Annotated in this window: 108 protein-coding genes and 5 pseudogenes (2 of these 113 cut by a window edge); 65 read left to right on the top strand and 48 right to left on the bottom strand. The window is 70.1% G+C overall.

Annotated features, from left to right (window positions below; all coding sequences use genetic code 11):
- The 3 genes in view from Q9G87_RS33880 to Q9G87_RS33870 are tightly spaced (each overlapping or abutting the next) and all read left to right on the top strand, a layout consistent with a single transcriptional unit that may run on beyond the window.
- Positions 1–256, top strand: partial view of a replication initiator gene (locus tag Q9G87_RS33880; RefSeq protein WP_305920619.1) — the 3' portion only. Its footprint begins 1154 nt before the window's first position; the window shows 256 of its 1410 coding nt (coding positions 1155–1410); its start codon lies beyond the left edge, outside the window; its stop codon occupies positions 254–256.
- Positions 253–435 carry a helix-turn-helix transcriptional regulator gene (locus Q9G87_RS33875; RefSeq protein ID WP_305920618.1) on the top strand — a complete coding sequence of 61 codons (183 nt, stop codon included), beginning with the start codon at positions 253–255 and terminating at the stop codon, positions 433–435. Before Q9G87_RS33880 ends, Q9G87_RS33875 begins: the two co-directional genes overlap by 4 nt.
- Positions 432–1643, top strand: a complete 1212-nt coding sequence (locus tag Q9G87_RS33870; protein WP_305920617.1) for a tyrosine-type recombinase/integrase — start codon at positions 432–434, stop codon at positions 1641–1643. The genes Q9G87_RS33875 and Q9G87_RS33870 overlap by 4 nt, the downstream gene beginning before the upstream one ends.
- Positions 1644–1699: 56 nt before the next feature.
- On the opposite strand, the gene Q9G87_RS33865 is transcribed toward Q9G87_RS33870, so the two are convergent.
- The 6 genes from Q9G87_RS33865 to Q9G87_RS33840 all read right to left on the bottom strand — a co-directional run bounded on the left by Q9G87_RS33865 (position 1700) and on the right by Q9G87_RS33840 (position 8285).
- Positions 1700–2692, bottom strand: coding sequence for a coiled-coil domain-containing protein (locus Q9G87_RS33865; RefSeq protein ID WP_305920616.1), 993 nt, complete (start codon positions 2690–2692; stop codon positions 1700–1702).
- Positions 2693–2804: 112 nt separating this feature from the next.
- A complete protein-coding gene (locus tag Q9G87_RS33860; protein WP_305920615.1) occupies positions 2805–4421 on the bottom strand; it encodes a serine/threonine-protein kinase in 1617 nt (538 codons plus the stop codon).
- A 142-nt stretch (positions 4422–4563) separates the two neighbouring features.
- Positions 4564–5640 carry an FAD-dependent oxidoreductase gene (locus Q9G87_RS33855; RefSeq protein ID WP_305920614.1) on the bottom strand — a complete coding sequence of 359 codons (1077 nt, stop codon included), beginning with the start codon at positions 5638–5640 and terminating at the stop codon, positions 4564–4566.
- Between the two features lie 168 nt (positions 5641–5808).
- Positions 5809–6621 carry a phosphotransferase enzyme family protein gene (locus Q9G87_RS33850; RefSeq protein WP_305920613.1) on the bottom strand — a complete coding sequence of 271 codons (813 nt, stop codon included), beginning with the start codon at positions 6619–6621 and terminating at the stop codon, positions 5809–5811.
- Between the two features lie 105 nt (positions 6622–6726).
- Entirely contained in the window at positions 6727–7380 is a 654-nt protein-coding gene (locus tag Q9G87_RS33845; protein WP_305920612.1) for a hypothetical protein, read from the bottom strand.
- 137 nt (positions 7381–7517) lie between these two features.
- Positions 7518–8285 (bottom strand): bestrophin-like domain, encoded by a 768-nt coding sequence (locus Q9G87_RS33840; protein WP_305920611.1) that lies wholly within the window; start codon positions 8283–8285, stop codon positions 7518–7520.
- Positions 8286–8509: 224 nt separating this feature from the next.
- Here Q9G87_RS33840 and Q9G87_RS33835 point away from each other — a divergent pair, with 224 nt between their 5' ends.
- Both Q9G87_RS33835 and Q9G87_RS33830 read left to right on the top strand, forming a co-directional pair.
- The gene (locus tag Q9G87_RS33835) at positions 8510–8848 is read left to right on the top strand and encodes a hypothetical protein (RefSeq protein ID WP_305920610.1); all 339 of its coding nucleotides are present in this window, start codon (positions 8510–8512) and stop codon (positions 8846–8848) included.
- Between the two features lie 52 nt (positions 8849–8900).
- Positions 8901–9857 carry a TIGR01777 family oxidoreductase gene (locus tag Q9G87_RS33830; RefSeq protein ID WP_305920609.1) on the top strand — a complete coding sequence of 319 codons (957 nt, stop codon included), beginning with the start codon at positions 8901–8903 and terminating at the stop codon, positions 9855–9857.
- A 28-nt stretch (positions 9858–9885) separates the two neighbouring features.
- Here Q9G87_RS33830 and Q9G87_RS33825 read toward each other — a convergent pair whose 3' ends face one another.
- Positions 9886–10521 (bottom strand): Lrp/AsnC family transcriptional regulator, encoded by a 636-nt coding sequence (locus Q9G87_RS33825; RefSeq protein ID WP_305920608.1) that lies wholly within the window; start codon positions 10519–10521, stop codon positions 9886–9888.
- Between the two features lie 109 nt (positions 10522–10630).
- Between Q9G87_RS33825 and Q9G87_RS33820 the strand changes: the two genes are divergently transcribed.
- The 9 genes from Q9G87_RS33820 (at position 10631) to Q9G87_RS33780 (ending at position 21275) form a co-directional block, all read left to right on the top strand.
- Complete coding sequence (locus Q9G87_RS33820; protein ID WP_305920607.1) at positions 10631–12211, top strand: ABC transporter substrate-binding protein; 1581 nt, start codon at positions 10631–10633, stop codon at positions 12209–12211.
- 13 nt (positions 12212–12224) lie between these two features.
- Positions 12225–13325, top strand: coding sequence for an ABC transporter permease (locus Q9G87_RS33815; protein WP_305920606.1), 1101 nt, complete (start codon positions 12225–12227; stop codon positions 13323–13325).
- Between the two features lie 11 nt (positions 13326–13336).
- Positions 13337–14179, top strand: a complete 843-nt coding sequence (locus tag Q9G87_RS33810; RefSeq protein WP_305920605.1) for an ABC transporter permease — start codon at positions 13337–13339, stop codon at positions 14177–14179.
- Positions 14176–14952: an ABC transporter ATP-binding protein gene (locus tag Q9G87_RS33805; RefSeq protein WP_305920604.1), complete on the top strand. Its 777-nt coding sequence runs from the start codon at positions 14176–14178 to the stop codon at positions 14950–14952. The genes Q9G87_RS33810 and Q9G87_RS33805 overlap by 4 nt, the downstream gene beginning before the upstream one ends.
- Positions 14953–15017: 65 nt before the next feature.
- Positions 15018–15926, top strand: coding sequence for an ABC transporter ATP-binding protein (locus tag Q9G87_RS33800; RefSeq protein ID WP_305920603.1), 909 nt, complete (start codon positions 15018–15020; stop codon positions 15924–15926).
- The gene (locus Q9G87_RS33795; protein WP_305920602.1) at positions 15923–16912 is read left to right on the top strand and encodes a M24 family metallopeptidase; all 990 of its coding nucleotides are present in this window, start codon (positions 15923–15925) and stop codon (positions 16910–16912) included. The genes Q9G87_RS33800 and Q9G87_RS33795 overlap by 4 nt, the downstream gene beginning before the upstream one ends.
- 106 nt (positions 16913–17018) lie before the next feature.
- Positions 17019–18119, top strand: coding sequence for an o-succinylbenzoate synthase (gene menC / locus Q9G87_RS33790; protein ID WP_305920601.1), 1101 nt, complete (start codon positions 17019–17021; stop codon positions 18117–18119).
- 162 nt (positions 18120–18281) lie between these two features.
- Positions 18282–19916, top strand: a complete 1635-nt coding sequence (locus tag Q9G87_RS33785; protein WP_305920600.1) for an AbfB domain-containing protein — start codon at positions 18282–18284, stop codon at positions 19914–19916.
- A gap of 51 nt (positions 19917–19967) precedes the next feature.
- Positions 19968–21275, top strand: coding sequence for a pectate lyase (locus Q9G87_RS33780; protein ID WP_305920599.1), 1308 nt, complete (start codon positions 19968–19970; stop codon positions 21273–21275).
- Positions 21276–21359: 84 nt separating this feature from the next.
- Here Q9G87_RS33780 and Q9G87_RS33775 read toward each other — a convergent pair whose 3' ends face one another.
- A complete protein-coding gene (locus Q9G87_RS33775) occupies positions 21360–23912 on the bottom strand; it encodes an ATP-binding protein (protein WP_305920598.1) in 2553 nt (850 codons plus the stop codon).
- A gap of 272 nt (positions 23913–24184) precedes the next feature.
- Here Q9G87_RS33775 and Q9G87_RS33770 point away from each other — a divergent pair, with 272 nt between their 5' ends.
- A complete protein-coding gene (locus Q9G87_RS33770; RefSeq protein ID WP_305920597.1) occupies positions 24185–24646 on the top strand; it encodes a hypothetical protein in 462 nt (153 codons plus the stop codon).
- Positions 24647–24653: 7 nt separating this feature from the next.
- Positions 24654–26078 (top strand): multicopper oxidase family protein, encoded by a 1425-nt coding sequence (locus Q9G87_RS33765; RefSeq protein WP_305920596.1) that lies wholly within the window; start codon positions 24654–24656, stop codon positions 26076–26078.
- Between the two features lie 71 nt (positions 26079–26149).
- Here Q9G87_RS33765 and Q9G87_RS33760 read toward each other — a convergent pair whose 3' ends face one another.
- Entirely contained in the window at positions 26150–27139 is a 990-nt protein-coding gene (locus tag Q9G87_RS33760; protein ID WP_305920595.1) for an ArsR/SmtB family transcription factor, read from the bottom strand.
- A gap of 65 nt (positions 27140–27204) precedes the next feature.
- Between Q9G87_RS33760 and Q9G87_RS33755 the strand changes: the two genes are divergently transcribed.
- Positions 27205–28422, top strand: coding sequence for an MFS transporter (locus Q9G87_RS33755; protein WP_305920594.1), 1218 nt, complete (start codon positions 27205–27207; stop codon positions 28420–28422).
- 125 nt (positions 28423–28547) lie between these two features.
- Here Q9G87_RS33755 and Q9G87_RS33750 read toward each other — a convergent pair whose 3' ends face one another.
- The gene (locus Q9G87_RS33750) at positions 28548–29630 is read right to left on the bottom strand and encodes a Fic family protein (protein WP_305920593.1); all 1083 of its coding nucleotides are present in this window, start codon (positions 29628–29630) and stop codon (positions 28548–28550) included.
- A gap of 331 nt (positions 29631–29961) precedes the next feature.
- On the opposite strand from Q9G87_RS33750, the gene tuf reads away from it, so the two are divergent.
- Entirely contained in the window at positions 29962–31134 is a 1173-nt protein-coding gene (gene tuf / locus Q9G87_RS33745) for an elongation factor Tu (RefSeq protein WP_305920592.1), read from the top strand.
- 51 nt (positions 31135–31185) lie between these two features.
- On the opposite strand, the gene Q9G87_RS33740 is transcribed toward tuf, so the two are convergent.
- The 5 genes from Q9G87_RS33740 to Q9G87_RS33720 form a co-directional block, all read right to left on the bottom strand.
- Positions 31186–33963, bottom strand: coding sequence for a glycoside hydrolase family 2 TIM barrel-domain containing protein (locus tag Q9G87_RS33740; protein WP_305920591.1), 2778 nt, complete (start codon positions 33961–33963; stop codon positions 31186–31188).
- Positions 33964–34028: 65 nt separating this feature from the next.
- Positions 34029–35171: an amidohydrolase family protein gene (locus tag Q9G87_RS33735; protein ID WP_305920590.1), complete on the bottom strand. Its 1143-nt coding sequence runs from the start codon at positions 35169–35171 to the stop codon at positions 34029–34031.
- Positions 35172–35497: 326 nt separating this feature from the next.
- Positions 35498–38896, bottom strand: coding sequence for a phosphodiester glycosidase family protein (locus Q9G87_RS33730; protein WP_305920589.1), 3399 nt, complete (start codon positions 38894–38896; stop codon positions 35498–35500).
- Between the two features lie 62 nt (positions 38897–38958).
- A complete protein-coding gene (locus Q9G87_RS33725) occupies positions 38959–41184 on the bottom strand; it encodes a hypothetical protein (RefSeq protein ID WP_305920588.1) in 2226 nt (741 codons plus the stop codon).
- Positions 41185–41239: 55 nt separating this feature from the next.
- Positions 41240–41395: a hypothetical protein gene (locus tag Q9G87_RS33720; protein WP_305920587.1), complete on the bottom strand. Its 156-nt coding sequence runs from the start codon at positions 41393–41395 to the stop codon at positions 41240–41242.
- Between the two features lie 84 nt (positions 41396–41479).
- Here Q9G87_RS33720 and Q9G87_RS33715 point away from each other — a divergent pair, with 84 nt between their 5' ends.
- The 3 genes from Q9G87_RS33715 (at position 41480) to Q9G87_RS33705 (ending at position 43294) form a co-directional block, all read left to right on the top strand.
- The gene (locus Q9G87_RS33715; protein ID WP_305920586.1) at positions 41480–42163 is read left to right on the top strand and encodes a hypothetical protein; all 684 of its coding nucleotides are present in this window, start codon (positions 41480–41482) and stop codon (positions 42161–42163) included.
- A 250-nt stretch (positions 42164–42413) separates the two neighbouring features.
- A complete protein-coding gene (locus Q9G87_RS33710) occupies positions 42414–43136 on the top strand; it encodes a VIT1/CCC1 transporter family protein (RefSeq protein ID WP_305920585.1) in 723 nt (240 codons plus the stop codon).
- A 14-nt stretch (positions 43137–43150) separates the two neighbouring features.
- On the top strand, positions 43151–43294 hold the full coding sequence (locus tag Q9G87_RS33705; protein WP_305920584.1) for a hypothetical protein: 144 nt from the start codon (positions 43151–43153) through the stop codon (positions 43292–43294).
- 292 nt (positions 43295–43586) lie between these two features.
- Here Q9G87_RS33705 and Q9G87_RS60865 read toward each other — a convergent pair.
- A pseudogene (locus Q9G87_RS60865) lies at positions 43587–43751 on the bottom strand (DUF4158 domain-containing protein); the annotation flags it as partial.
- A 499-nt stretch (positions 43752–44250) separates the two neighbouring features.
- Complete coding sequence (locus Q9G87_RS33695) at positions 44251–45438, bottom strand: pyridoxal phosphate-dependent aminotransferase (RefSeq protein ID WP_305920582.1); 1188 nt, start codon at positions 45436–45438, stop codon at positions 44251–44253.
- A 57-nt stretch (positions 45439–45495) separates the two neighbouring features.
- Here Q9G87_RS33695 and Q9G87_RS33690 point away from each other — a divergent pair, with 57 nt between their 5' ends.
- Both Q9G87_RS33690 and Q9G87_RS33685 read left to right on the top strand, forming a co-directional pair.
- Positions 45496–46041 carry a helix-turn-helix domain-containing protein gene (locus Q9G87_RS33690; protein ID WP_305920581.1) on the top strand — a complete coding sequence of 182 codons (546 nt, stop codon included), beginning with the start codon at positions 45496–45498 and terminating at the stop codon, positions 46039–46041.
- A 60-nt stretch (positions 46042–46101) separates the two neighbouring features.
- Positions 46102–46890 (top strand): SDR family NAD(P)-dependent oxidoreductase, encoded by a 789-nt coding sequence (locus Q9G87_RS33685; RefSeq protein ID WP_305920580.1) that lies wholly within the window; start codon positions 46102–46104, stop codon positions 46888–46890.
- 10 nt (positions 46891–46900) lie between these two features.
- Here the strand turns inward: Q9G87_RS33685 and Q9G87_RS33680 are convergent, their stop codons facing one another.
- Entirely contained in the window at positions 46901–47302 is a 402-nt protein-coding gene (locus Q9G87_RS33680) for a hypothetical protein (protein WP_305920579.1), read from the bottom strand.
- A gap of 81 nt (positions 47303–47383) precedes the next feature.
- Between Q9G87_RS33680 and Q9G87_RS33675 the strand changes: the two genes are divergently transcribed.
- The 5 genes from Q9G87_RS33675 to Q9G87_RS33655 all read left to right on the top strand — a co-directional run bounded on the left by Q9G87_RS33675 (position 47384) and on the right by Q9G87_RS33655 (position 51191).
- The gene (locus Q9G87_RS33675; protein ID WP_305920578.1) at positions 47384–47593 is read left to right on the top strand and encodes a hypothetical protein; all 210 of its coding nucleotides are present in this window, start codon (positions 47384–47386) and stop codon (positions 47591–47593) included.
- 138 nt (positions 47594–47731) lie between these two features.
- Positions 47732–47902 (top strand): hypothetical protein, encoded by a 171-nt coding sequence (locus Q9G87_RS33670; protein ID WP_305920577.1) that lies wholly within the window; start codon positions 47732–47734, stop codon positions 47900–47902.
- Positions 47903–48445: 543 nt separating this feature from the next.
- Entirely contained in the window at positions 48446–49306 is an 861-nt protein-coding gene (locus tag Q9G87_RS33665; protein ID WP_305920576.1) for an ABC transporter permease, read from the top strand.
- Positions 49303–50091, top strand: coding sequence for an ABC transporter permease (locus Q9G87_RS33660; RefSeq protein ID WP_305920575.1), 789 nt, complete (start codon positions 49303–49305; stop codon positions 50089–50091). The genes Q9G87_RS33665 and Q9G87_RS33660 overlap by 4 nt, the downstream gene beginning before the upstream one ends.
- Positions 50088–51191, top strand: a complete 1104-nt coding sequence (locus tag Q9G87_RS33655; RefSeq protein ID WP_305920574.1) for an ABC transporter ATP-binding protein — start codon at positions 50088–50090, stop codon at positions 51189–51191. The genes Q9G87_RS33660 and Q9G87_RS33655 overlap by 4 nt, the downstream gene beginning before the upstream one ends.
- A gap of 30 nt (positions 51192–51221) precedes the next feature.
- Here the strand turns inward: Q9G87_RS33655 and pdxR are convergent, their stop codons facing one another.
- The gene (gene pdxR / locus Q9G87_RS33650) at positions 51222–52592 is read right to left on the bottom strand and encodes a MocR-like pyridoxine biosynthesis transcription factor PdxR (RefSeq protein WP_305920573.1); all 1371 of its coding nucleotides are present in this window, start codon (positions 52590–52592) and stop codon (positions 51222–51224) included.
- Positions 52593–52715: 123 nt separating this feature from the next.
- Between pdxR and Q9G87_RS33645 the strand changes: the two genes are divergently transcribed.
- From Q9G87_RS33645 to Q9G87_RS61370, 5 genes and pseudogenes are all read left to right on the top strand, one after another.
- Positions 52716–53759 carry a pyridoxamine 5'-phosphate oxidase family protein gene (locus Q9G87_RS33645; protein WP_305920572.1) on the top strand — a complete coding sequence of 348 codons (1044 nt, stop codon included), beginning with the start codon at positions 52716–52718 and terminating at the stop codon, positions 53757–53759.
- Positions 53756–54856, top strand: coding sequence for an extracellular solute-binding protein (locus tag Q9G87_RS33640; protein ID WP_305920571.1), 1101 nt, complete (start codon positions 53756–53758; stop codon positions 54854–54856). The genes Q9G87_RS33645 and Q9G87_RS33640 overlap by 4 nt, the downstream gene beginning before the upstream one ends.
- Positions 54857–54922: 66 nt before the next feature.
- Positions 54923–55591 carry a flavin reductase family protein gene (locus tag Q9G87_RS60860; RefSeq protein WP_371825861.1) on the top strand — a complete coding sequence of 223 codons (669 nt, stop codon included), beginning with the start codon at positions 54923–54925 and terminating at the stop codon, positions 55589–55591.
- 2 nt (positions 55592–55593) lie between these two features.
- On the top strand, positions 55594–56244 hold the full coding sequence (locus Q9G87_RS33630; protein ID WP_305920658.1) for a flavin reductase family protein: 651 nt from the start codon (positions 55594–55596) through the stop codon (positions 56242–56244).
- 117 nt (positions 56245–56361) lie between these two features.
- A pseudogene (locus Q9G87_RS61370) lies at positions 56362–56439 on the top strand (hypothetical protein); the annotation flags it as partial.
- A 188-nt stretch (positions 56440–56627) separates the two neighbouring features.
- Here Q9G87_RS61370 and Q9G87_RS33625 read toward each other — a convergent pair.
- Positions 56628–57650 carry a hypothetical protein gene (locus Q9G87_RS33625; protein ID WP_305920569.1) on the bottom strand — a complete coding sequence of 341 codons (1023 nt, stop codon included), beginning with the start codon at positions 57648–57650 and terminating at the stop codon, positions 56628–56630.
- 44 nt (positions 57651–57694) lie between these two features.
- On the opposite strand from Q9G87_RS33625, the gene Q9G87_RS33620 reads away from it, so the two are divergent.
- On the top strand, positions 57695–57925 hold the full coding sequence (locus Q9G87_RS33620; protein ID WP_305920568.1) for a hypothetical protein: 231 nt from the start codon (positions 57695–57697) through the stop codon (positions 57923–57925).
- Positions 57926–57970: 45 nt separating this feature from the next.
- Here the strand turns inward: Q9G87_RS33620 and Q9G87_RS33615 are convergent, their stop codons facing one another.
- The 3 genes from Q9G87_RS33615 to Q9G87_RS33605 all read right to left on the bottom strand — a co-directional run bounded on the left by Q9G87_RS33615 (position 57971) and on the right by Q9G87_RS33605 (position 62614).
- Positions 57971–59146, bottom strand: a complete 1176-nt coding sequence (locus Q9G87_RS33615) for an acetate/propionate family kinase (RefSeq protein ID WP_305920567.1) — start codon at positions 59144–59146, stop codon at positions 57971–57973.
- A complete protein-coding gene (locus Q9G87_RS33610) occupies positions 59122–61425 on the bottom strand; it encodes a phosphoketolase family protein (protein WP_305920566.1) in 2304 nt (767 codons plus the stop codon). Before Q9G87_RS33610 ends, Q9G87_RS33615 begins: the two co-directional genes overlap by 25 nt.
- A 535-nt stretch (positions 61426–61960) precedes the next feature.
- Positions 61961–62614, bottom strand: coding sequence for a response regulator transcription factor (locus Q9G87_RS33605; RefSeq protein WP_305920565.1), 654 nt, complete (start codon positions 62612–62614; stop codon positions 61961–61963).
- Here Q9G87_RS33605 and Q9G87_RS33600 point away from each other — a divergent pair.
- The 5 genes from Q9G87_RS33600 to Q9G87_RS33580 all read left to right on the top strand — a co-directional run bounded on the left by Q9G87_RS33600 (position 62613) and on the right by Q9G87_RS33580 (position 68049).
- Positions 62613–63173 (top strand): CHASE3 domain-containing protein, encoded by a 561-nt coding sequence (locus Q9G87_RS33600; RefSeq protein ID WP_305920564.1) that lies wholly within the window; start codon positions 62613–62615, stop codon positions 63171–63173. The genes Q9G87_RS33605 and Q9G87_RS33600 overlap by 2 nt on opposite strands.
- Before the next feature lie 465 nt (positions 63174–63638).
- Positions 63639–64493: a PrsW family glutamic-type intramembrane protease gene (locus Q9G87_RS33595; protein ID WP_305920563.1), complete on the top strand. Its 855-nt coding sequence runs from the start codon at positions 63639–63641 to the stop codon at positions 64491–64493.
- Positions 64494–64926: 433 nt separating this feature from the next.
- Complete coding sequence (locus Q9G87_RS33590) at positions 64927–67104, top strand: ATP-binding protein (RefSeq protein ID WP_305920562.1); 2178 nt, start codon at positions 64927–64929, stop codon at positions 67102–67104.
- A gap of 330 nt (positions 67105–67434) precedes the next feature.
- Positions 67435–67782: a response regulator gene (locus Q9G87_RS33585; protein ID WP_305920561.1), complete on the top strand. Its 348-nt coding sequence runs from the start codon at positions 67435–67437 to the stop codon at positions 67780–67782.
- Positions 67783–67809: 27 nt separating this feature from the next.
- Positions 67810–68049, top strand: coding sequence for a hypothetical protein (locus Q9G87_RS33580; protein ID WP_305920560.1), 240 nt, complete (start codon positions 67810–67812; stop codon positions 68047–68049).
- Between the two features lie 14 nt (positions 68050–68063).
- Here Q9G87_RS33580 and Q9G87_RS33575 read toward each other — a convergent pair whose 3' ends face one another.
- The gene (locus tag Q9G87_RS33575) at positions 68064–69995 is read right to left on the bottom strand and encodes a CHASE3 domain-containing protein (protein ID WP_305920559.1); all 1932 of its coding nucleotides are present in this window, start codon (positions 69993–69995) and stop codon (positions 68064–68066) included.
- A gap of 424 nt (positions 69996–70419) precedes the next feature.
- Here Q9G87_RS33575 and Q9G87_RS33570 point away from each other — a divergent pair, with 424 nt between their 5' ends.
- Positions 70420–70722 carry a hypothetical protein gene (locus Q9G87_RS33570; protein ID WP_305920558.1) on the top strand — a complete coding sequence of 101 codons (303 nt, stop codon included), beginning with the start codon at positions 70420–70422 and terminating at the stop codon, positions 70720–70722.
- A gap of 183 nt (positions 70723–70905) precedes the next feature.
- Positions 70906–71340: a DUF6196 family protein gene (locus Q9G87_RS33565; RefSeq protein WP_305920557.1), complete on the top strand. Its 435-nt coding sequence runs from the start codon at positions 70906–70908 to the stop codon at positions 71338–71340.
- Between the two features lie 66 nt (positions 71341–71406).
- Here the strand turns inward: Q9G87_RS33565 and Q9G87_RS33560 are convergent, their stop codons facing one another.
- The 4 genes and pseudogenes from Q9G87_RS33560 to Q9G87_RS60855 all read right to left on the bottom strand — a co-directional run.
- Complete coding sequence (locus tag Q9G87_RS33560) at positions 71407–73236, bottom strand: APC family permease (protein ID WP_305920556.1); 1830 nt, start codon at positions 73234–73236, stop codon at positions 71407–71409.
- Between the two features lie 407 nt (positions 73237–73643).
- Entirely contained in the window at positions 73644–73949 is a 306-nt protein-coding gene (locus Q9G87_RS33555; RefSeq protein WP_305920555.1) for a hypothetical protein, read from the bottom strand.
- Positions 73933–74202, bottom strand: coding sequence for an RNA polymerase sigma factor (locus Q9G87_RS33550; RefSeq protein ID WP_305920554.1), 270 nt, complete (start codon positions 74200–74202; stop codon positions 73933–73935). Before Q9G87_RS33550 ends, Q9G87_RS33555 begins: the two co-directional genes overlap by 17 nt.
- A gap of 103 nt (positions 74203–74305) precedes the next feature.
- Positions 74306–74392 (bottom strand): annotated as a pseudogene (locus Q9G87_RS60855) (sigma factor); the annotation flags it as partial.
- Positions 74393–74722: 330 nt separating this feature from the next.
- Between Q9G87_RS60855 and Q9G87_RS33545 the strand changes: the two are divergent.
- Positions 74723–75007: a hypothetical protein gene (locus tag Q9G87_RS33545; protein WP_305920553.1), complete on the top strand. Its 285-nt coding sequence runs from the start codon at positions 74723–74725 to the stop codon at positions 75005–75007.
- The gene (locus tag Q9G87_RS33540; RefSeq protein WP_305920552.1) at positions 74986–75144 is read left to right on the top strand and encodes a hypothetical protein; all 159 of its coding nucleotides are present in this window, start codon (positions 74986–74988) and stop codon (positions 75142–75144) included. Before Q9G87_RS33545 ends, Q9G87_RS33540 begins: the two co-directional genes overlap by 22 nt.
- Before the next feature lie 36 nt (positions 75145–75180).
- Here Q9G87_RS33540 and Q9G87_RS33535 read toward each other — a convergent pair whose 3' ends face one another.
- Complete coding sequence (locus tag Q9G87_RS33535; RefSeq protein ID WP_305920551.1) at positions 75181–75867, bottom strand: winged helix-turn-helix transcriptional regulator; 687 nt, start codon at positions 75865–75867, stop codon at positions 75181–75183.
- Between the two features lie 79 nt (positions 75868–75946).
- On the opposite strand from Q9G87_RS33535, the gene Q9G87_RS33530 reads away from it, so the two are divergent.
- Positions 75947–76429 carry a DUF6632 domain-containing protein gene (locus tag Q9G87_RS33530; protein WP_305920550.1) on the top strand — a complete coding sequence of 161 codons (483 nt, stop codon included), beginning with the start codon at positions 75947–75949 and terminating at the stop codon, positions 76427–76429.
- A 112-nt stretch (positions 76430–76541) separates the two neighbouring features.
- Here Q9G87_RS33530 and Q9G87_RS33525 read toward each other — a convergent pair whose 3' ends face one another.
- Entirely contained in the window at positions 76542–77051 is a 510-nt protein-coding gene (locus Q9G87_RS33525; RefSeq protein WP_371825864.1) for a transposase family protein, read from the bottom strand.
- Between the two features lie 194 nt (positions 77052–77245).
- Between Q9G87_RS33525 and Q9G87_RS33520 the strand changes: the two genes are divergently transcribed.
- From Q9G87_RS33520 to Q9G87_RS33495, 6 genes are all read left to right on the top strand, one after another.
- Complete coding sequence (locus Q9G87_RS33520; RefSeq protein ID WP_305920548.1) at positions 77246–78049, top strand: PrsW family glutamic-type intramembrane protease; 804 nt, start codon at positions 77246–77248, stop codon at positions 78047–78049.
- 2 nt (positions 78050–78051) lie between these two features.
- The gene (locus tag Q9G87_RS33515) at positions 78052–78951 is read left to right on the top strand and encodes an NAD(P)-dependent oxidoreductase (RefSeq protein ID WP_305920547.1); all 900 of its coding nucleotides are present in this window, start codon (positions 78052–78054) and stop codon (positions 78949–78951) included.
- A gap of 31 nt (positions 78952–78982) precedes the next feature.
- Complete coding sequence (locus Q9G87_RS33510) at positions 78983–79753, top strand: MFS transporter (RefSeq protein ID WP_305920546.1); 771 nt, start codon at positions 78983–78985, stop codon at positions 79751–79753.
- Between the two features lie 110 nt (positions 79754–79863).
- Positions 79864–80709, top strand: a complete 846-nt coding sequence (locus Q9G87_RS33505; protein WP_305920545.1) for a hypothetical protein — start codon at positions 79864–79866, stop codon at positions 80707–80709.
- Between the two features lie 78 nt (positions 80710–80787).
- Positions 80788–81099, top strand: a complete 312-nt coding sequence (locus Q9G87_RS33500) for a hypothetical protein (protein WP_305920544.1) — start codon at positions 80788–80790, stop codon at positions 81097–81099.
- 414 nt (positions 81100–81513) lie between these two features.
- Positions 81514–82497: an ornithine cyclodeaminase family protein gene (locus tag Q9G87_RS33495; protein WP_305920543.1), complete on the top strand. Its 984-nt coding sequence runs from the start codon at positions 81514–81516 to the stop codon at positions 82495–82497.
- A gap of 11 nt (positions 82498–82508) precedes the next feature.
- Here Q9G87_RS33495 and Q9G87_RS33490 read toward each other — a convergent pair.
- The 4 genes and pseudogenes from Q9G87_RS33490 to Q9G87_RS33475 form a co-directional block, all read right to left on the bottom strand.
- Positions 82509–82790 (bottom strand): annotated as a pseudogene (locus Q9G87_RS33490) (IS982 family transposase); the annotation flags it as partial.
- 215 nt (positions 82791–83005) lie between these two features.
- On the bottom strand, positions 83006–84289 hold the full coding sequence (locus Q9G87_RS33485; RefSeq protein WP_305920541.1) for an SGNH/GDSL hydrolase family protein: 1284 nt from the start codon (positions 84287–84289) through the stop codon (positions 83006–83008).
- 20 nt (positions 84290–84309) lie between these two features.
- On the bottom strand, positions 84310–84672 hold the full coding sequence (locus tag Q9G87_RS33480; RefSeq protein ID WP_305920540.1) for a nuclear transport factor 2 family protein: 363 nt from the start codon (positions 84670–84672) through the stop codon (positions 84310–84312).
- A gap of 13 nt (positions 84673–84685) precedes the next feature.
- Complete coding sequence (locus tag Q9G87_RS33475; protein ID WP_305920657.1) at positions 84686–85684, bottom strand: zinc-dependent alcohol dehydrogenase family protein; 999 nt, start codon at positions 85682–85684, stop codon at positions 84686–84688.
- Positions 85685–85787: 103 nt separating this feature from the next.
- On the opposite strand from Q9G87_RS33475, the gene Q9G87_RS33470 reads away from it, so the two are divergent.
- Entirely contained in the window at positions 85788–86534 is a 747-nt protein-coding gene (locus Q9G87_RS33470; RefSeq protein ID WP_305920539.1) for a TetR/AcrR family transcriptional regulator, read from the top strand.
- A gap of 252 nt (positions 86535–86786) precedes the next feature.
- Here Q9G87_RS33470 and Q9G87_RS33465 read toward each other — a convergent pair whose 3' ends face one another.
- From Q9G87_RS33465 to Q9G87_RS33455, 3 genes are all read right to left on the bottom strand, one after another.
- On the bottom strand, positions 86787–88526 hold the full coding sequence (locus Q9G87_RS33465) for an ATP-binding SpoIIE family protein phosphatase (RefSeq protein ID WP_305920538.1): 1740 nt from the start codon (positions 88524–88526) through the stop codon (positions 86787–86789).
- Positions 88523–89062 (bottom strand): NAD(P)-dependent oxidoreductase, encoded by a 540-nt coding sequence (locus Q9G87_RS33460; protein ID WP_305920537.1) that lies wholly within the window; start codon positions 89060–89062, stop codon positions 88523–88525. The genes Q9G87_RS33465 and Q9G87_RS33460 overlap by 4 nt, the downstream gene beginning before the upstream one ends.
- Before the next feature lie 240 nt (positions 89063–89302).
- Complete coding sequence (locus tag Q9G87_RS33455) at positions 89303–89572, bottom strand: hypothetical protein (protein ID WP_305920536.1); 270 nt, start codon at positions 89570–89572, stop codon at positions 89303–89305.
- 244 nt (positions 89573–89816) lie between these two features.
- Between Q9G87_RS33455 and Q9G87_RS60850 the strand changes: the two are divergent.
- The 5 genes and pseudogenes from Q9G87_RS60850 to Q9G87_RS33435 form a co-directional block, all read left to right on the top strand.
- Positions 89817–90089, top strand: a pseudogene (locus tag Q9G87_RS60850) (phosphotransferase); the annotation flags it as partial.
- Positions 90090–90515: 426 nt separating this feature from the next.
- The gene (locus Q9G87_RS33450; RefSeq protein ID WP_371825860.1) at positions 90516–91907 is read left to right on the top strand and encodes an RNA-guided endonuclease InsQ/TnpB family protein; all 1392 of its coding nucleotides are present in this window, start codon (positions 90516–90518) and stop codon (positions 91905–91907) included.
- An 84-nt stretch (positions 91908–91991) separates the two neighbouring features.
- Entirely contained in the window at positions 91992–93623 is a 1632-nt protein-coding gene (gene pgi / locus Q9G87_RS33445) for a glucose-6-phosphate isomerase (protein ID WP_305920535.1), read from the top strand.
- A gap of 64 nt (positions 93624–93687) precedes the next feature.
- Positions 93688–94041 carry a spore germination protein GerW family protein gene (locus Q9G87_RS33440; protein WP_305920534.1) on the top strand — a complete coding sequence of 118 codons (354 nt, stop codon included), beginning with the start codon at positions 93688–93690 and terminating at the stop codon, positions 94039–94041.
- 34 nt (positions 94042–94075) lie between these two features.
- A complete protein-coding gene (locus Q9G87_RS33435; RefSeq protein WP_305920533.1) occupies positions 94076–94714 on the top strand; it encodes a LysE family translocator in 639 nt (212 codons plus the stop codon).
- Positions 94715–94841: 127 nt separating this feature from the next.
- Here Q9G87_RS33435 and Q9G87_RS33430 read toward each other — a convergent pair whose 3' ends face one another.
- Together Q9G87_RS33430 and Q9G87_RS33425 are read right to left on the bottom strand one after the other, a co-directional pair.
- A complete protein-coding gene (locus tag Q9G87_RS33430) occupies positions 94842–95828 on the bottom strand; it encodes an aldo/keto reductase (RefSeq protein WP_305920532.1) in 987 nt (328 codons plus the stop codon).
- 23 nt (positions 95829–95851) lie between these two features.
- Positions 95852–96445, bottom strand: coding sequence for an NADPH-dependent FMN reductase (locus Q9G87_RS33425; protein ID WP_305920531.1), 594 nt, complete (start codon positions 96443–96445; stop codon positions 95852–95854).
- A gap of 102 nt (positions 96446–96547) precedes the next feature.
- On the opposite strand from Q9G87_RS33425, the gene Q9G87_RS33420 reads away from it, so the two are divergent.
- A complete protein-coding gene (locus Q9G87_RS33420; RefSeq protein WP_305920530.1) occupies positions 96548–97405 on the top strand; it encodes a helix-turn-helix domain-containing protein in 858 nt (285 codons plus the stop codon).
- An 89-nt stretch (positions 97406–97494) separates the two neighbouring features.
- Here Q9G87_RS33420 and Q9G87_RS33415 read toward each other — a convergent pair whose 3' ends face one another.
- From Q9G87_RS33415 to Q9G87_RS33400, 4 genes are read right to left on the bottom strand one after another with little or no spacing between them, the layout of a single operon-like run.
- Positions 97495–98106 carry a pentapeptide repeat-containing protein gene (locus Q9G87_RS33415; protein ID WP_305920529.1) on the bottom strand — a complete coding sequence of 204 codons (612 nt, stop codon included), beginning with the start codon at positions 98104–98106 and terminating at the stop codon, positions 97495–97497.
- Between the two features lie 17 nt (positions 98107–98123).
- Positions 98124–99284: a cation:proton antiporter gene (locus Q9G87_RS33410; RefSeq protein ID WP_305920528.1), complete on the bottom strand. Its 1161-nt coding sequence runs from the start codon at positions 99282–99284 to the stop codon at positions 98124–98126.
- A gap of 9 nt (positions 99285–99293) precedes the next feature.
- Positions 99294–99776, bottom strand: a complete 483-nt coding sequence (locus tag Q9G87_RS33405; RefSeq protein WP_305920527.1) for a cation:proton antiporter regulatory subunit — start codon at positions 99774–99776, stop codon at positions 99294–99296.
- A 57-nt stretch (positions 99777–99833) separates the two neighbouring features.
- Positions 99834–100877 (bottom strand): fatty acid desaturase family protein, encoded by a 1044-nt coding sequence (locus Q9G87_RS33400; RefSeq protein ID WP_305920526.1) that lies wholly within the window; start codon positions 100875–100877, stop codon positions 99834–99836.
- 204 nt (positions 100878–101081) lie between these two features.
- Here Q9G87_RS33400 and Q9G87_RS33395 point away from each other — a divergent pair, with 204 nt between their 5' ends.
- Genes Q9G87_RS33395 through Q9G87_RS33370 form a run of 6 tightly spaced genes read left to right on the top strand, consistent with a single transcriptional unit; the run spans position 101082 to position 106353 of the window.
- Positions 101082–102416, top strand: coding sequence for a hypothetical protein (locus Q9G87_RS33395; RefSeq protein ID WP_305920525.1), 1335 nt, complete (start codon positions 101082–101084; stop codon positions 102414–102416).
- Entirely contained in the window at positions 102416–102823 is a 408-nt protein-coding gene (locus Q9G87_RS33390; protein ID WP_305920524.1) for a hypothetical protein, read from the top strand. Before Q9G87_RS33395 ends, Q9G87_RS33390 begins: the two co-directional genes overlap by 1 nt.
- A 32-nt stretch (positions 102824–102855) precedes the next feature.
- Entirely contained in the window at positions 102856–103929 is a 1074-nt protein-coding gene (locus tag Q9G87_RS33385) for a hypothetical protein (protein ID WP_305920523.1), read from the top strand.
- A complete protein-coding gene (locus Q9G87_RS33380; protein ID WP_305920522.1) occupies positions 103926–104606 on the top strand; it encodes a hypothetical protein in 681 nt (226 codons plus the stop codon). The genes Q9G87_RS33385 and Q9G87_RS33380 overlap by 4 nt, the downstream gene beginning before the upstream one ends.
- The gene (locus Q9G87_RS33375) at positions 104603–105694 is read left to right on the top strand and encodes a sensor histidine kinase (RefSeq protein ID WP_305920521.1); all 1092 of its coding nucleotides are present in this window, start codon (positions 104603–104605) and stop codon (positions 105692–105694) included. Before Q9G87_RS33380 ends, Q9G87_RS33375 begins: the two co-directional genes overlap by 4 nt.
- Complete coding sequence (locus Q9G87_RS33370; protein ID WP_305920520.1) at positions 105691–106353, top strand: response regulator; 663 nt, start codon at positions 105691–105693, stop codon at positions 106351–106353. Before Q9G87_RS33375 ends, Q9G87_RS33370 begins: the two co-directional genes overlap by 4 nt.
- A 22-nt stretch (positions 106354–106375) precedes the next feature.
- Here Q9G87_RS33370 and Q9G87_RS33365 read toward each other — a convergent pair whose 3' ends face one another.
- A complete protein-coding gene (locus Q9G87_RS33365) occupies positions 106376–106756 on the bottom strand; it encodes a nuclear transport factor 2 family protein (protein ID WP_305920519.1) in 381 nt (126 codons plus the stop codon).
- An 88-nt stretch (positions 106757–106844) separates the two neighbouring features.
- Here Q9G87_RS33365 and Q9G87_RS33360 point away from each other — a divergent pair, with 88 nt between their 5' ends.
- Positions 106845–107636, top strand: a complete 792-nt coding sequence (locus tag Q9G87_RS33360; protein WP_305920518.1) for a helix-turn-helix domain-containing protein — start codon at positions 106845–106847, stop codon at positions 107634–107636.
- Positions 107637–107987: 351 nt separating this feature from the next.
- Here the strand turns inward: Q9G87_RS33360 and Q9G87_RS33355 are convergent, their stop codons facing one another.
- Complete coding sequence (locus Q9G87_RS33355; RefSeq protein ID WP_305920517.1) at positions 107988–108743, bottom strand: GntR family transcriptional regulator; 756 nt, start codon at positions 108741–108743, stop codon at positions 107988–107990.
- Between the two features lie 66 nt (positions 108744–108809).
- Between Q9G87_RS33355 and Q9G87_RS33350 the strand changes: the two genes are divergently transcribed.
- The gene (locus Q9G87_RS33350; RefSeq protein WP_305920516.1) at positions 108810–109367 is read left to right on the top strand and encodes an NUDIX domain-containing protein; all 558 of its coding nucleotides are present in this window, start codon (positions 108810–108812) and stop codon (positions 109365–109367) included.
- Positions 109368–109510: 143 nt separating this feature from the next.
- Here Q9G87_RS33350 and Q9G87_RS33345 read toward each other — a convergent pair whose 3' ends face one another.
- The 3 genes from Q9G87_RS33345 to Q9G87_RS33335 all read right to left on the bottom strand — a co-directional run.
- Entirely contained in the window at positions 109511–110650 is a 1140-nt protein-coding gene (locus Q9G87_RS33345; protein WP_305920515.1) for an FAD-dependent oxidoreductase, read from the bottom strand.
- A gap of 26 nt (positions 110651–110676) precedes the next feature.
- Entirely contained in the window at positions 110677–112263 is a 1587-nt protein-coding gene (locus Q9G87_RS33340; RefSeq protein WP_305920514.1) for an MFS transporter, read from the bottom strand.
- A gap of 94 nt (positions 112264–112357) precedes the next feature.
- A protein-coding gene (locus Q9G87_RS33335) for an FAD-binding oxidoreductase (protein WP_305920513.1) crosses the window boundary here: on the bottom strand, positions 112358–113163 show its 3' portion. 595 nt of this gene lie beyond the right edge of the window; only the last 806 of its 1401 coding nucleotides appear in the window; its start codon lies off the right edge, out of view; its stop codon occupies positions 112358–112360.

Here is a 113163-nt window from a genome sequence, read left to right as displayed (position 1 = left end):
CCGCGGTCACTTCTCCACCCGATCCCGCGTGTACTCGACCACGCTCGGCGCAATCCGCGATGAACGCACCGAACACCGCCGCGCCCAGCTCGGCCTCGAACCACACGACGGCACCACGCTGGTGCTCGCGCACTGGAGCTTCGCCGGCCAGGGCTATACGCCCGGCGAATCACTGCTGGCCACCTCGATCACCAACAAACCACCAGGACAGGCAACGGCAGAAAACGCTCAGCGAGGAAGGGAGGCACCGGCATGAGGAGAACGGACGTAGAGGACTTGTGGGATGTCGAGCGGACTGCCCGCTTTCTGGGTGTCCCGCCTACAACCCTCTACCAGTGGCGTTATCAGGGAAGCGGGCCGAAAGGTCACAAGGTTGGTCGCCATGTTCGTTACTTCCCTGCCGACGTCGTCGCGTGGGTGCGTGAGCAGACATGAGCGTCTACGACCGGTGGCATAAGTCGCGCCCCAAGCCAGGTGAGGCAAAGTGCAAGTGTCGCCCGTCCAAGGTGGCGACTGCTGATCACGGTAAGGGCATGCGGTGGCAAGTTCGGTGGCGTGATCACTCGGGCAAGCCTCAAAAGCTCAATTTTGAGCGCCTGCCGGACGCCCAGCGCAAGGACGCCGAGATCAAAGCGAGCTTGAATCGTGGAGACTACGTCGATCCGCGAGCAGGCAAGATCACGGTGAGGCAGTACGGCGAGCAATGGCTTGCCGCGCAGACCTTTGATCGATCCACATACGAGCTGGTTGAGCTGCGCCTACGTCTGCATGTCTACCCAAATCTCGGGGATAGAGAGCTGCGAGATCTACGGCCAAGCATGATCCAGACATTCAGTCGAGCGCTTCAGATAAAGCTGGCACCCAACTACGCACGGGCCGTCTTCTACCACCTATCGGCGCTTCTCAATGCTGCCGTGGATGACGGGCTGATCTCCAAGAATCCATGCCAAGCAGGGTCAGTAAGGAGTCCGAAGTTCGAGACCAAGCGCATCAGTCCATGGACGATTGATGAAGTCGGATCGGTGGCAGAGGCGATCACTAGGCGGTACCGGGCAATGGTGCTCGCTGCGGCCGGTCTCGGGCTTCGGCAGGGAGAGGCATTCGGCCTGGCCGTGGATGACATTGATTATGACCGACAAGTCGTGCATGTGCGTCGTCAGGTGAAGCTCCTGAGCAGAGGTCGTGTCCGCGCCTTCGCGCCCCCGAAGGGTGGAAAGCTTCGGGACGTTCCCCTGCCTGAGGCTGTGGCCGAACAGCTACGTGATCACATCAAGGGCTACGGACCCACGAAGATCTCGCTTCCCTGGAAGACAGTGGACGGAGGTCCGCACACAGCCGAGTTGGTGTTCGTGACGCGCCAGCACACGCCGATTGCTCGCAAAGAGTTCAATCTCTACGTGTGGAAGGCCGCTCTCAGGCGAGCGGGCATCGCGACCACTCGGGAGAACGGGTTTCACATGCTGCGGCATCACTTCGCCTCCGTGTTGCTGGAAGCCGGCGTGTCCATCAAGGCCGTGGCCGAGTTCCTGGGACACGCCGATCCTGGGTTCACTCTCCGGACGTACACGCATCTCATGTCATCGAGCGAAGATCGTATGCGTGAGGCGATCGAGAAGGCGTGGAGTGCCCTAGAAGTGCCCTGATCAGTGGATGGCATCGGGTAGGAGGGTGATGACCAGGAACAACAGTCCTCTCCCTCCTAGTACACCGAGATGTGCGGGTGGTCGTAGTGGTTGGCGGTGGTGCCGCCGCGGTCCGACATCGTGCGCCAGGCCCCGGTGCGGACGTGCCAGATGCGCTGCCGGTAGATGACGTACATGATGCCGAGGCGCTTGGCGTTCTTGATCGCCCAGTTGGCGATCTCGTCGCCGCGCTTGAGCTCCTCCGCCGACGGCAACGCGCCGCCCCGGCTCAGCATGAAGTCGCACGCCCGGCCCAGGGGGTGCTCGCCGCCGTCCTGGATGGCCCGGTAGCAGCCGATCCCGTACGGCACCTCGAACCGTTCCTGGATGAGCTGCCTGACCAGCGCCATCCGCGGCGTGATGTGATCGGGCCCCTGCGGCAACTGCGGCACGAACGTGCCGTCGGGCCGCAGGCCCGGTGCCTTGTAGAGCTGGTCGATCTTGTCCCGGATGCGCTCGATCTGCCGCTCGGCCTTCTTCTTGCGCTTCTCCAGCTCGCCGACGGTGCGCTCGAGATCGCCGGCACGGGCGGCCGCCTCGTCCTGCGCCTGCTGCCGGTCGTCCCTGACCTTGGCGAAGCCGCGGAGCCTGGCGTCCTGGAGTGCGACGAGGTGCTGGACGAGCGCCATCCTGCCGAGGAGCCCGGACGGGTCCTGCGGGCCGGTCAGCAGGGCGACCTGGCTGGGCTCGGTGCCGGTGTACTGGGCGATGGCCATCGCCCTGAGCTCGGTGGAGTTCTGCTCGTAGACCTCCTGGGCGGCGGCCAGCTTCTCGCGTGCTGATTTTTCGGCTTTTTCGGCCTTCTGGTGGGTGATGCGGCTGTTGTAGTAGTCGGTGATGAGCTTGTCCGACTCCTTCTGGAGCGCGGCGAGTTCGTTCTTGAGCTGCTTCACCGTGGGCTTGGGCTCGGCCCGCGCCGCGGCCGGCGCCGCCGCCAGGAGGGCGGCGGTGAGGACGGCGACCACCCCGCGCCGAGCACCCGACCGGAAGGTGGGGGACGCAACCGCCACGCTTCTCCTTATTGAGAGCCGCAGGGCAGGTTCCGGTCAGGAGGTAATCAGGTCCGGGGTCGCCCTCTATCCGACGCTCGATAGTAGGGGATCGGGTGCGGCGGCGTGCAACTCACCGCCTTTCCGCATCACGCGGCCGCCGCGCCCGGCGGGCCACGATCTGCCGGCCGAGCAGCACCGATCCTGGCACCAGCACCATGCCGAGCAGGCTGGAGCCCAGCCCCACGCCGATGTCGGCGTCCAGCAGGCCGTCGCCGTCACCGCCCAGCACCGGCACGTCGAGCGACACCCCGACCGAGATGGAGATCAGCGGCTCGGGGTTCTCGGCGGGCGGGGGCGTGCTGGGGTCCGGCGCCCTGGTGGTGGGCGGAGGGTCGTCATCCGGGCTGCTGGGTGGCGGTTCGTCGGGCGGCTCGGTGGTGGGCGGCGGGGTGCTCGGCCGCGGCTCCTGTGAACGCGTCGGCTCCTGCGAGCGGGTCGGCTCGCCGGTCGGATTCCGGGTCTCCGTGGGCGGCGCGGGCCGCGGGGCGTCCGTCGTCGGGGCCGGCCGGCCCGTGGGCGGACCCGTCGGGTCGGGATACAGCGTGGGATCGCCGGACACCGTGATCGGCGGCGTTTCCGAGAGGGACGCGCGCGGCGTGGTCAGATCCGGCGTGGGGGTGACGGGATCGGCGGTCGGCGGCGGCGCCGACGTGGCCGGCGGGAGCGCGGTGCCGCTCTCGAGCTCGGGAGGCCCGCCCAGGATGACGAACGCCGACACCACCGCCGCCGCGGTGGCCAGCACCAGCCCGCCGGTCATCGCGAACTTGGTCACGGACGTCAGACCGCTGTGGAACATGCTGGTGGCGGCGTCGCCGGACGCGGCCGCCTGCGCTCTCGGCAGCAGCGCGACGAGCGGCACGGCCAGGACCCCCAGCCCCGTCCGCCCCCGCGACTCCCACTCCTCGCCGTACTCCGCCAGCGCGACGTCCTCCAGCTCGGCCAGAAACGCCTCGGCCGACTCCGGGCGCGCCGCGGGGTCCTTGGCCAGGCCGTGCTGCAGGAGCGGGCGCAGCGGCTCCTCGACGTCCTCCAGCGGAGGCACAGCGTGCTGGTGCAGATAGGCCAGCGCGGCGACGTTCTCGCCGTGGAAGGCCCGGTGGCCGGTCAGGCACTCGAAGAACACCAGCGTCGCGGCGTACACGTCGGTGGCAGGGCTGGCCGGGGCGTCGTCCCACTGCTCCGGCGCCATGTACGACGGTGTGCCCACCAGCGCGGCCTGCTCACCGAAGCGGGCCGCTACGCCGAAGTCGACGAGCTTGCTGTCGCCGTCCTGGGTGATGAGCACGTTCTCGGGCTTGAAGTCGCGGTGCACCACCCCGCGCCGGTGGGCCTCGGCCAGCCCGAGCAGCGCCCCCTTCAGCACCGCGAGCGCGGCCTCGGCGCCCGTCCTGCCCTCCTCCTCCAGCAGCCGCCGCAGCGTGACACCGTCGACGAGTTCCATCACGATGACGGCGTCCTGCGGGGACTCGACGTAGTCCAGCACGCGGGCCGTGTGCGGGCTGTCGATCTCCCGGATCAGGTCGGCCTCGGCCCTGAACCGCTCGACGAACTCCTCGTCCTGGAGCAGCGGCTCGGATAAGTGCTTGATCGCGACCGGGAGGCCGTCGGCGTCGCGGACGGCCAGCATCACCCTGCCCGTCCCGCCGTGGCCGAGTTCCCGGATCTCGGTGTAGCCGGGAACCTGCATGTGGGACCTCCTAGACCCCCGATAAGATCCTTATGTCAGGAAGCTAACCTGAGGTCACGCGCCGTGTCGACCCCTTTCGGCAGAGTGATCGCCCCTATGCCGCAATCGGTATCTTTACTACTACATATAGTAGGCGGCGCCGTCAGGCGGCAGGGCGGGCCGGGAGCGCGGTCAGGTACGCGCGGACGTTGCGGGCGGCCTCGCGGCCCGCTCGGTTGGCGCCGATGGTGCTGGCGGACGGCCCATAGCCGACGAGCTGGAGCGCGGGTTCCCTGACGACTTGCGTGCCGTCCATCATGATGCCGCCGCCCGGCTCCCTGAGGCGCAGGGGTGCGAGGTGGTCGAGCGCGGAGCGGAAGCCGGTGGCCCAGATGATCGTGTCGGCCCGCCAGTGCCGTCCGTCCGCCCAGGCGACGCCGTCCGCGGCGATGCGCTGGAACATGGGGAAACGTTCCAGCGCGCCTTTGTCCAGCGCCTCGCGGACGACGGGCGTGTAGCCGAGCCCCGTGACGCTGACGACGCTTCCCGGCGGGAGCCCGGCGCGTACCCGTTCCTCGACCATGGCGACGGCGGCCCGCCTGGCGTCCTCGCTGAACTCCTCGTCACGCAGGACGGCCGGGCGCCGGGTCACCCACGTCGTCGCGGCGGCGATGCCGGCGATCTCCGACAACAGGTGCATGGCGGAATGGCCCCCGCCGACCGCGACCACCCGCCGCCCCGCGAACTCCTCCGGCCCTCGATAATCCGCGTAGTGCAGCTGCCGCCCCGCGAACGAGGACGCGCCCGGGTAGTAGGGCCAGTACGGCCGGGTCCACGTGCCGGTCGCGTTGACCACGGCCCGGGCCGCCCATTCCCCGGCGTCGGTCCCGATCAGGAGCCGGCCGCCCGGGCCGCGCCGGACGGCGCTCACCTTGACCGGCCGCACGACCTCCAGCCCCACCGTGCGCTCGTAGTCGCCGAAGTACGCCGGGACCACGGCGGCGACGGGCACCGCGCCGTCCTCGTCTTGGGGCCGGCGTACGCCCGGCAGGTCGAAGACGCCGTGCACCTTGTCCATGGTCAGCGACGGCGACCGGTGCCGCCACGCCCCTCCCGGCCCCGGCTCGGCGTCGAGCACGACCGGCTCGAACCCGAACCGCCCCAGGAAGTACGCGCTGGACAGGCCCGCCTGCCCCGCGCCGATCACCACGACGTCGCTGTTCTCCACGATCAGGTGCAACCGCCACCGCCCCCGGCGTCTTCCCGCAATGCGAACCGAGGCCGAAGGCCCCGTCGGCCCCTGCTCGCGGGCGACGCCGGGCTAGCGCGTATCGGCCGCCGCCGGCGTCGCAGGCCGCGTGCGCGGCACCCTGACCGCCCGCGTCGCCCCGGGCGGCGTCCGTTCTCGTCAGCCGGTCAGCGCGGCCGTGAACGTCGCCTCGTGCCGCGCGATGTGCTCGATGTCGGTGCGGTAGAGGCGGTCGTCGCCCCTGGCGATGTGGCTCGCGAACGCCTCGTGGCCCGCGGCGGCCTGCTCGTGCATATGGCGCACGAGATGGTCGAGGCGGGCCCGCGCGGTGGCGGTCAGCTCGCCGCGGGCGGCATCGTCCAGGCCGTACGCATCGGCGAACAGCCTGAGCCTGCGCGCCTGCTCCGGCGCCGGGTACGTATCCAGATGGCTTGGGTCGGTCAGGGGCACGAACCGGTAGGCGGCGTACGCGACGTCCCAGACGCGCGGCCCCGGGTGGGCCGTGTCGAAGTCGATGAACGCGACCGGCCGGCCGTCTCGGAACACGCAGTTGTACGGGGCGACGTCGCCGTGGCAGATGACCTCCGCCGGGGCGACCGCCGGCCAATACCAGGCCACATCCTGATTTTTCGGGAAATCCAGGGTGGCGTCGTGGAGTTCGCGCAGCAGTCTGCCGACGCCCTCCAGCGCCTCGTCCGACAGCACCCACTCCGGCAGCGGGTAGCCGGGCACGTCGCCGGGCACGAAGTCCAGGACCTCCCGGCCCTCGCCGTCGATCCCGTGGCAACCGGGCGCGCCCGCGAACCCGCGGGCCGCGAGGTGATCGAGCACGGCATGCACGCCCGCCGTCCACGGCCCCACCGGCCGCCGCACCGTGTCCCCGAGCCGCACGACATGGTTGACGCCTCCGCCGGCCAGCACCTCCACGTCCGCCTCCGCTGTCCGCCGTCCCCCGGCAGGTGTCACGTGCACGCTGCGGCTCCTCCTGTTCGTCCTGACGTTCGGGTGATCGTCGCCCGGCCGTCAGTGTGCCACGCGGCGCCGGGACATCGCCCCCGAATAACCGGCGGGTGAGCCTCAGCGGCGGGCGCCGAAGGCGACGGCCGTGGTGGAAGCGATGACCGACACCAGCACGACGATGACCAGGACGGTGCCGAGCGGGCCCGTGCGGCGCGGCGGCGGCATGACCGGCCTGACCCGGACTTGGGACGTGGTCGTAGGGGTGGGCGTGGGCGTCGGGGGCGTCGGGGAGGGGGACGGCACACGGACGGCCGTCATCCGCCGGGGCTCGGGACGGGGCGCCGCGCGCGGCCGGCGCCGGGGGCACTCCCCCACCTGCACCCGCTCGCCGCACACCGCGCCCGCGTAGATCGTCATCCCCGGCACCTTTACCTTGGGGACTGGCCGCCGGGTCCCCGGTCGCCGCCCGGCGATGGACACCCCGGGGACGGGTGACCGCCACACCTTCACGCCCGGCACGGACCCGTCCATGGAGACCTTCCGGGGAGGAGCCGGCGGTCGTACGGACACCTCGGGGATCGCCACGGACACGTCAGGGACCGCCACGGACACCTCGGGCATGCCGGCCGGCGGCCGCTCCCGGTCCGCGGCAGCGGGACCGGCCGCGCCGATCGCCACCAGCCCCACGGCGAGCAGCAGCGGCGTCCGCACGCCCCGCCCGCCCCCGGTGCGCGACGCACGCCACCACCGCCCGCCCACAGGCCGCGACACGCGCCACCACCCGGCACCCACAAGCCACGACGCACGCCACCGCCAGACACCCGCGCGCCGGCGCCGGACGCCCGCGTAACGGGACCCGCTCCACCGCACGCCCGACGAGCGGGAGGCGCGCCGTCTGCCCGCCACCCTCACACCCCTTCGCCGACGCGCGCGAACTCCTGCAACGCCCCCTGGAATGCCTCGGGCCCGACGGCCAGCGGCCCGTCGAAGGCCCGGGAGATGTCCCACGTCAGGTAGGTGCCGAAGCCCAGCAATGCCGCCATCGCCACCAGAGGCAGGATCGTCAGCCCCTGCGGCCGGGCCCCGGCCAGGAACGGGAACACGATGACCACCACGCCGGTGAGGATCGTCAGGAACAGCAGCCCGTCGGGCGGGGCCGCGGCGGCGTCGGCGCTGCGCTGGGCACGGGCCATGGAGATCGCGCCGATGTGCTGAAGGAGATTTCCCTTGGCCTCCTCCTCGTCCTCGCCGCTCACCTCGAGGTCGCTGACGCGGCCGCGCAGCTCGTCCATCCTGGCGGCGCCGACCGGGTCCATCCGGCCCTGGGCCATGAGCGGCCACTCGTCCCTGACCACGAAGATGACGTATTCGCGCAGCGCGGTGCGCACCTGCCGGGCCGCGTCGTCCGGCAGGCCTGCAGCCGTCCAGTAGGCGTCGATCGCGGCCTGGCTCTCGGTGTGGGTGTTCTGCCGGGCGGTGTCGGCCTTCGTCCAGGGCACGATGATCGCGATGGCGAACACCAGCAGGAACATGGCCGACAACATCGCCCCCGCGTGGCCGGCGGAAGGACCGCCGGGATCGCGGTCCTCGCCGCCACGTCTGAACAGCCTGAACACCAGCGCGGTGAGCATCACCACGCCTACCGCCGCCAGGATCGAGAGCGTGTACGCCACCATGAAATCTCCCGAACACACATCGGATACGCAGTGTCACATTACTATCACACTGTGCAATGATGGCGTCAGGCCCGGAAAGGTAAAGCTCCGGCAACGCGCCCATGCGTGCACCCTCAGGACCGGGGCAGGGCGGTTTGGACGGATTGGCGGCCATCCCCCGGCTGCTCTGACCATTCGTCCAGCGACGCTGTGATGAACCGGAAATCTCTGCACCATGAATCCCCGTGAATCTCAACGGCCGCAAATTCGTGATGGTGAGCTCGACGGCGAGCGTGGTGGACCCGGACAGTCCCACGGAGTTCCTGTACTGGGAGGCCGACGGGGTGGTGTGGGGCAGCTACACCGGCGACACCGTGACCCACGGGCGCTTCGTCGGCACCCGCGACGGTGAGCAGGTGTCGATCGCCTACGTGCACGCGCTGAAGGCCGGCGGGACGGCGGGCGGCAGGAGCAGCAGCCGCGTCGAGGCCGGGGACGACGGGCTGTTGCGCCTGGTGGAGGAGTTCACGTTCGACGGTGACGACACACCGCACGTCAGCGTGTGTGCGGAGATCCCGGACTGAACGTGTTCAACTCTCTCCGTTAGGCTCGTCCCAGCACCTTGGGGGGAGCCTGATGAAGATAGTGATAGCCGGGGGAACCGGACAGGTAGGCACGATCCTCAATCGCGCGCTGACCGCCGCAGGCCATGACGTCGTGGTGCTCACCCGGCATCCGGTACGCGGCCGTGACGTCCGCTGGGACGGCGAGACCCTGGGTCCATGGGCAGAGGAGATCGACGGCAGCGACGTCGTAGTCAATCTGGCCGGACGCAGCGTCAACTGTCGCTACACCGCGGCCAATCTGCGGGCCATGATGGATTCGCGGGTGCGTTCCACCCGTGTCGTGGGTGAGGCGATCACCGCCGCCGTGCGGCCTCCCCGGGTCTGGCTGCAGATGAGCACGGCCACGGCCTATTCCCACCGCTTCGACGCGCCCAACGACGAGGCGACCGGTGAGCTCGGCGGGTCCGAATCCGGCGTCCCGGGCTATTGGGCCTACAGCGTCGAGATCGCACAGGCGTGGGAGCGGGCGCAGGGGCAAGCGGAAACCCCGCACACCCGCAAGGTCAGCATGCGCGCGGCCATGGTGATGAGTCCCGATCGCGGCGGTGTCTTCGACGTCTTGCTGCGGCTGGTGCGGCTGGGCCTCGGCGGCCCGGTCGCGGGCGGCGCGCAGTACGTGTCATGGATCCACGACCGTGATTTCGTCCGCGCCGTCGAGTTCCTGGCCGGCCGCGACGACCTCACCGGGCCGGTGAACCTCGCCGCTCCCGTTCCCTTGCCGCAGCGCACGTTCATGCGCGTGCTGCGCGCCGCGTGGGGCGTTCCGGTGGGCCTGCCCGCAACGCGATGGATGGCCGAGCTCGGCGCGTTCGCGCTGCGCTCGGATACCGAACTCCTGCTGAAAAGCCGCCGGGTCGTCCCCGGCCGCCTGCTCGAAGCCGGCTTCGCCTTCGACCATGCGCAGTGGCCGGAGGCCGCCGCCGACCTCGTACGGCGCGTGCGCGGCGGGCCCGGCTCCACCGGCTGATCATCCGGCTCCTGCCGCACGCGAGACCCTAGTCGTCCTTCTTGAGCGCGGCCCGGCCCTCGGCGGCGCCGACGAAGCGCATCTTGCCGAGCGGCACGTCGCCCTGCGTCTCCTGCGCCGGGCGCGGGCTCCGGCGCGCCTGCCGGCCGTCGCTGGGCAGCACATACGGCCGTTTGAGCACCTCGTCCAGGATGAAGACCGTCTCGGTCGCCTTGACCGCCGGGATGTTGGCCAGCCGGTCGGTCACCATGGTGTGCACCGCCGCCACGTCCGCCACCCGTACCTGGATCATCGCGTCGTGCTGACCGGTGGTGATCGCGCAGTACTCCACCTCCGGCATCCTGGCGAGCTCCGCCCTGAACTGCTTCCACATCTGCTGCCGCACCGTCACGAAGATCAGTGCGGTGATGCCGAGCCCGGCCCGCACATGGTCGATCTCGGCGGTGAACCCCTTGATCGCGCCGTCCGCGCGCAGCGCCTCGAAGCGGGTGTAGGCGCTCGCGCGGGAGATGCCCACCCGCTCGGCCAGCGCGGCGACCGAGATCCTGCCGTTCTCGCGCAGGACCTCGAGCATCTTCATGTGGACGTCGTCCAGTTCGAGCCCGATGCCGATCCGTCCAGACGGACCACCACCACTGCCAGCATTTCTGGATATTTCACTCATCATTACCTCATCGATCTCATATACGTCTTGCCGGTCGCGCAGGACCTGGACATTCTGCCGCACAATCCTCGACATCTTTCTGCCAGACGTCCACATGTGGAGGACCACCATGGCGACCCGCTCGCAGACGGCGGCTGTGCTGCTCGCCGCTGCGCTCACCCTCGCCGCCTGCGCAAGCGGCGGCGGCACCTCCCAGTCGCCCGCGGCCTCCGGCGGCGGCAAGACCCTCGTCATCGACACGTCCTTCGACCTCAAGACGGCCGACCCGGGCCGCACGTACGAGCCGACGGGGCTGATCGTCGGCAAGGCCGTCTACGAGACGCTGCTCACCTTCGACGGGGCCGACGTCACCAAGCCGATGCCGGCCTTGGCCGAGTCGTACGAGCTGAGCGAGGACGGCAAGACGCTGACGCTGAAGCTCAAGCAGGGCGCCACGTTCGCCGACGGCGCACCGCTGACCGCGGACGACGTGGTGTTCTCGCTGACCCGCGTGCGGGACATGAAGGGCACCCCGTCGTTCCTGCTGGACGGCGTCGAGGTGGCCAAGACCGACGACACGACGATCACGCTGACGTCGAAGGCGGCGAACCCGGCGCTGCCGTACATCCTGCCGAACCCGGCGCTCGGCATCATCAACAGCAAGCTCGCCCAGCAGCACGGCGCCACCACGGACCCGCAGGACAAGGCCGAGCAGTGGCTGAACTCCGCCTCCGCCGGGTCCGGCCCGTACATGATCGAGTCGTTCAACGTGAGCAGCCAGGTCACGCTCAAGGCGAACCCGAAGTACTACGGCACGAAGCCCGCCTACGACAAGGTCGTGCTGCGTAACGTCGAGGCCGCCACCCAGAAGCTCAACGTGGCGCGCGGCGACAGCCAGGTGGCGCTGAACCTGTCCGGCGACCAGGTCGCCGGGATGCCCGCGACGCTGCAGGTCAAGAAGACCGCCTCGGCGAACGTCATCTTCCTGCTGGCCAACCAGGACTCCGCGATCAGCAAGACCACGCCGAACGCCAAGTTCGTCGAGGCCGTGCGCAAGGGCGTGGACTACGCGGGACTGCTGGAGCTGGCCGGCGAGGGCTCGACCCAGGCGCCCGGCGTCATCCCGTCGCAGCTCCTCGGCGCGCTGCCGCCCGAGCAGGCCGCCCAGCGGGACGTCGAGGGCGCCAAGGCGGCCCTGGCCGCCAGCGGGCTGTCCAACCCGACCGTGAAGCTGGAGTACCCGAGCGAGCTGACCGTGAACGGGCTGTCGTTCCAGCCGCTGGCCGAGCGGATCCAGGCCAACCTCAAGGAGGTCGGCATCACGGTGGACCTCCAGCCGGCGCCGGTCACCACGGCGCTGGACAACTACCGCAACGGCAAGGAGGAGATGGGCCTGTGGTACTGGGGCCCTGACTACCCGGACCCGAGCGACTACCTGGCCTTCCTCCCCGGGAAGCTGGTGGGGCTGCGGGCCGGCTGGAAGGCGGGGGCCGCCAAGGAGATCGAGGCCGCGGGCGACAAGGCCGCCACCGCGATCGGCGACGACGCCCGCAAGAGCGCCTACGCCGACGTGCAGACCAAGCTCAACGCCTCCGGGCCGTTCATCCCGCTGATTCAGCCGAGCCAGAACATCGTGACGGCGGGGTCGGTGACCGGGCTCGAGTACCACCCGGTGTGGACGGTCGACGTCGCCGATCTCGGCGTGAAGTAAGAGGTCCCCGCACGTGTCCGACACTCCGGACGCCGTCAAGGCGACGCGACCCGGGCGACAGGGGCAGGGGCGGCCGAGCTCCGGCGGGCAGGCGCATCCGCTGGCGCGGTTCCTCGTCCGCCGCATCCTGCTCGCCGTCCTCATGGCCTGGGGCATCACGCTCGTCACGTTCGTCCTGACGAATCTCGTCCCCGGCGACCCGGTGGCCGCCAACCTCGGCCAGCGCGCCCTGGGCGACCCGGCGATCGTCGCCCAGTGGCGGGCCGAGCACGGCCTGGACAAGCCGCTCTGGCAGCAGTACGCCCTGCACCTGCAGGGCCTGCTCCAGGGCGACCTGGGAACCAGCCAGCAGAGCCACCGCCCGGTGAGCCAGGACCTGGCCGAGTTCGTGCCGGCGACGCTGGAGCTGGCCGGGGCGGCGATCCTGGTGTCGCTGGTGCTGGGCGTGGCGTTCGGCGTGGTCGCCGCGCTGCGCAGGGACCGGCTGGCGGATCACACGCTGCGGCTGCTGAGCCTGATCGGCATCTCCGTCCCGACGTTCTGGCTGGCGCTGCTTGCGTTCTACGTGTTCTTCTACCGCCTGCAACTCACCCCGGGCAGCGGCCGGGTGGACGCGGCGCTCGGCTCGGCGCCGGCCGTGACCGGGCTGCAGACGGTGGACGCGCTGCTGGCGGGCCGGTGGGACATCTTCACCTCCGCCGTCGGCCACCTGATCACGCCCGCGCTGGTGCTGGCGCTCTACACGATCGGGCTGCTCACCCGTTTCACCCGCTCGGCGGTGCTGGAGGTGCTCGGCCAGGATTATGTCCGCGCCGCCCGCGCCAAGGGCCTGCCCGCCCGGGTGATCCTCTTCCGGTACGTGCTGCGCTCGGCCCTGGTCCCGATCATCACCGTGGCGGGCCTGGCCTTCGGCAGCCTCCTGTCAGGCACGGTGCTGGTCGAGGCCATCTTCGCCTGGCCCGGCGTCGGCCAGTACGCCTACAAGAGCGCCACCACCCTCGACCTGCCCGCCGTCATGGGCGTCGGCCTGGTCGTGGGCGTCGTCTACCTGGTCATCAACCTGATCGTGGACGTGCTGTACGGCGTGATCGACCCCCGAGTGAGGCTGCAATGAGACGCCCCTTGTTGAGCAGGCTTCCGGAGGCGTGGCGGCAGCCTCTGGCCGTCGCCGGCGGCGTGCTGGCGGCAGCCTGGCTGGTGATCGCCCTGGCCGCGCCCATCCTCGCGCCGCACGACCCGCTGGCGCAGGACCTGCCGCGGCTGGCGGCGCCCGGTCCCGGGCACTGGTTCGGCACCGACCAGCTCGGGCGGGACATCCTGAGCCGCGTCATGTACGGGGCGCGGGTGTCGATCCCGCTGACGTTGCTGCTGGTGACGCTGTCGGTGCTGATCGGCGGCCTGCTGGGCGCGTGCGCCGGGTACTTCGGCAGGTGGGTGGATGAGACGATCATGCGGGTGGCGGACCTGGTGTTCGCGTTCCCGACCGTGATCCTGGCCATGGTGGTGGCCGCGGCGCTGGGCGCGAGCCTGGCCAACGCGGTGCTGGCCGTGCTGGTCGTGGCCTGGCCCGCCTACGCCCGGGTCACACGGGGGCTGGTGCTGGGGGTGCGGGAGCGGGAGTTCGTGCTGAGCGGGCGGCTGCTGGGCTTCTCGGTGTGGCGGTCGCTGCGGGTGGACGTGCTGCCCAACGTGACCGGCCCGGTGCTCGTGCTGGCGACCCTGGACATCGGCACGGCCCTGTTGCTGCTGTCCGGGCTGTCCTTCCTGGGCCTGGGGGCCAAGCCGCCCTCTCCCGAGTGGGGGGCGATGGTGGCCTCGGGAGTCGAGGTGTTCGACAGCTGGTGGGTGGCGACGTTCCCGGGGCTGGCGATCCTGACGGTGGTGCTGGCGTTCAACTTCCTCGGCGACACGCTGCGTGACGCGCTCGACCCCCGTACGGCCCGCGCGATCAAGGAGCGTGCGCTGTGACGACGACGACTTTGGACATCGCGGGGCTGACGGTGTCGATCGGCGGGAAGGAGATCCTGCGCGGCGTCGACCTGCGGCTGGAGCCGGGCAGGGTGCACGGGCTGGCCGGCGAGAGCGGGTCCGGCAAGACGATGACCGGGCTGGCGGTCCTGGGCCTGCTGCCACACGGCGCGCGGACCTCGGGCGCCATCCGGCTCGGCGAGCGCGACCTGCTCACCTTGCCGCCCAAGGAGCTGAACCGGGTACGCGGCGGCGAGGTCGCCATGGTCTTCCAGGACCCGGCGACGAGCCTGCACCCGATGCTGACGATCGGGAAGCAGCTCACCGAGCACATGCGGCACCATCTGGGGCTGGGCAAGCCCGAGGCCCGGGCGCGGGCGGTGGAGCTGCTGGGCAAGGTCCGCATCCCCGGCCCGCAGGAGGCCTACCGGCGCTTCCCCCACCAGTTCTCCGGCGGCATGCGGCAGCGGATCGCGATCGCGATCGCGCTGGCCTGCTCGCCGAAGGTGCTGATCGCCGACGAGCCGACGACCGCGCTGGACGTGACCGTGCAGGCGGGCGTGCTGCGGCTGCTGCGCGGGCTCTGCGACGAGCTGGGGCTGGCGGTGCTGCTGGTCACCCACGACCTGGGCGTGATGTCGGCCGTCGCGGACGAGGTGAGCGTGATGAAGGACGGCCTGGTCGTCGAGTCGGGGCCGCGGGGCCAGGTGCTGCGCGAGCCGGAGCACGCCTACACCCGTTCGCTGCTGGAATCCCTGCCGGAGGCGCAGTGAGCGAGCGCAGCGAGCGAACCAATGGGCACGGGACGCTGAGTCGCAGGCCCGACGAAGGAGGGCCTGTGACGCTGCTGACCATCGACGACCTGGTCGTCGAGCACCGCTCCCCCGGCCGTCCCGCCGTGCGGGCCGTGGCGGGGGCCAGTCTGCAGGTCGCTCCCGGCGAGGTCGTCGGGCTGGTCGGCGAGTCCGGGTGTGGCAAGTCGACGCTGGCGCGCGCGGTCTGCGGGCTGAACCCGATCACCGAGGGCTCGATCACGTTCGAGGGGCAGCCGGTCACACCGCTGGGCCTGCGGCGCAGGAAGCTGACCGGCATCCAGATGGTGTTCCAGGATCCGTACACGTCGCTGAACCCGCGCCGGCGGGCCGGCGACCAGATCGCCGATGGGCTGCGCACCTCGGGAGACACCGGCACCACAGCCGCCGACCTGCTGGAACGGGTGGGGCTGCCGCGGGACTTCGCCGGGCGGCACCCGCACGAGTTCTCCGGCGGGCAGCGGCAGCGCGTCGCGATCGCCCGGGCCCTCGCCGCCCGGCCGCGCCTGCTGATCGGCGACGAGCCGATCTCGGCGCTGGACGCCTCGGCGCAGTCGCAGGTGGCCACGCTGATGCGGGACCTGGCCGTGCAGTCGGGGGCGGGGCTGCTGTTCATCAGCCACGACCTGTCCGTGGTGCGGATGATCGCGGACCGGATCGCCGTCATGTACCTGGGCAAGATCGTCGAGGTGGGCCGCACGGAGGAGGTGTGGGCCGAGCCGCGGCATCCGTACACGCAGGCGCTGCTCAAGGCCATTCCCCGGCCGGACGGGAGGGGCGTGCTGCCCGCGGAGTTGCCCGGGGACGTACCGGATCCGGCGAATCCGCCGGAGGGGTGCAGGTTCCACCCGCGGTGCCCGTTCGTGATGGACGTGTGCCGGGTGAAGGAGCCCGCGTTCGGGCCGGTGGCCTGCTGGCTGCACGAGCCGACGTGACGCCGGAGCGGGTGGAGGCGCGGCTGAAGGCCGTGCGGACGGCGATGGCCGACGAAGGCGTCGACGCCCTGGTGTTGCGGCCGTCGCCGGACTTCCGCTTCCTCGGCGGCCAAGGGGCGGACTTTCTCGTGGTGACGCGGGACACGCTCGCCGAGACCGCCGATCCGGCGCGATGGGTGCCGGAGGGTGCGCGGCGGGTCGGGGTGGACGCGGAGATGCGGGTGCGGGAGCTGTTCGGGCTGGCGATCGAGGCCGAGCTGGTGCCCGCGTCCGCGGTGCTGGCCCCGCTGCGGCTGCGTAAGGAGCCCGACGAGCTCGCCGCCCTCGAGCGGGCGGCGCTGCGGGCCGAGGAGGTGCTGGGGCAGGCGCGGGAGCTGGCCTGGTTCGGCGCGTCCGAGCGGGCGATGGCGGCCGCGCTGCGGATGCTGGCGCTGGAGTCGGGCTGCGAGGAGGTGCTGGCGCTGCGGGTGGCGGCGGGCGAGCACACGGCCCGGCCCGCGCACCTGCCCGGCGACCGCGTGATCAACCCCGGGGACGCGCTGCTGGTGTCTCTGTGCGGGCGGTGGGACGGCTACTGCGCGGAGGTGGCTCGGGTCTTCGCGGTCGCCGAGCCGCCGGAGGACTTCGAGGCCATGTACTCGGTGGTGCTGGCCGCCTACGGCGCCGCTCTGGCGGCGGCCCGGCCGCCCGCGCCTGCCTCGGATGTCGTGCGGGCGGTCGGCGCGGTGATCGACGGCAGCGGGTATGGCCGGTTCGCCGCCGCGCACGCCGGCCGCGGCGTCGGCCTGGGCCCGGACGAGGGTCCGCGGCTGGGCGAGGACACGCCGCTCGCGCCCGGTATGACGTTCTGCCTGGAGCCGGCGATCTATGTGCCCGAGCTGTTCGGCGCGCGGGTGGCGGACGTGGTGGCCTGCACGGAGGCGGGTCCTGTGGTGCTGAGCTCCGGCCCGCCCGGGGCGGCCTCCCTACACGTGCTCGAACGCTAATGGGAGCTACCGGGTCGCACACCATGCCTGACCTGCGCGGTGGTTTGATGGCCAGGGGACCGCACCGCGACGGGTCGTTCCAGCACGTCCTACTTGGGGAGAGAGTGTGAAGATCACTGGAGTCGAGCTGCGGCGGATCGCGATGCCGCTGGTGGCACCGTTCCGCACCTCGTTCGGCACCGAAACCGCCCGCGACGTCCTGCTGGTCAGGGTCGTGACACCGGACGCCGAAGGATGGGGCGAGTGCGTGGCCATGTCCGAACCGCTCTACTCCCCCGAATACGCCGACGGCGCCGCCGAAGTGATCCGCCGCTTCCTGCTACCCGCCCTGCCCAAGAACCCGAACGTCCACGACATCGGCCACGCCCTCGAACCGATCAAGGGCCACCGCATGGCCAAGGCCGCACTGGAAACCGCCATACTGGACGCCCAACTGCGCGCAGCCGGCGAGCCACTCGCCCACTTCCTCGGCGCCACCCACACCCGCGTGCCATGCGGCGTATCGGTCGGCATCATGGACTCCATCCCGCAACTGCTCGACGCCGTCGCCGGCTACCTCGACGAGGGCTACCTCCGGATCAAGCTGAAAATCGAACCCGGCTGGGACCTCGAACCAGTCCAGGCCGTACGCGAACGGTTCGGCGACGACGTGCTGCTCCAAGTCGACGCCAACGCCGCCTACACACTCACCGACGCCCCCCGCCTGGCCCACCTGGACGCCTTCGACCTGCTGCTCATCGAACAACCCCTGGCCAACGACGACCTCATCCAGCACGCCAAACTGGCACAGCGCCTCAACACCCCGATCTGCCTGGACGAGTCCATCGAGTCGGCCGAGCACGCCGCCGCCGCGATCGCCCTCGGCTCCTGCTCCATCATCAACATCAAACCCGGCCGCATCGGCGGCTACCTGGAAGCCCGGCGCATCCACGACCTCTGCCAGGCCAACGGGATCGCCGTGTGGTGCGGCGGCATGCTCGAAACCGGCCTCGGCCGAGCCGCCAACGTGGCACTGGCGGCCCTACCCGGCTTCACCCTCCCCGGCGACACCTCAGCATCGCGACGCTACTACGCAACCGACATCACCGAACCGTTCGAACTCGTGAACGGGCACCTGGACGTGCCCACCGGCCCCGGAATCGGCGTCGAGCCGATCCCGGACGTACTCGACGAGGTGACCACCTCCACCGAGTGGATCACCCTCTGAGCTTGCGGGTCGCCAAGTTATGTAAACCAGTGAGCACCAGGAGAAAACGCCCAATCGGCGATATTCTGCGCCCGCGGTCGGAACGGACATCCCGAAAAGTGTTATCCGGTCGCCCACGGCCAGTCTCCTCCGGACGAGAGATCGTCTCGCGAAAGGACTCACATGGTTCTCCAGACCAGCCGGCGAAACCTGCTCAAGGCGGCGGCGGGTGTGGCAGTGCTCCCGGCGCTCCCGGCGCTCCCGGCGCTGCCGTCCGCGGCGCGGACCTCGGCCGCGTTCAAGCACCCGGGGCTGCTGCACACCCAGGCCGACTTCGACCGGATCGCGGCCGCGGTGCAGGCCGGGGCGCAGCCGTACAAGGCGGGGTGGGAGAAGCTGGTCGCCAACGGGCGTTCGGCGAGCACGTGGAAGGCACGACCGCTGGAGACGGTGGTGCGCGGCGGGACGGGACAGAACTACGTCCAGTTCTACAACGACGTCCACGCCGCCTACCAGAACGCGCTGCGCTGGAAGATCTCCGGGGAGAAGGCGCACGGCGACGCCGCCCGTGACATCCTGAACGCCTGGTCGGGCACGTTGAAGGCGATCAACGGCAACGCCGACCGGTTCCTGGCGGCGGGCATCTACGGCTACCAGATCGCCAACGCCGCCGAGCTCATGCGCGGCTACCCGGGCTTCAACGTCGAGCGGTTCCAGAAGATGCTGCTGACCGTCTTCTACCCGGTGAACGACCACTTCCTGCGCCAGCACAACGGTGCCTGCATCACCAACTACTGGGCCAACTGGGACCTGTGCAACATGGCCGCGGTCATGGCGATCGGGCTCTTCTGCGACGACCAGGCCAAGTTCGAGCAGGCCGTCGACTACTTCAAGAACGGCAAGGGCAACGGGGCCATCATGAACGCCGCCCCGTTCCTCCACCCGGGCGGGCTCGCGCAGTGGCAGGAGAGCGGCCGCGACCAGGGGCACAGCCTGATGGGCATGGGCCTGATCGGCACGTTCGCCGAGATGGCCTGGAACCAGGGCATCGACCTGTACGGCTACGCCGACAACCGGATCATGAAGGCGGCCGAGTACGTCGCCAAGTACAACCTGGGCCAGGACGTGCCGTTCACCACGTACAAGTGGGGGACCGGCCAGAACTGCGCCCCCCGGGAGCAGACGGTCGTCTCGAACGTGGCACGCGGCCAGGACCGTCCCGTGTGGGAGCTGCTCTACAACCACTACGCCAACCGGCGCGGGCTGGCGGTGCCGTACACGAAGGCGTACGCCGAGCGGGTGCGGGCCGAGGGCGGGGGCGGCAACTACGGGCCGAACAGCGGCGGCTTCGACCAGCTCGGTTTCGGGACCCTGCTGTTCACCCGCGCGGCCGCCGCCTCCGGCGGCTCCGGCGGCCTGCTGCCGACCGGGGCCACCCGCGTGCTCCAGTCGATCAACGTGCCGAAGGAGGGCATCGCCGCCTCGGGCGCCCTCGGCGTGCTCGGCGAGGCGGCGCCGCTGCGGATCGTGCCGGGGCTGGCCGACGCCAAGGGTTACTCGTTCATGGACGAGGACGGCCGCTACCTGCGGCACAAGGACTACCGGCTGCGGTTCGACACCGACAACGGCACCGAGTTGTTCGAGCGGGACGCGACCTTCCTCGCCCGGCCGGGCGGGGCGAGCGGGAGGGTGCGCCTGGAGTCGCTGAACTATCCCGGCCGGTTCATCCGCCACCGCCACCACCAGCTGTGGCTGGACAAGGCCCAGGACACCTCCGCCTTCCGCGCCGACAGCACCTTCAGACCCGCCTCCTCCTGATCGTCGGCGCGCAGCGCACCCGACGAATCCGACCCCCTGGAAGGAATCCGTTTGCTCCCCACAACCACGAAGATGTCCGCCCTTGCCGGCGGCATCCTTCTGGCGGCCTCCGCGCTGACCGCCGCCACGCCCGCCGCGGCGTCGGCGACGCCGGGCACATACCAGCTCGTCAACGCGGGCAGCGGCCTGTGCCTGAGCGTCCCCGCGAGCGCGAAGGCCGACGGCGTCCAGCTCACCCAGCAGGCGTGCGCGGGCGCGGCGAACCAGGCCTGGACGCTCACGTCCGTGAGCGGCGGCTACCGGCTGAGCGTCGCCCACAGCGGGAAGTGCGCCGGGATCAAGGGCGGCAGCACGTCGGCGGGCAAGGCCGTGCAGCAGCAGTCCTGCGCCGCCGGGGCGTTCCAGACCTGGACTCTCAAGGCCGCGGCCGCCGGCACGCGGCAGCTCGTCAACGCGGGCAGCGCCAAGTGCCTGAACGTCAAGTCGTCCGCCAAGGCGGCCGGCGCGCTGATCCAGCAGAACTCCTGTGACACGGTGAGCAGCAAGCGCTGGACCCTGCGCCCCGCGGCCGCCACCCCGGCCCCGAGCGCGGGTCCCACGACGACCCCGACGCCGACCGCGACGGCAAAGCCGACCCAGACGGCAACGGCAACCCCGACGGCGCCTTCCTCTGGCGCCTGGCCGACGCCGACCGGCAAGGAAGCGGTCACCGCGACCATCACCGTCACGGGCGTCCACGACGGCGGCATGAAGCGCTTCTACGGCTCCGGCGCGCTCGGCAGCGGCAGCCAGAGCGAGGGCCAGCCCCCGATGTTCAAGCTGGCCGACGGCGCGACCCTGCAGAACGTGATCATCGGCGCCCCGGCCGCCGACGGCGTCCACTGCATGGGCACGTGCACGCTCAAGAACGTCTGGTGGGAGGACGTCGGCGAGGACGCCGCCACCTTCAAGGCCACCTCGGCCACCCAGACCATGACCATCGACGGCGGCGGCGCCCGCGCCGCTTCCGACAAGACGTTCCAGCACAACGGGCCCGGCAAGATGATCATCGAGAACTTCCGGGCGGAGAACGTCGGCAAGCTCTACCGCTCCTGCGGCAACTGCTCCAAGCAGTACGCGCGGCACGTCGTGATCTCCAACGTGACGATCACGACGCCCGCCAAGGTGATCGCCGGGATCAACACCAACTACGGCGACACCGCCGCATTCTCCTCGATCACGATCGTCAACGACCCCAGCAAGAAGGTCGTGGTCTGCGCCAAGTTCAAGGGCGTCACAAGCGGCGAACCCACCCAGATCGGCAGCGGCCCGGACACCACCCACTGCCGCTACACCGCGACTGACATCACGTACAAGTAGCGCACTCCTGCCGGTGGGGCACTGAATGCATGCCCCACCGGCACCGCGAGACGCGACCGCGCCGGACGTGCCCGCGCTAGGGGGTCAGAGCTCACATGCGGACCTGATCAGCTCCGAGATCGGCTGGGAGGAACCGGCCGCGACGGAGTCGGCCCCCAGCGCGGCCCGGATCGCGTCGAGCGTATGCGTGTGACCCGCGGGGTGCATCGGCGGCATCCGGGAGCCCAGCCTGTCGAGGAGCGCTTCGCGGGCGGCGCAGAGCTGCGCGGCGAGGTCGTGCCTGCCCCGATCGGCGGCGACGCCTGCCAGCCCTTCGAGGCACCAGGAGAGATAGATCGGGTTACCGATGGCCTGGAAGACGGCGGCGCTCTCGGCGAACAGGGCATGCGCCTGCCCGATCCGGCCAAGGGCCAGCTCCGCGTGGCCGAGCTGGTTGGTGCTCATGGCGATGGCCCACTGGTCGGCGAACCTGCGAGCCGTGACCAGCGACTCCTCGGCCAGGTCCCGCGCGCGGAGCAGGTCGCCGGTGTTGAGCGCGACGTGGCTCAGGTGGGCGAGCAGCTGAGGGGCGACCCGCTCGTCGCCGCACGCCCGGTAGAGCGCCAGCGCCTCCTGGTGGCAGTGGGTGGCCCGTTCGGGCTCGTCCTGCAGCTGCGCGCTGGTGCCCAGGATCCGCCACCCTTCGGCGGTGTTACGGGTGTCCTTCAACGTGCCGAGCAGTTCGACCGCCTCCGCGGCCATCGCGTCGGCGCTCTCGTACTTCCCTGCGTGGAAGTTCTGCCAGGCCAGCGAGAGCAGCGCGTCGCCGAGGTCGCGTGCGCTGGATACCTGGCGGGCGGCGGCCAGCCCGCGTTCGGCGAGTTCGTAGGCGGGGGCGGAGTCGCCGCCGAAGAACGTCGCGTAGGACAGGCCGATGAGCGCCCTGACCCGCCCGATGGCGTCCCCGCACCGCTCGGCGAGGACGACGGCCTCCTCATGGTCTCTGATCGCCTCGCTGTATCTGTCCTCCTTGCGCGCCAGCAGGCCACGCGTGTTGAGCGCGGTGACCAGGTCGCGCTCGGCGCCCTCGCGCCTCGCCATGGCGACGAGCCGGGCGCACCAGCCGCGCGCGGCTTCGAAGGCGGATCGGTCGATGGCGAGGCGGGCCGCGCCGATCAGTACGGCCAGCTGCACGTCAACGGGCACGCGGTCGGCTCCCTCGAGCGCGAGCGCGTCACGTACCCTGCCCAGGCCCTCGCCGATGTCTCCGTGCTCGGACCAGAAGCCCCACAGCGCGGCGCACAGGCGCATGGCGACGTCCACATCCTGGCCGTCGAGCGCCCTGTCGAGCGCGGCTCGCAGATTGTCCTGCTCCTGGGCGAGCACGGGTGAGGCCGCGTCCTCGCGCTCGGCGAGGGCGAGGAAGTATTCGGTGTGCCGCCGGGTCACCTCGGCTTCGGCGGCCGAGTGCCGCAGCCGCGCGATACCGTACTCGCGGATGGTCTCGAGCATGCGCACCCTGGGCACGGTCTCGATGAGGCTGGCCTCGGCCAGCTCGTCGAGGTTGCCGAGGAAGGCGAGGTCCGCACTGACCGTCTCGGCTGCGGCGAGGGTGGCGCCGCCCGAGAACACGCTCAGCGCCTCGAACAGCGCCTTGGCCGGCTCGGACAGCAGCCGGTAGCTCCAGGCGATGGCGTCGCTCATGGTCTTCTGCCGGTCGGGAAGGTCGTGCGGTCCTCCCACGAGCAGCGGAAGCCGCTGGTCCAAGCGTTCGAGCAGCGCTTCTGGAGCCAGCAGGCGCACACGGGCGGCGGCGAGTTCGATGGCCAGCGGCAAGCCCTCAAGGCGGCGGCAGATCTCCGCGGTCACGGAGTCCTCCGGCAGTTCGGTCCCCGCCGCGCGGGCACGCTCGACGAACAGCGCTCCGGCGGGCGAGGCGTGTTCGCCTTCCGCGGGCAGTTCCAGCGGCGCGATGCGGTACTCCCGCTCCCCGCGCACGCGCAGCGGGATCCGGCTCGTCACCAAGATGGTCACCCGCGGACAGGCGGTCAGCAGATCGAGCACGTCGGAGCGCGCCGGTGCCACATGTTCGAAGTTGTCCACCAGCAGCAACGCCGACTTCTCCCGCAGCACCGCTGCGAGCCGCTCGCTGACCGGGACGGTGTCTCGCTCGACGAGGCCGAACCGGCGCGCGATGGCGGCCATCACCAGGTTCGGGTCGGACAACGGCGCCAGGTCGGCGAAGACCACGCCGTCCGGGTGGTCGGGCGCGAGCCGCGCGGCCACCTCGAGTGCCAGGCGGGTCTTGCCCACGCCGCCCGGCCCGGTGAGCGTGAGTAGCCGGGTCTCACCGCGGCGGAGCAGCTCCACCAGGGCCGCCGCCACGCCCGCCCGGCCGATCAGCGGGGTGAGCGGACGGGGGATCGCCGACAGGTCAGCCACCTGGCGGGCGGCGGCGACCAGCTGTGCGCGGGGCCCCGGCTCCAGCCGCAGCGCTTCGGCGAGCAACCGCACGGTGTCCAGCCGGGGCGTCCTGCCGGGATCGCGTTCGAGGTCGCTGACCGCCCTGGCACTGATCCCCGCCCGTTCGGCCAGCGCCTCCTGGGTGAGACCCGCGGCCAGCCGCAGGCGTTTGAGCGTCGCGCCGAAGTCCGCCATGTCATGCGTCCGGTGTTCGGTGAGTCTTCGGTGAGCGCTCGTCATGGTACGGAGCCACGCGCGGAACCACGCTGGATGGTGGCGCAAGGATGGCGAGATCACCCGAGGAACTCAAGGCCTGTGGGCGGCGTACTGCTGAGGAGTTGTTCAACCAGCGGCCTTTCGGACGAACTCATCGATTCCGGCTACACCGAGTTCATCGCGGCTGATCAGGCATTCGTTTCCGGAGTGTCCGCGATGACGGACCACTCGAGGAACTGGAGACAAGCATCATGAGATCTGCCTACAGAACACTGGCCTACGTCATCGCGGCCCTGGTGGTCGTCCAGTCGATGTCGGTCGTCTTCGCCCTCGCGGGGGAGAGCCGCTGGATCAGCGAGGGCGGCGTGATGGACAAGGCGGTCGTGGAAGCCCAGGAATTCGTCTTCCCCGAAGTGCTCGGCTTCCTCATCCACGGCATCAACGGGACAATCCTCATCCCGCTGGCCGCGCTGATCATGCTGATCCTCTCGTTCTTCACCAAGCTCCCGGGAGCGGTGAAGTGGGCGGGCCTGATCCTGTTGCTGGTCGCGGTGCAGGCCAACCTCGGGTTCTTCAGTCACAGCATGCCGATCCTGGGTGCCCTGCACGGGTTGGTCGCCCTGCTCCTGCTCGGCGCGGCCGTCTACGCCGGACTCCGGGTCCGCGACACCGCCGCCGCCGCGGGGGAACCGCGCCACGTGACGACGAGCTGAAACCCACATGTCCGGCCGTGTCATCGCCGTCGCGGCGGCCGCCGTCGTCCTTGGGCCCTTGATCTGGCTCTGGCAGGCCAGCCTGCTGCCTTCGGCGTACTCCGTCATGGAGTTGGGCCACGCCGGTCACGGCGGGCCGGCTCGCAGCGTCACCACGCTGATCGCCGACCCGGACCGCCGGGCCGACGTCCTGGTCACGCTGACGGCTCGCGGGCAACGCATCCGCCTGCCGTCGGGCCGCGCGGTCGACGGGTACACCCTCAACGGCCGGTCGCCCGGCCCGGTCATCCGCGCCGCCGCCGGGCAGCTGGTCCAGGTGCGGTTGATCAACGAGTCGGTGCCGGACGGCGTCACGCTGCACTGGCACGGCGTCGACGTGCCCAACGCGGCGGACGGTGTCGCCGGCGTCACTCAGGACGCCGTCCGTCCCGGCCACGAGTTCACCTACCGGTTCGTCGCCGGCCGGGCGGGAACCTTCTGGTACCACTCCCACCAGATCTCCCATGAGCAGGTCCGCCGTGGCCTGCTCGGCGCCCTGGTGGTGAGCGAGTCGCGGCCGCCTGCCGGCGTGGCCGACGTCGTGGCGCTGACGCACGTGTACGGCGGAGTCCGCACGGTCAACGGTTACGAGGGCGAGGTCCGCGCCGAGGTCCCTCCCGGTGGACGGGCACGGGTACGTGTCATCAACACCGACAACGGCGAGATGCCGGTGTGGGCGGCCGGTGCACCGTACCGGCTTCTCGCCGTCGACGGCACCGAACTGAACGGCCCCGCCCAGGTCAGGGACGCCCGGGTGCTCGTCACCGCCGGCGGCCGCGCCGACCTCGAGGTGGTCATGCCCGAAGACGGCTCGCCGGTCCGGATCGAGATCGGCGGTTCAGCCGCCGTCGTGCTCGGTTCCGGGTCCTACGCCACCCGGGCGACGCCACCGCCCGCGCGGGCCCTGGATCTGCTCTCGTACGGCAGGCGGACGCCTGTGGCATTCGACCCTGACCGGCCGGACCGCCGGTTCCCGTACGAGATCGGGCGCCGCCCCGGCTTCCTCGACGGGGTCCCGGGGATGTGGTGGACCATCAACGGCCACCTGTACCCCGACATCCCGGCCTTCGTCGTCGCCGAGGGCGACGTGGTGCGCATGCGCATCGCCAACCGCAGCGGCGAGGCCCACCCCATGCACCTGCACGGCCATCACGCGCTGGTGCTCAGCCGCAACGGGGTGCCCGCCACCGGGAGCCCCTGGTGGGTGGACTCGCTCGACGTGGGCGACGGCGACGTCTACGAGATCGCCTTCGTCGCCGGTAATCCCGGCATCTGGATGGACCACTGCCACCAGCTCGTCCACGCCACCGAGGGGCTCGTCGCGCACCTGATGTATGAGGGGGTCACCACCCCGTTCCGCGCCGGGGGTGAGGCGGGCAACCAGCCGGAGTGAGGCGTCACCGACGGAGCAGGAGCCCTTCGCCCGCTCGGCCGGCCGTAGGGAAGCGGTCGCTCAGGGGCTTCCTAGGCGCCTGTCCCGATCAAGGACGCTCCCAGCTCCGTTGTCATGTACAGGACGTTGCGCCCGGACCGCTCGCGCGCGACCAGCCCGCTCTCGCGCAGCACACCGAGGTGCTGTGACACCGCGCTGGGCGTGACACCGAGCGCACGAGCCAGCTCCGTTGTCGTCGCGGGGGATCGCAGCGCCTCGAGCAGTTCCGCTCGCACCCGGCCGAGCAACCGGACCGCGCTGCCCACGGGCGCCTGCGTCCCCGCGGTCCACAAGGCCCCCACGCCCCTCGCTGGATAGCGCACCGTGGTCTGCGTGGAGGTCCTCTTCTTGATCAGTACGTGAGGCGAACCGAGAACTACGGGCATGAGAACCAGTCCACCCGGACCGCGATCCACCACGCGCTCGGCCCGCCAGCGCTCCCCTCCCAGCATCAGCCGGCCATCGCACCAGCGCAGATCCGGGTGCAAGCCGGCGAACAACTTCTCGGCCCCGCCCGCGGCCAGCTGTTTGGCGCGATGGATGACGTCCGCCTCGAGAACGGCCCGGATCCGTGACCAGTGCGGCGCGATGAGCCTGTCGTGTGCCGCGCGCAGTTCCGCGGCGATCGCCCGTAGTCCTGCGGCCGGCTGCTCGGCGAGCGCGGCAACCGGGTCAGGGAGTTCTTCGCCGAACACCCGCCGGAGGCTGATCCGTACCTGAGGCGCAGGTGTCCTTTGCAGCGCTGCCAAGTCCTCCTCGATGGATCCCCCGGCGCCGAGCGGCGCGGGAACGAGGAACTCCGGCCAGTTCGGCCGGTCGCTCACGAGCAGCGGCCACGTATGCGAGAGGTCAACGGGATCCTTGGCGAGCTCGTCGGCCGCCCACCGCAGCCACCGCAGGTTGATCGGGTGCCGATCGCGATCACCCAGCTGCTGCAGGCCGGCTACGGTCTCGGACAGGGGCGAGATCGCGAATCGGGTCGCCGCCAACTCGGCCACGCCGAGATTGATCGTCAACGCCATGGATTGATTATGTAGCGATGGCCTAAATGCTGTCGTGACGGCGCCCGGCGCCGGAGGATCCCGGCATGAAGCAGGACATGACGCAGTCCCACGCCGAGCCACGCTTGCCGGGGGCCTACTGGCGGTTGTGGTGGGCGACGGGCGTCAACAGCATCGGTGACGGGGCGTTCGCCGCGGTTGTTCCGCTGCTGGCCGTCACGATCACGCGCGATCCCCGGCTCGTGTCGGTCGTGTCCGCCGCGACGTACCTGCCCTGGTTGCTGCTGTCCCTCCCCGCCGGCGCGCTCGTCGACCGGCACGATCGCGTCGGCCTCATGTGGCGGGCGCAAGCGATCCAGGCAGTGATCGTCAGCGCCATCGCCGTCCTTGCCGCGCTCGGCTGGATCGGCATCCCGGTACTGGCGATCATGGCCTTCGGGCTGGGGGCGTGCGCGGTCGTTGCCGCCAATGCCGCCCAGGCGGCGTTGCCGGACATCGTCGCGAAACCTCTGCTGCACCAGGCGAACGGCCACCAGCAGACGATCACCACGATCGGCTTGCAGTTCGCCGGACCACCGCTCGGTAGCCTGCTCTTCGCGGTCGCCGTGGCGCTGCCGTTCGGGATGGACGCCGCATCGTTCGCCCTGTCCGCCGCACTGCTGGCGACGCTGCCCAGGCGGACGCGCCGGCGGATCGAGCACCCGCCGATGCGTTCGGCGATCGCGGACGGCCTGCGCTGGCTGGCCCGTCACCGGCTGCTGCGCACGCTCGCCGTCCTGCTCGGAGTCAACACCTTCTGCTGGCAACTCGGAAACGTCAGCCTTGTCCTCCTGGCGACCCAGACGCTGCGCCTCGACGCGCCCGGCTACGGCCTGCTGCTCGCCGGCGCCGCGCTCGGCAGCGTGCTGGGCGGTCTGGTCAGTGCGCGTGTCGTCGCGCGGATCGGCGCACTTCCCGCACTGCTCACCGCGCTCGCCACGAACGTCGTCGTTTTCGTCGGGATCGGGCTGAGTCCGAACGCGGTCGTGCTCGGCGCCCTGCTGGCCGTCAACGGCTTCCTCATCACGCTCTGGAGCATCGTGACCGTCAGCCTCCGGCAGCAGATCGTGCCGTCCGAGCTGCTCGGCCGGGTGAACAGCGTCTACAGGATGCTCGGCTGGGGACTCATACCGCTCGGGGCGCTGGCCGGCGGCCTCGTGGCGCACGCGTTCGGGTTGCGCGCCCCCTACCCCGTCGCGGGAGTGGTCCGGGGGATCGCCTTACTGGCCGCGCTGCCCGTATTGATCCGTGCTGTGCGCGACTAGGGCTTCTCGCGAAGTCTGCTACGTCGCCGAGGGCCCCCTCTCTCGGTGACGATCCGATTGGTGGGGTGCCCGACCCGTTGCCGCGCCGGCATGTGTGAGGCCCGGCCATGGTGAGCATGCTCATGTCATCGGTTGATCAGGTAATCGTAGCTTTGGCTCAACCGGTAGGACCGGGCCTTGCGCGATGGATCGTGGATCTCAAGGAAGCCGTCGTGGACCCACTTCCTGGCTAGTGCGCTCATGGTGCGAGGACTGATGGACAGATAGGCCGCCATCTCGGTGGTGGTTGCCGTTCCGCGGTCACGGAAGAACTCCAGGAGGCGGCGACGGCGTGGATCGAGCCGCCTGAGCAGTGCCGAGTCACGGCCTGGGGTGCGGTCTTGGACATCGGCGGCGCGTGCTCGAACGGCCCCCAGGGCATCCGCCATGCTGTGACAGAAGTAGTCGACGAAGCCGGTGATGTCGGCTTCCGCACGCCCCATGTAGGAGTTATGCGAGGGTCCGACCGTGAGCGCCGCATAGTACGCGTGGAGGTTACGGGCATAGTGCTCATCGAGGGAATAGATTCCCTTCAGCCCATATCCTGCCCGATGGAGAACGAGGGTCGTCAGCAGCCGTGCTGTGCGGCCGTTGCCGTCGTAGTAGGGATGGATCGTCGCATACTGGTAGTGCGTGATGGCTGCGACGATCGGGATAGGCAGTTCCCGGCTGTATAGGCATCGGTTGAGCCACTCGAACAGATCCCCCATGAGCTCGGGGACATCGTGCGCCTCCGGCGGCATGTAAACGATGCGCCCGGTGGCGGCGTCGCGGATGACGTTCTCCCCTGGCCGGTACGGGGAGGGTGTCGCCTTGCCGTTCTGGACCAGACCATGAACGCGGCGAAGTTGGAGCTCATCGATCAGACCTTCCGCTGTGGCCAGCGACTCCACATGCTCAAGTGCCCGATAGTAGTTTCGCACCTCTGCCTCATCGCGTTCCCTTCCGGGGAAGTGGGCGCCGTGCAGAGCCTCCGCCACCTGGGCCTGGGTGAGGCGATTACCTTCGATCTGCGTGGAGTAGTGAGTCGCCGCGAGCCTGGCCGTGTGGCGGAGGCCGGCCAGCACCTCGACGTTGATCGGCAGCTCCATGATCGCTTGACGATCGCCCTCGATGGCCATGAGGGCTGTGGCGACTGAAGGGGTGATCGTGAACGTCGGCGAGAACACCGCCCCAGGATACGGATTCGAGCCCATAAGTAGCAAATAACGTGCTGTTAATGAGTTGTTATTGTGTCGATTGCGTTGGGCGGGGCCGCGGGCGAAGGGATCTGCTGGGCGGAATATTCGGTTGCCGTTCGGTGCTGATGATCGCACTATGTTCCTCATGTTCCTGCACGCTCGCCCCACGACGCCCACCCTGCCGGTGGGCGCGTTCGAGCGTGTCTGCGACGGCCTGGAGCGCTGACCTCTTCCCGTAAGTCCTGAGGTGACCCGGCGGGGGGAGGTTGACCGGCCCTGACGGGTCACGAAGCATCCAGATGTCTCAGGAGAGGGAATCATGGCCAAGCAGGCCTACGTACGGAACAAGCCGCATCTCAACATCGGCACGATGGGGCACGTCGACCACGGCAAGACCACGCTGACCGCGGCGATCACGAAGGTGCTGGCGCAGCGGGGGCAGGCGACGTACACGCCGTTCGAGCGGATCGACCGCACGCCGGAGGAGGCGCAGCGGGGCATCACGATCAACATCTCGCACGTCGAGTACGAGACCGCCACCAGGCACTACGCCCACGTCGACATGCCGGGCCACGCCGACTACGTGAAGAACATGATCACGGGGGCGGCGCAGCTCGACGGCGCGATCCTCGTCGTGTCCGCGCAGGACGGGATCATGCCGCAGACCAGGGAGCACGTGCTGCTGGCCAAGCGGGTCGGGGTGGAGCACCTGGTCGTGGCCGTCAACAAGGCCGACGGCGCCGACCCGGAGCTGACCGACCTGGTGGAGCTGGAGCTGCAGGAGCTGCTGGCCGAGCACGGCTACGACGGCGTCCCGATGGTGCGGGTGTCCGGGCTGCGGGCGCTGGAGGGCGACCCGGTCTGGACGGCGTCGGTGGAGGCGCTGCTCCAGGCGGTGGACGAGCACATTCCGGTGCCGGTGCGGTACGTGGACGCGCCGTTCCTCATGCCGGTCGAGAACGTGCTGACGGTCACCGGCCGCGGCACGGTCGTCACCGGCGCCATCGAGCGCGGCACGGTCCGCGTCGGTGACACGGTGGAGGCGGTCGGGTTCGGTGACGGGTTCAGCGCCGTCGTGACGGGCGTGGAGACGTTCGGCAAGACGATGGAGCAGGGCGAGGCCGGCGACAACGCCGCCGTGCTGTTGCGCGGGGTGCGCCGCGAGCAGGTGCGGCGGGGCATGGTGCTGGCGCAGCCGGGCAGCCAGCTGGCCCGCACGTCGTTCACCGCCCGCGTCTACCTCCTGACTCCGGAGGAGGGCGGGCGGCGCAGGGCGATCGCGTCCGGGTACCGGCCGCAGTTCTACCTGCGGACGACGGACGTGCCCGGGGAGCTCAAGCTCGACGAGGCCGCCCGGCCGGGTGACACGGTCGAGGTGGAGGTCGCGCTGGGCAAGCCGGTCGCCGTCGAGCCGGGGCTCGGCTTCGCGATTCGCGAGGGCGGGCTGACGGTGGGCGCGGGCACGATTCTCACCGTGCCGTCGTCCGGTTGACCCGAGCCGGGTCCCGCATGTCCGTGCGGGACCCGGTTTCGTGTCCCTGGCTCAGGCCGGGTCGAACCTCAGCGTGAACGTCGCCGCCTGAGCTCTGAGCTCGTACTGCGGCAGCGTGCCCGGACCGCAGGTTGCGGTGCCGATGCCCTGGTGGGCGAGGTCCAGGTGGAGGTGCACCCGGTCCCCCGGCACCAGGTCGGGCCGGTGGGTGGCGGCGGCCAGCTCGTCGATGCTCCAGCGGCGCGCGGTCATCCCGAACACCGGGTCACCGGACACCGTGAACGCGCCGAAGTCGGCCCACCGCACGTCGGCGCGGTGGCCGTTCTCCTGCGGGTAGACGTACGGCGTCTGCAGCTCGTCGATCGAGGCCGTCCAGCGGCCGACGCGCGCCGCCATGCCGGTGTCCGGGTACGCCTCGCCGGGCCCGCGCCCGAACCAGGTGACCCGCTCGACGGCGGTCCTGGGCAGCGTCATGGTGACGCCGAGCCGCGCGATCGGGTCCCGCCACTCGCCCTCGGGCTCGAGGTCGACGCTCAGCAGCAGCCCGCCGTCTCCGGCGAGCGTCCACCGGTACGTCGCCCGCATGCCGAGGTCCGTCGCGGCGGGCGCGACCCGGGTGCGGACGGTGAGGGCGTCGCCGACCTCGACATCGTCCACCCGGTGCGTGAGCCGGTGCAGGCCGAGGGCGCGCCACTTGCCTTCGAGGCCGGCGTGCCTGTCGTTGTCGGTCGGCGCCCGCCACAGGTCGAGCCGCGGCCCTTCGACCTCCAGCCCGAACAGCCTGACGAGCCGCCCGGTCTCCGCGTCGAATCCGGATCCGCTGGCGACGATCTCGTCGCCGTCCCGTACGAACGTGACCAGCGTCGCCGAAGCGGTCCGGGGCGCGGGCGGCGCCAGGAGTGTCTGTCCCCACGCCACCTCGTGTCCCGCCTCCGCCCATGGCTGGTCGCCGGACAGCAGGGCGCGGACGGTCAGCCAGCGCTCCCCCTCCGGGCCGGGCGGCGCGTCGGGCAGCTTGACCTCGCCGCCGCCCGCGGGCACCTCCAGCCGGTGCTCGGCGAGCGTCTCTCCCTCCACCTCCACGGTGGCGACGAACTCCAGGTGGGACAGGTCGCGGAAGTCGTAGCCGTTCACGACCCGCACGACCCCGTCGCCGAAGTCGAACGTCACGGGCTCGAACACCTTCTTCAGGTCGATGAGCCCGGGTGACGGCGTGCGGTCGGGGAACACGAGCCCGTCGATCACGAAGTTCGAGTCGTGGACGGGCTCCCCGTAGTCGCCGCCGTAGGCGTACTCCAGCTGCGGATGCACGATGCCGTGGTCGATCCACTCCCAGATGAACCCGCCGGCCAGCCGCGGATACCGCGCGAACAGCTCCTGGTATTCGGCCAGCCCGCCGGGCCCGTTGCCCATGGCGTGGGCGTACTCGCACTGCAGGAACGGCATCGCGCGCCGCCGCGCGTCCAGCTCCGGGTCGTCCAGGGGGTCCTCGGCCAGGCGGCCGATGGCCTCGACCTCGGCGTGGGAGGCGTACATGCGCGAGTAGACGTCGGTGTGCGCGCACGTCCAGTCGCCCTCGTAATGGATCGGGCGGGAGGGGTCGCGCTCGCGGGTCCAGTCCGCCATGACGGCCAAGTTGCGGCCGTGGCCGGCCTCGTTGCCGAGCGACCACATGATGACGCTCGGGTGGTTCTTGTCGCGTTCGACCATGCGGCGCATGCGGTCGAGCAGCGCGTCGGCCCAGCGCGGGTCGTCGGTGGGGTTGCCGCGCCAGTCGACCTCGCCGAAGCCGTGCGTCTCCAGGTCGCACTCGTCGATCACCCACAGGCCGAGCTCGTCGCACAGGTCGAGGAAGGCGGGGTGGGGCGGGTAGTGGCTGGTCCTGACGGCGTTGACGTTGTGCTGCTTCATCAGCAGCACGTCGGCGCGCATGGTCTCGTACGGGACCGCGCGGCCGCGCTCGGGGTGGAATTCGTGCCGGTTGACGCCCTTGAGCAGCAGCGGGCTGCCGTTGGCCAGCAGCACGCCGTCCACGATGGAGATCGTGCGGAAGCCGACGCGCAGGCGCACCATCTCGCCGGGGAACGTCACGACGGCGTCGTACAGGCGCGGCGTCTCGGCCGTCCACGGCTCGACGTCGAGCGTGATCTCCGTGCCGGGCTCCAGGTCGGCGACGCCGAGCTCCGGAATGCTGAGCAGGCCGCCCTCGGCCTCGAAGCTGAGCCTGCCGTCGTGCGAGGCGTGCACGAAGACGTCGGCGGCCGATCGGGTGAGGGTGACGTCGCGGAAGATGCCGGGCAGCCACCACATGTCCTGGTCTTCCAGGTAGCTGGCGGCCGACCACTGGTGCACGCGCACGGCCAGGACGTTGCGTCCGGGACGCAGCCACGGCCCGGCGTCGAACTCCGCGGGCAGTCTGCTGCCCGTCCAGAAGCCCAGCTCGTGCCCGTTGAGCCAGACCCGGGCGAAGGAGTCGGCGCCCTCGAACCGCAGCCGGCCGCCGGTCCAGTCCTCGGGCAGGTCGAACGTGCGGCGGTAGTCGCCGGTCGGGTTCTCGTCGGGGACGTGCGGCGGGTCGACGGGGAACGGGAAGTCGACGTTGGTGTACGCGGGCGCGCCGTAGCCGTGCAACGGCCAGTGGGACGGCACCGGCAATTCGTCCCAGTCCGCGGCGTCGTAGCTGGGTTGGGCGAAGTCGTCGGGGACGTTCGCGGTGGGTGAGAGGCGGAAGCGCCACGTCCCGTTGAGGTCGAGTGCGGGCGCGTCGGAGCGGAGTGCCGCCCTGGGTTCGAGTAGTCCCGAACCGGGGGTGAAAGTTTCGAGGTCCATCGTCGCCGAGCCTAGAGCTTCGAGAGCATTTTGGGCAGCGATGAGTTCCGTGTCCGTACTTTTGCTCAGGTTCCGAGGCCGTACACGCGGCGGGCGTTCTCGCTGCCCACCATCGCGGCCACCCGCATCGCCTCGCCGATCGACCACTCCCCCTCGGCCACGAACTCCCCCAGCACCCGCGCCATGGCCCGCCGCCACAGCCGCGCCCCGAGGTGGTGCAGCTCGGCGGGGCCCCAGGCGTCCGACGAGAAGAGGATCTTCGCGAACGGCGCCGCCTCCAGGCTCTCCGCCACCAGCGCCACACTGCGCGCCCCCGTGAAAGTGACGCCCAGCCCGACGTCGAAGAAGACGTTGGGGTAGGCGTGCGCCAGGAACCCGGCATGCCGCTGGTAGGGGTAGCAGTGGAGCAACAGCAACGGCACCCCGGTCGGCTCGGCCAGCTCGATCAGGCCGCGCAGCAGCAGCGGGTCGGACCGCCGCAGGTCCACGTCGGGATCGCCGAAGCCGATGTGGAACTGCAGCGGCAGCCCTCGGTCGAGCCCCGCCCAGATGAGGTGGCGCAGCAGCACCGGATCGGTCAGCCGCCCGCCTGCCGCGAACCAGCGGCCGGCCGCCTCCGTGACCTCCTCGCCCGCCGGCCGGGCCGGGTCGAAGTCGAGTCCGTGGCGGTAGGCGGCGATGGTCTTGAGCCCGCGCGCCGTTCGGGTGCGCTCCCACAGCGCCTCCTCGAACCGCCCGGCGAACGCCCACGCCGCGCACCCGTCCGCGGCCACCTGCTCGGCCACCGCTTCCAGCCGCACCACCTCGTCGGCGGGCACGCCTGCCGCGTCGGCCATGCCGGACGGGCCGAGCACCTCCTCGCCCCGGTGGCCGGTCTCGACGAGGAAGTGCCCGACGCCGCTCGCGGTGAGCAGCAGCCGGTTGACCTCGTCCACGCCGAGCCTGGCGCGCCTGGCCAGGTATTCCTCCGGCGTGCAGTGCGGGTCGAGGCCGAGCACGGGGGCGCAGTGGCGCAGGATCGCGTATCCCACCTGGGAGTCGAACGGCGTCATCCATTCGGGGATGGGCCGGTCGGATTCGGTGATCAGCTCCTCGAACGCCTTGCGCGACAGGTCGCCGGCCGAGGCGCCGTGCACGTGGTGGTCGACCAGCCGCAGCTCCTCGATGGCCCGGGCCAGGCCGGGGACGAGCTCGAGCTCAAGGGACACCTGGCCAGGATAGGGGAGCCACCCCGCCGACCCCGAGCGCACGCGCCGCCGAGCCCCGATCCCGCCGCCCGCCCCTCCCCACGGGCTCCGCGCCGCAGCATCCGGACCCGCGACGCCCGCCTGGCGGACGACCGTGTCGGCGGGGGCGGTGCGGGCGCAGCAGCGCGCCGTGGCAGTGCGCCGTGGCAGTGCAGCGTGGGCGGCGCAGCGTGGGGGGGCGCAGCGTGGGGGCGGAGCGTGGGGGCGGAGCGCTCGTTGCTGCGGGACGAGCGCTCCGCCGTGACTCGGCCGTGGGGCGGTCAGGAGGCCGCCCCGCGGCCGAGCCGTCAGGCGGCGGCCTTGGCCGTGAGGGCCACGGTCGCCTGGCGGGTCACGCCGCTGACCGTGACGGCGACCGTCACCTGCCCCTCGCGCAGCGCCGTCAGCGTGCCCGTACCCGGGCCGAGGACGGCCACGTGCCACGGCTTGGCCGTCTGCCGGGTGCCGACGTGCAGGTTCGGCGAGCCGGACCAGGCGGCCGAGACCGGGTGGACGGCGGGAACCGTCCGCGACCCCTGCTTGACCGCCGCCGTCACCGGCCCGGGCATGCCGATGGCGACCGTGGCGGGCGCGGTGAGCACGAGGTCGTCCACGTGCGGCCGGACCTGCGTGCCGATCCAGGCCGGCGCGTCGACGAACCAGTTGCGCTTGACGTGCTCGGCCTCGGTCCGCGTCACCGGGTCCACGCCCCACAGCGACCAGCCGGTGAAGCCGCCGTCGCCGGGTGAGGTGGCGGGGTTCTTGCCGGAGTTGCCGTTGATGAAGTATGGCACCGCGTCCACCCGCGCCGCGTGGAACGTCCCCACGTGCGCCCCGATGAAGGCGGCCCCCTTGCCGGTGTCCCGCTGGAAGGCGGCCAGCCAGCCCTCCACCAGCGCGGCCTCCTTGCGGTCGCCGAGCTGGCTGCCCTTGCCGGGCGTCGGGTCCCGCGGCGGCACGTGGAACAGCACCGCGACGGACCCGATCGAGGCGTCCTTCGCGGCCTTGTCCAGCTCGGACCTGAGCATGGCGACCTGGTCGTAGCCGCCGCCCCTGAGGTTCAGCCGGGAGGTGTCCAGGGTGATGAAGCGGGTGCCCTTGTGGTCGAAGGTCCCGTATGTGTCCCCGAAGACGGCCTTGAAGTTGTCGATCTTGCCGCCCATCACCTCATGGTTGCCGGGAATGTAGTGATATTTCAGCGAGCCGCCCAGCTCCTCATCGAGGATCCGCTTCGCCAGCGCGAAGTCCTCCGGCGACGCCTCGTCCACCAGGTCACCGTTGATGAGCAGGAAGTCCGGCTCGGCCGCCTTGATCTCACGCAGCGTCCTGCGCGCGTTCTTGACGATGTCGCTGTCCGGGGCCCTGGCCACGAACTGCGCGTCCGACATGACCGCGAACCGCCACGGCATCTCCGCCACCGACGGCCTGACCACGGGGTCGGCGACCCTGGCCGCCGCGGGCGCGGAGACCGCCGGCGGCACCTTGGCGACCAGCCCGTCGATGAGGATCTCGTTGGTGTACTTGGCGTCGGCCTTGGTCTCGGCCACGTAGAAGCGCCGCAGCTTGAGCGGGTAGTTGACGCCCGCGGGCACGGCGAACTCGACGAACCTCCAGCCGGTCCACGTCATGTACGGCCCGCGCAGGATCTGCGACTGCCCGAGCGCGTCGTAGAACTCCAGGCTGGGCCACTCCCCCTTGCCGGTGGAGTGGATCCACAGCCCGAACGCCTGCGGCTGCCCGTCCACCACGATCTGCTGCGGCGGGCTGGCGTACGCGGCCCGGGTGGCGGTCGAGGTGGTGAAGTCGTACGACAGCTTGAGCCCGCCCCCGCTCTGCCCGGGCGCCGCCGACAGCGAGCCGGTGGCTCGGGCCGCGGCGAACGTCCACGTGGCGGCGTCCTCGAAGTCGGCGACCGGCTTGTCCTCGAAGCCGACGGTCACCGGCACGGCGGTGCTGAGCTTGCCGACGCGCGCGGTGATGAGCCCGGACCCGGTGGCCTGCTTGGCCTTGACGGTGAAGGAGCCGTGCTCGGCCGCGGTGACCTCGAACAGGTTCTTGTCGTAGTCGAGCGTGAGGTCGGCCGGCTCGATGGGCGCGGAGTTGCCGTTGCGGTCGTAGCCGACCACGCCGAACGTCGCGGTGCGGTCCTGGCCGGGCATGCCGAGCCGGTCGGCGGTGGTGCCGAGCCGCTGCAGCGGCTGGAGCACGGTCAGGTCGATGGTGCCCTGGGCGCCGCCGCGCGAGGCGGTGACGGTGGTCTGGCCGGGCACCAAAGCGTGAAATCTCCCGTCTCGGACCACGCCGTGGACGGCCGGGTTGGCACGCCACGACGGGGTCCCGGCGGCGGGCCCGTACGTCTCGTCGTAGCCGGCGGCGGTCAGCCGCCTGGTGAGGCCGGGGAAGACCCGGTCGGGACGGCCGCCGGCGACGGGGGCGGCGCCGGGCGCCCTGGCGGGGTCGTTCGCGGTCTCCAGCCAGAAGCCCTTGAGCTTGCCGCTGCCCTGCGGCGCGTAGAGCGCCAGGCCGTTGGGGACGTGGCGCTCGCCGCCGTCGGACGGGCTGTTCTCGACCTGCACGTCGGCGGAGCCTGGCTCGCGGGCCAGCATCGTGGAGGAGCCGCCGCCGTCGAGGTTGAGCGCGTTCGCGGCGCCGAGGTCGACCATCAGCGCGGCCAGCTCGTTGAGCGTGACGCCGCGGCTGTCGGCCTGGCGGCCGTCCACGGTCAGCAGGTACATCTTCCTGCCGTCGGCGGAGAACCCGACGGCGGTACGGGGGTGCGCGGCCTGGTCGGTGGAATTCTGCGCGACGCCGTCCTTGACCAGCACCCAGTTGCCGCCGACGGCTGCCTTGACCGTGCTGCCATCGGACGACTTCGGCTGATATTTCACGTCAACTCGGTCGCCGACCTTCAACGCGGACAGAGCCGTCGCCCCGGCGTCGCGGCCCAGCAGGATCGTGGTCCCGGCCGGGATCGGCCCTGAGCCCGCGGAGGTGCGTACCTCCGAGACGACCCCGTTGACCAGGACGACCTCGGCGACGGACGCCGCGCCCGCGACGGCGCGGGCCCGGGTGTAGGAGCCCCACAGGGACGTGAACAACCCGACGCCGCCGCCCTGCACGATCTGGTTGAACTGGGTGAGCTTGATCGGCGATCCGCCGGCCGGCGTGGCGGTGCCCTCGAAGTACATCTTCAGCACCCGGCCGACGCCGTCCCCGGTGACCGCGACCGCGTTGTCGTGGCCGGCGACGGGCGACTGGATGAGGTTGCCGTTCTGCACGCCGATGCCCTGGGCGGCGCCCGAGTTGTTGATGTCGAAGAAGTCGCCGTTGACGGCCGCGACGGCGCGGGAGCGTTTGGCGGGCCCGGACAGCGGCTCGGTCTTGGACACCTCGCCGGAGAACACGTAGTCGGCCGTCGCGCCGCCGAGGTCGGCGGTGATCGCGTCCGCGCGCAGCCAGCCGAGCGCGTCATAGGTGTCGAACGAGGTCAACGAGATCCCCGGCGCGACCGGCCGGGTCCTCTTGGCCGTCTCCAGCCGCGGTTGCCCGGCCGCGGCCCGGGCCAGCAACGTGGACGGCGGTGGATAGGACGACGCCTCGAGCGCGTCCTCTGCGGGAGGTACGGGGTCGGCCTGCGCGGGCGCCACGGTCACGGCCAGAGGGCCTAACAGCAGCGCGGTGGCGGCCAGCAATCGGAGGGTCTGCACGACCGAACTCAATCGTTCGTGGATATAACTTTCAAGACTTCGGGGTGAACTAAAAGATAATTTCAGCGCTTGACCCTGGTCAGCCGGTCGAGCGCCTCGCCGTAGAGCGGGTCGAGCCAGTAGTCGCCGTGCCCGCGCGCCTCGTGCAGCGGCTGTCCCGGCCGGGGCCGCGGCGGGTCCCAGCAGAACCGGTCGACGCCGTCGCCGCCGCCGGGCCCTTCGCCGAGCGGGTCCACCCGCCGGAACACGGGCCCGCCGATGGGGTCGCTCAGCCGGTAGAGGTTGTGCCAGGGCACCGCGTCGCGTACCGCGGCGAGCGCCGGCGCGCCGAAGTAGGCCGGGAAGAAGGCGGTGTACAGGCGGCGCAGCGGCGATCCGTGGGTGAGCAGGCCGATGCGCCGCCGCAGCTCGGGCTCGAGCTGCAGCACGAGGGCGGCGGCGATGACGCTGCCCTGGCTGTGCCCGGACAGGATCACCTGGTCCCGATCGGTCCTGGCCAGTCTGCCGATACGGGCGATCAGCTCGGGGATGACGCGCTCGGTGTAGCAGGGCGGGGCGAGGGGATGGACGGCGCGGGGCCAGAATGTGCACACGTCCCAGAGGATGCCGATCGTCCTGCGCAGGCGGAGGTCGGTGTAGGTACGGCGGCCGAGCAGCACCAGGCCGGCCACGACCGCGGCCATGGCCCAGCTCCCCGTCGCGGCCGGCAGCCCGGCGACCCCGCCGGCAGGGGTGAACAGGTGGAATCGGTGGATCACGGTGACCGCGGCGAACCCGGCCACCCCGGCGCCGGTGAGCACGGCCAGCACCAGCCCGGCGCGGTCGGTGAGCGCGGCCAGCGCCCACGTGCCCGCGACCGCGCCGCCGTGGCGCTGGCCGTAGTGATGCGCCAGCCGCGGCGCCAGCCTGGCCGTCTCGGCCTTGTGGATCAGCCGGAGGACGAGCGCGACGGCGAGCACCCCTAGCAGCAGGAGGGGCACCAGGGCCGCCGTCCACCAGACGGGGTCGCCGAGGACGATCCCGCGGTCCGGCCCGCCGAGGGAGGTGGCGGTCCAGAACAGCAGGCCGAGCCCCAGCACGTGCGCGGCGCCCGCGGCGATCATCAGCGTGAACCAGCCGGCCAGGCCGCCCAGCGCCGGCGGCACGGCCGGGCGGTCCATCCAGGCGAGCACCCAGGTGGCGAGCAGGATGAATCCCCCGGCCCCGGCCATCAGGGCCAAATGGAGCGCTCCAATCTCCGCGCCGGGCAGCCGCCGCCCGGGCGCGCCGGCGCCCAGACCGGCCAGCGCCAGCACGATCGTGGCCGCCAGGACCAGGGGCGCGGCCACCCTCAGTCCACGGCACGCGTACGTGAGCCACCACGGAACCCCCTCCCCCGGATCCAGCCGTCTGGCGATCCACGGCAGCAGCACCAGCACCACGGCCGCGGCCTGGACGGCGGCGTTGGCCACGGTCAGCGCCAGCCCTCGCGGGGTGCCCGCGAACGGCACGGACACGGCCAGCCCGATCGAGGCGAACGCGAAGGCGACGTGCACGACCCGCAGCCGCCACACCGGCGCGCCGCCGTGCCACAGCCGCGGCCGCGCCAGCGGCAGACCGGCCCATGGCACACCGGCCCACGGCACACCGGCCCGCGGCATACCGGCCCGCAGCACGCCGCCGGGCGGGATGGCGGTCCGTTCGTCACGCTTCCAGGTGCGCCGGGCCGGCCACCACAGCACCACGACGACCAGCAGGGGCCCCAGCGCGGTGACCGCCAGCCGCTTGGACGGTTCGCTCCCCCACAGCGCGCCCAGCCAGCTCAGCCAGCCGGGAGCCGCGTCGCGGGTGCAGGCCCCTCCCGCAGCCGTGCACTGCCAGCCGACGAGGTCGACCGCCGCCCGGGTGACGGCGCCGACGAGCGTGCCGGTGAGCAGCAACGCGAACAGCCGCTGGGCCGCCTCCGTGACGTGCCGCAGCCGGGCGCCGCGCGCCGGTCTGGGCAGCATGAAGTAGGACAGGTTCGCCAGCGAGAACGGCAGCAGGGGCAGCCACAGCGCCACGCTCCAGCCGCCGGAGGTGAGGCCACCCCACGCGTACGCCTCGCGGCGGCGCTGCTCCGGCACGTCCGCGTCGTCGCCCGACGGCCGCCCGCCCGGCCACCAGCGGCGGTGGAATCCGGTGACGCCGTCGCCCGCGACCCGCCGGGGGTGAGGGTGGTTGAGCGTGTCCTCCGGCGGCGTGCCGGCGACGCCGTGCACGCGCAGCTCGGTCACCCCGCCGCAGGTCTCATCGAGGAATCCGTCCACGTCGATCAGGATCCCGCGCGCTGCCTTGTGACGTAAAGTGATTGTCCCATCACAGTCAGGTTATCTTCAGCTTGTGCGCTGCCGAGATGGCGATGAGCGCGGCCGAGGTGAGCAGGACGACGCGGTCACCGCGATGCCGGGCACAGCGAGCGTCGCCAGGCCAGGTGACGTTTCTGGACACCGATCTGGGGCAGGCGGAGGAAACGTTCATGACGAAGACGGTCCGTCTCTGGCGTTGACGCGCACGACGGCGCAGACTGGATAGACGGCGATCGCGTGGAGCAGTGGAGCATCCGTGGACAATCACCTTGATCACCTGCCGGTCCTGTCCCGCGGCAGACATCGCAACCCGAAACGCGGTGCCTGTTTCATGGAGCTGGCCTCCTACCTGGCCGGCGAGCGGTGGAGCGACCATCCGGCCTGCACGCATCCGTTGCTGGCCGCACTCGCCCGACTGGTCAACGACAACGTCAGCGACGACAGCCGCGCCAAGCTGGTCGGACTCGTGCCGTCGATCATCGGGCTGGCCAGCGACGACCTGCGCGTGGACGCGCGGATCGCGCTGCGCTGCGCGACGACGGCGCTGCCGGTGGCCGCGGCCGAACGCCAGCTCGCGCTGGCCGTCTCGGTGCTCGCGGCGGAGGAGATGCTGGCCAGGCTCGACGGCGTCCCGCCCGGGCGGCTGAGCGCCGAGAGCCGCCGGGCGATGGAGGAGGTGCCGCACGCGACCGAGCAGGCCAGGCGCTTCAGCCGGGCAGCCCGGATCACGCAGAAGGGGTTCCGCAGGTACGCCGCGCCGAACGCGGTGCAACTGTCGGTGGTGGGCATCGTCCAGGCCTGCATCCCGGACCCGGACGCGCTGCTGCGGCGGCTGCTGGAGGAGGCGATCGTGGACTGCGACGCCTTGATCCGCGGCTCCGGGACCGAGGTCCCCGAGGTAGAGACGGTCGCCCCCGCTCCAGCCCCGGCCCACGTCTGACCGGCACCTGCACCAGCACACCGATGTCCCCGCGGCATCGCCCGCGGGGGTTCTCGTGTGCGCATGCGTGCCCGTGGATGTCGTGCGGACGTGCTTACCCAGGCTTCGTGCGCACATGCCCGCGCACGTAGCGTAACGAAACGCTCATCGAGACGGCCTTTCCCCAGCTCAGGAAAGCCTCTCCTTCGTTGCGGATCTTGTCGGCGTATGCCTAAATTTGGGACAAGGCACCCGAAAGCGGAGGAATTACATGACCATCGAGCTCACCCGACCGTACTCTCCCGAGCAGCACCACCACCACCGCGACGTCACCGGTGGCTGGCTGCGCCCGGCGGTGTTCGGCGCCATGGACGGGCTCGTGTCGAACTTCGCGCTGATCGCCGGCGTCGTGGGGGCCGCGGGCGCCGGGCGGGCCGCGGTGCTCGCCGGGTTCGCCGGGCTGGCCGCCGGGGCGTTCTCCATGGCGGCCGGCGAGTACACGTCGGTGAAGTCCCAGACCGAGCTGATGCGGGCGGAGATCGCCGTGGAGCGGCGCGAGCTGGCCCGCAACCCGGAGGGCGAGCAGGCGGAGCTGGCCGCGCTCTACCGGGCCCGCGGCCTCGACGCCGACCTGGCGCGGCGGGTCGCCGCGGGGTTGTCGGCCGATCCCGAGCAGGCGCTCCGGGTACATGTTCGCGAGGAACTGGGCGTGGACCCGGACGATCTGCCCTCGCCGTACGTGGCCGCCGCCTCGTCGTTCGGCGCGTTCGCGGCCGGGGCGCTGGTGCCGCTGGCGCCGTTCCTGTTCGGCGCGTCCGGCCTGGTGCTGGCCGTGGTGCTGAGCGTGCTGGGGCTGTTCGGGTTCGGCGCGGCGGTGGCGGCGATGACGGCGCGGCCATGGTGGCTGGGCGGCCTGCGGCAACTGGCTCTCGGTGTGGGCGCCGCAACGGTGACCTTCGGCCTGGGCCACCTGCTCGGCGTCACGGTGTCCTAGAGGGATATGACGAGATGGCGGCCCGGATGGTCGAGCTCGGCACCAAGTGGCCGGGCTACCTGGACCGCGAGTCCGTCGCCAGAGCCGATGGCCACGAACTGACGGTGATCTACTACGCCGACGCCGAGTCGATCGCCGGTTGGAAGGCCGACGTCTAGCACCTGGAGGCGCAACGGCTGGGACGCGAGCGCTGGTATGAGTACTACGACATTCGGATCGCCCACGTCGAGCGCGCCGACAGTTACAGAGCCTGAACCTGGCGGCTCCGTCCAGGGAACTCACCGCGTTGATTGCCGCGCGGCAGCCGTACTTCCTGCAGTCGTGCGCGGCCAGCGGCAGCATGCCGCCAACGGCTACCGGCACGGCCCGCCCTGCTACGGCTACATCGCCGTCGTGGACGAGGTAACCGGTGCGGATCTGCTCCTGATGATCCCAGCGCGCCTCCTTCTCGCCATGCCCCTTCAGGTCGGCTGCCTGCAGGCCGAGCTGCTCGGCGACGTTGTCGACCACCGCGGCGGGAACGTCCTCGGGACCGTCCAGGAAGCAGTTCAAGAACCGTGCTGTGCCCAGTTGCAGGGACCAGCTGAGCTGGTTGCGCGCGCCGTTGGCGGCCATCGCCCGGTGCCGGTCATCGGCATCTAGGTGGAAAGAAGGCGCCCAGCTGGGCGATGTCGGGCACGGCGTTGAAGACGCCGTATCGGCTACGTTGCTCGGCGGACAGGAAACTGACCGGCATAGGGGGCCTCCAGGCATGCGAGGGCGGGCGAGCGAGTTGGGTGCCGTTAAGGAACGTGCGAAGAGCCGCCAAACCGCATCTGGGCTGCGAGCTTCGTCCGCTGCGCCACGCCGAGCAGGCCTGGTTCGCCCGGATCGCGGCGTGTCCCGGGTGCCATAAGGGCTGCCGATGGCGTCGCCGGGTGAGTATCGATCAAACGGACGGCTCCCGCCCGTTGCGGGGCGGGAGCCGAGTCAAGACCGGGGACCTGGCGAGCAGGAGGTCGGAGTGGTCCAGCGCTGAACACGATGTCGACCACCGGAGCGATCGGGCGCCTGCGCCGGGAGGACATCGGCGGGAGCCTCCGGCATTGTTGTCGATGATCACGATAGGCCCTTCTTATCGGTGCCTGGGGGCTTCCGGCCGGTCATGGATGGCCAGGTGGAAGCGCTCGCTGAGGCTGGTGAGGCGTTCGACGGGCTCGTTGGCAAAGACGATCCGCACGTAATGTCTGCCGCTGGGGCCCCAGCCGTCCATGGGGGTGGCTGCGATCTTCGCCCGGTCGAACAGGCGCTGGGATAGTTCGAGGGCGGTCAGCTCCAAGGGTCTGGTGTCGATGAGGAGCGACCAGCCGCCGTGCGGTCGGATGACCGGGTACGCGGCGAGCTGGTGCAGGACCATCTCGCAGCGCCGCTGCCATTCGGCGGTGGCGGCGGCGACGTCGGCGTCGGCGTCGGGCGCGTCTAGTGCGGCGGCCACGGCGTCTTGGGCCAGACCGACCTGGCAGACGACGTTGGTCAAGCCGACGAGGCGGACGTCGGCGATGATGGGGGCAGGGCCGATGACCCAGCCGACGCGCCAGCCGATGAGCCGCAGTTCCTTGGAGGCGGAACCGACGGTGATGGTGCGCCGAGCCAGGCCCTCGTGGGCTGCCGGGTGGCTGGGAGGGCGGCCGTCGAAGCGGATGCGTTCCATGGCCGCGTCGTAGATCAGCCAAGCGTTATGGCGTTCGCAGGCGTCAGCGAGGGCGGACCAGTGACGATCGTCCAGGACGAGGCCGGTCGGCATCGCCGGTCCCATCATCAGGACCGCCGCCGTATCGGGTCCGACGGCGTCGGCGAGTCGTTCGGCGTCGATGGTCCAGCCGTCCGCGGTGGGCTGTGCGGGGACGAAGCGGGGGATGCCGCCGGCGAGCCGTACCCGATTGACCAGGCCGGCGTAGACGGGGTCGCACAGCACAACCTCCTGCCCGGGTTCCACGGTTGCGAGCAGCGTGTTGAGGATGCCGTTGAGCCCGCCGGCCACGCTGACGCATTCGGTGTCGGCGTCATAGCGGCGCCCTGAGATGCGCCCGACGTGCGCCGCGGCGGCCGCGCGAAGGGAGCGATGCCCCTGGAACGGCAGATAGCTGTTGGCCGCGTCGTTGTCGATGGCGGCATGCGTGGCGGCGATGGCAACGGCGGGCGGCCGCAGGTCGGTGTCGAGATTTTCCAGTCGCAAGAACTCTGGGTTCCCCACGGCGTCGGCCGCGTCACCAACGGCATCCACGCCGATGCCCGGGATGTCACGCAGCCGCGTCACCGTCATGTCGCCTCCAAACTCGACCCATTTTGCTGGTACAGGCATATCACTATGATGATACGTATGGATCTTACGCAAGTGGTAGGGCAGAACGTGCACCGGCTGCGCACGGCAGCCGGCATATCGCTGGCCGACCTGGCATCCGCCAGCGCCATCAGCAAGACCACGCTGCACGGCATCGAACAGGGCCAGGGCAACCCGACCCTGAGCACTCTGTGGGCCTTGGCCACCGCGCTGAAGGCGTCCCTCGGTGAGCTGCTGGAAACGCCCGCCTCGACGGTCGAGGTGGTACGCGTCAGCGATAGGCGACCGCAGGTCGAGGGCGACGCGGTCAGCGCGCGTCTTCTCCACCGCATCAGGCTGCGCGGCACCGTGGAGGTCTACGACATCGCCATCGCCCAGAGCACCCAGCACTCCGACTCCCACCTGCGCGGCGTCGAGGAATGTCTCGTGCTCACCCAAGGACACATCACCACCGGCCCCGCCGACTCCCCCACCGAACTGGCCGAAGGCGATTCGATCCGGTTCGATGCCGCTCTCCCGCACCTGTACCGAGGTCACGCCGCACACAATCGCGCCATCCTTCTCATGGCGCACCGAGAGAGCTGACCAGAGCATCGGCAAGAGTCATTTCCGCCGACCCAACGGCGCACGATGAGAGGTACCGACATGCCTGAACCGACGCTCGCCAGGACCTTTCCCGGCGGCGATCTCACCGACCAGGTGGCTCTGATCACCGGCGGCTCGACCGGCCTGGGCAAGGCCATCGCGGTCGCGCTGGCCCACGCGGGCTGCACAGTCGTGGTCTGTGGCCGACGCCAGCAGGCCTGCGAGCGGACCGCGGCGGACATCACGGCCACCACCGGCCAACGCGCCCTCGGCATAGCCTGCGACGTCACCGACGAAGATGGTGTTCGCCACCTCTTCGACGCTGTCGTCACCCGCCATGGCCGCCTTGACATTCTGGTCACCAGTGCCGGCATCCAGGCACGCGGCGAAATCGAGGAACTCGACGTGACCACCCTGCGGCGCTGCCTGGAGGTCAACGTCGTCGGCATGTTCCTGACCTGCCAAGCAGCCGTACCAGTGATGCGCGCCGCCGGATACGGTCGCATCGTCACCCTTGCCAGTGCCCTCGGTCTCGTCGGCGCCGCCGGCCGCACCGGCTACGCTGCGAGCAAAGGAGCCGTCGTCCAGTTCACACGGAGCCTCGCGGTCGAGCTCGCAGGCACCGGCATCTGCGTCAACGCCCTAGCTCCCGGCCCATTCCGCACCCCGCTCAACGACGGGGCCGACGACGACCCGCACGTGCGCGAATTCCTCGAGCACCAAGTGCCCATCCGCCGCTGGGCCGACCCGGCCGAACTCACCGCAGCGGCCCTCCTCCTGGCCAGCCCCGCCGCCTCCTACATCACCGGCGCTATCATGCCGGTCGACGGCGGCTGGACCGCTCACTGACTGAGGAGCTCTATTCGGGCGATGCCGGTGACCAGATGTCTTGGCGATCTTGTCCAGGCGGTAGGAGGTCGGGCGGGCTCGGGCGTTCGGCCTGCTCGGCGACAAAGCCCAGTTGTCCGGCGCCAGCGCCGACTGGCCCGGCCAACTCGCACTGCTCGCCCAGACCGTCGCCGTCGCCGTCATGCTCGCCATCTGGCTGTTCGGCCGCGAGTTCAGCGACCACACCGCCAAAGACCTGCTCGCCCCGCACCTCCCGCACCGCCATCGTCGCGGCCAAATTCACCCTCGACACCGGCTGGGCGCGGCTGCTGGCCGCCTGGATGTGCCTGCTCGGGCTGCTCATCGGCGCCGCGCTCGGCCTGCCCGCCTGGAGCGCCCCATCGGTGCACGGCCTGACCCAGATCGTGATCATCGGCCTGCTCACCGCCCTGCTTACCACCCCGCTCGCACTGGCGCCAGCATCGGCCGCGGCTACCTGCCCGCCGTGGGCGCCATGTTCATCATCGTGTTCACTGCCCAGGTGATCGCCGCCCTCGGCTACGGCGCTTACTTTCCCTGGTCGGTCCCGGCCCTGTACGCCGGCTTGGCCAGCCCTGACCAGGACCAGCCTGGGCCGCTGGGATTCTCACTGGTGCTGGCCACCGCCGCGGTCGGCGCCCGCGCCACAGCCGCCTGGTGGCGCCGAGCCGACCACACCCACTGACACGGCCCCCACTCGCAAACGACAGGCATAGCGTTCTCATAAACGCTCGATTACCGGAGAAGATCACCAGGAGGCTTCCCGGGGCCGGTTGTGATCGCCAGAGAGGTTGATTTCTTCTCAAACACACCGGTGACGCCGATGAGGGCGAGCGTCACCCGTGCCCGCGATGCGCCGTCGCGGCGGGTTCGCCGCGCCGGTCACGTTCGGGCGCAGTGGGCCGGCACCTACCACACCGGCTGCTTCACCAAAGTGGCCCGGCTGGCCAAGCTGCTGCGGGTGATCACCCCCGCCGACCGGAACCCGGGCTAGCCGTGGCGGCCGGGCACACCGCCGCCCGCGCCGCTCAGTGGCGATGGGGTCATCCTGGCGCGACAGCGACGTGACGGTCACCGGCGACACCGAGCTCGCCGCCCGCTTCCTCGACGCCGTCAACGTCATCTGATCGGGGCACAGGAAGCCCGCCTCCCAGGCCGAGTTCTGGCCGGGGTGTCTCGGCTTCGAGCACACTCCGGTCGCTCCGGACGTGGTGGTCGAGCTGGAACCGCGCTGGCTTTGCCGATGTCCAGCGGGGCTTCGCCATTTCACGACGCCACGCCTGTGACCAGGCCCTACTCGCATACCACTCCCGTGGACGCAACCTGGCCTGTTGGGCAGAAGCGGAGAGCGTTCGCAAACTGGCCTCATCGTTCCGCCTTCCACTGGCCCTGGTATACCGGGGCCAGCCATCGGAAGACTCAGCTCATGTCGGACACCCCACTCTCCCAACGCGTTCGGCCTGTCAGTGAGCGTGCGCCCACCATCGGTAGGAGCGAAAGCACCACGGGTCGTCGACAGGCCAGTGATCGCGCACCCATGAGCCGGGTCGCGTCAACCGCCGCCTCGCGACTTGCCCGGGACGGCGGATGGCTGCTGACCCTCATCGTCCCCACCGCCTTTTTGGGGATCTTCTTTGTCGCACCCTTGGCCGGAATGGCCCTGGAGAGCCTTCGCGCCCCTTCTTTCGGGAGTTACTCTGCGTTGTTGGGCAGTCCGCTGTATCCGAGGGTGCTGTTCACGACCTTCAAGGTTGCGGTGCTTATCACGGGATTCTGCCTGCTGATCGCGTACCCCTATGCTTACCTGCTCTGCCGCTGCGGGAAGGTGGTGAGGGGCGTCCTTCTCGCCGCCGTGCTCCTGCCCTTCTGGACGAGCGTGCTGGTGCGTAGCTTCGCCTGGGTGACGTTGCTCCAGGACACCGGCTTGATCAATGAAGCGCTCCGAGCCGCGGGAGTCATTGACGAGCCGATACCGCTCGTGCGCAACCTGACCGGAGTGGTGATCGGCATGACGCACGTCCTCCTGCCCTTCATGGTCTTGCCGATATACGCCGCGATGAAGCGGATCGATCCGGGCCTGGTCCGGGCGGCTGAGACGCTCGGCGCCCCGCCGGCGAGAGCCTTCCGGCTGGTCTATCTACCGCTGACCATGCCGGGAGTGGTGGCCGGCGTGCTTCTCGTTTTCAGCCTATCTTTGGGCTTTTACATCACGCCGAGCCTGCTGGGCGGTCCGAAGGACATCTTGCTGGGTGAGCTGATCGTGCAGCGGTTCAGCGGGCAGCTGGACTTCGGTACCGGCGCCGCGCTGGGTGTGGTGCTGCTGGCCACTACCCTCGTGGTACTCGCCGCCGGCAGCCGCTTCGCGAAGCTGAGCGACCTTACGGACGTCGGGCGATGAGAGAGCGCCGACCGGCCCTATGGCTGTATCTGCTGGGCGCGCTGATCGCCGGCTTCCTGATCCTTCCCGCGGTGATCACCGTCCCGATGTCCTTCTCGTCCAGCCCGATTCTGCAGTTCCCGCCGAAGGGCCTGAGTACCCGCTGGTACGAGAATCTCTTCACCAGCCATGAATGGCGTTCGGCGGCTTTCAACAGTTTCGGCGTAGGGCTGGTGGTCACCGTGCTGACCAGCGCCCTGGGGATAGCGGCCGCGCTGGGCATGGACCGTGTCCGGTTCCGTGGCAAGTCGCTGCTCAACGCCTTCTTCCTTGGTCCGATGCTCGTTCCGATCGTGATCGTCGCGGTGGGTTCCTTCAGCAGTTTCAGCCACTGGCGGCTCACGGGAACCTTCCTGGGACTGGTTCTGGGGCACACGGTGCTTGCCCTCCCATTCGCCATTGTCAGCGTGGGTGCGGGCATACGGCAGCTCGACCGAACGCTGGAACGTGCCGCGCAAACGCTTGGTGCAGGTCCATTTCGGACATTCCGTACGGTGACTTTTCCGCTTCTCCTACCCAACATCGCTGTGGGAGCGCTCTTCGCCTTCATTACCTCCTGGGATGAGGTGGTGGTGAGCCTCTTCCTGAGCGACCCGGCGACACGCACGTTGCCAGTCCAGATGTTCAGCCAGCTCCGCACGAATCTCGATCCGACGATTGCCGCTGTAGCGACCCTGCTCACCTCCGTGACAGTCGTGTTGCTCGTCGTGGTGATGGTCCTGGGCAACAGGAGGCGAACCGCATGAGAGAGACCGGCACCGGCACGCTCGAGCTGCGCGACGTCGTGAAGCGGTACCGCGACTCGGTCGCGGTCGATGGGATCTCGCTGGAGGCCCGCGCCGGGGAGTTCCTCACCCTGCTCGGGCCGTCCGGCTCGGGCAAGACCACGACACTCGGCATGATCGCCGGCTTCGTCGAGCAGACCTCGGGCGAGATCGTCCTGGACGGGCAGGACCTCTCCGGGCTGCGGCCCCACAAGCGGGACATCGGCGTGGTGTTCCAGAACTATGCGCTGTTCCCCCACATGACTGCAGCGGAGAACGTCGGATTCCCGCTGAAGATGCGCGGCGTCTCCGGCGGGGAGCTGTCCAGGAAGGTGAATTCGGCACTTGAGCTGGTGCAGCTCCAGGGCCTGGGTGGGCGTAGGCCGCGGGAGTTGTCCGGTGGGCAGCAGCAGCGGGTCGCCTTCGCGCGCGCCATCGTCTTCGAACCTCGGCTCCTGCTGATGGACGAGCCGTTGGGCGCGCTGGACAAGAAGATGCGTGAGGTCCTGCAGCTCGAAGTGATGCGCATCAGCCGCCGGCTCGGTATCAGCGTGGTCTACGTCACCCATGATCAGGAAGAGGCGCTGGTCATGAGCGACCGCATCGCGATCTACAACATGGGCCGTATCGAGCAGATCGGAACGGCCGAAGATCTGTACGAGAGGCCGAGCACGTTGTTCGTCGCCGATTTCATCGGCGACTCCAACATCGTGCGCGGAAAACTCCTGGCCGGGCGGCCCACACCCCGCTTCGGCTGGGCCGGCGGGGAGGTCCATGTCGAGTCGAGGGGAGAGGGCCTGAACCCCGGAGATGCCGCCGCGTTCGTGATCCGTCCCGAACGGGTTCAGCTTCTGCCGCCGGGCACGAGCCTCGACGCGGGAACGAACCGGGCTCGCGGAACGGTGAAGGAGGTCGTGTACCTCGGGAACGCACGGAGATACTCCGTCGCCCTTCCGGACGGGACGGTGCTCAACGCGCGTGTCCAGGCCGCCGGTGCGAGTGCCGGCGTGGCGGCGGGCGAAGACGTGGAGCTCGGCTGGCAGCCGCACGACGGTGTCGTGCTCGCCGACCCGGGGGTGTAGCGCCACGCCGGTCGTCGATCGCTCCGCCGGTCAGCTGGCGGCGGACACCGCGGCGGCGAGCTCACGCACGGCCGGCGCGATCGCCGGCTGGGACAGGCGGGCGTAGCCGAGTACGAGGGCGGCGTCGAAGCTTGCGTCGCCGAGGCGGAAGTCGCCCAGCGCCCGGACTCTCAGCCGGCGGCCTTCGGCCGCGGCCACGACCGCCGCCTCGTCGGATCCGGGCGGCAACCGCAGGAGCACGTGCAGCCCCGCGGCGATGCCGACGACCCTGCATTCCGGCAACGACGAACCGAGGGCGTCCAGCAGCGTGTCGCGGCGTTTGCGGTATACGGCTCGTGCGCGCCGCACCTCCTGCTCGTAGGCTCCGGACGTGAACAGGTGCGCCAGTGCGAGCTGGTCCAGTGTCGGGGATCCGCCATCGGCGTACAGCTTCCCCTCGACGAACCGGTCCCGGAGCCTTGGCGGAACCACCGTCCAACCCAGGCGCAGCGAGGGCGCCAGCGTCTTGGACACCGTCCCAACGTAGAGCACATGCGCGGGGTCGAGGCCCTGCAGGGTCCCGACGGGTGTCCTGTCGTACCGGAATTCGGCGTCGTAGTCGTCCTCGATCACCAGCGCGCCGCGATCAGCGGCCCAGTCCAGCAGGGCACGGCGGCGTGCTGGGGCCAGGACGCTTCCCGTCGGAAACTGGTGTGCGGGTGTGACCACCACCGCGTCCGGATCGATCGCCCTCAGTTCATCGACGCGGATGCCATCCATGTCGACCGGTATGGGCACCGGCTGGAGCCCGGCGCGCCGCGCCGTCTCCCACTGCTCGTCCAAAGACGGATCCTCAAAGCCCACCCGCCGGGCACCTGAGGCGGCTAGCAGGCGGAACCCGATGTCGATCGCCTGGCTGAATCCCTGGACCACAGTGATGGCGGCAGGCGAGGCGACCACTCCTCGAACCCTGCCGAGGTAGTCCGCCAGAACGCGCCGGGCATCCAGCGCGCCTCTGGGATCGCCATAGTCGAGGTCGGCGTCGGGCGCCGCTCGCAACGCCTGCTCGAACGCTCGCAGCCACGCCCGGCGACCGAAGAGTGAGACATCCGGTGTGGTCGCCGTGAAGTCGAATATGCACGACGGGACGACCGGCTCCTCCACCTCGCGCGCCACAGCGGGCATGCCTCCAGAAGGGGCCACGAGGGGAACCGCCCGGTCCCGTAGCACGAGAAAGCCCTGTGCGCCGAGCGCGTCATAGGCGTCCACGACCACGCCACGGGAGACTCCCAGCCCTCGGGCGAGATCTCGGGACGACGGCAAGCGCACTCCCGGCCGGAGCCGCCCGGTGCGGATGGCGTCACGGATCGCAATCTCCAACTGCCGCCGTAGGGGCGTGCGAACGTCGCGGTCGAGTGCCACGAGCAATTCGCGGAGAGCCTCGTAGTCTGAGCTACGCTCATCGCCAGCCGGACGAACTGGTCTCACTTTTCACCCCTCGACTGGCCCTACTCTACCGGTCCAGTGACCGGAAAACTCAAGGTCATGGCTAACACCCCACCCACTCGACGGGTTCAGGCGATCCGCGAGCACGGACGAGCCGCCTACGATCGCGAGAGCATCGACGCGATCCTCGATGCGGGGATGGTCGCGCATCTCGGATTCGTCCACGATGCCCAGCCCTTCGTCATCCCCACCTTGCACGCCCGTGTCGGCGATGTCGTCTATGTGCACGGCTCGTCCGCGAGCCGGGCGCTACGCCAGGTCGGCGGCGGCATGCCGGCGTGTCTGACGGTCACGCTCCTCGACGGAATCGTCCTGTCGCGGTCGGTGTTCGAACATGACGTCAACTACCGCAGCGTAGTGCTGCTCGGGCAGGCCGAGGCGGTGACCGACCCCCGAGAGAAGCTGGACGCGCTGGAAGCGTTCATGCACCAGCTGATCCCCGGGCGGTGGCCCGAAGCGCGTCACCCCAGCCAGAAAGAACTCAACGCGACGGCGATCCTGCGCCTACCGATCAACGAAGCCTCCGCCAAGGCCAACGCGGGCGGGCCCGTGGACGCCGACACCGAGGACGGCCTGCTGGACGTCTGGGCCGGCCACATTCCCGTTCACCTGCACTACGGCGACCCGATCCCCGATCCGGCGCTGCGAGACGGAATTCCCCACTCCCAGGCCGCCCTCGAATTCGTGCGGAAACGGCGAGGAGAAGCGGAGGGAAAGGCGCCGGCCGCGTCGCCCGAGATCCGGGTGATCCGGCCGTCCGAACAGACCTGGGGGCCGGCGTTTCCCGAGCCGCCCGAGGGCGATCCGCAGGGAGAGGAACTGACCGCCTTCTCCTCGGCGGACGGGAAGCTCGACTTCGGGCTGACGCGGCGACCCTCGCTCCAACGGGAGATCGAGTGGCGGCACGACGAGATGGCCCTCCTCCTGGAGGGTGAGGTCGAGATCACGACGGGCGGAACCGTCCTCCGGGCCCAGGCCGGCGACGTGATCGTGACGCCCAGGGGAACGTCGGGCACCTGGCGTGCCACCGGCCCATACCGCAAGATTTGGGTCACTTACCAGCACCAGAGCACGACAGAATGATTGTGGGCAACGAAATGGCAGATCAGGGGTTTCTCACCTCCCGACGAGGCTTCCTGAAGAGCGCGATGCTGGGCGGAGGCGCCGCCCTAACCCTGCCCGGCGTCTTGAGCGCGTGCGGCCGTGGAGAGGCCGCGGGAACGGCCGCGGCTAGCCTGGTGTTCGCCGGCTGGGGTGGCGACTACCAGGAGGCGGAAGGCGAGATCTGGCTGAAGCGGTTCGCCTCGGCCACCGGCACGAAGGTCGTCCAGGACTCACCCGCGGACTATGCGAAGATCCAGTCGATGGTGGCGTCCGGGAACGTCACCTGGGACCTGGTGGAGATCGACAACGATTTCGGCATCGGGGACTCGGCGGCGCTGTTCGAGCCCATCGACTACACCTCGCTCCCGCGCGAGGAACTGCTCGACGGTGCCGCGTGGCCGAATCGTGTGGGCCTCATGGTCTACACCACCGTCCTCGCGTACCGGGCGGACAAGCTGAGCAGCGCGCCACAGAGCTGGGCCGATGTGTTCGACCTGAAGCGGTTTCCGGGAAAGCGGGCCTTGGACAAGCGCATCACCGGCTCCACCGGCCTCGAATCGGCGCTGATCGCCGATGGCGTCCCGGTCGGCAAGCTGTATCCGCTCGACATCCCCCGCGCCCTGCGAAAGCTCGACACGATCAAGGAGTCGATCATCTGGTACGAGACGACGGACCAAGGTCAGCAGCTGTTCGCGTCGGGCGAGGTGACGATCGGGCACATCCCGAACGGTCGCATCAAGCTCATGCGCGATGCCGGCGTGGACGTCAGGGCCGTGTGGAATCAGTACGGCCTGTCAGGGAGCTACCTCGCCATCCCGAAGGGCGCACCGAACGCGGCCGCGGCACACAAACTCATCGGCCATATCCTTTCGGCCCAGAACAATGCGGCGATGACCGGCCGTTTCGCCTACGGGCCCGTCAACCGCAAGGCCCTGAATCAAGTCGATTCGGCGGCCAAGCCGTATCTCCCGACCACCTACCTCGAATCTGGCGAAACCTACCAGCTCAACGCTGAGTGGCTGGCGAGCAACCGGGCCGCGATGGAGCAGGCTTTCCAGGAATGGCTCACCTCATGAGCGAGCCGATGTCCGGCGCGCGGTGGCGCAACGACGAAAACCCCCGCTCGTCCGCGCTCACGACGGATGATCTCATCGGAGGGACCGAGAATGATCATTCGTGCTGAGGATCTCTCCCCGGGGCAGGTGAGGTCGCTTTTCGAAGAGGCGATCGCACCTCGCCCGCTCGCGATTGTTTCGACCACGGGCGCGTACGGAGTTCCGCATCTGTACGTCCTGGAATGGTATTCATCGGCATGCCCGTTTCCGCCTATGCCATACTTCACGATTGATCCTGCCGATGGCGGGGGCCGAGGCCAGGAACTGCTCGACCAGTTGGGAGCAAGTGGAGACTTCGTTCTCAACGGGGTGGACGAGAGTCTCGCGTCGGCCCTTCCGGTCATCCAGGGCCCACGCGAGCCGCATGCGAGCGAGTTCTCGAGGGCCGGCCTGACGGCCGTTCCGTCCTCACGTGTTCGCGCCCTTCGCGTCAGGGAGTCGCCAACGCACATGGAATGCCACGTCCTTGACATATTCCAGACCGGTAACTGCTGGACAGTCCTGGGCGGGGCGCTCGAATTTCATCTGCGCGAGGACATTCACCAGAACGGGAAGATCAAGCAGTCCGCCCACCGCGCCATCGGCCGCGTGGGCCACGGCCTCCACTGTCGTTGCTCGAATCCCCACGTCCTGCAACCCTCTCTGTCGACCACCGAACACGGCCTGCCATCGGATGCCGAAGGAGGCCCCGGGTGAGCATGAACCGTAACGCCGCCGCGCTGAACAATCTCGGTTCCTACATGCTCCTCATGGGTTCCATCGTGCCAAGGCCGATCACGCTCATCTCGACCGTCGGCTCCGACGGTGTGCCGAATCTCGCACCGTTCAGCTTGACCACGGCGGTCTCGAGCGATCCACCGATGCTTGCCTTCACGTCAACACGACTCCCCATCCCCCCTGACGACAAGCAGGACACCCTTCGCAACATCGAGGACACAGGGGAGTTCGTATACAACCTTGTCCTTGCGGAATATGACCAGAAGATGGTCGACACCTCGACCACCTGGCCCGCGTCGGTCAACGAATTCGCGCGCTGCGGCTTCACTCCAGGACCCTCGTCGAGAGTCGGCGTTCCGCGCGTTTCCGAGTCGCCGGTCAGCTTTGAATGCGTCCTCCACCGCATCATCGAGTGCGGCGGAGGGGAAAGCCGTCTGGTCATCGGCCAGGTGGTGGCAGTCCATATCGCTGAGGCGTTCATTGTCGACGGCCTTCTGGACCTCTCGCGTGTTGCGCGCACCGGCCGTATGGCGGGCTCGGAGTACGTGCATACCGATGCCCCCTTCACGGTTGCCGATGCCGGAATAGTGCGCGACCGGCGATACATCAACGACTATCTGTTCGAGGCATGAGCGCCCGCTTCGTGACCTCAAAGGCCCCGGGCTCGGTCCTCAACGCGATGCCGGGCCCGCTCCATACAGCCTCCCTAGCGCCCGCCAGATCCCGGTCTTCGTGCTCGTGCTTCACACATCGACGACGACTACCGCTTCCACGACGTTTTCCACTTGACCCAAGCCGCCGTCCTGGGTTGGTCCCCGTCACGCGCTTCCTTCTCGGCTGTAAGCGCAAAGGCGACCCCAGAACTGACGAAGCCGAGGACCTCGACGCCCCGCGCGCAGGTTAGGTTCTGCGACGCCCGCCGGGATACCAGCTTGGGGCGCCCACCTGTCAGGACGATGGCGACGGACCAACTCTTCGACGTGGGCGGGATCGTCACTAGCGCCTGCAGGCCGATTCAGGCGTGGAAGCGGGGCGGAGGCGGCTGGTCGCAAAGGGAGTGGGCGGTCTCCCACAGCCCCGGGAGGGCGGACAGGACGCGGTCGCCCCGGCGGCGGCGGTCGGCGGCCGTCGCCGCGCCTAGGTCGCCCAGCAGTTCCATGAACCCGTCCTCGTACCCGGAGACCCCGCCCGCCGCCCGCTTGGCCAGGCACCGCGCGTACGTCGCCACCACCCAGAAGACGGCCTCCCGGTGCAGCCCGCGCCGGATGAGCTCCCGGCTCCCGTCGATGGCCGGCGGCCGGCCCGCCTCGCTGATGTCCGAGGCGAACCGGTAGGAGGGTGCATGCACGGACACGGCCGCGTCGAACGCCCTCTCCAGCGCCACCAAGTGCCGCTGCACGCGCTCCGGGCTCAGCTCCGCGCATCCGAGCAGGTCCAGCAGCACCTCGTGGTAGTCGAGCCGCCCGTGCTCGGCCAGCAGGTCCCGCACGGCCGCGTACCGCTTGCGCACCGTAGGGTTCCGCAGACCCGCCACCAGCAGCACGTGCGTGGTCACCCCGGTGCCGAACAACCACGAGGCAACCTGGTCGTGTAGCGGCGCGGAGGCGTCCACGCCGGTGATCCACGCGCGTACCCGGTCCATCGCGTTGCGGCATCTGGCCAGGATCCAGGGCCGGGCGGCGAAGTCGCGGGCAACGACCCGCTGCACTTCGGTGAGCTGCCCCGTGGGGTCCGCGAGCACGCACGGGAGGTGAAAGCTGCCGGCCAGGTGGTAGTCGCCGAGCACGTCGCGTGCGGACCCGAGCCCGGGAAGACAGGAGACCTCCAGCAGCACGCCTTCGTACCGGAACTTCCCGATCCGGGCGGCGGACGGGTCGGCGAGCACCATGACATCCACGTCGGAGGTCGGAGGCAGCTCCTCGTCCCCGTCCGCCCACAGCGCGGACCCGGTCAGGAACGCTCCGCCGAACCCGGGCAGGGCGACGCCCTCCTCCGCGACCCAGCGCCGCGCGAGGTGTCTGGCCTGGTCAATCCGCATTCACGTCCTCCCGCTCGGGCCCGCGGCGCACGCCCCTGAGCCCGATGAACGCTCCCAGCGCGACGAGTGCCGCCAGTGCGGCCCAGATCCAGCCGGGGACGCCGGCCGACCCGCTCGCGGCCGTCGATCAGGTACGCCGACGCGAGCACCGCCAGCACGCCGGCCAGATAGACCTCGAACGGCACCAGCCCGCCGCCCGCCAGCGCGTGACCGCCGGCCGACACGGCGCCGCAGACCGTCGCGAACACGACGGCCCTCGACAGCCGCAGCGCTGATGACGCGGAGGACACGGCTCCCATCCTCCCACGGTCGCCCTTCGCTCAAGAGGAGCCGGGGATGAGGGAGAGGGCCTGGCGGGCGATCTCCCATTCCTCGTCGGTCGGGATGACCAGCACGGGCACCTCCGCCTCCGCCGGCGAGATGGCCCGTTCGCCGCTCGCGCCGGCCTGGTTGAGCGCCGGGTCAACGGTGATGCCGAGCCGGTCGAGCCCGGTCAGGGACGCGGCTCGGGTGGCCGCGTCGTGCTCGCCCACCCCGCCGGTGAACACGATCGCGTCCACCCCGCCGAGCAGCGCGTAATAGGCCCCGACGTACTTGCGGATCCGCCGGGTGTAGATCTCCAGCGCGAGCCTGGCCGCCTCGTCGTCCCGGCCGCGTACCTCACGCATGTCACCGGTCCCGGTCAGCGCGAGCAGGCCGCCGCGGCGGCTGAGCGCCTGCTCGATCTGCTGGGCGTCGAGCCCGTCCACCCGGGCGAGGTAGCCGGCGAGGGCCGGGTCGACGTCGCCCGAGCGGGTGCCCATGACCAGGCCCTCCAGCGGCGTCATGCCCATGGAGGTGTCGACACTGCGTCCGCCGGCGATCGCGGTGGCGCTCGCGCCGTTGCCCAGGTGCAGCACGATCAGGTCGAGGCTCGCCAGGTCACGGCCGAGGAACGCGGCGGCGCGGCGGGACACGTAGGCGCAGGAGGTGCCGTGGAAGCCGAAGCGCCGCACCCCCCACTCGCGCGGCACGGCGTACGTGTACGCCTCCGGCGGCAGCGTGCGGTGGAACGCCGTGTCGAACACGGCCACCTGCGGCACCCCGGGAAACGCCTTGCGCGCGACCCTGATCCCGGTGAGGTTGACCGGATTGTGCAGGGGCGCGAGCGGTGCCAGCTCCTCGATCGCCGCGATCACCCCGTCGTCGATCAGCACGGCCTCGGTGAAGCGGGTGCCGCCGTGCACGACCCGGTGTCCGACCGCGACGGGCGCCAGGTCGGGTCCCGCCGCGGCGAACGCCTCCATCATCGCGTCCAGCCCCTCGCCGTGCCCGGGGAATGGCCGCTCGCGCACGTACGGCGGATCGTCGCCGGCCCGGTGCGTGAGCCGCCCTGGGCCGGCCTCGCCGATGCGTTCCACCAGCCCCCTGGCGGGCCGGTCCCGGGTGCGGACGTCGACCAGTTCGTACTTGATCGACGAGGAGCCGGTGTTCAGGACGAGAATTCGGCCGGCCATGTCCACGAGCTGATCTCCACAGGATCTTCGCCGTACTCACGGGTGTGCGCGCGGGCGCGCAGCCGAGCGTCGCTCATCCGCTGCCGCAGGTGCGCCGCCTTGGAGCCCAGCCCGGGGACGCGGTCGATGACGTCCATGACCAGGTGATAGCGGTCTATGTCGTTCAGCATGGCCATGTCGAACGGCGTCGTCGTGGTGCCCTCCTCCTTGTAGCCGCGCGCGTGCAGGTTGCCGTGCCCGTGCCGGCGGTAGGTGAGCTGGTGGATGAGCGACGGGTAGCCGTGGAAGTTGAAGATGATCGGCCGGTCCGTCGTGAACAGCGTGTCGAACTCGGCCTCCGGCATCCCGTGCGGATGCTCCGACTGCGGCTGCAGCCGCATCAGGTCGACCACGTTGATGACCCGGACCTTCAGCTCGGGCAGGTGCTCGCGGATGAGCGCCGCGGCGGCCAGCGTCTCCATGGTCGGCACGTCGCCCGCGCAGGCCAGCACCACGTCCGGCTGCACGCCCTCGTCGGTGGAGGCCCACGGCAGGATGCCGAGGCCGCGCGTGTTGTGCGCGACGGCCTCCTCCATGGTGAACAGGTCCAGCACCTGCTGCTTGCCGGCCACGATCACGTTGACGTAGTCGCGGGAGCGCAGGCAGTGGTCGCCCACCGACAGCAGCGTGTTGGCGTCCGGCGGCAGGTAGACCCGGACCACGGACGCCTTCTTGTTCACGACCACGTCGAGGAAGCCCGGGTCCTGGTGGCTGAAGCCGTTGTGGTCCTGCCGCCACACGTGCGACGACAGCAGGTACGTCAGCGACGCCACCGGCCGCCGCCACGAGATCTTCTGCGCCGACTCCAGCCACTTGGCGTGCTGGTTGAACATGGCGTCCACGATGTGGATGAACGCCTCGTAGCAGTTGAACAGCCCGTGCCGGCCGGTCAGCAGGTAACCCTCCAGCCAGCCCTGGCACAGGTGCTCGGACAGCACCTCCATCACGCGGCCGCCCGAGCCGAGGTTCTCGTCGGTCGGCAGCAGCTCGGCGTCCCAGGCCCGGTCCGTCGCCTCGAACACGGCCTGCAGCCGGTTGGATTCCGTCTCGTCGGGGCCCATCAGCCGGAACGTGCGCGGATTGGCCGCGATCACGTCGCGCAGGAACTCGCCGAGCACCCTGGTCGGCTCGCTCGTCTGCGTGGCGGGCGACTTGACCTCGATCGCGTACCTGTGGAAGTCCGGCAGCCGCAGCGGCTCCAGCAGCTCGCCGCCGTTGGCGTGCGGGTTCGCGCTCATCCGGCGCGTCCCCCGCGGCACCGTGCCGAGGATGTCCTGGCTGGGGCGGCCGCCGGCGTCGAACAGCTCTTCTGGGCGGTACGAGCGCATCCACTCCTCGAGCATGGCCAGGTGCGTCGGATTCTCGCGGACCTTGGCCAGCGGCACCTGGTGCGCGCGCCACGTTCCCTCGACGGGCTTGCCGTCCACCTCACGCGGGCCGGTCCAGCCCTTCGGCGTGCGCAGGATGATCATCGGCAGCCGGTCGGCTTCGCCGCTCTTGTAGGCGGCCATCTGCTCGAACGCGGCGTCCAGGGCGCCGGCCATCTCCTGGTGGTCAGGGCCGACCAGGTGGGGGCGGTAGCCGTACCCCTCCAGGAGCTTGAGCAGGTCCTGCTCGGGGATGCGGGCCAGCACGGTCGGGTTGGCGATCTTGTAGCCGTTGAGGTGCAGGATCGGCAGTACGACGCCGTCGCGGCGGCGATCCATGAACTTGTTGGAATGCCAGCTCGCGGCCAGCGGGCCGGTCTCGGCCTCGCCGTCCCCGATGACGCACGCCACCACCAGGTCCGGGTTGTCGAACGCGGCGCCGTAGGCGTGGGCGAGCGCGTACCCCAGCTCGCCGCCCTCGTGGATCGAGCCCGGCGTCTCCGGCGCGACGTGGCTCGGCACCCCGCCGGGGAAGGAGAACTGCCGGAACAACCGCCGCATCCCCTCGACATCCTGCGAAACGTCCGGATAACGCTCGGAGTATGACCCTTCCAGCCATGCGTGCGCCACGGCCGCGGGACCGCCGTGCCCGGGACCGCAGATGTAGATCATGTCCTGGTCCCGCTCCTTGATCACCCGGTTGAGATGAGCGAAGCAGAAGTTCAGCCCCGGCGTGGTGCCCCAGTGGCCGAGCAGGCGCGGCTTGATGTGCTCCGGGCGCAGCGGCTCGGCGAGCAGCGGATTGTCCAGCAGGTAGATCTGACCGACGGACAGATAGTTGGCCGCCCGCCAGTACGCGTCTATATGGTCCATGCCCCTGCTGCTTCCTCCACAGAACATGCTGAATCCCCCGAACTGTCCATAAGGTGCCGAATATCGTCAATACCGCCTCCGACCTCACCCCGTGCAACTCCCACGAGGTGGCGCAGAGCGATGGCCGGCGGCGTACCGCTCGACCTGCCCGTCGTCTCGCTCGGCGAGACGAACGTGCGCCCGACCGCGATGCTCTGGCGCAACCTGGCCGCCAAGGCCGTCGCCTCCGTGGACTAGTTCGCCCAACCCCGGATGACCGGGTTGAGGCGGGCGATCACGGCTATCGCCTTCGAGCCACGCAGGGCGCAGGCTGCGGTCAGCGATGCGTCTGGTGATCGAGCACCCGCGCCATCAACTGGGTCAACTGATCGCGCCTCGACGCAGGCGAGAAGGTCCGGGCCATCACCCGCGACCCAGCCGCGTGCGACCTGCCCGACGACGTCGAGATCGTCGCGAGCGACCTCACCCGCCCCGAGACCCTGCCAACCGCGCTCCACGATGTCGACCGAGCCTTCCTGTTCGGCCCGTTGGTCGCTCAGCGGGCCTGGAGGAAGGTGAGGACGGCCAGTACTCGGCGATGATCGTCGCTGGTCTCGGCGAGGCTAAGCTTGGTGAGGATGCTGCGGACGTGCTTTTCCACGGTGCCCTCGGTGACCCACAGCTGGCGGGCGATGCCGGCGTTGGATCGGCCCTCGGCCATCAGGGACAGCACCTCGCGTTCCCTGTCGCTGAGCACCTCGAGCGGGTCGTCGCGATGCCGGGCCGACACCAGCTCCCGCACCAGCGCCGGGTCGACGACCGAGGCGCCCTTGGCGATCCGCCGGACCGTGTCGACGAACTCCTCCACGTCGGTGACCCGGCTCTTGAGCAGGTAGCCGATTCCGCCGCCGCTGGCCAGCAATTGCATGGCGTGCTCGGCCTCGGCGTGTGCCGACAGCACCAAGATGGCGACCTCGGGGTGCTGCGTTCTGATCTGCGCGGCGGCCTGCAGCCCTTCGATGGTGTTGGTCGGCGGCATCCGGATGTCGACGATCACCAGCTCGGGCTGGGCGTCACGGACTAGGGCGAGCAGCTGCTCGGCGTCGCCGGCCTGGCCGACCACGTCCAGGCCGGAGCGCTGCAGCAGGCTGGCGAGCCCCTCGCGCAGCAGCACGTCGTCGTCGGCGAGGACCACCCTGGTACCGCCCATGCCCTCATTATCCGACACGCTGCTATCGGGAGTCGTGCTCGCGCTGATCGTCGGCGCGGCGTTCGCGATCCTGCTGTCCGCCCTTGCCGACCTGCGCCGCTCCCAGCTTCGCGAGCAGCGCTCCGCCCAGGTCCTGACGATGGCCAACCGGCTGGAACGTCTGATCATCGATACGGAGACGGGCCAGCGCGGGTTCGCCCTCACCGGCCAGGAGCAGTTCCTCCAGCGGTGGCGTGAGGCCATCGCGGCCTACCCGAGCACGTGGGCGGGCTGGGACGGTTGGTGGCCGACACCCCCGCCCAGCGTGCCCGGGCCCGGCAGATCGCCACTGCGGGCGTCTCCTACATCAACGACTACTCCATCCCCCTGGTGGAGGCGGCGCGTCGGGACCCGGGTGCGGCACGTAGGGCAGGAACCGTGGAGGGAAAAGCACCGGGTGGATGCAATGCGTGCGGACTTCGATGCGCTGGTGGCGGCCGAGCAGTCGCTGGCTCCGACCCAGCAGCAGCGCTCCGATGCGGCGGCGGGCGCGCCATCGTCGCAGGGTTCGCGGGGCTAGTCGGTCGCGACCGTACGCGCGCACATCGAGGGCGGGGTATTGCGTCTGGAGGTGCGCCCCCGACGGTGTCGGGCGCGCGTCGACCGGCCACGGTTCGGGGCTGGTCGGGCTCGCCGACCGGGTGGAGGCGCTGGGCGGCGTCCTGACCGTGCTGAGCCCGCCCGCTCAGGGCACCACGCTCGTGGCCGAGCTGCCCTTCACCGAGCAGTAGCGGGAGTATCGGAATTCCAGCTAGCAGGTAGACGGTATGGCCGCTGGCCAGGGCGACAGCGTGTGCCGCGGCGCGCATGCTGGATGGAATGCCTCGTCGAACCTTCCACTTCGGGGTCTCGGAAGGAGCGCGCGGTGAAATCGCTTTCGGTAACGCCTATCGGCGTGGCATCTCGTGCCCGGGCCGAGCGGCCGCACCTCGGTCCGAGCTGGGTCCGCGTCTTCTTCGGCGGTTTGGCGTTGTGGACCGCGAGCGTGCTGGTGACGTTCGCGACCGGCAATGTGAACGTGGTTCCGACGATTATTCTGCTCGGCAGCTTTCTCGTCCCGGTCACGTTCGTGACTTTCGCGTTTCGGCGCAGCGACGCGGTGGTCACCGCCGAGCGTGTCTTCGGCGCGTTCGTCTACGGCGGCGCGCTTGGTGTGCTCGGCGCGTCGGTCCTGGAGTCGGTGCTGCTGGCACGCGTGTCCAGCTGGGCCTATCTGCAGATCGCGCTGATCGAGGAGGGGGTCAAGCTGGCCGTGCTCTGGCTGATCGCCCTGCGCTTGCCTCGCTACACGGTGAGGGACGGTATGGTGCTCGGCGCGGCCGTGGGCTTCGGTTTCGCCGCGTTCGAGAGCGCCGGATACGCGTTCAACGCGCTGTTCACCTCCAACGGCCTGTCGCTGCTCAATCTGGTCGAGACCGAGGCGCTGCGTGCGGTGCTGGCCCCGGTCGGGCACGGGTTGTGGACCTCGGTGCTGGGCGGCGTCCTGTTCGCGACGGCGTCGCGCGCACCGAGCGGGCGACCCCGGCTTCGCCTCGCGGTTGTCGGCTGGTACGTGGTGGTGGTGCTGCTGCACGCCATGTGGGACTCCTCGCAAGCCATCGCCGTGTGGCTGACCTTGCTCATGACCGGCATGCCGGCACCGTGGATGATCGCTGGAGTGGGGGAACTGCCCGGCATGACGCAGCCGCAGGTGCACCTGTTCACGGTGCTGAGTTTGGGCCTTCTGGTGCAGGACGGGGTGATCGGGCTGTTCCTGCTGCTGTGGTGGATAACGGCCGGCCGGGTGCCGGCAATACCGCTGGCCGTGAATGCGGCCCTCGAGGAAAGGACGTCACGATGACGGCAACCAGCATGTTGACGCTCGGATTCGCCGACTTCGGCCACATGCGGGGCGCGATGGCCGACCGTCTCCTGCCCGGTGGACACCACCTGCACGGACGAGCCCGACACACGCCCCCGCAAACCAAGTCGTGTCCGCGGGCCTGCGCTGGCACGATACGCCGCGTCAGGTCGCCGAGGCCGCGGATGTGGTTTTCACCTCCATCCCAGAGGCCGACGCCCCGAACGCGGCCACCAGGGGGCCGGACGCTGTCCCGGCTGGCAGCGACCTGGGCCGAGATGAGTACCGTGAGCCCGCACGCCAGTCGCGACCCGGCCATACTCGTGGGCGCCCGCAGCGCGACCATGCTCGACGCGCCTGTGCAGGGAAGCGTTCCGCGGGCGCCGGCCGGCGTTGTCCACCTTGGTGCGGCGCACCCGTCATGGAGGAAACGATGATGGAAGACGGCTTCTTTGGGCGGCGGCGCGAGATCGCCAAGACCCGCAGGGCACTGTCACAGGCGCGGCTGGTCACGCTGACCGGCGCGGGTGGGGTCGGCAAGACGCGGCTGGCGATGGAGACGGCCGCCAGAATCTCGCAGGCCTTCCCCGACGGCGTGTGGCCGGTGGAGCTGGCGCCCGTCCCGGACGGTACGTTGGTCGCCAAGACGGCGGCCACCGCGCTCGGCGGAATCCAGGCATGGTCGGCGCGCCGGCCACAGGACCATCTGGCTGACTTCCTGGCCGACCGCCGGCTGCTCATTGTGCTGGACAACTGCGAGCACCTGCTGGAGGGGTGCGCGACCTTCGTCGACATGTTGCTGCGCAGAGCCCCGGCCCTGCACGTGCTGGCCACCAGCCGGCAGACGCTGGGCGTCGAAGGGGAACATGTACTGGCGGTGCCGCCCCTCCCGGTTCCAGATCCCGCCCGCCTGCCGAGCACGGCCGCGCTGGCCAGATGCGAATCGGTACGCCTGCTGCTCGCCCGCACGATGCGCCCCACCACGCCGCGTGCGCCGGGCGGCGAGCCCGGCTTCGTGCTCACCACGGCCAACCGGCGCGCCGTGGCCACGCTCTGCACGCGGCTGGAGGGCATACCCCTGGCGATCGAGCTGGCCGCCGCTCGGCTCGGCGAGCTGCCGCTCGAGCAGGTGGCCGGCCAGCTGGACGACCGCTTCACGCTCCCGACCGCCGGCGGCCGCCCGGCCCCGCACCGCCAGCGGACCCTGCGCAACACGATCGACTGGAGTCACGAGCTGTGCACCCCGCCGCAGCGGCTGCTGTGGGCGCGGTTGTCGGTGTTCGCCGGCGGGTTCGACCTGGACGCCGCCGAGAGCGTCTGCGCGGGCGCCGGACTTGACGGCGCGGACATTCTCGACCTCGTTGATGATCTGGTGACCCGGTCGATCATCCAGCGGGTCGAGACGGACGGCGCTGTGCGCTACCGCATGCTGGAAACGATCCGCGAGTTCGGCCGCGAGCGGCTGGCCGTCTCCGGCGAGACTCGCCGCGTGGCCTGTCGCCACCGTGACCATTATCTCGGCCTGGCCGAGCGGGCCGCAGCCCGGTGGTGCGGTCCCGCGCAGCGAGACGTTCTGGCCCTGCTGCGCGCGGAGCACGACAACCTGCAGGCCGCGCTGGAGTGGTCCCTGGCCGACCCGGCCGAAGCGGGTGCGGCGCTGGCTCTGGCGGCTGCGCTTCGCTATCACTGGTGCGTCAACGGCTACCGCCATGAGGGACGGCGGTGGCTGGATAGGGCGCTGGCCGCCTCTCCCGAGTCCAGTCCCGCCCGCCCGACCGCGCTGTGGGCCGCCGCGTGGGTGTCCCTTCAGCAGGGGGATCATGAGGCCGTGGCCGCCAGGCTCGAGGAGTGCGCGCTGCTGGCCGCTGAGCGGGGCGACGAGGTCGCCCGAGCGTATGTGCTCACTTGGCGCGGCGCCAACGCGATCTTCCAGGCGCGCGCAGCGGAGGCGATCGGCCTGCTCGATCAGGCCATCGCCGTGCACCGGCGCGCAGGCGACCCCTCCGGGGTCCTGACGTCGATATGCCTGCTTGTCACGGCCTGCACGGACGCCGGTGACCTCGACCGTGGCCGGGCGATCGCCGAGCGGGGGCTGTCTGCCAGTGAGGAACTGGACGAGCACTACTGGCGGTCGTACATCCTGTGCGCCCTGGGATGGAACACCTGGATGCGAGGAGACGACGCGACCGCAGAGGACCACCTGCGGCGGGCCCTGGCCATTGAACTCGAGCTCCACGACGCCGTCGGTACGGTTTCCGCGATCGAGCCGCTGTCCTGGATCGCCGAGTCGAGGGGCGAGTACTTCCACGCTGCCCGGCTATCCGCAGCGGCCGGCGTGGTACGGCAGCTGACCGGCATCCCGCCACTCCTCAGCCCCAACGCGGCCGTCCAGCACGCCCGCTGCGAGCAGGGCATCCTCCAGGCACTCGGCAAGGCGGAGGCGCGCACGTCCCGGATCCATGCCCGGCGCAGCTGCCGCACCATTGAACACGCCGTCGACTACGCCCTCGCCGTCCCATCCGTCGCCGCCAGGTCATCGGATTCCACGTCAAGACCGCCCGAATCGCTGCGGACTCCGGCGCAGCCCGAAACCGCTACGCCCGCCCGCTAGCAACCACACACAGTGGCCAATCCGGCTCACAAAGATCGCAACCATGGCGCGGTTGCGGTTCCAGATTGCCAGCGAGCTCGTCCGCCGCAGCTCGCCAGCATCACCCCGAGGCGCATGATATGGAGGTTGTTCCGCGAAGATGATGGCGCCGAAGAGGCCACTGTCGCGATGGTCATCCGGGCTCCGATGGAGCGGTCGCCCGGCACCATAGGTGACGCCCAGAAGGGATTCCGGCTAGCTGGAATTGCCTGCTACCGGCTGGCCGCCAGATCCGGCCGATTCCAGCTAGCGGGGATGCCCAGCGCACGCAACGGGTGCCAGCCTGGTGCTGTGGAAGTGCGGTGTCTGATCGTCGACGACAACCCCCAGTTCGCGGAGGCGGCGCGCCGACTGCTGGAACTGCAGGGGGTGCGGGTCGTCGGCGTGGCCGCCACCGGAGATGAGGCGGTGGCGGCGGCCTCGCGGCTGCGGCCGGACGTGGCGCTGGTCGACGTCGGGCTGGGCGAGGAGAACGGCTTCGACGTGGCCACCCGGCTGGAGCGTATCCCAGTCATCATGATCTCCGCACGGAGCGAGGAGGACCTCGGACAGATCATTGAGGCGAGCCCGATGATCGGATTCCTGCCCAAGTCGGCCCTGTCGGGGGCGGCCATCCGCCGACTGCTCAGCGGGCCTTAGGAAGGTGAGGACGGCCAGTATCCGGCGGTGGTCGTCGCTGGTCTCGGCCAGGCCGAGCTTGGTGAGGATGCTGCGGACGTGCTTTTCCGCGATGCCCAAGGTGCCACCCACAGCGGCCTGCACAACGGCATCCAACAGCGGCTGGTCTCGCTCGTGCTGGACGTGCTGCCAGCCGAGACAATCGCTGCCGCACCAGCAGCGACAATTTTCCGAGCCGGACAATGGCGAAATACCAGCAAGCCCAAAGAGCGGCGGAGATCACCATGACACGGATGCCATGATCACGCGTCGTCTACGGGCAGTTCGACCTGCAGGGAAGTGCCCTTGCCTGGCGGACTGGAGATCATGATCGTTCCACCGAGAGCCTCCACGCGGTCGGTGAGCCCGATCAAGCCGGTACCCCGTCGTAGATCGGCGCCGCCGACGCCGTCGTCGCGGACCGCCAGATACAGCCGCCCGGACCGCACGGCGGCCTCGACTTGGACGACCGAAGCGTGTGCGTGCTTCGCGGCGTTGGTCAGCGCTTCGGCCGCAACGTAGTACGCCGCAACGTCTACCGATTCGCCGAGCCGGAGATCGCTGGGTACATCGAGTTCGACCGGGATGGAGGAACGTCGAGCCAAGGCCTTGAGAGCCGCGGCGAGCCCGCCTTCGGAGAGGATGGCCGGGTGGATGCCGCGCGAGATGTCCCGCAGATCCTCCATGATGGCCGCCAACGCGCTCACGGCCTCGGACAATTCAGCGTGCAGTTTCGGTAGCGTCGGCGGCACACCGGCCTGGGCAGCGCGGATTGCGAGCGCGAGCGAGACCAGGCGCTGCTGAACGCCGTCGTGCAAATCACGCTCGAGCCTGCGCCGGGTCTGGTCGCCGGCTGCCACCACCCGCGCCCGCGAGGCGGCCAGATCGGCCCGGGCCTGGGAATTGGCGATTGCCGTGGCGACGAGGTCTGTGAAGTCGGCGAGGCGGGCCTCGGTCCAGTCGGGGAGCGGTTTGTTTCCTGCCGAGAAGGCGCCCGCAACACCCCAGAGGTGCCCCTCGACAGCGATCGGGACACCGACGATCGAGCGTACACCTAGCTCACGCAGGAACGCCGGCTGCTGCTGGAACGCAGCGATCGAGCTCGGAGAGCCAGTGACAAGATCCGCACGGGCCGGGAGGCCGCTGTCTCGGACCCGGGCTGCAACAGTGCTGTCCTCAAACGACAGCCGCCCGCCGAGGCCGACACCGGCGCTGAGGTCCGGACCCCACATCTCGCCCCACGCCGCGACGACCGTGGCCGTACCGTCGGCTTCATAGCGCAACATGGTGGTCGCGTCCGCGCCCAGGATCCTCCCAGCCTCTTCGGCTACGGCGGCGAAGATCTCGGCCGGGGGTAGGCCATGCGCCACGAGCGTCGCTACCCGGCGCAAGGCAACCTGCTCGTCGGCGAGTCGCCGCAGCTCGTCGCGGTTGTCCTGGAGTGACTGCGCCATCGCGTTGAGCGAGCGCTCCAGGGTGCCGGTTTCGCCCACCCCGGTACCGGACATTCGGATGCCGAGGTCGCCGCCCGCGAGCTGGTCGGCCATCTGCGCCGCGCGCCGTACCGGCTGGACGATGGCCCGACTGAGGTATGTGGCGAATAGGATCATGAGCGCGACCGAGCCGGCCAGCCCGACCATGGAAACCATCACCGCGCGCTGGGCGTCGCGGTCGGCCGCGTCCTGCTCGCGATCGAGAATGGCCCGTTCGTCGGCGGTGTAGCGATCGAACGCGTTCCGGAGAGCATCGACCTGACGCTTTCCTTCCAGCGTCGTCGCGACGCTGTGCGTTGCCGGATCGCCGCGCCGGACGGCCCTCACGACTGGGACGGAGTATTCCTCGATGTACGAGACCCCCTGCGCCACCAGTTGGCTTGCGCGGCGCCGCTGTCCGGGATCGTCGGCAAAGGCCGCCAGCTCCCGGGCCTGCTCCGGAAAGTCTCGCCGCGCCGCGTACCAGGGCTCCAGGAAGAGTTCTTCCCGGGTGATGACGAACCCCCGCAACCCGGTCTCGGCATCGATGATCAGCTTCGAGAGGTCCCCGATGATCACCAGCTCCTGTCGGGAGTGCCGGGCCAGCGCGGACGACCTGCCGAGGTCGGCGATCGCAAGATAGAGGATCGTGAACGTGATCGCGATGATCATCGCGAGCCCAGTGCTGGCAATCATCATCCGGCCGTTCAGCCCTGCGCGCACCGCCGGCTCCCTGACGTCGAGCGCCGCCAGGGGTTGTCCAGGGCGCCAGCGGATACGTTGGGGAAGACGATGACAGGACCGACCCCGAGCGGGATCCAGGAGGCGAGGAACGAACGGCCGCGCATGCCCGCGGCCGACGACGACGTCCTGCTGCGCGAAGTCCTGGCCAGTCTTCTCCAGTGCTCCGACTTCGAAGAGGTGGGGCAAGCGAGCGACGGACCAGAGCCGCTGGCCTTGGTCCGGGCGTACGTCCCTGGCTTGATCATCGACAACATCCGGATGCCCCTACCCACACCGCCGAAGGGTTGGAGGGCCGCCCGAGTGATCCGCGGGGACTTCCCCGTAGCTCGGGATCCTTCTCCTCTCAGCATATGTCGAGATGGACTTCCCCCAGATCGTCGCCCTGCGAAAGGAGCCTCTGTCCATGAGCCAGTGGAGTGTGAGCGGCGCGGAGAACGAGCGCCGCCAATGCGCCTCGTTCTGCAAGTGGGCGGTCCGCCACGACCTCCTGCAGGCCAGCCCGATGGACGGGATCGAGGTCTGGCGCCAGTCCGGACTCGGCACGTCCACCGGCATCGACGCCCTCAACCAGAAAATCACTCACCTGGAGCAACAGACCATCGACCTACGCCTGCAACTCGAAGAACGCGACGAAGACCTCGCCGCCGCCCGCGCCACCAGCCGCGAGCTCATGACCCAGCTCCACCGCGCGGCCCGCCGCCGATGATTGTTGGCCACCATTCGAGATGAGCATGCCGCGTAACTCGCCGTGAAGGCGGCCGGAATCAGCAAGTCGGCGGACGACGTTGTGAAGATCGTCGCCAGGACGGGGAGGCCTTTCCCTGTCCGGGGCGCGACTGCCCAAGATGTCAGAGTGGATCACAGCCACATGAATCGAGGAGACCCATCCATGGTCAGCGTCAGTATGGAGACTGCGAAGCAGACGGAAGCGCGCCTACGACGCGTGATCGCGGCAGCCGGGTTCGTCGTGCACAACGGCGTCTGGTGTTTCGAGGAGTCTCCGGCCGACCGCCCACCAGCCCTTACCGGTGACACACTGGCGGTGGTCCGGGACAACGAGAGCTGGAGCGCCTTGGTCCCGTTCGCCCAGGAGCTCGACGGGGTCGAACAATTCGGAGTCTTCTCCTTTCACTTCCCCGCCGACCTGGACAACAGTGGCTTCGTCGGCTGGCTGGCCACCCGTCTCAAAGGTCAGCTGGGGACCGGCGTCTTCGTCATCTGCGGCAGCAACCGTGCCAGCGGAGGAATCTACGACTACTGGGGCTGCCCCGTCGACCTGGTGGGCGACGCTATCGCAGTCATCAGGGAACTACGTGCCGACTGACCGGACCCTTTGTGCACTCGCACCAGGCCATCGGGAGTGACACCACGCGCCTTCTCGACGGTTTCGTCACCGCTCGTCTTTGGTGGGCGCAGGGGCCGGGGAATCGATGCGAAACCGCATCCGGCAGACCACTGTGTCGGTACGGCGATGCAGCGCGCGGGAGAGGACGGCGCCACGCTGGTTCTGCAGGATCCGCTGCCACAGGCGTTCGGGTTCGAGCTGTGAGATGAGCACGAAGACCTGTGGTTCCGGCACCTGCCTGAGATACTCGATCAACGGCTTGGCGAGCCTGCGATGGACGTCGAAGAGTTGCACGAGCTCGACTACGGGATGCCAGCGCTGCCACACCTCGGCGAACCTCCGTGCCTCGCCCGCATCGTCGGGATGGCCGATGTTCACCGCCACCACGCGATCGCCCAGGGACAGGGCTGCAGTCAGAGCCTGCCTGGTCAGCTGGTTCACCGCGTGCACGGGCACGATGACCACCGAAGGAAGCGGCTCCGGCGGCGCCGGTGTCCTTCCCGTGCCCAGCCTCTCGCCGATGCGGGAGTAGGCCCGGTTGATCCGGTCCATGGCGAGCACAATCAGCGGCAACGTGATTATGATCAGCCAGCCGCCCTCGGTGAACTTGGAGAAGCTGACCACGATCATAGCTATGCCGGTGAGCAGCGCGCCAAGGCCGTTCACCGCAGCCTTGCCCCGCCAGCCAGGCGACCGAGCGGCGTGCCAATGCCGGACCATGCCGACCTGTGAGAGCGTGAACCCGACGAACACTCCGATCGCGAAGAGCGGCACGAGCAGGTTCGTCTCGCCGCGGGCCGCGATCAGCAGCAGGGCCGCGACGACGGCGAGAAAGGTCATGCCGTATCTATAGACCGGCCGCTCGCCGCGCAGCGCGAAGAAGTGCGGCAGGTTGTCGTCCTTGGCGAGCAGGTGCGCCAGCACGGGCAGCCCACCGAAGGAGGTGTTGGCGGCCAGCCCGAGCAGCACCACGGTGCTGAACTGGACCAGGTAGAAGAACGCTCCGTCGCCGAGCGAGACCTGGGCTACCTGGCCGAGCACGGTCACGTCGGGGTGAGGGAAGACGGAGAACTTCTCGATCAGGATCGCTATGCCGATCAGCATGACGCCGAGCAGGGCGCCGAGGGCGACTTCGGCGTGCTGGGCGCGCTTGATCCGTGGCTTGCGGAACGACGGCACGGCATTGGCGATGGCCTCGACCCCGGTGAGCGAAGCGCAGCCGTTGGAGAACGCCCGCAGCAACAGCAGCACGCCCACGGTCTCCACCGGGGGTGGATGGGCGGCGGGCAGCCGTACGGCAGGCTCATCGCGGATCAGGCCGACGACGATCATCAAGAGAACCAGGGCCAGGAAGACCACCGTGGGGCCGATGAAGGCTCGCGCGCTCGCCGTGATGCCGCGCATGTTAACCGCGGTGATCAGGGCCAGCACGATGAGGCAGAGCAACGTCGTATACGGCAGCAACTCCGGCAACGCGGAGGTAAGGGCGGCTACCCCGGCGGATACGGCGACGGCCACGTTGAGCACGTAGTCCACGATCAGGCTCGCGCCCGCCACCAGAGAGGCATGGCGGCCGAGATAGGCCCTGGCCACGCCGTATGCTCCACCACCCTCCGGAAAGGTGGCGATGACCTGCCGGTAGGAGAGGGTCAGCACAGCGAGAAGCAGGGCGATGGCGATCGTGAGCGGAAGCGTGAAGTCGAGCGCCACACCGCCGGCAAGGGCGAGCACGAGCACCATCGCCTCCGGTCCGTAGGCCACCGACGAAATGGCGTCCAGGGAGAGGGCGGCCAGGCCACCGATGACGCCGAGGCGGCGCCGCTCATCGTCACGAGTCTCCTGCTCGGAGGACACGGTCGAAGGGGTGAGGTGCACGGGTCTCGGTCCTTTGGATCAGCGGATAAGTCGGGATCCTCGCCGAGAAACTCGGCCACCTCGACGTCTGAACGGGCTGCACGTCCAAGCTGCAGCCGCCGATGAGCGGCACCCCGCCATTCCACGGGCAGGACGTGGCGTCATTGTGGAGCTTGCCGCGGTGGCATTCCAACACGCTGCCGATAAGACGCCGCAGAGTCTCGGGCACCGGCAGGCGTCGGCCAGGACGAGTCCATCCCGCTCCATGCCGGAGTCGGTGTCCGCCATGATCGCGACTCTACCGTCATCATCACTCATGGTGACGAAGGTCACGCTGTGCGATTCGCAGAAATGCGCCATTCTCGGAGCAAGATCGAGTCGTGCCGGGGGAGCGCGATTGATCTCCGATTCGTTCTAAGGACTTGTTCTCACGCGGAAGTCGGAAGCCGCCTCCCGAGCGACGCGACGGCGATCAGTACCGCCACCGCGGCGGCGAGCAGTAGGTACGGACGGCGTCGCCGCTGCGGCTCCTGGGTCAGCTCTGCGACCGGCCGGATGCGCTCGCGGGTCGACGGCGGCGCCACCTCGCGCAGGGACTCGGCGAGCATCCGCCCCTGTCGTGCGGTGGTGGCCTCGGCCCAGCAGTCGCGGAAGTCCAGCATGTGCCGCTCGAACCACAGGCCGAGTTCACCGGCCAGGTAGGCGGCGGCGTCGCGCTCAGGATCGTGGCGCACCGGACTTCACCTCCACGGCGGCTTGGGCCAGCTTCTTGCGCCCGCGATGGACTCGTGCCAGGACGGTGCCGCGAGGCGCGTCGGTGATGGCCGCGACCTCGGCGGTGGTGAACCCGCACAGATCCATCAAGATCACCGCGATCCGCTGTTCCTCGGGCAGGCGGTGCAGGGACGCCTCGATCATGCAGTGGGTGATCGCCTCGCCTGCCACGTCGGCCGGCCCAGGAGGGTCGAAGCCGGGCGGCAACGGCACCTCCGCGTGGGTGGCGCTGCGGCGCAGCCGGTCGCGTCCCAGGTTGAGGCAGATGGTGGCCAGCCAGGGGGCGGCGTGGCGGGGGGCGGCCGTCGACCCAGGCAGCCCACGCTCGGGCGCAGGTCTCCTGCACCAGGTCTTCGGCGTCGGCTGGCGACGGCGTCAGCCTGCGGGCCAGGTTGAAGACCACATCCGCCGCGCGAGTGTCGTCGCTCACGGAATGTTCCCGTTGGGGCGTGATCCGCTCACGCAATTGACCCGCTGTCCGCTCGCCGTGGACAGTGTGGTCGCTCGTCGTCCACGGCACCGTCCGGGCGAGCGGACAGGGCAAAGCAGCAGCGAGGAGTAGGTGGGCCGCAGCTTGGTCTGCGGACGTGTCGGCTCCGCACTGTGCTTCGGTCGGTCGGCCGTCGTTCACCGTCCCGTGGGTCAATTCCGTGAGCCGAAGGTGGGTCAATCCCGTGAGCGCCCACACGAGCGGCAGGGCGAACCGGGTTCGGCTTTGCAGCGGGGGGCAGGGGTGGCACTCGACGTCATCGCGCTGGCGATGGCGCCAAGGCTGATCGAGACGCAGCCGGCCCCGCTCCTGGCCGCCGCCGACCTTCAGCGTGCCGATGTGCTGACCCTCGGTCAGAAGCCGGGCCCGCTGCTGCCCCGCATCGGCGCCTACGCCTGGCGTGGAACGACCCAGAAGGAGTTGGCGAGATCCCAGCGACCGTCTACAGCTACGCCGCGCGACGGCCGCCACATCTTGGTGATCGCCTCCACCCGCACTTCCCCCGCGTGGCAGGCGCCCGCGATCTGAAGCCCGCACCGAGCTGGCTGGCGGAGATCGAGGCCACGTCCATGCTATGCGCGGACAAGGACCGCACCTCCTGGCTGGCCGTCGCCGCGGACCAGACCACCGCGCTGACCGTGGGACGGGCGCTTGGACTGACGTGAGAGGAGTGGTGGTTCGCGGCACGCCGCGCCACCCTCTCACCCTTGACGCGCTGAAATTTCGGTGACCGGCTCTGGGGGTGGGAAGAGGCGTAGAAAGCGCTCTGCGGTGGCCCGCGGCCCGGTCAGGGTGAGGTCGCCGGTGGTAAGGACGTCGTCGAGGGTGCGGGCGTGGCCGAGCACGGCGGCCAGGGCCCGCGGGCTGGTCTCGATGACCAGGTCCGCCTGTGCCGGGCTGGAGTCGACGCGGGCCAGGTGGAGGCGATCGCGGTCCAACCGCAGCAGGAAATGGTGCTCGCCGAGCCGCAGGCCGACGGTGAGGTCGAGCGCTTCGCCGACGGCAGGCGCGAACAGGGCCTTCAGTGACAGGGCGGCGGAGTCGGCGCTGAGCGGGACGTCGTGCGGCAGCGCGGGAGAGCGGCTGCTCCAGCGGGCGAGGTCGGTGACGATGGGCTCCAGCTCGGCGCCCCAACCGGTCAGTTCGTAGATCCAGGAGCCGGCGGGCGGGGAGAGCTTGCGGCGCTGCACGATGCCGGCCTCCTCGAGCTCGCGCAGGCGCTGGGTCAAGATGTCCGCGCTGATCCCTGGCAGCCCGGCGCGCAGGTCCGTGAAACGTTTGGGTCCGAGGATCAGCTCCCGGACAACCAGAAGTGCCCAGCGCTCTCCCACGAGTTCGAGTGCGTGCGCGATTGCGCATCCGTCGCCGTAACTCCGCTTGCCGGCCATGTTCCCACCCTACCAGCGATAGTCTGTCAATCCATCTTCATGGTTGTTTTTTCCAACTAAAGAGTTGTAGTGTCCGACCATGCAATGGCTACGAGAGAGGCTCGACATGGACGACCACAACCAGGACAGAAGGCCTCGCGCCCTCGCCGCGTTCCTACGCGTTTACGGCGTGATGTCACTCGCGATCTTCGTGCCGCTCTTCATCGGGTTCATCGTGCAGACACCCCTGCTGGCGGAGGCCGGCGGCCCGCTGAACTGGACGATCTGGAACGACATCAGCTCCGGCCACGAGCATGCCCACGTGCCGCCCATGCTGTTCACGATCTACATCGTGTGGAGCGTGTTCCTCCTGGTGGCGGCTCGGAACCCGCTCGCCCACAGGTCGTTCCTGTCCTTCACAATGTGGGCCAATCTTGCCCACGCCCTGCTCATGGTCGCGCAGGCGGCCACGGACCTGGACCGCTACTGGAGCAAGTTCCTGACCGACATCCCCTTCATCCTGATCCTGGCCCTCGGCATCTTCTTCCTCAGGCCCTCCGAGAGGGTGCCAGCCGAGCGATAACCTCGCTTGGGGGTACCCGCCCAGGTGATGCGAGAGATCATCGCGATTCATCATCTGTCACCGAGTGATCGCTGTTGATCAGCACCAGCAGCGCGCGTAGCAGCATGGTGGACTAAGCCGGATTTATGCGGAGCTTGGTGAGGATCCGCCAGTCCTTCAGGTCGGCAAATCCGTGCTCGACCGGGGCACGCTCGCTACTGATCAGCCGGTTGACCTGCTTCTCGGCGGTGGTGAGGGGTTTGGTGCAGGTGGCCTTGCGGCCGGCGATGACGACCGAGCCCTCAAGGTCGTCGTCGAGGCCCACCATGCCGAGATCGGCCAGCGCGCCCAGACCCGCCTCGCACAACTTCTGAACGAGGTTGTTGCGGCGGGCGGTGGTGATCCAGGAGGACCGGCCCGGCCGGGCGGCAGAGATCCACAGCAGGTTCCCGGCGGTGTCGGTGAGGGCCAGGAACAGCAGGCCGTGAGTTTTATGCTTTCCCGAGTAGACCGCCTGCACAGGGCACCACGCTGCGGGCCGAGCTGCCCGCCACCGGCCGGTAGCCGGGACGCCGGCATTCCAGCCAGCAGGTAGTCCAGACGGCCGCTGGCCGGGACGACAGCCATGGCCGGGACCGCGGATGCTGAATCAGAAGCACTGGCTGATGGCCTGCATCGAGTCCTGGAAGGGAGCGCGTGGTGACGTCACTGCCGGCAACGTCTGCTGATCTCGTACCTGGCCCCGGCTGGATCCAGGTCTTTTTCGGCGGATGGGGATTGTGGATCGCGAGCGTGCTGGTCACGTTCACGACCGGCAATGTGAATCTGGTTCCAACCGTGATTCTCATCGGCAGTTTTCTGGTTCCCGTCACGTTCGTCGCTTTCGCGTTCCGGCGCAACGACGCCGTAATCACCGCCCAGCGGGTCTTCGGCGTGTTCCTCTACGGTGGTGCGCTCGGTGTGCTCGGCGCCTCGGTCCTGCACCCGGCACTGTCAGTGCATGTGTCGGGCTGGGCCTGTCCGGTGACCGCGCTGATCGAGGAGGCGGCCAAGCTGGCCGCGCTGTGGCTCATCGCCCGGCACTTGCCCATCTACCGGATGCGGGACGGCATGATGCTCGGCGCGACCATGGGCTTCAGCTTCGCCGCGTTCGAGAGCACCGGATACGCCTTCCACGCGCTGTTCACCTCCAGCGGCCTGCCGCTGCCCAACCTCATCGAGGCACAGGCGTTGCGCGCAGTGCTGGTCCCCGTAGGGCACGGACTGTGGACCGCGGTGCTGGGCGGCGTCCTATTCGCGACGGCGTCGCGCACGTCGAGCGGGCGACCCCGACTGCGCCTTCCGGTCGTCGGCTACTTCATCGTGGTGGCCGTGCTGCAGACCCTGTGGGACGCCTCGCAGGCCATCGCCGGATGGCTGACGTCAATGCTCACCGACACGACCGCCCAGTGGATGATCACGAGCGAGGGGGAGCTGCCCCGCTTGAAACCGACGCAGGTACCCGTGTTCACCGTGCTGAGCTGGGGGCTCCTGGTGCAGAACGTGCTGATCGGACTGACCCTGCTGCTGCACTGGCTACCGGTCGGCCGGACGCCGGCCACACCAACGGCCGTGAGGGCGGCCGTCGAAGAAAGGACATGACCATGACAGCACCCACGCTCGGCTTCGTCGGCCTCGGCCACATGGGCGGCGCGATGGCCGGCCGGTTGGTCGCCCGTGGACACCGTGTGCATGGGACGAGCCGGACGCGCGCGCACGCCGACGCGCTCGTGTCCGCAGGCCTGCGCTGGCACGATACGCCACGTCAGGTCGCCGAGGAGGCGGATGTCCTCTTCAGCTCCATCCCGGACGACGCCGTCCTGAACGCGATCGCCAACGGGCCGGACGGCGTCCTGTCCGGCCTCGCCCCATGCGCGACCTGGGTCGAGACGAGCACCGTGAGCCCGCAAACCAGCCGTTACCTCGCCGTACACGTGCGCGCACGCGGCGCGACCATGCTTGACACGCCTGTATCGGGAAGCGTCCCGCAGGCGCAAGCCGGAACACTGACGATCATGGCCGGTGGCGACGACAACGCCTACAGCCGAGTGGAACCAATCCTGCGAGAACTCGGCACGCCTACCCACGTCGGCCCCAATGGGCAGGGGCTGACGCTCAAGCTCGCCATCAACATCAGCCTCGCCGTCCAGATGATCGCCTTCGCCGAAGGCCTCCTCCTCGCCGACCGCTCAGGCGTCAACCGCGAACTCGCCCTTCAACTGATGACCGACAGCGCGATCGGCTCCCCCATGCTCAAAGCACGGGCGCCACTCGTACTCCACCTCCCCGACGAGGCGCGGTTCGATCTACGCCTCATGCGTAAAGACCTCGAGCTCGCGCTGGACGCGGCGCGGAAGCTGGACATCCCGCTGCCCACCGCCGACCGCGCCGATGAGGTCCTCCTCGCCGCACGCACGCTCGGCTTCGAACAGCGCGACCTGGCCGCCGTCTTCCAGGTCCTCGACCACATGACCCCCAGACCGCCGACACCTCAGGCGGCGTAAAGGACCGGCGGCTCCCCACACGGAGACATAAATGAAAGGCCTCCCTGAAGGAGGACGTGCGCCCGCCTCGCACGAAGAAGAGCGGGCCTCGCCGGACCCAAAACGCTGGCGGGCCTTGATAGTGACGCAGCTCGCCATGTTCATGATCCTTCTCGATGTCAGCATCGTGAACGTCGCCCTGCCCTCCATCGAGCGCGAGTTCGCCGTCCCGGCGGCGACGGCGCAATGGGTGGTCTCCGGCTACGCGCTGACCCTGGGTCTGACGCTGGTACCGGCAGGGCGGCTCGGCGACGCCTTCGGCCGGCGGCGCATGCTCCTGGTGGGCCTGGCCGCGTTCGTGCTGACCAGCGCCGTGACCGGTGCCGCGCCGAGCGCCGAAGCGCTGATCGCCGCCCGGCTGCTCCAAGGCGTCGCCGGCGGCCTGCTCATCCCGCAGAACTCAGGGCTCATCCAGGAACACTTCGCAGGCGCGGAACGAGGCCGCGCCTTCGGAATCCTCGGCTCGACGATCGGCCTGGCCACCGCCGCCGGTCCTGTGGTAGGCGGGCTGATCTTGTCCTCAGCCCAGGGCCAGGACGCCTGGCGCTGGGTGTTCTACGTCAACGTGCCGATCGGGCTGATCACTCTCCCCTTGGCCATGAGGCTCGTACGGTCCTCGACCGGACAGGGGCACCGCGACACCCACCTCGACGTCATCGGCTCGCTTCTGCTGGGCGCGGGCTCGAAGTCGTCCCCTGACCGAGGACAAATCCGCCCGCCAGGACGAACGAACGGACGCCACACCATGCACAACAGCACGTAGAAGTTCCGCAGAACCGCCCTTCGATGTGTCAGGACGCGGCGGTCACCTGCGGTCGCCGGGGCCGCGGTCGACCGGGTGCCCAGCCCGCGCATCGAGACAGGAGTGACCTCGTGACCGGAGCGGCGCTGGCGCCGGCGGCGCCAGCGGCCGCGAGCGTCGACGGCGAGTTCGGGCATGTGCTGAACGGCGTCGCACTCGAAGGGACGGCCGCACAGCTGGCCAAGGCTTTGGAGCCGGTATTCCTGGCCGAGGCGGGCTGGGATCCAGTGAGCCGGGTGTTGTCCCTGCCAGCGGAGCATCCGCTGCTCGGCCGCAGGTTGTGCCGGGTGGACGGCTGCACCGCCACCGCCCACGGCACCAAGATCGGCGGCCAATGCTATCGATGCTTCACCAGGTTGATGCGGGAGGGACGGAGCCGGGAGGAGATCGTCACCGCGGCGGAGTTGCCGCCGCTACTGGCCAGTCCGGCTGATTGCTTGATGCCCGGCTGTCAGCGGATGTCACCAGGCGGACGACAGGGCCAGCGGACCGGGCTGTGTCAGGCGCATTCGCGGCGGTTCCGCCGGAGTGCGGGCATGACGATGGAGACATTCCTGGCCGATCCGTGGGTGCGACCGTTGGCTCCGCTCTGGCCGTGCCAGGTGGCGGCCTGCAGCCGCCGGTCGGAGAGCGAGCACGGCTACCGTCCCACCCACTATGTCCGGTGGCGCACCACCGTGACCGCCGCTCCCGACACCGACCAGCGGCACTGGCAGCTGACCTGTCCCGCAGTCTCCGAGGGTGGTCAGGTCAGCCTGCGTGGGCTGGCGCCGCTGGTGGTGGTGCAGGTGCTTGCCGGCATCCAGCACCACGTCCGTGGACACGGAGCGAAGATCACGGATGTGAATCTGCAACGCGCCACGCTGTACGAGCATGGCACCTCCCCTTCATCAACGTCATGGATGAGCAGGAGATAACCACGTCACAACCGCAGATCACAGGGCTTCCGGTGACCTTGCTGAACATCAAGGACGCCCTCTGGGCAGCTCAAGATAATGGCCGAGACCGAACGCGAAAACGCGCGCGAGGCCGCCCTGGAAGGCCTCGATGCCGCTGCCCGCAAGGGCAAGCACGGCGGTGGCCCGCCCGTCATCACCGACGACATGCTGCACACCGTGCTGCGCCGCCGCGCCGCTGGCGAATCCGTCGAGCAGATCCGCTCCGACCTGATCATCCCCACTGGCAAGCGCAAGGGCCGCAACCTTCCGGTCTCCTGTCGTACGCTGAAACGCCAACAACCTTTACGCACTGTGAAGGTCGATCCCCAACGCCAAGGTGAAGGAGAGACGCGGTGGGCGCGACGATGACCGTCGGGCAGGCCGCGAAAGCGGCCGGGCTCACCCACCGGGCCTTGTGGCTGTACGCAGAACGCGGGCTCCTGCCCTGCGCCCTGCCCCCCGCGCACCGCGACCGGCAACCGCCTGTACGGCCAGGACGATGTCGACACCCTGATCTTCATCCGCCGTACCCGCGGCCTCGCCCTGCCCCTGCACGACATCGGCGCCATAACCTGGCCCGCCGGCTGACGCCGTCGCCGGCCGACGCCGAAGACCTAGGACGAGTGAGTCCTCAGCTAAGTCGTTAGGGGTGCGGGGACGACGAAGAGTGTTGAGGATCGATGCGTGACGAACGACCTCAACACCCTTCTCCGCGCTTTGCGTAGAGATCAACGATGAGACTCGGATTGGGCTGATCCGCATTGAGCTGAAAGCATCATCCGCATGACCCGGATCCTCGCGCACCATGACTTGATCGCCCTACTCGACCCGGACGCCTGCATCGAGGCTTTGCGCGACGGTTTCACCCAAAGCGACGCTGCGGCCGTCCCGGGCCAGCGCATCCGCACCGACCTGCCGTTCCCGGGCACCGCCACCGCGCTGATCCCGGGGCTGCTGCCCAAAATTGACGCCTACACGGTGAAGGTCAACGCCAAGTTCCCCGGAGCCCGGCCCGCTCTGCGCGGGGTCATCTGCCTGCACAGCGGCCAGGACGGCGAGCTGCTCGCGCTGCTCGATTCGGCGACCATCACCGCTTGGCGCACCGGCCTGGCCGCGGCGCTCGGCACCTTCGTCCTGGCCCCCGATCCCGGGGAGAAGACCGTCCTCGGCGTCATCGGCGCGGGCGCCCAGGCCGAGCTGATGGTCCTCGGCCTGCGACGGCTTCGTCGCGTGGACGGGCTGGTCGTGCACGACCTCGACCCGGCCCACGCAGCTTCTTTCGCCACCCGCCACCGGGGCCACAGCGTCGGCTCGGCCACCGAGGTCGCTGCGCACGCCGACATCGTCTTGCTGGCCACGTGGTCGCGCGCCCCGCTGCTCCACCTCGCCGACACCCGGCCCGGACAGCACCTCACTAGCCTGGGCGTCGATGAGCCCGGTAAGCGGGAACTAGCTGGCGACGTGCTGGAGGCCGCCCTGCTCGCCGTTGACGACCGGCCGCTCGCCGCCGCCATGGGTGTGCTCGCCGCGAGCGGACTGCCACCGGAGGCGGCTCACGCCACCCTCGGCGAGATCCTGCGCGGCGAGCACCCCGGCCGCACCGACCCCAGCCAGCGCACCGTCTACGCCCCCGTAGGGCTCCCGTGGCAGGACCTTGCCCTGGCCTGGATCGCCTATCAAGAAGCCGAGCGTCGCGGTCTCGGTCTTGAGGTCGACCTCCACGGCTCCCCATCCAGGTCAGTGTCGCCCGGGAAAAGTCAATGGTAGGCCCGGTCGGGTCAGTGGTCGTAGGCGATCAGTGATCGGGTGATGGGTTGGCCGGTGGCGCGGTTCTGCCAGATCGCGGCGGTCATCGCAAGGGTGCGCTGGGGGACGCGGGCGCCGACTCCGCGTGGGCTGCGGTTTCCGTGCAGTTCGAGGTCGAGTTGGCCTTTGAGGGTGTCGTTGACCGATTCGATGAGCTGGCGGATCGGTTTGAGGAGCTCCTCACCCGGGCGAGGTGTGCAGTTGCGGTAGGACGGGCGCAGCAGCCGGACGCCGCGTTGAGCCAGGTAGGCGTCGTGGTTCCGTCCCGCTCGGGTGAGGATCTCCGCGTACGAGCCGCCCTCGCCCAGCGCGCGGACCTTGCGCTTGAGCTTGTCGCAGGCGGCCAGCAGGCTCGTGGCGACGCTCACGCCCTGGTTGATGTCACGGCGTCCACGATCGCCTCCACAAGCTCGCGGTGCCAGGGGGTGCGGCAGGTGGAGGCGATCGGCAACAGGCGGGGTTCGGGCGTTCAGCCGAGGTCGGCCGGGTGGATGGCGCCCGCGATGGCTCGGTACCCGGCGTCGTTGAGGTGGAGGTGATCGCCTGAGTCGTAGGCGGGATTGAGCCGGTCGGCGTCGGCGGGTGAGGCGGTGACGCGGTCGAGATCCACCACCGCGTCGTACGGGGCGGAGGCGCGGATCCAGGCGTTGATGGCCTCGCGTTTGGCCTCGCTGCGGGCGGTGTAGTAGGCCGATCCTTTGACCGGCATCACAGTCGCGCCGATCACGCGCAGGCCCTTGGCGTGGGCCAGCTGGATCAGTTCGCGAAGCCCCGCGATGACCTGACCGGCGGAGACGTCGGGGTAAGGGGCGAAGATCGGGGAGGGAGGCGCCGCCGCCAGTTCGCCGATGCCGATGTCGTTGATGCCGGCCAGGATGATGACGGTGCGCACGCCCGGCTGGCCGAGGACGTCTCGGCGAAAGCGGGCGGTGGCCTTGTCGCCGAACCAGGCCGAGTCGACGGTGACGCGGTTGCCGGCGATGCCTTGGTTCAGCACGGCGCGGGGCGTGCCGGCGGCGGCCAGGCGTTCGGCGAGTTCGTCGGGGTACCGGTTGTTGGCGTCGGTGCTGCTGCCGGCTCCGTCGGTGAGGGAGTCGCCGAAGGTGACCACGCCGCCGCGGCGCGCCGTGGGGATCACGTCCACTCCGGTGAGGTAGTACCAGGATTGTGAGGTGTCGGTGAAGGCGGCGGCGCCGACGTCGGCGGCGTGATCGCCGGCGGCCCGGTAGGTGGTGGCGAGGGCTTGGGCGTGGTAGGTGGCCGGGCCGGTCGGCTGGCTCGCGAAGAACGTGATGCTGACAGAGTCCAGGGCGGCCAGGTGCAGCGGCACCGGGTCGGTGGCGAGGTCGGCCCCGGCCGGGACGGTGAAGGTGCGCTTGCCGTGGACGGTCAGGTGGCGCAGCGATCCCGGTTCGATGGCGGCCTCGCGGTCGGTGCGGGCGATGGTGGCGTGGTCGATGGTGAGCGGGGTGGTGCCGTAGCGGTTGGACAGCCGGATCCGGGCGGCTTTTCCGCTGGCGCTGATCCGGACGATCTGGCGCATGGTCTGGCGGGTGAAGCCCTGCTGTGACCAGTTGGGGGTGAAGCTGGTGCCGGGACGCTGTGGTGCGGCGGTCCAGGTCGCGCTCCAGCCGGGTCCGGGGGTGGCGAAGGGCTGCCGGGCGGTGTCCGGAAATGCGGCAGCGGTGCCGGTTAGCAGTGCACAGACGGTGATGGCCGTGGCGGTCAGCAGGCGTCGCGTGGCGGAGGACATGGTTCTCCCCGGGTGATGGGTCAGGTGTTGGCGGCGTCGAAGAAGGCGTAGAGGTGGCGGATGCGCCCGTCGGCGAAGACGGCGACGTCGGAGCCGGTCGCGGCGGGGGTGCCGGCTTCGGGATCGCCGAACCGCCAGAAGAAGCGGGCCTGGTGGTGGTGCGCGTCGACCGGGGCGGTCAGGCTGAAACGGGAACCGGGCGGAATCCGCTGCTGCAGGGCGGCGAACGCCGCATCCAGCGCGTCGTGTCCTTCGACGGCGATCTCCGGGTCGGTGTAGGTGCAGTCGGGGGTGAGAATCTCCTCGATGGTGGCGCGCCGCCCGGCGGCGTCGGTGTCGTTGATGGCGTCGATGAACCGGTGGATGAGATCGGCGTGGTTCATGAGTTTCTCCTGGTCAGTGCTGGACGGTGACGACGATCTTGCCGACCTGGGTGTTGGACTCCATGTAGCGGTGGGCTTCGACGATGTCGGCCAGGTCGAAGGTGCGGTCGATGACCGGGGCGAGCGCTCCGGCGCGCAGACCGTCGGTGATGAAGGTCTCGGCCCTGCGAATCCGCTCCTCATCGGCGAACAGGTGGAAGATGGCGTAGCCGTAGACGTTGATCGGCCACCACATCGGCAGCGGGGTGGGCCGCCCGTCCAGTGAGCCGTAGACGATCAGCATGCCGTCAGGGGCCACGGCCTGCGCCAGGGCGGGCAGGCCGGGACCGGCGACGCCGTCGTAGATCAGCCGGGCGCCGCGCTCGCCGGTGAGGGCGTGCACCTGCTTCACCATGGCGCCGTCGTCGGCGGCGATCACGTGGGCGGCGCCCGCGGCCAGCAGCCCGTCGGTCTTGGCGCCGGTCCTGGTCACCGCGATGGGCGTGGCGCCCAGGTGGGCGGCGATCTGGATGGCGGCCAGGCCGACGCTGCTGGAGGCGGCCGTGACGACCACGTCATCGCCGGGCTGCAGCCTGCCGACCTCGACCAGTGCGCCGTAGGAGGTGAATGCGGGCAGCCAGATGGCCGCGCCGGTCACGGCGTCCATGCGCTCCGGGCGGCGGATGAGCCGCTTGGTCGCCACGATGGCCCGGTCGGCGTAGATGCCGTGGATGGACATCCCGTCGTCGTTGGGCTTGGCCACGATGCTGACCGCGTCGCCGGCGCAGATGTCGGTCACGCCCGGTCCGACGGCTTCCACGACGCCGGCGGCCTCGGTGCCCAGGCGAGAGCCGGGCAGTACCGCGTCGTAGTAGTACCGGCCGGTGCGCAGGAACACCTCGCCCCGGTTGAGGCCGAACGCGTCGATGCGGACCCGCACCTCGCCGGGGCCGGGCTCACCGATCTCCACGTCCGCGAGGTAGAGCACCTCGGGACCGCCGAGCTCGTCGAACAGGACCGTCCTGGCTTTCATCACGAACCATTCCCTCTGTCATCGGAGTGTGCGCCGCTCGAAACCAGAACGGCGTTCAAACTTTGTGCGCCGTACTCTAACGTAGCGGTGTAAGCTGTCAAGCGTGCAAGAGCAGACAGTGGGCCGACGGGCACGGTTGCGGGCGCAGACCACCGCGGAGATCAAGGCCATCGCGCTCAAGCACCTGAGCGAGGGCGGCCCTGACGCGGTTTCACTGCGGGCGATCGGTCGCGAGATGGGCATGAGCGGCAGCGCCATCTACAGCTACTTCGAGACCCGTGACGCGTTGATCACCACCTTGATCAACGACATCTACACCTCACTGCTGGACCAGGTAGAGATCGCCCGCGACGCCGTCGCCTCCGACGACATCGCCGGCCGCATCCTGGCCTGGGGGCAGGCGGTGCGCGCCTGGTCGCTGGCCAACCCCGAAGGCTTCCGGCTGATCTACGGCGATCCGGTCGCCGGCTACCACGCGCCGGACGGGGGTCCGGCCCCCGAGGCCGCCAAACGCGCCTGCCTGGGACTCACCGAACTGGCCGCCGCCGCCTGGCCGTACGCGAAAGCCACCCAGGCATCCACCGACCACCAGTGGTTGGACTTCTCACCCGGCCTGGCCGACACCGTCCGCGAGCATTTCCCCGGCCTGCCCCCGGCCGCCGTCGCCCTCGCGCTGCGCATGTGGGGCCGCATGCACGGCTTGATCTCCCTGGAGGTCTACGGCCATCTCGGCACGCAGACTGGCGATCCCGCCAAGCTCTACCACGCCGAACTGCTGGACCTGCTCAGATCACTGGGGCTCGACGTGGAGCATGCGCGTCATCTGGGGACGCCACGATCCTCGGCCTGAGCCTGTCGGCGATGTGCCGCAGGAGGAGATGACGCCTGCCACAGATAACGCCCTATCATCTGTGCCATCGCGCTCCGTCGCCTGGGGCGACGCCGTCCAGGCCCCGCGCGCCCGGGCCGAGGCAGGTGGAGCAGGCTGATCGTCAAGGCCGCATGGCGCCCTAGCCAGGATCAGAGCCACGCTCGCCACCAGGGTTGGCCAGCGCCCAGCACAGGTATCAGTCTCGACCCTCCGGTGGCTGAGCATGCAGGCTCAGGGGCAGTGCAGGGATTGCTCGGTCCAGATGGCCTGGCCGGTGGCGGTGGAGCGGGTGCCCCAGCGCTGCGACAGGGCGGCCACCAGGTACATGCCGCGCCCTCCCTCATCGGTTTCGGCCGCCCGGCGGATGCGCGGCGTGCTGATGCTGCCGTCGAAGACCTCGCAGGTGAGTACGTCGCCGCGCAGCAGGCGCAGCCGGATGGGGCCCTTGGAGTGCCGCACGACGTTGCCGACCAGCTCGCTGACCAGTAGCTCGGTGGTGGGCGTCAGCTCCTCCAGCCCCCACGAGGCCAGCTGCGTGCGGACGTGCTTGCGCGCCTGCCCGGCGGCTCTGGCGTCCTTGGGCAGCGGCCAGGACGCCACGTCGTCGGTCGGCAGCGCGTGGGTGCGGGCGATCAGCAGGGCGGTGTCGTCGGCAGTGCGCTGCGGAATGGGCAGCAGGGCGGCGGTGAGGGCGTCGCACAGGTGTTCGAGGCGGTCCTGCTCGCCGCGATCGTCCGCCTGCGGATCGTCCGGGCGCGCGCCCTGGGGCGCGGGGCGGTCCGGCTCCTGCACCAGGGCGGCGGTGAGGGTCCGGACGAGGGCGGCCATGCCCTGGTCGATGTCCAGGGTGGCCGACTCGACCAGGCCGTCGGTGTACAGCACCAGCAGGCTGCCCTCGGGCAGATTCATCTGGACGGTGTCGAAGGGCGGCGTTGCGGCGCCCAGCGGCGGATCGGGATCGCTGTCGGGGAAGGTGACGGCGCCTCCGGGGTGGACGACCACAGGCGGGGGATGCCCTGCGCTGGCGTACACGCACTCGCGCGTCGTGGGGTCGTAGATCATGCACAGGCAGGTGGCGTAGAACTCGTCGCCGAACCTGCGCACCAGGTCGTTGAGGTGGGTGAGCAACTCGTCGGGAGGCAATTCGAGGTTGGCTAGAGCGTCTACGGCCGTACTCAGGCGGCCCATGATGGCCGCCTGGCACACGCCGTGTCCCATGACGTCGCCGATCACCAGGGCGACCCGCTGGCCGGACAGCCGTATGACGTCGTACCAGTCGCCGCCGACTTCTATGTCCTCACGGGCGGGCAGGTAGCGGGCCGCAGTGGAGACGGCGGGTGAGGAGGGGAGGGCTGCAGGCAGCAGCGCGCGCTGCAGTTGCTGGGCGCGGGTGCGCTCGGTGTCGTAGAGCCGGGCTCGTTCCAGGGCCTGGGCGACCAACCCGCTGATCGTGGCGAAGAGGTTGCGCTCCTCGGCGGTGAACAGACGTGCCCGGTCGAAGGAGATTACGCAGCTGCCCATGGCGTGCCCGGAGGCGATCAGCGGAAGGAAGACCCAGGCGTTCTTTCCTCCCCGCACCGGCATGTGGGCAAGGTGCGGGTACAGATGGACGAACTCCTTGGCCGAGGCGATGAACATCGGGACTCGGGCGCGGATGACGTCGGCGCTCGGGAAATGGTCGCTCACTGGCATGTGCTCGACGGTCTCCGTGAACTCTCGCGAGTATCCGGCACCTCCCACCACTCGGAGGTGGTCGCTTTCGAGGTGGAAGATGTTCAATCCGGTGGCGCCGAACGGCGGCAGGACGTGGTTTGCGACCGCTTCCACGACGTCCTGGACGGTCAGCGCGTTTCCCAGCGCCGCGGTGAGCTCCTGGATGCGGGAGGGGTCCGGCGCGGTTTCCGAGATCGGGCGTTCTTCGGGTGCGGTGTGCGGCGCGGCCGGCTCATGTGCTCTGGAGATGCGTCTCATGACGTCGCCTTTCTGCGGGTACGGTTGCCCACCGGTGTGGCGCTGTGCGCTGTCGGCAGTCGTGGTGTCAGGTGCTCGAGGACCTCGAAGACGGCGGCCTTGTCGCCGCCGACCATGATCGTCAGGGTTCCGGCGCGCGCCTGCGGAACGCTTCCCGACACGGGCGCGTCGAGCATGCGCGCGCCGCGCGCCCCCACGTGTACGGCCAGGTCGCGACTGGCTTGCGGGCTCACAGTGCTCATCTCGACCCAGATCGCTCCCGCGGCGAGGCCGGACAGAACGCCGTCCCGCCCCGAGGCCACCGCCTTCAGGGCGTCGTCATCGGGAATGGAGGTCAAGACGACATCCGCGGCCTCGGCGACCTGGCGCGGCGTATCGTGCCAGCACAGGCCCGCGGACACGAGATGGTCCGCGCGGCTGCGCGTCCGGCTCGTCCCGTGCATGCGATGTCCGGCTACGAGGAGACGGCCGGCCATCGCGCCGCCCATGTGGCCGAGGCCGACGAAGCCGAGCGTCGGCATGCTGGTTGCCGTCATCGTGACGTCCTCTCCTGGAGGGCCGCGTTCACGGCCGGTGGTGCGTCCTGCCCGCGGCAAGACCGGCCCCGGGACTGCAAAGGCGGCGATTACCAGAGGCTTTTCGTCCAGCATGTGCCTGCCGTCTTCCGTGGTCTGCCCGGCTAGCGGCCATCCTGGCTACCGGCTGGCGGGAATCCCCGGCGCCCGGGCTATCCGTGGATGGCGCCCGGACTGGTGAGCTCGCCGATTCAACTGTCGTCAGTTCGGCGGGCTGGCCTGGGTAGTGGTGACTATGTGTGGTTGCCGAGGGCGTGGCGGCTGTAGGTGATTCCGGTCTCGGCGGTGGTTGGTGGCGGTGCACATGTTCGGCCGGCTGGCGACGTAGTCGAGCAGCACGGTGGCGAACGGGTCGGGAACGGGCGAGGGCGGGGTTCCGATCCGGATGAGCACCTGCTCACCATCTCGGATGACGTCGGCGAGGGTGAGGCGGACCAGGCGGCTGACCAGCTGGGCGTAGAGGAGAAGCAAGTCGCGGCGACTCGAATGCGAGCGGGCCGGCCTGGTCGATGAGGACCTCGCCAAGGAGAGCGAACCGCTGCGCGTGAGTCGTGACCTCGCCGACCTCTGGCCGCTGTTCTCGCTGCGTGTGACGACGCCGGGGCTGGAACTGGCCCTTCCGGACAACCGCGACCTGCTATCTACGCGTGGGCCTCTACGATGAGCGTGCCCACAAAGCCGGGCTGAGGGGCGGGCTCGACCCAGGCGCGCACGTCGCTCTCGCACGCCTCAGGGCACCGACCTTTTCGAGGCCGCTCGCAGGCGCCTGGACGCCCTTGGGATCCGCACCCCGCGCATCCATCTGGCTGACCAGAGCAAGAGCCACTACCCGGCGGACATCGCAGTGGTTGAGGATGTGCCCGGGGCAACGCTGGAGGTGCTGCTCCAACAGGACCCGCACGGTGTGAAGGTGCTTCTGTCACGGCTTGCTGACGCGCTCGGCGCGATGCAGCGGCACCAGGACCAGGATTCGGCAAAGCCGCCCTGATCGACAACGGCAGCATCTCCCATGGCCACTCGTGTGAGCAGGTCGTCCTCGACCGTGCCCTTCGAGGACCTCGACGAAGCCGCCTCGCGCGACACGCGGATCGCGGACGCCCGCGACCGCCTGGAGGACATGGTTCGCGGGCTGGCCGACACGGTGCGCCCGCGCTCGGAGTACGGGCTCGTCCACGGCGAACTCGCAGCGCCTGACTTGCTACACGCTGGCGATGCGCCTGTCGCTCGTCGCCGGACCGCTACGGCTGCTCGACGGCGACTTCATCCGGATCGAAAGGGCCAGCCCGTCTGCCAACTCTGACCGCCTGCGACCACCGAACCGCTTGGAAACAATCATTTTGACCAGGCGGGGCATGCATGGTGGGTAACCACTTGCTTACCGTATGGATATTTCGTCTGCTGGCACGCGGACGGGATGATGTGTTCGAGTTTTGGGGCGAGAGTGGCTGGTGGGGGAGGTGTTGCGCTGGTGTTGGCAGGTCGGAGGTACCGCTTGGAGTTCGATTTCGGTCAGCGGCTGTTCGCTGAGCGGTTGGGCGGGATCTGCCGCAGTGTGTGGAACACCGGTTTGGAGCAGCGTCGCGCCTATCGGCGCCGTGGTGCGTTCATCGGCTATGAGGCGCAGTGCCGCCAGCTCGCCGAGGCGAAGAGCGACCCGGATTGTGCCTGGTTGGCGGAGGCTCCCGCGCAGGTAATCCAGCAGACGCTGAAGGATCTGGATCTCGCCTGCCGCCAGCACGGCACATGGAAGGTGCGGTGGAAGAGCAAGGCAAGGTGGAGGCCGTCTTTTCGGTTCCCAACGGCCAAACACATCCCGGTCGAGCGGATCAGTCGTAAGTGGGGGCGGGTGTTCCTGCCGAAGTTCGGGTGGGTGAGGTTCCGCCTGTCCCGCCCCTTGGGAGGGAGCGTGAAGTCGGCGACCGTGGCCCGCGATGGCAAGCATTGGTTCATCAGCTTCCTCGTCGACGATGGCCTCGGCGAGGTGGGCGAGCACGCCCGTCCCGGCCGGCATGTGGGGGTCGACCGGGGGGTGGTCACCGCCGCCGTCACCAGCGAGGGGGAGTTCTTCGACCGCCGGCACGCCGGTGAGGATGGCGTTTCTTCGACAGCGCCGCCGGTTGAGGGCGGCGACAGCCCGGGCGATACGGGGTTCCTGTCGGCGGGTGAGGCCATCCGGTACAGGCGGCTGGAGCGCAAGCTGGCCCGGTCGAAGAAGGGCTCGAACCGGCGTCGGCGGGTGGTGCGGGCGATGGGTGATCTGATGCGGCGGGCGCGGTGGCGGCGCGCGGACTTCAATGCCCAGGCCGCGCATCGGCTCACCCGCGACAACGCGATCGTCACGCTGGAGAAGCTGAACGTCCGGGCGATGACGGCGTCGGTCGCGCCGAAGCCCGACCCCGGAAAGCCGGGAGGGTACCTGCCCAACGGGCGCGCGGCGAAAGCCGGATTGAACAAGTCGATTCTGGATAAGGGGTGGTACGGGCTGGAGACCGCGTTGCGGTCCAAGGCCCGCTACACCGGGACCTCGATTCGGGTCGTGGATCCTGCGTACACGTCACAGACGTGCTCGAACCCGCTCTGCGGGACGGTGGACGCGAAGAGCCGCGAGAGTCAAGCGGACTTTCGATGCACCTCCTGCGGGCATGTCGAGCACGCTGATGTGAACGCGGCGAAGAACATCAAAGCCAGAGGATACGCGGCCGGGCTGGTCGTGTCAGGGCGTGGAGACCCTCCCGGGTCGGTGAAGCGTCAAGCACCCCGTACCATAGCTCGCGGCGTGGGTGACGCGCCGCGAGCTGCCGCGTAAGCGGCACGGGAATCCCTGGTCGTCAGTCCGGGGAGCAAGTCAAGGGACGATGGATCGGTCGGTTTGGCAACCCGAGGAGGAAGCGTGAACGGCGACATCACCCAGAGCCAGGAGTGGGCGGCTCTGTCCAAGCACCAGGAGGAGCTGGCGGGCACGACCCTGCGTGAGCTGTTCGCGGAGGACCCCGGCCGTGCCGAGCGCATGACGGTGACCGCCGGCGACCTCTACCTCGACTACGCCAAGCACCGCGCCACCCAGGAGACCGTGGACCTGCTCGTGGCCCTGGCCGAGCGGGCGGGCCTGCGCGACCGGATCACCGCCATGTTCTCCGGCGAGCACATCAACGTCAGCGAGGACCGCGCCGTGCTGCACGTCGCGCTGCGCGCCCCGCGGGAGGCCGAGCTGGTCGTGGACGGCCAGGACGTCGTGGCCGACGTGCACGCCGTGCTCGACAAGATGAGCGCCTTCGCCGACCGCGTCAGGTCCGAGGAGTGGAAGGGCGCCACCGGCAAGGCGATCGAGACCGTCGTCAACATCGGCATCGGCGGCTCCGACCTCGGCCCCGCGATGGCCTACGAGGCGCTGCGCGACTACGCCGACGCCGGCATCGCGGCCCGGTTCGTCTCCAACATCGACCCGGCCGACATCACCGGCAACCTTCGCGACCTCGATCCCGAGACGACGCTGTTCGTGGTGAGCTCCAAGACCTTCACCACGCTGGAGACCCTCACCAACGCCAGGGTCGCGCGCCGCTGGCTGGTCGAGGCCCTCGGCGGGGAGGCGGTGTCCAAGCATTTCGTGGCCGTCTCCACCAACGCCGAGAAGGTCGCCGAGTTCGGCATCGACACCGACAACATGTTCGGCTTCTGGGACTGGGTCGGCGGCCGTTACTCCTACGACGGCGCCATCGGGCTGTCGCTGATGATCGCCATCGGGCCCGAGCGTTTCCGTGAGATGCTCGCCGGCTTCCACACCATCGACGAGCACTTCCGCACCGCGCCGTTCCACGCCAACATGCCGGTGCTGATGGGCCTGCTCGGGGTCTGGTATGACGACTTCTTCGGCGCCGAGACCCGCGCCGTCCTGCCCTACAGCCAGCGGCTGCACCGCTTCCCCGCCTACCTGCAGCAGCTCACGATGGAGTCCAACGGCAAGTCCGTACGCGCCGACGGCGCCCCGGTCACCACCAACACCGGCGAGATCTTCTGGGGCGAGCCGGGCACCAACGGCCAGCACGCCTTCTACCAGCTCCTCCACCAGGGCACCCGCCTCGTCCCGGCCGACTTCATCGGCTTCGCCGAGCCGCACGACGACCGCGAGGGCATGCACGACCAGCTCACCGCCAACCTCCTCGCCCAGACGTCGGCGCTGGCGTTCGGCAAGACGGCCGAGGAGATCGCCGCCGAAGGCACCGCGACCGCCATCGTTCCCCACAAGGTGATGCCCGGCAACCGCCCCACCTCCACGATCCTCGCCCCGAAACTGACCCCGTCGACGCTCGGCCAGCTGGTGGCGCTCTACGAGCACATCGTGTTCGTCGAGGGCACCATCTGGGGCGTCGACTCCTTCGACCAGTGGGGGGTGGAGCTGGGCAAGAAGATGGCCCTCGACCTGGCCCCGGCCCTCACCTCGGAAGAGCCCCCCACGACCCTCCCGGACCCGTCCACGGAACGGCTGGTGCGCAAATACCGCGAACTCCGCGGCCGTCGCGTCTGATTGCACAACGGACACGCCCGCCACGCGGGTGGTGCATCGGCCGATCGGGGACGACGATGGGTCAATGGACATCATGGAACTGGTGGAGCGGTCGAAGGACGCCGCGACCGTCAAGCGAGTCTTCGGTGAGCCGATCCAGCACGGCGACGTCGTCGTCATCCCCGTCGCCCGGGTCGCCCACGGAGGCGGCGGCGGTCAGGGCGAGGGCAAGGGGGAGAAGGGCGAGGAGAGCGGGGGCAGCGGCGGCGGATTCGGCTTCGGGGCCACGCCGGCGGGCGTGTTCGTGCTGAAGGACGGCGATGTCCTGTGGCGGCCCGCTGTGGACGTCAACCGCATCGTGCTGGGCGGCCAGGCCGTCGCGATCGTGTTACTGCTGACCCTTCGCGCCATCTTCAAGAGGCGGCGCCGTAAGCGCTGATGGTCAAGGCGGTCCGGCTCGTAGAGTGAACGTCGTGAGCTCTGTGACGCAGTTCGTGGCTTTCGGTGGTGTCGTGTTGCTCGGGGCCATGTCGCCCGGTCCGGACTTCGCGGTGGTCGTACGACGTTCCGCCGTCTCCGGGCGCGGCTACGGCATGGCCGCCGCGCTCGGAATCTCCGTGGGCGTCTTCGCCTGGGTGGTGGCCGCGGCCACCGGCGTGGCGGCGCTGCTGGCCGCCTCGGCGGCGGCGTTCACCGTGGTCAAGGTGGTCGGCGCGGCCTACCTGCTGTATCTCGGGGTCAAGGCGCTGCGCTCGGCCCTGCGCAGGGGCGGGGAGCCGGCGCTGGACGTAGCGGCCGATCCCGGGCGGCGCGGCCCGTGGGCGGCCTTCGCCGAAGGGCTGCTCACCAATGCGCTCAACCCCAAGGCGGCGCTGTTCTTCGTCGCCCTCGTGCCGCAGTTCGTCAGCGGCGGCGCCTCCCTGGCCGACACGCTCGTGCTCTCGCTGATCGCCCTGACCGGGACGGTCCTGTGGTTCCTGATGGTGGCCACCATCGTGGGCACGCTGCGCAAGGTGTTCGCCAGGCCCGCCGTGCGCCGGGCCGTGGACGCGTTGACCGGGGTCGCGCTCATCGGCCTCGGCGTCAAGCTCGCTGCCGCCGGCCGTCCGTAGGCCGGGTCCGCCGTCCAGGGCGGCCGCGCTGTCGGCTTGCGACGCCAGCCGCGGTCACGCGGCGCGGGCGGTCGATCCGGCATGGAGGTCGGGCTGAGCCACGAGGAAGCGGGCGGAGATGGGTGGGTCAGCGGCCGTCGAGGCGGTGAATGGCGTCGCCGTACAGGTCCGGGCTGCGGTCGCAGGCCTCGACGAAGTCACGGGGGAAGCCCAGCTCGAACTCCACCGCCGACTCCAGCCGCCGCACCGCCTCCTCGGGCAGGACCAGTCCCACCGCCCCCAGACTGTCCTTGAGCTGCTCGGCGCTACTGGCCCCCACGATCGGGTGCACGCCCCGCCGCAGCACCCACGCCAGCGCCACCTGCGACGCGGTGACACCCAGCTCCCCGGCGACGTCCACCACCGCCCGCGCCGCGGCCAGATCGCGTTCGCCGAGCGAGTCGGGCGACACCCGCGAGGCCGGCGCCCCGGGGTCGTTGTACCGGCCGGACAGGACGCCCCGCTCGAGCGTCCCCCACGCCGCCACGCTCATCCCGTACGCCTCCGCCATCGGCAGCAGCTCCCGCTCCACGTCCCGCCGCAGCAGGCTGTAGGGCACCTGCAGCCCCGCGAACGGCGTCCACCCCCGGAACTCGGCGACGGTGTTGGCCCGGCTGACCAGCCACGCCGGAGCATCCGATATGCCGACATAGAGCACTTTCCCGGAGCGCACCACGTCGTCCAGCGCCCGCATCGTCTCCTCGACCGGGGTGTGCCGGTCCCACACGTGCACCCAGTAGAGGTCGATGTAGTCGGTACGCAGCCGCCGCAGGCTCTGCTCCAGCGTCAGCATCAGGTTCTTGCGGTGGTTGCCTGCCGCGTTGAGATCGGTGCGGTCACGGGTGCCGGTGTACTTGCTGGCCAGCACGAAACGATCACGCCGCCCCTGCAGCAGCTCGCCGACGACGCTCTCGCTGTCGCCGTACATCGAAGCCGTGTCGATCACGTTGCCGCCCGCGTCGGCGTACGCGTCGACGATGCGCCGCACCTCCGGCGACGCCGAGCGGAAGGTCATCGCGCCCAGGAACAATTCCGAGACTCGCAGCCCGGTACGGCCGAGCAATCGGTAACGCATCACGTCAACTCCTCCCCTTCACGTCAGGCCTGGTACGGCGTGGCGAGGCGGGCCTCGCGCAGCGCGCTGCTCCACCAGCCGAGCTGGTCCAGCATGGCCTTGGCCGCGCCGTCCGGCCCTTCAGGATCCATCAGCCGGCCCTCGGCGTCGAACCGGGTCCAGTGCTGGTCGAGGCTGATCCAGTTGCGGATGGTGACGGCGTGCATCTCGCAGAAGACCTGCCGCAGGTGCTCGGCCGCGCGCACGCCGCCCCCGTAGCCGCCGTAGGACACCAGCGCGACCGGCTTGGCCTGCCACTGGATGGGGTGCCAGTCGATGAAGTGCTTGAGCGAGGCGGGGAAGCTGTGGTTGTACTCCGGCGTCACCACCACGTACGCGTCCGCCTGTTCCAGCCGCGCGGCCAGCCGCCTGAGGTCCTCGGGACGGCCGTCCACGTCGTAGAGCCGCTCTGCTGTGCCGGGCAGTTCCAGCGGCAGCGGCGTGTCCGCCAGGTCGACGACGTCGATGTCGAACTGGCCGTGCTGTCGCGCGTGTTCGGTGAACCACCTCGTGATCGTGGGGCCGAAACGGCCTTCGCGAACGCTGCCGGTGATCACCGCGAGTTTCATGTTCGTCATGGCGTCCAACCTGCTGCGGTTCGCGCCGCCGAGGAAGGCCGGGCGGAGACTGGCCCTGGCAGGGCCACGATAGGGCCCGGGCGGCCGCCGTACACTCGGGGCGTGAGTGACAACGAGCTGGGGGCTTTCCTGCGGGCCCGCCGTGAGGCACTCAAGCCCGCCGACGTCGGGCTCCCGGACGGGCCGCGGCGGCGCACGCCGGGGCTGCGCAGGTCGGAGCTGGCCACGGTGGCCGGGCTGAGCGTCGAATACCTGACCAGGCTGGAGCAGGGCCGCGACCGCAACCCGTCCATGCAGGTGCTCACCGCGCTCGCCGACGCCCTGCGCATGACGCCGGAGGAGCGGATCCACCTCCGCTCCCTCAACAAGATCGCCAGCGGCGCCATCGGGCTGTGCCCCGGGGCCGGCCATGGGCCGGCCCGCACGGTGCGGGCCACCGTGCGCGCGGTGCTCGACCGGCTGGAGCCCGCGCCCGCCGCCGTGGTCAACCGGCTGAGCGAGGTGGTGGCCCGCACCACCGGCCACGAGCGGCTCTTCGGCCCCGTCGGGCTGCTGGACGGCGACCCGCCCAACATGATCAAGTACGTTTTCGCCGACGTGCGCGCCAGGGTCGCCTTCCCGGACTGGGATCGGGTGGCCGACGAGTACGCCGCCGCCCTGCGCCTGGAGGTCGGCCAGGGCGACGAGTACGCCGCCGAGCTCGTCTCCGAGCTGTCGTTCGCGGCGGGTGAGCCCTTCACCGAGCGGCTGTCGCGGCCGCCCGAGCCGCCGCGCATGGCCGCCGTGGAGCGGCTCGCGCACCCGCAGGCCGGCCAACTGCGACTGGCCCGCGAGGTGCTCGAGCTCGACGACGGCGAGCTGCGGCTGCTCATCTACCTGCCGGCCGACGCGGCCACGTCGGCCGCCCTCGACCGCCTCACCGGCCGCCACCCGGGCGCCCTGCGCGCCGTCACGGCGTAACCGGCCCAGCCTCGGCGCTGCCTCGGCGCGCTGATCGCCCGCCGCCCGCCTCGCCGCCGCAACCGGCGCGCCCCGGGCTTCGGGCGGTGCTATTCGCGGACGATGAGGCCCAGCGCCGTGGCCACGACCGTCGCCTGGAACGGATCGATGATCGCGTCCTTGAACGTGACCTGCTCCAGGTCCAGAGTGCTGAGGTCGCTGCCGCGCAGGTCGCATTTGGTGAGGTCGGCTCCGCGCAGCCACGCCCCCGACAGGTCGGCCCGCCGCAGCTCGGCCCCCTCGAGCTGGACCCCGCTCAGGTCGGCCTCGCGCAGCCGGGCGCCGTCGATGGAGCTGCCGCGCAGGTCCGCGCCGGACATGACGACATACGACCAGTCGCCGCCCTCAACCTTCAGCAGCCCGTACGTGCACCCCTCGAACACGCTCCCGGTGAGCTTGCACCCCCTGAACGTCGCGTCGAAGAAGGAGCAGCCGATGAACGTGCAGTTGAGGAACTGCGCGTCATCGTGCTCCGACACGTTGAACCGCACGTTGCCGAACGTGCACTCCTCGAACGAGCAGCCCCGGTTGAGCAGCTCGGTCAGGTCCACGTCCTGGAACAGGACTCGCCGGTAGCTCTCGCCGGTGAGCTCCAGGGGATCGCCCCAGTCGGCGGCGCCGATCGTCTTCTCGATGGGGAACGTCGGTCTCCTGTTAGCCATGCGAACAAATTAACGGATCAGGCCCGCTTGGCGATGGCCGTGATGAAAGGTTGCACGAGCTTGGCGGCGAGCGGGCCGAACGCCGCCAGGATGAGCACGTACGCCGCCGCCAGCGCCCCGAGGTCGGGGTGCACGCCCGCGCCGACCGCCAGCCCGGCGATCACGATGTTGAACTCGCCGTGCGGGATGAGCGCGATGCCCGCCCGCGCCTGCCCGGCCTTGCCGATGCCGGCCCGCTTGGCCGCGTACGCACCGGTCAGGAGCTTGGTCACCATGCTCACCAGCGCTAACAGCGCCGCCAGGCCCGCCACCGGTAGGATCTTCGCCGGGTCGGTCTGGAGTCCGAAGAACACGAAGAACACCGCGGCGAACAGGTCCCGCAGCGGCGCCAGCAGCGCCTGTGCGCCTTCGGCCAGCTCACCGGACAGCGCGATCCCCACCAGGAACGCGCCCACCGCCGCCGACACCTGCAGCTGCTGCGCCAGCCCGGCCACCAGCAGGGCGAGCCCGACCACCTTGAGCAGCAGCACCTCGGAGCTCGGGCTGGACACGAACGCCTCGATGAACCGCCCGAACCGCAGCGCCACGACCAGCACCACGGTCACGGTCACCAGCGCGATGCCGACCGAGATCGCCCCGCTCACCAGGCTCAGCCCGGCCAGCACGGTCGTCAGCACCGGCAGGTAGACCGCCATCGTCAGGTCCTCGAACACCAGCAGCGACAGCACCGTCGGCGTCTCCCTGTTGCCGATCCACCCCAGATCGGACAGCACTTTGGCGGCGATGCCGGAGGAGGTGGCGTAGGTGACGCCCGCCATGGCCACGGCCGCGACCGGCCCCCAGCCCAGCAGCAGCGCGCAGATCGCGCCGGGCGCGGCGTTGAGCACCAGGTCGACGAGGCCCGCGCGGGCGTTGCCGGTCAGGCTCGTCACCAGCTCGTCGGCGTTGTACTCCAGGCCCAGCGTCAGCAGCAGCAACACCACGCCGAGCTCGGCGCCGACGGAGATGAACTCCTCGCTGGTCGCCAGCGGCAGCACGCCGCCGGTCCCGAACGCCAGGCCGGCGATCAGATAGAGCGGGATGGGAGAGATGCCGATGCGCAGGGCCAGCGCGCCGAGCACACCCAGGCCGAGAAGGACGGCACCGAACTCGAGGAAGATGACCGCGGTTTCGTGCAACCCGCGGCCCTACCCTCGGGCCAGGATGCCGGCCACCTCTGCGGTGCTGTCCTCGCTGCCCACGACGACCACGACGTCGCCCACTTGGAACATGAAATCGGGCCCCGGGCTGGCGACCACCCGGCCACCGCGCACGACCGCGACGATGGAGGCGCCGGTGCGGGTGCGCACGCGGGCCTCTCCCATGGGGCGGCCCGCGTAGGGGGAGCCTGCAGGGATCGGCAGCTGCACGCTGACCAGGCCCTCGACCTGCTGGTGCAGCTGGTTGAGCCGCTGCACGATGCGCGGCGCGCCGAGCAGCTCGGCCAGGGCGTCGGCTTCCTCGTCGTTCAGCTTGACCGTCTGGCAGGCGCGATCGGGATCGTCCTCGTCGTAGATCACCAGGTCGCGGCGGCCGGTGCGGTGCGACACGACGCCTACGCGCCGGCCCGCCCGGGTGGTGAAGTCATGACGCAGCCCGATGCCCGGCAGTGCTGTCTGCTCAACCTCCACCTGACCCACCCGTGTCGCGTTTCAGTCCGTTTCCGGATAACCCTACCAATAGGGCGATCAGCGACTTTCCGCGCGGCGCAGCGGCCGGCCCACCTCGTGCAGGTGGCGCATAGCCTGCCCCCACGACGCGAACAGGCCGCACTCGGCGTAGTCCACGCCGATCGACCGGCAGTAGTCGCGGACGATCGGCCGGGCCTTGCGCAGGTTCGCCGTGGGCATGCTGGGGAACAGGTGGTGCTCGATCTGGTAGTTCAGCCCGCCGAGCGCGGTGGTGACCAGCCGGCCGCCGCGCACGTTCCTGGAGGTCAGGACCTGGCGGCGAAGGAAGTCCAGCTCATCCTCAGCGGTGAGCACGGGCATCCCCTTGTGGTTGGGCGCGAATGTGCACCCCAGGTAGACGCCGTAGCACCCCATATGCACGGCGAGGAACACCAGCGCCTTGCCGGGAGAGAGCACCAGGAAGACCGCGCCGAGGTAGGCCAGGTTGTGCGCGACCAGCAGCAGTCCTTCGACCTTCCGGTTCTTGAGCGACTCGCGGCGCAGCGCGCGGAAGCTGGCGACCTTCAGGTTCAGCCCTTCCAGCGTGATCAGGGGGAAGAACAGGAACGCCTGCCAGCGGCCGATGACCCTGGCCAGCCTGCTGGCGCCCGCGGCCTGATTCTCCGACCAGACCAGCACTTCGGGCGAGACGTCAGGGTCGTGGTCCTCGTGGTTGGGGTTGGCGTGGTGCCGCGTGTGCTTGTCCATCCACCAGCCGTAGCTGAGCCCGATGGCCAGATTGCCCACCAGGAGCCCGGCCGTCCTGGACGTGCGCCGCGACCGGGAGATCTGCCCGTGCGCCAGGTCGTGGGCCAGCAGCGTCACCTGGGCGAACGCGACGGCGAGCAGCAGCGCGACCGGCACCTGCCACCAGGAGTCCCCCACTGCGGCGAACAACGCCCAGCCCCCGGCGAACAGTCCCGCCACGAGGCCGATCCTGGCCGTGTAGTAGCCGGGACGCTTGTCCAGCAGCCTCGCCTGGGCGATGCGGCGCGACAGCCTCGCGAAGTCGCTCCCCCGCTCCCCCGATGCCCTGGCGCGGGAGGTGTCCACTACAGTCACATTGATCTCCGATGCTGGTGAGTCGTATGCGAATACCCATCAGCATCGCTGGGCTGGAGTCTATGCGAACCCCGGCGGTCACCCGTCCCTGTGGTAGTGCAGGCCCTACCACCGGGACGGCACGGCCCGTAGTTCCCGGGAACTAGGCTGGTCAGTGCCCGCGCCCGATGTGCCGGGCACCGGTGCGTTCCTACGCTCTCGGACGTGATCAGACGTATTGTCGCCGCTCTGCTCGCGCTCGCCGCGCTGCTCGCCTGGGCGGCGCCCGCGGCGGCCCATGGCCGCAGCGGCGAGACCGACGTGCGCTTCGCCCAGACGATCTCCGGCATGGAGATCACCGTCGTGGTGCGGGCGAGCGTGCGGGTGCCGTCGCCGCTGCAGGTCGATGTGGTCGTCCACGGACCCGGTCAGGGCGGGCGGCTCGACCTGGCGCTCCGCTCGGTCGCGGGCGGCGGCGCCTCGTCCGGCAGTGTGCGGGTCGAGGCGGGCCGGCCGGGGATGTACCCGGTGGTCCTGTCGGTGGCCCGGGTGGGCCCGCACGAGCTGGAGCTGCGTGCGGGCGCGGAGCGGTCGGTGTTGCCGTTCGCGGTGCTGGTGCCGCGGACGCCGCTGTGGGAGGTCGTGGTGTACGCGGCCTTCGCGTGCGCCGCGGTGGCGTTGATCGGCGCGCTGGTGGGCGCCGCGATGTCGAGGCGCGTGGTCGCCGCCGGCTTCGGGGGCGGCTTCGCGGTGGCGGTCGTCGTGGCGTTCACCGCGGGATTGCTCTCCCCGTGGTTCGCCCCGTCCGTCCCCGAGGGCGCGCCTGCGCCGGATGCGCTGCTCGGGCGGCCCAACGCGCAGCCGGTGATCGAGGTGCTGCCCGAGCGGCCGGCGCGCCGGTCGGCGTTCGTGTTGCGGGTGGAGTTGTACGACGGGTCGACCGGGCGGCCGGCCGACGACCTGGTCGAGCATCACGCCGCGTTGTCGCACATGGTGGTGACCAGCCAGGACGGTACGTACTTCCGGCATGTGCATCCGATCCGCACCGGGCCGGGCACGTACGAGGTGCGGCTGCGGGCCGAGGAGGCGGGCCGCCACCTCGTCTACGCCGAGTTCGAGCGGGCGGACGCGGGCGGGCAGCTGGTGTCCGGCGAGTTCACCGTCGGCGAGCCGGGGCGGCCCCCTTCGGTCGCCGAACCCGCGCGGCCGGCGGCCGGTCCCGGGCCGCCGGTCACCGAACCGGTCCGGCCGGTGGCCGGTCGGCCGGTGCGGATCACGCTCGACGCCGGGACCGCAGACCTGCAGCCGTGGCTCGGCATGGCGGGTCATCTGATCGTCCGCAGCGAGGACGGCGGCTACCTGGGGCACGTGCACGAAGCCCGCTCCATGGGTGCGGAGAAGCCGCCGGACGAGTCCGTCGCCCGCTTCGGGCCGGGGCTGGAGTTCATCTTCAGCTTTCCCCGCCCGGGCCGCTACCTGGCCTGGATCCAGTACGCCAGGAACTACGAGATCGTCACCGTCCCGCACCTCATCGAGGTCGCGGCGGAAATGAGCCCCTGATGAGACGGTGGATCCACATCGCCCTGCCGCTGCTGCTGATCGCGGCCGGGATCGCCTGGATCCTGCGCGGCGGCACCGGCACCGGCCCTGTCGAGTTGCCGGCGCGGGGCCTGTACTACGCGGTCACGGTGGCGCTGGAGCCGAGCACCGGCCCTGTGGAGGCGCGGGTCAAGGTCGACCCGGCCGCCCCGGCGGAGGTGTCGCTGTTCGCGGTGATGCCCCACATGGGTCACACGACCCCGGAGATCGTCGCCGAGTCCGACGGACCGGGCCGGTACGTGGCGCGCGGCGAGCTGTTCACCATGACCGGCGCCTGGGAGATCGCCGTCCGCGTGCGCGGACCCTCGGGCACCGAGATCGTCAAAGTCACCACATTGGTCGGACAAGGAGAAAGGGAGACGCCATGACGGCGTTACACGCGACAACAAACTCTGCGCCCGTGCGCGAGGTCCCGCGCCGGGAGGTGACCGGTGCCTGGTTCCTGCTGTTCGGCTACACCACGCTGCTGACCGGCATGGTGTGGGACGGCCAGTGGCACGGGGACGTGGGTCCCGACAACTTCTGGACCGCGCCCCACCTGCTGCTCTACAGCGGGACCGCCATCATCGGGCTGACCTGCCTGACGGTGGTGCTGCTGTCGACGTGGGCACGGGGGCCGGTCACCGCCACCCCGTCGGTGACGGTGTTCCGGACCTTCCGGGCGCCCTGGCCGTTCCTGGTCGGCGGGCTCGGCGCGTCGGGCAACCTGGCGTACGCGGGCTCCGACCTGTGGTGGCACGACCTGTACGGCTTCGACATCGCGGCCGGGGCGACGCCCTCGCACCTGGGACTGGGGTTGTCGATCCAGGTCGAGGTCTTCGCCATGGTGATGGCCTTCGCCGTGTTGCGCCGGACCCGGGCCGAGCGGTGGGGGCTGGCGCTGGCCGTCGGCGTGGCCACCTTCGGCTCGACGTCGGCGTTCGGCATGGTGTCCGAGCTGGTCTTCAGCTGGCTGCCGGGGGTGGCGCCGCGGGTGCTCGGGCTCGGCGCGGTGGGAGCGCTGACCCTGAGCCTCATCGTCGGCCTGACCCGGGGCTGGCAGTGGCCGGCCGCGGCGGGTCTGGCGTTCCTGGTCGTGCAGGGCGCGCTCGCGTTGTTCGCGCCGGCCGCCACCCGCTGGTACGCCGAGGCGATCGGTCAGCCGATGCGCGACTACGCCGCGAACGCGCCGCAGGCCCTGATCGCGCACCCGGCGACCTTCCCGCTGATCGCGTTGCTGGCCGGAGGGGCGGTGGCCTGGGCGGTAAGGCGGGGCGTCGGCCCGCTCAGGATCACGGCGGCGGTCGGCGTGCTCGCCGGGTTCAACACCGCGATCTTCTACAACGTGGTCGGGCTGGAGATGAACCTGCTGGTCACGTTGCCGGCGGTGGCGGCCGTGGGGGCGGGAATGGGCTGGCTGGGCTGGCAGTGCGCCACCATGTTGCGCCATTTCGGCCTGCGCGAGCCGCTGGCGGTCAGGACGGTGACCGCATGATCCGCGTCCGTGCGGGACGTACCGATGGCGGCCGCCTGATCCGCCTCGGCGCGGGACGTACCGATGGCGGCCGCCTGGTGCGGCGGGCGCTGGTGGGGCTGATCGCGGCGGTGGCGGCTCTGCTGCTCGCCGCGGCTCCGGCCACGGCGAGCGGCGCCAGTGCCGCGTCGCCCCTGCCGGGTGAGATCGTTCACACCGAGACCCTGCGGATGAGCGATCAGTCCACGATCACCGTATCGTTCACCAGGTGGCCGATCCGCGCCATGCAGTCGCTCGACTTCGCCTTCGAGCCCGCGGGCGGCATCGACGGGCGTACCGGGCTGGTCACGACGGTCACGCCGGACGGCGACCGCAGGGGGCTGAAGGGCATCGTCCTGCAGCGCCGCGGCGACGGCATCGTGCTGCCGCGGCACCCGCGCGCCCGCCAGGTCTGGGGACTGGACGTCGTCTCGCTGCAGCAGGAGGGTACGTGGCGCTTCGAGTTCGCCGTGGAGGGTCCGGGCGGGACCGCGACGGGGGTCCTGCCGGTCCCCGTGATCGGGCAGCCGGGCCCGCCGCTGCCGCTGAGCTGGACGATCGCGTTGGCGCCGTGGGCGCCGGTGGCGGTGCTGCTGGCCGTCGGCTGGCGGCGTACCCGGCAGATCAGGAAGAGCGCCCGACCCTCCTGGAGTGGATGAGCGACGGCCTGCTGGCCGGCCTGCCGCCGCTGGCCGGCTGGCTGCTCGGGCAGGACGCCCGGCTCGCCGTGCTGCTCCCGCTGGCCTGCGCGCAGTCGGTGGCGTTGATGTGGTCGCGACGGTTCCCCCTGGCGGCGCTGTGGGTGGTCGTCGGGCTGGAGCTGATGCTGATGGCCCTGCTGCTGATGCCGGTCCTGGTCGGTCCCCTGGTCGCCGCGTCCCGTCTGGGGGCGTGGGGCCGCGGGGACCGGCGGGTGATCGGCGTGGTGGGGGTGCTGGCGCTGCTCCTCACCGGGTTACCGTTCACGTTGGTCGCCGTCGGCGACGCGTTGCGGGTGGTGGCGGTGTACGCGGCGCTGGCGCTGCTGTTCGTCGGGTTCTGGGCGGTCGGGCGGGTCGACGGGCGCCAGCGGGAGCGGATCCACGCGTTACGGGCGCGCTCGATGCTCCTGGAGGCGGAGCGGGAGCAGGCCGAGCGGCGGGCGGCCGAACGCGAGCGGGCGCTGCTGGCCAGGGAGTTGCACGACATCCTCAACCACTCGGTGACGACCATGGTGGTGGACGCCGAGGCCGGGGCCGACACGCGCCAGGGCATGGAGGAGACGTTGCGGCGGGTGGCGCATACCGGCAGGGAGTCGCTGGCCGAGCTGCGGCGCCTGCTCGGCGTGCTGAGGCAGCCGTCCGGGCACGACCCGCTGTCCCCGCCGCCGAAGCTGGAGCAGCTGGAGGACTTGGTGGCGGCGCTGCCGCCGGGCGGGCCGCGGGTGGTGCTGGAACGCGAAGGTGACGTACGGCAGGTGGACGCGAGCATCGAACTGGCGGCCTACCGGGTGGTGCAGGAGGCGCTGACCAACGTGGCCAAGCACGCGGGGGCGGTGGACGTGCGGGTGGTGCTGGCGTACGCGCCGTCGCTCCTGACGATCCGGGTCGTCAACCCGGTGCGCGGCGCGACGATCGGGAACGGGGCGGGCGTGGGGCTGATCGGCATGAGGGAACGGGTCGAGCTGCTCGGCGGGTCGGTGCGGGTGACCCGGGAGCGTGACACGTTCGAGGTGTGCGCGACGCTGCCGCTGCGGAGCGTCACGTGACCGGCGTCCGGGTGCTGATCTGCGACGACGAGCAGCTGCTGCGGGAGGCCCTGGTGCGGCTGGTCGGGGCGGCCGGCGACCTGACCGTGGTAGGTGCCGTCGGCGATGGGGCGGCGGCCGTCGCCGCCGTCGCCGAGTTGCGGCCGGACGTGGTGCTGATGGACATCCGCCTGCCCGGTATGGACGGCATCGAGGCGACCCGCCGCATCGTCGGGCAGAACGGGCCGTCCCGCGTGCTGATCTTGACGACGTACGACCTGGACAGTTATGTCTACGCCGGGCTGCAGGCCGGGGCCAGCGGGTTCCTGCTGAAGGACGCGCCGGGCGAGCGGATCCGCGACGGGATCCGCATCGTCGCGGCCGGGCAGTCGGTGCTGGCGCCCGAGGCGACCACCCGCATGATCGAGGCGCTGCAACCTCTGCTGCCCACCGACGAGGACCGGGCGCTGCTGGCAGCGGCCGACCGGCTGACCGAACGCGAGCGCGAGGTCTGCGAGCTGATCGCCGAGGGCTTGTCGAACGACGAGATCGCGCGCCGCCTGGTGATCAGCCGGTACACGGTGAAGGTGCACGTGTCGAGCGTCCTGACCAAGCTGGGGCTGCCGGACCGCGTGCACGTCCTCCTCTCGTGGTCGCGGCTGCGCGGCCTGCGCCCCTGATGCCCCGTCCCGCACCGTCGGCTCAGAACATTCCGTGGGGAACCTCTGCGGCTTCTGGCACCGGCCGCACGACATCCCAGTGCTCAACGATCTCCCCGTCGACCAGCCGCCAGATGTCGACGACGGCGACACCGCGCGGGTCGTCGTCCGTGGCCATGTGATAGTGCATCACCACATGATCGTCGTCGGCGATGACCCGTTTGAGGTCGAGCCGGGCTCGGGCCACGGGAGCCTCGGCGATGAACGCGATGAAGGCCTCCCGCCCCGAGGGGTTTCCCGGACTGTGCTCGATGAAGTCCTCGTGCAGGAGGGTACGGAGCACGTCGATGTTCCCCGCCGCGAACTGGGTGAAGCCGTGGAGGGTGAGGTGCTTGTTGCGTGCGGCTTTGCTGCTGTCGCTCATGGGGGCAACCGTCCCAGCCGCCGCCCGGCCCTGTCGATTACCTGGCGTGTAATCGAGATGATCAACGCAGCGGGGCGATAATCGCCGCATGATGCAGGACCGGCCGGTCGGCGAGCTGCTGCGCGAGTGGCGGAGCCGCAGAGGGCTCAGCCAGCTCGATCTGGCGATCCAGGCAGAGGTGTCCACCAGGCACGTCAGCTTCGTGGAGACCGGACGGACCATCCCCAGCAGCGCGATGGTGTTGCGTCTGGCCGAGCAGCTGGGCGTCCCGTTGCGGGAGCGCAACCGCCTCCTGGTCGCGGCCGGCCACGCCCCCGTCGTCCGGGAACGGCCACTGGAAGATCCGCACCTGGCGTCGGCGCGGAATGTCCTGAAGCAGATCCTGCGGGGGCACGAACCCTACCCGGCGCTCGCCGTGGACCGTCGCTGGAACCTGCTGTTCGCCAACACCGCGATCGACGTCTTCCTGGAGGGCGTCGATGCATCTTTACTGCGACCGCCGGTCAACATGATGCGGCTGGGCCTGCATCCGAACGGGTTCGCGCCGAAGCTGCGCAACCACGGGCAGGTCCGCGCTTTTCTGCTGCCCCGGCTCGCCCGCCAGGTGGCGCAGACCGGTGATCCCGAGCTGAGCGCGTTGTATGAGGAACTGCTGTCCTACGGCCCCGAAGGTGACCAGGCGCCGCCCGACCCCGCCGACATCGCGCTGCCCATCCGCATCTGCCATCGCGGAGCGGAGCTGTGCTTCATCAACACCGTCACGACGTTCGGCGCCGCCTTCGACGTCACGCTGGAAGAGATCGCCGTCGAGGCATACTTTCCCGCCGATGACGACACTGCCCGCTTCTTCCGGACAGGAGCCGCAACACCCCCTGAATGAAACGGTGGCCTCCCCACCGCACCCAACCCGGCTGTTCACTCTGCCCCACGCGAACCAACCGTGTTCATCGACGGAGTCGGGTTCGTTCGTCGGTGGAGCAGCGGCGGATCCTGGCCGGTGTCGAGTTGGGTGCGCGGGACGGGCGGATGGTCGATTGTTCGACGCACGGTTCCGGTTCACTGCGGGTTACCGGTTTAGCGGACGGCCAGGGCGCATACCGCGCGCACGTCGTCGTCGGTCAATTCCGGGCGCAACAGGGAGTGGTCGATCATCTTGGTGACGTCGGCGACGGTGGTGGAGGTCATGAGCGTGGCTCCTTCGCAAGGGAGGCTCGGCAGGGAAAGGGCCGGGTCACGGGTGGACGGCGTCCATGCCCGGGGACTCGACGGCGAAGGCGACGTCGAGGCCGTATCGGGCGGCGACGTACAGGGAGTCGGTGAGCTCCAGCGGCTCGTCGTTCTGGTCGAGGATCAGGCGGTGCTCCACCAGAAGCGGCGCGCCGGCGTCGACGGCGAGCAGGCCGGCCTCGCGCTCGCCCGCTATGGCGGCGCCGATGCGGGCGTGGCCGCGGGCCGGGGTGCGGCCGAGCGCGCTCAGGGCAGCGTGGAGGGAGCCCTGCTCGAGATCAGCCTCGAGCAGGGCGCGCAGGCTGCCCGGGAACAACGCCCTTTCAAGAGCGACCGGCAGGTCGTCGGCGAGCCGGACGCGCTCCACCGCGATGACCCGTCCATGTCTGCCCAGCCGCAACCGGTCGGCCTCCTGCGGGGTGGCGGCGCGGGTGGCGGCCGACAGCAGCCGAGAGGAGGGCCGCTGCCCCCGGCGGCGGATCTCCTCGCTGAAGCGCACCAGGCTCTCGGCGCGGCGGCTGCTCGGCGGCAGGGCCACGAAGGTGCCCCGGCCGGGGCGCCGGACCACCAGGCCGTCGGCGACCAGGCGTTGCACGGCCGCGCGGGCGGTCATCCTGCTGACGGCGAACTCCTCGCTCAACTCGCTCTCCGAGGGCAGCGCGTCGCCCGGCCGAGCGGCGGCCACGCGCTCGCGCAGCGCCTGTTCGATGACGAAGTAGCGGGGTGCGAAGTCCTCGGGCCGCTTGCCTGTCGCGTTCATCCCTCGAATATAGCGCTAGCTGTCTATACAGCTATACTAGTCCGGCAGTCCAGAGGAAAGGTGAACATGAGGCCGGAATTCGAGCACGCCATCCGCCAGATCTCCACGAGAGTCGCCTACACGTCGCCGTACATGCGGCTGCGCGAGGACAGGATCGTCCGCCTGGACGGCTCCGAGGGCATCTACACCTACGTGGACAAGCCCGACTTCGCGCTGGTCATCGCCGTTGAGGACGGCGGCTTCCATCTGGTGGAGCAATACCGGTATCCGGTGCGCTCGCGGTCGTGGGAGTTCGTGCAGGGGTCTCTGCCCGGGCTGGCCGTGGGCGACCCCGAGTCGCTGGCCCGGCAGGAGCTGCTGGAGGAGACCGGCATCACGGCACGGGTGATGCGCCGCCTGGGACGGCTCAACTGTGCGACGGGCATGTCGTCGCAGGGGTTCGATGTGTTCGTGGCCTCGGAGCTGTCCCACGGTGCGGCCGAGCCGGAGGTCGAGGAGCAGGACCTGCGCCGCCGGTGGTTCTCGCGGGCCGAGCTCGAAGGCATGATCCGCGACGGGCTCGTTACCGACGACTCCACCCTGGCCGCGTACACCCTGTTCCTCCTGCACATGCCGCCGGCCTAAGCGCTCCAGGCGGAACCTGTCTGGGCGAGCCGGTGGCGTGAAAGGGCGCCCCCGCCGCCTGTGGGATCGGGCTGCCCAACCGCACTCAGCGGGGCACTGGACGACCTCACCGGTTCGGGATGGCGGGCGGCGGGGGCGCCTGCTCAGGTGAGCTGCAAGGCCGGCATCTCGGCCGGCGCGGCCGCTTCGCCGTAGATGTGCAGGTCCGGGCGGAAAGCGGCCAGGTACGCGTCCCGGTCGCGGAAGGTCGCGGCCAGGGCGTCGCCGTAGTCGATCAGCTCCCGGTGCGCGTGCCTGCGCGGCTCGTACCGGGCGTACAGCAGCCGGTCCAGCAGTTCCGCGTCACCTCCTGCCGCGCTGATGACGTCGGCGAGGATCTCCGCGTCGTGCAGCGTGTAGCTCATCCCCATGCCCGTCATCGGGTGGCACGCGAACGCGGCCGAGCCGAGCAGGGCGGCGTTGCCCTTGTGGTACGCCGACACCCGCAGCGACGAGACCTTGATCAGCTGCCACTTGGCGGGCTGGAGCGCGTTGAAGGCGTCGGAGCTGTCGGTGACGAACTTCTTCAGCTCGTCGATCAGGGCGGGGATGCCGTCCTGGAAGATCTCCTTGTCGTCGTCGGGGGGCAGGCCGACGAACACCCTGGCCTGGTCCCTGTTGAGCGGGTAGAGGTAGGTCAGCCAGCCGTCGGAGCTGAAGTACAGCCGGTTGAGCCGGGCGACGCTGGCCGTCAGCGGCACGGTGGCCACCCGCATCAGCAGCCGCTCGTACGGCATCGTGACCTGCTCGATGCCGAGCGCCTGGCGTACGGCGGACTTGGTGCCGTCGGCGCCGATGACGACGTCGGCCCGCAGCCGCCGCCCGTCGGAGAGGATGAGCTCCTCGACCCGGTCGTCGCCGACCGCGATGTCGGCGATGTCGGCGTCGAACCAGAAGTCGACGCCTTCCATCGCGCAGCACGTGTAGATGAGCTCGACGAGCTCCTTGTAGGGGCGGATGAGGAAGCCGCCGTCGGGGAAGCGGCATTCCCTGATCGGGTCGCCGTCGTGGTAGTAGCGGATGATGTCGCGCCGCAGGCCATGGCGTTCGACGAGGTTCGCCAGCCCGTGGCGGGCGAGCACCCGCAGGCCCGGGGGTTTGAGGAAGTCGGCACCGGCGCTGGGGATGGAGGGTCCCTGCTCGATGACGACGACGCGCCGGCCGCGCCGGGCCAGGAGTAAGGCCAGGAAGCAGCCGCCGAGCCCGGCGCCGACGATGGCTACGTCGCACGATGTGGTTGCCATGACGAGAGCCCTTTCGGTGGTTCGAACTAGTGCGTATTCCCGCGGGTCCCGGCGAGCGGTCCGGCCTCGGCCGCCCGCGGCCGCGGGATGTGGTCCATGGGGGGTGTGCGGGTCTCGACAGGCAGCAACGCGTCCGCCTCCGCCGCGACGGTGGCGAGGGTCATCCGCAACTCCAGCAACATCCGGCGCGGCACCTTGATCATGACGTCGCCGGGGTCGGGCCGCAGCCGGGTGATCTTCGTGAGGGCCAGCGCGCCCATGAGGACCGAGATCGCCACGCAGATCGCCAGCGCGCCGGCCAGGCCGGCGAAGGGGCCCGCGAAGGGCCCGGCCACGAACGGGTGGTCGATGACGACTGATACGACGGCGATGCCGACGGCCCCGCCGACCATGCGGGCCATGGTGGCCGCGCCGACGGCGGAGGCGTACTGCTGCGGGCGGGCGGCCAGAGTGGTGGCCACCGAGGTGCCCGGCGCCAGCGCGCCGACGCCCATCCCGAGCACGACGCTCGCGACCAGTCCCCAGACGGTGGGCCCGACCTGGGTGAGCACGAGCACGCAGGCGCCGCCGCAGAGCAGGGAGCCCGCGTAGATCAGGCCGTACGCGCCAATCCGTTTGACGATCTTTCCGGCCAGGAAGCTCGTCACGACGACGGCCACCGACGTGGGCGTCAGCCACATGGCCACCTCGAGCATCGGGTAGCCGAGGTGGAGCAGGTACAGCGGCTGGACGGTCAGCAGCCCGTACGACAGCGCGCCGAACCCCCAGGTGGCCAGCCAGCCCCAGACGAACTTGGGCCGCCGCCACAGCGCCAGGTCGATGGCCGGCAGGCGGTGGTGCTTGGCCTGCGCGAGCGCCCCGCCCAGCAGGAGGAGGGCGGCGAGCGCCAGCCACACCACGTCCATGCCCCAGGCCATGGCCTTGGAGATGGCCAGCACGATGACCGCGATCCCGGCGGCGAGCAGCCACGCGCCGAGCACGTCCGGCAGGCCCTTGGCGCCGGCGCGTCTGCCCGAGGGTAGCCCGAAGCAGGCGATCAGGAGCGCGACGCCGATCACGACGTCGGGGATGAACAGGGACCGCCAGCCGACGGCAGCGGCCAGCCAGCCGCCTCCCGCCTGCATGAGCAGGCAGCCGAGCCCCGAGGCGGAGCTCCATAGCGCGATCGCGCCGCGCCGCTGTGACTCCGGCAGCTCCCCCAGGAGCAGCCCGAGGCTGGCCGGGATCATCGCCGCGGCGCCCGCGCCCTGAACGGCCCGTGCGGCCAGCACGAGCGACCAGGAGTCCACGGCGACGGTGGCGATGCCGCCCAGCACGAACACCACCAGCCCGACGGCCAGCACCCGGCGGCGGCCGAACAGGTCGGCCCAGCGGCCCGCGGTGGCCAGCAGCGCCGCGATCGGGATGAAGGCCGAGCTGGTCAGCCAGACCAGGTCGCCGAGGGGCATGCCGGCGCCTGCCGGCGTGTAGCGCAGCACCCCGACCGCCAGGGTGGTGGCCGTGGTGTCGGCCATCACCGTGAACATGACACCCGCACCGACCAGCCGCAGCATCACCGCGTGGCGGCGGCTGACGCCGGCCGTGCTCGTCCCCCGTGCCGGTGACGAACGCACGTGGTCACCTCCAAGCTATGCGTGGTCTCCGCCGGCCGGCACACTCCGGCTGTGCGACCGGCGAGGATGGACATGTCGTTTATGGCGAAATAAGTCAGGCGCCGTACCGGCCAGGTGAGAGCAGGCCGTCCGGGTCGAGCGCGGTCTTGAGCCGGTGGAGCATGCCGAGGCTGGCGGTGCTGGTCTCGGACCAGACGTCGGCCGCGGCGTGGTCGATGTCGGAGCGGTAGATCGCGCAGCCGTGGCCACGCAGCAGGCAGTTGCCGTCGTTGCGGAGCTGGTGCGCCCGGTAGGGAGCCTCCGGCGCGCCGCGTTCGAAGAAGATCTGGATGACGCCGTTGGCCATGTGCGTGCTGACGAGATTCCACTCGACCATGAGGGCGGTGGTGTGCGCGTCCACGGCCGTCTGCAGGGCGGCCACGATCTGCTCGGTCTTGCGCGCGTTCGTCGGCATCAGCGGCATCAGCGCCAGGAAGCCCATCCGGCCTTCGTCGATCTGGTCGCAGGAGCTCACGCCGAGCGCGTTGCGTACGCCCAGGCACGTGGGGATGCCCTGCGCCATGAGCGACCTGGCGTACAGGGGGTCGCCGGGCCGCACCTCGGCGGCGTCGAGAACGCGCAGCGCCTCGGCGCCCTCGACCTCGACCAGCGCCTTGCGCAGCAGCTCCTCGGCCAGCTCGACCGCGGCGTCGCTGCCGAACAGCGGCCCCATGATGGTGAACAGGCCGGGGTCGGCGCCCTTGGGCAGCAGCCAGTCCCCGTGGCTCGGGACGAGCGCCAGCTCGCGCACGCGCAGCATCCCGTCGGCGGGGTTGCCGCGGCGCAGGAAGCCGGCCATCGCGTCGAGCGCGACGCCGGCCTGGTCGCGCGGGATGCGGCCGTGCACGAGGCCGACGGTCT

The organism is Nonomuraea turcica (assembly GCF_030718205.1).
Taxonomy (GTDB): Bacteria; Actinomycetota; Actinomycetes; order Streptosporangiales; family Streptosporangiaceae; genus Nonomuraea.
The sequence above is the reverse complement of the archived record's forward strand: the minus strand, read 5'-3'. Positions and strand labels throughout refer to the sequence as shown.

Bases quoted from the DNA above. Each gene is read 5' to 3' on its own strand.
- Q9G87_RS33875 (WP_305920618.1), top strand. From the start codon at position 253: ATGAGGAGAACGGACGTAGAGGACTTGTGGGATGTCGAGCGGACTGCC.
- Q9G87_RS33870 (WP_305920617.1), top strand. From the start codon at position 432: ATGAGCGTCTACGACCGGTGGCATAAGTCGCGCCCCAAGCCAGGTGAG.
- Q9G87_RS33860 (WP_305920615.1), bottom strand. From the start codon at position 4,421: ATGCAGGTTCCCGGCTACACCGAGATCCGGGAACTCGGCCACGGCGGG.
- Q9G87_RS33840 (WP_305920611.1), bottom strand. From the start codon at position 8,285: ATGGTGGCGTACACGCTCTCGATCCTGGCGGCGGTAGGCGTGGTGATG.
- Q9G87_RS33830 (WP_305920609.1), top strand. From the start codon at position 8,901: ATGAAGATAGTGATAGCCGGGGGAACCGGACAGGTAGGCACGATCCTC.
- Q9G87_RS33825 (WP_305920608.1), bottom strand. From the start codon at position 10,521: ATGAGTGAAATATCCAGAAATGCTGGCAGTGGTGGTGGTCCGTCTGGA.
- Q9G87_RS33820 (WP_305920607.1), top strand. From the start codon at position 10,631: ATGGCGACCCGCTCGCAGACGGCGGCTGTGCTGCTCGCCGCTGCGCTC.
- Q9G87_RS33785 (WP_305920600.1), top strand. From the start codon at position 18,282: ATGGTTCTCCAGACCAGCCGGCGAAACCTGCTCAAGGCGGCGGCGGGT.
- Q9G87_RS33775 (WP_305920598.1), bottom strand. From the start codon at position 23,912: ATGGCGGACTTCGGCGCGACGCTCAAACGCCTGCGGCTGGCCGCGGGT.
- Q9G87_RS33770 (WP_305920597.1), top strand. From the start codon at position 24,185: ATGAGATCTGCCTACAGAACACTGGCCTACGTCATCGCGGCCCTGGTG.
- Q9G87_RS33765 (WP_305920596.1), top strand. From the start codon at position 24,654: ATGTCCGGCCGTGTCATCGCCGTCGCGGCGGCCGCCGTCGTCCTTGGG.
- Q9G87_RS33760 (WP_305920595.1), bottom strand. From the start codon at position 27,139: ATGGCGTTGACGATCAATCTCGGCGTGGCCGAGTTGGCGGCGACCCGA.
- Q9G87_RS33755 (WP_305920594.1), top strand. From the start codon at position 27,205: ATGAAGCAGGACATGACGCAGTCCCACGCCGAGCCACGCTTGCCGGGG.
- tuf (WP_305920592.1), top strand. From the start codon at position 29,962: ATGGCCAAGCAGGCCTACGTACGGAACAAGCCGCATCTCAACATCGGC.
- Q9G87_RS33740 (WP_305920591.1), bottom strand. From the start codon at position 33,963: ATGGACCTCGAAACTTTCACCCCCGGTTCGGGACTACTCGAACCCAGG.
- Q9G87_RS33720 (WP_305920587.1), bottom strand. From the start codon at position 41,395: ATGAACGTTTCCTCCGCCTGCCCCAGATCGGTGTCCAGAAACGTCACC.
- Q9G87_RS33710 (WP_305920585.1), top strand. From the start codon at position 42,414: ATGACCATCGAGCTCACCCGACCGTACTCTCCCGAGCAGCACCACCAC.
- Q9G87_RS33705 (WP_305920584.1), top strand. From the start codon at position 43,151: ATGGCGGCCCGGATGGTCGAGCTCGGCACCAAGTGGCCGGGCTACCTG.
- Q9G87_RS33695 (WP_305920582.1), bottom strand. From the start codon at position 45,438: ATGACGGTGACGCGGCTGCGTGACATCCCGGGCATCGGCGTGGATGCC.
- Q9G87_RS33690 (WP_305920581.1), top strand. From the start codon at position 45,496: ATGGATCTTACGCAAGTGGTAGGGCAGAACGTGCACCGGCTGCGCACG.
- Q9G87_RS33685 (WP_305920580.1), top strand. From the start codon at position 46,102: ATGCCTGAACCGACGCTCGCCAGGACCTTTCCCGGCGGCGATCTCACC.
- Q9G87_RS33680 (WP_305920579.1), bottom strand. From the start codon at position 47,302: ATGATCACGATCTGGGTCAGGCCGTGCACCGATGGGGCGCTCCAGGCG.
- Q9G87_RS33675 (WP_305920578.1), top strand. From the start codon at position 47,384: ATGTTCATCATCGTGTTCACTGCCCAGGTGATCGCCGCCCTCGGCTAC.
- Q9G87_RS33670 (WP_305920577.1), top strand. From the start codon at position 47,732: ATGAGGGCGAGCGTCACCCGTGCCCGCGATGCGCCGTCGCGGCGGGTT.
- Q9G87_RS33665 (WP_305920576.1), top strand. From the start codon at position 48,446: ATGAGCCGGGTCGCGTCAACCGCCGCCTCGCGACTTGCCCGGGACGGC.
- Q9G87_RS33660 (WP_305920575.1), top strand. From the start codon at position 49,303: ATGAGAGAGCGCCGACCGGCCCTATGGCTGTATCTGCTGGGCGCGCTG.
- Q9G87_RS33655 (WP_305920574.1), top strand. From the start codon at position 50,088: ATGAGAGAGACCGGCACCGGCACGCTCGAGCTGCGCGACGTCGTGAAG.
- Q9G87_RS33645 (WP_305920572.1), top strand. From the start codon at position 52,716: ATGGCTAACACCCCACCCACTCGACGGGTTCAGGCGATCCGCGAGCAC.
- Q9G87_RS33640 (WP_305920571.1), top strand. From the start codon at position 53,756: ATGATTGTGGGCAACGAAATGGCAGATCAGGGGTTTCTCACCTCCCGA.
- Q9G87_RS60860 (WP_371825861.1), top strand. From the start codon at position 54,923: ATGATCTCATCGGAGGGACCGAGAATGATCATTCGTGCTGAGGATCTC.
- Q9G87_RS33630 (WP_305920658.1), top strand. From the start codon at position 55,594: ATGAACCGTAACGCCGCCGCGCTGAACAATCTCGGTTCCTACATGCTC.
- Q9G87_RS33625 (WP_305920569.1), bottom strand. From the start codon at position 57,650: ATGCGGATTGACCAGGCCAGACACCTCGCGCGGCGCTGGGTCGCGGAG.
- Q9G87_RS33620 (WP_305920568.1), top strand. From the start codon at position 57,695: ATGAACGCTCCCAGCGCGACGAGTGCCGCCAGTGCGGCCCAGATCCAG.
- Q9G87_RS33615 (WP_305920567.1), bottom strand. From the start codon at position 59,146: ATGGCCGGCCGAATTCTCGTCCTGAACACCGGCTCCTCGTCGATCAAG.
- Q9G87_RS33610 (WP_305920566.1), bottom strand. From the start codon at position 61,425: ATGGACCATATAGACGCGTACTGGCGGGCGGCCAACTATCTGTCCGTC.
- Q9G87_RS33600 (WP_305920564.1), top strand. From the start codon at position 62,613: ATGCCCTCATTATCCGACACGCTGCTATCGGGAGTCGTGCTCGCGCTG.
- Q9G87_RS33605 (WP_305920565.1), bottom strand. From the start codon at position 62,614: ATGGGCGGTACCAGGGTGGTCCTCGCCGACGACGACGTGCTGCTGCGC.
- Q9G87_RS33590 (WP_305920562.1), top strand. From the start codon at position 64,927: ATGATGGAAGACGGCTTCTTTGGGCGGCGGCGCGAGATCGCCAAGACC.
- Q9G87_RS33570 (WP_305920558.1), top strand. From the start codon at position 70,420: ATGAGCCAGTGGAGTGTGAGCGGCGCGGAGAACGAGCGCCGCCAATGC.
- Q9G87_RS33565 (WP_305920557.1), top strand. From the start codon at position 70,906: ATGGTCAGCGTCAGTATGGAGACTGCGAAGCAGACGGAAGCGCGCCTA.
- Q9G87_RS33535 (WP_305920551.1), bottom strand. From the start codon at position 75,867: ATGGCCGGCAAGCGGAGTTACGGCGACGGATGCGCAATCGCGCACGCA.
- Q9G87_RS33530 (WP_305920550.1), top strand. From the start codon at position 75,947: ATGCAATGGCTACGAGAGAGGCTCGACATGGACGACCACAACCAGGAC.
- Q9G87_RS33515 (WP_305920547.1), top strand. From the start codon at position 78,052: ATGACAGCACCCACGCTCGGCTTCGTCGGCCTCGGCCACATGGGCGGC.
- Q9G87_RS33510 (WP_305920546.1), top strand. From the start codon at position 78,983: ATGAAAGGCCTCCCTGAAGGAGGACGTGCGCCCGCCTCGCACGAAGAA.
- Q9G87_RS33500 (WP_305920544.1), top strand. From the start codon at position 80,788: ATGGCCGAGACCGAACGCGAAAACGCGCGCGAGGCCGCCCTGGAAGGC.
- Q9G87_RS33495 (WP_305920543.1), top strand. From the start codon at position 81,514: ATGACCCGGATCCTCGCGCACCATGACTTGATCGCCCTACTCGACCCG.
- Q9G87_RS33485 (WP_305920541.1), bottom strand. From the start codon at position 84,289: ATGTCCTCCGCCACGCGACGCCTGCTGACCGCCACGGCCATCACCGTC.
- Q9G87_RS33480 (WP_305920540.1), bottom strand. From the start codon at position 84,672: ATGAACCACGCCGATCTCATCCACCGGTTCATCGACGCCATCAACGAC.
- Q9G87_RS33475 (WP_305920657.1), bottom strand. From the start codon at position 85,684: ATGAAAGCCAGGACGGTCCTGTTCGACGAGCTCGGCGGTCCCGAGGTG.
- Q9G87_RS33465 (WP_305920538.1), bottom strand. From the start codon at position 88,526: ATGAGACGCATCTCCAGAGCACATGAGCCGGCCGCGCCGCACACCGCA.
- Q9G87_RS33460 (WP_305920537.1), bottom strand. From the start codon at position 89,062: ATGACGGCAACCAGCATGCCGACGCTCGGCTTCGTCGGCCTCGGCCAC.
- Q9G87_RS33450 (WP_371825860.1), top strand. From the start codon at position 90,516: ATGATGTGTTCGAGTTTTGGGGCGAGAGTGGCTGGTGGGGGAGGTGTT.
- Q9G87_RS33440 (WP_305920534.1), top strand. From the start codon at position 93,688: ATGGACATCATGGAACTGGTGGAGCGGTCGAAGGACGCCGCGACCGTC.
- Q9G87_RS33430 (WP_305920532.1), bottom strand. From the start codon at position 95,828: ATGCGTTACCGATTGCTCGGCCGTACCGGGCTGCGAGTCTCGGAATTG.
- Q9G87_RS33425 (WP_305920531.1), bottom strand. From the start codon at position 96,445: ATGACGAACATGAAACTCGCGGTGATCACCGGCAGCGTTCGCGAAGGC.
- Q9G87_RS33415 (WP_305920529.1), bottom strand. From the start codon at position 98,106: ATGGCTAACAGGAGACCGACGTTCCCCATCGAGAAGACGATCGGCGCC.
- Q9G87_RS33390 (WP_305920524.1), top strand. From the start codon at position 102,416: ATGAGACGGTGGATCCACATCGCCCTGCCGCTGCTGCTGATCGCGGCC.
- Q9G87_RS33380 (WP_305920522.1), top strand. From the start codon at position 103,926: ATGATCCGCGTCCGTGCGGGACGTACCGATGGCGGCCGCCTGATCCGC.
- Q9G87_RS33375 (WP_305920521.1), top strand. From the start codon at position 104,603: ATGAGCGACGGCCTGCTGGCCGGCCTGCCGCCGCTGGCCGGCTGGCTG.
- Q9G87_RS33365 (WP_305920519.1), bottom strand. From the start codon at position 106,756: ATGAGCGACAGCAGCAAAGCCGCACGCAACAAGCACCTCACCCTCCAC.
- Q9G87_RS33360 (WP_305920518.1), top strand. From the start codon at position 106,845: ATGATGCAGGACCGGCCGGTCGGCGAGCTGCTGCGCGAGTGGCGGAGC.
- Q9G87_RS33355 (WP_305920517.1), bottom strand. From the start codon at position 108,743: ATGAACGCGACAGGCAAGCGGCCCGAGGACTTCGCACCCCGCTACTTC.
- Q9G87_RS33350 (WP_305920516.1), top strand. From the start codon at position 108,810: ATGAGGCCGGAATTCGAGCACGCCATCCGCCAGATCTCCACGAGAGTC.
- Q9G87_RS33345 (WP_305920515.1), bottom strand. From the start codon at position 110,650: ATGGCAACCACATCGTGCGACGTAGCCATCGTCGGCGCCGGGCTCGGC.